This is a genomic window from Lysinibacillus parviboronicapiens (assembly GCF_003049575.1).
In the GTDB taxonomy this organism is placed as follows: Bacteria; Bacillota; Bacilli; order Bacillales_A; family Planococcaceae; genus Lysinibacillus; species Lysinibacillus parviboronicapiens.
The window spans coordinates 1-115,343 of the sequence record NZ_PYWI01000006.1; the positions used below are offsets into that span (position 1 = coordinate 1).

Below are 115,343 nucleotides of genomic sequence, written 5' to 3' on the forward strand. Positions count from 1 at the left end.
TGATGGCAATTCATTAGAACTAATAACACCATTAGATATGGAACTTCCTGATAACGAAAAAATGATGACGTTGGTAGATTGGAAAAAGAAACACATGAAATAAACAACGCTTACTTATCAGTGCCTTATTAATGTTTAATTTTCTTCTTCAACAATCGGGCGCTTTTCCGTAATAGGGAAAGCGTCTTTATTCATGGAAAGGGCCATATTGTTGAATAACAATCTTTTAAGGGATGTTACCAAATGGAAGTTAAATTTCCCCTAGAACTCACTTTTATTTACTTGTTTTACAGTATAATAAAAGGCTAGTTACAATAAATATTCATAAGGAGTTTAACAATGGAAAAGTGGGATTTATATGATAAACATCGTAATAAAATAGCGAAACAAATAACTCGTGGAGATGAAATGGCATCAGACGAGTTTCATTTAGTAGTACACATTTGTATATTTAATTCAAAAGGAGAAATGCTTATTCAGCAACGTCAGCCCTTTAAGAAAGGATGGTCGAATCTTTGGGATATTACTTGTGGTGGTAGTGCTATTGCAGGCGATACAAGTCAACAAGCTGCTTCCAGAGAGTTATTAGAGGAGTTAGGAATTCATTATAACTTTGAAAAAGTACGTCCACAATTTACTATAAATTTTGAACGTGGCTTTGATGATTATTATCTCATTGAATATGACTTAAATTTGAATGAATTGACGTTACAAACTGAAGAGGTACAAGCAGTGAAGTGGGCTTCTAAAGAGGAAATTTTAAAGCTAATAGAACTTAAAAAATTTATACCTTATTATGAAAGTATTATTGCGTTTCTTTTTGAAGGACGACATTATTATGGCTCTATTCGTCTTTAAATAGAACGTGCAAAGAATTAAACATATTCATTCAATAAAAAATCCCCAAATAGAGGTTTGTGAAGACAAAAAACCTCAAGAAATGCTGTGAAAACACCATTTCCTGGGGGTTATTTTGAATACTGTTAAAAGGGTTTTAGTTGAAAAACGATCTTCCACAATCGGGCGCAATTGTGAAACAACATAGCTGGAAAATGATCAAACTTTTTTGTGAAAATCTCATACTTATCTAAAAAGAGTAACTCCATTTTGATCAATCTTTTTTCAAAATGGAGTTGTTGAAGTTGCTATTAGATAAGGATTGAGGGATATTTTTTAATCAATCTTTATTCCAAAGCTACAACAGCTTGGCCAGATCAAAGAAGGAATAGACCAAACCCAGCACCTTTTGTGTGTCCGGAATCTTGACTTAGATCCACATAGCACTTTTTACCCCTCATAAGTTCATATTTGATTTGCCACGCCCCATTTGCACATTTCCTCTAATATTGGCATTAAACTCTTTCCTTTTGGTGATAAGGAGTATTCCACTTTTGGAGGGATTTGTGGGTATTCTTTTCTGTGAACAATTCCAGAGTTCTCTAGTTCTCTTAACTGAGAACTTAACATTTTGTGAGTGATAGCTGGAATTTTCCGCTTTAACTCTCCATAACGTAAAATCGTATCGGAAGATAATTCATACATTATTTTCATTTTCCACTTGCCACCGATTAACGATAATGTGAAGTCAAAGGGTCTTTGTTTGTTGTGTCTCATCAAATTATTACTTAATTCTGACAATAACTTCACTCTCCTTTAAGTAGGTACCTAACAAAAAAGTGCATACTAGTTTTATTTGTATTCGAGTTTATAATTTGGGATGGAATTATGAGTATTTCAGAAGTCTATAATAATTCTATTATAGAATCGACATATTACTTAATCAAATATAGTTGAAGGAGAATGAATAGATGTCTAAAGAACAGAAACTCATATTTAATACAATTGATTTGAGCGAGCATGAGATGTATAAATTGTTAATTGGCTCTGTAATACCAAGACCGATTGCATGGGTTTCATCAAAAAGTAAGGATGGCAATTTAAATTTAGCGCCATTCAGCTTTTTTACTGTAGCTTCTCGAAATCCACCAACACTTTTGATCTCAATAGGACCGGGCGTTCATGAACGAATGGGAAGCATTAAGGATACGTTAACGAACATTCGTGAAGTAAAGGAATATATAATTAATATGGTACCTGAGCAGCTTGGGGAAGCGATGTATCGTTCATCGGCTAGCGTAGAGCCAGAAAAAAATGAGTTTGAGCTTGCAGGAGTGACTGTCCAGAATGGTAAAGTTTTGAATGTGCCGGCAGTGCTAGAAGCGCCAATCTCAATAGAACTTAAGTTAGACCAGATTATTCCTGTCGGTGGAGATTATCTAGTGCTTGGAAAAGTTGAATGTGTCCAAATAGATGAAGCAATCTATGCAGGAAACTATAAAATAGCTATCGATAAGTTTAAGCCGCTTGCTAGTTTGGCAGGCGACTTTGCCGGACTGATGCCTTCATTTTCATATGGACAAAAAGGTACATAAATTATTTTGTTAGCTGAGATGGTTGCGAGAATACCATGAGTTGAAGGCCCCGCAGGAGTGTAGCGACGAGGAGACTGAAGCCATGCCCGCGAAAAGCGTCCGCCGTAGCGGAAAGTAACGGCTTCATATAGATACTTCTATCTTTAAAAGAAAAAGGACTGTAAACAAACCCTATTTTTGGGGTTGTTCACAGTCGGAATCACCTTCGATATCACGAAGGTGATTCTTGCTTTTATTATTTCTCTAAAACAAAATCAGCAATTTCGTCTAAAATCATTTCTTTACCAAGAGGGAAGTATCCTTTATTTACTGCATCATTGTTAATGATAAATACGTGGTTGTTCTTAACAGCATTCATGTTTTTCCAAATTGTTTCTTCTTGGAATTCTTTTAAGCGTTCAGAACCGTCACCTGTTGTAAATACGAATAGGTAATCTGGATTGTAGTCAATTAAAGCTTCTTTTTGTACTTGTACTAATGGTTCATCCATTGGTGTACCTGGGACAGCTGGTAATTTTAAATCTTTGAAGATTACGCTACCGTAACCATAGTCACCGTATACACGGAATGCATTTGGATATGCAGCCATTTTCATGAACGTCGCATCACCAGTTTTAGCAACAATTTTATCGTGTAACTTGCTTGCTTTGTCATCATACTTTTTGAACCATTCTTCTGTTTCCTTTTCTTTATCGAAGATTTTACCTAATTCTTCAAACTTCGGACGCCATTGATCTAATGGTGTCTCTAACATAACGGTAGGTGCAATTTTAGATAGTTGATCATAAATTTTTTCTTGACGATTATTTATAAGAATTAAATCTGGCTTTGCAGCAGCCACTGCTTCGATGTTAATGTTGTCACCCCAAGCAGAGCCAACAGGTTTAACATCCTTTAATTTATCTGCAATATGTGGATCAATTTCTTCTTGAGATGTATTTGCAGTAATGATTGGTTTCATTCCAAAGATTAATAATTCTTCTGTCGAACCACTAAGGTCAGCAATTTTCTTTGGGTTTGCAGGGATTTTAATTTCCCCTTTAGCATGCACAACAGTACGCTCTTCAGCTTGTGCGTCTGCTTTTTCTGTTTGTTCTTTCTTATCTGAAGAACAAGCTGCAAATAGTATAGATGTAACAACTAATACCATTGCTAGTAACGATAGTTTAAATTTCTTCATATTTTTGTTCCTCCCGGATAAATTGTATGTGACCCATTTCATTCTAATGGGTGTTCAACATCTCAGGCTAAAATGAGAAGCTCAACGCCCATTAGAAGGCTCCCTCTCTATCTATTTAACTTCTTTCAGTAAATATTTTTGTACCGAAAGCGTAGTGACGGGTACAGAAGTCACCTACCTCTATAGGTGGTGAGATTGCAATTATGCAGAGGCATAGTTGCTGAGAGGAAGCTCCTCCCCATATGGTTTTTTCTGTGATTAATTATGAATCATCGTTAAATCGTAAGTTAAACAGATCGGTTTACTGTTTACAGGACATGAAACAATTAGTGCCTCAATTTCAAATACATTCCGAAGTGTCTCACTTGTCATTACTTCGTCTGGCGTTCCTTGGTGAATCAGTTTGCCAGCTTTTAAAGCAACCATATGATCAGAAAAACGAGAGGCATGATTTAAATCATGAATGACCATAACGATTGTACGGCCTTCTTCCTGATTTAACTTCTTCAATAATTTTAATATTTCTAACTGGTGAGCCATATCTAAGTAAGTTGTCGGCTCGTCTAATACAAGTAAGTCCGTTCCTTGAGCAAGTGCCATCGCAATCCATACTCGTTGACGTTGACCACCTGATAAAGCTTCTGCTGGACGCTTTGCAAACTCTGTCATCCCTGTCACTTCAAGTGCCCAATGAATATAGCGATAATCTTCTTCTTTCAGCGTGCCAAATCCATTTTGGTGTGGAAAACGACCATATGAAACAAGCTCAAACACAGTAAGACCAGTCGGCAATTCTGCAGTCTGGGGTAAAATTGCCATTTTCTTTGCAATTTCTTTTGTGGACTGTTTCTCAATTGCTTTTCCATCAAGATAAACAGTCCCTCGTTTTGCCTTTAAAATACGAGACGCTGTTTTTAACAAGGTAGATTTCCCACAACCATTTGGTCCAATAATCGTTGTAATCTTTCCTTCGGGGATCTCCACTGATAATGCATCTATAATTAATCCTTCATTATAGCCAACGGATACCGAATCAACTGCTAATGTTACCATCTAAAAAGACTCCTTTTATTTTGTCCTCATAAGTAAATAAATAAAATATGGTGCACCAATAATAGAAATAACGAAACCGACTGGTATTTCTGAAGTTGTTAGTACACTTCTTGAAATTAAATCTGCAAATAGTAATAGCAAAGTACCAATTAATGCTGCTGTTGGTAACATAATTTGATGTTTTCCTCCAACAAGGCGTCTTGCCAGATGGGGTGCCATTAAACCGATAAATCCAATACCACCAGCAACAGCTACCGATGCACCAGCCAAGCAAACGGCAATAAATAATAATTTACGTCTTTCCTTCTCCACATTTACACCAAGGCCTACCGCTGCTGCATCTCCTAAATTCATTACATTCAATACATGTGCTTTGCGAAATGCAATTGGTAAAAATATGAGCATCCATGGAAGTGCACTTAATACGAATTTCCAATCTGTTCCCCATAAACTCCCTGCTAACCAAATGGTTGCAAAACGAAAATCATTAGACGTCATTTTCATTGAAAAAATTAAACTGACAGCACCAAATCCTGCTGCAACTGCAATACCAACAAGAATTAAACGAGTTGATGAAACACCGTTTTTCCAAGCTAGTGTATAAATAATAACCGCTGCCAATAAAGCACCCACTAAAGCAAAAAACGGAAGAATGAATACTGATATTAACGTACCGGTCCCAACTTTTCCGAAGAAGAAGTAGACGAAAATAACAACCGTCAATCCAGCACCAGCATTAATACCGATAATTCCAGGGTCAGCAAGTGGATTTCGAGATAAACCTTGCATGATTGCCCCTGATATCGCTAGCGCTGAACCAACTAAAATAGCGATAACCATTCGAGGCATACGAAACTCGAATAAGATGACAGATTGCTCTTCGGCGCCTAGCCCAATTAACGATTTCAATACATCAATTGGCGGTATTTTATACGTTCCTGTATTTAAGCTAATTAGGAATATAAACACAATTAAGCAAACTAAAATGGCTAATACTGACATATTCTTTTTTGTTAAGATACCTTGCCTCATATTTTCCCTCTCCCCTCTTTACGAGCTAAGTAAAGGAAGAATGGAACCCCGATTAAAGCTGTAATTGCACCAATTGGCGTTTCAAATGGAGGATTGATAACGCGAGATAACATATCTGCACATTCAATTAACAATCCACCTAATACCGCTGAACATGGAATAACCCATCTATAATCAGATCCAACGAGAAAACGTGTCATATGTGGGATAACAAGTCCAACAAATCCGACAGAACCTGCCATAGAGACAGCTGAGCCTGTTAAAACAAGCACAAGTACGGTTCCAATAAATTTAATTAAAGTTGTATTTTGTCCAAGCCCAATCGCAATTTCTTCTCCGAAACTTAAGATGGTAATGTATCTCGACATGATAATTGCTATAACAAGACAAAGTAGTCCAATTGGTAGCAGCATCTCAATACTTACCCATTTCACACTTGAAACGCCTCCTGCATTCCACATGCTCACTTCTTGAGCAAGATTAAAATAAAGTGCGATACTAGATGAGATGGCCCCAAGTAAAGCACTGATTGCTGCACCAGCTAACGCTAACTTCACGGGGGTCAGCCCTCCTGGTGAGGACGCACCCACACCATATACAATACTTGCACCAAATGCTGCACCCATAAATGAAGCGATAACAAACATTGTGTATGGGGAATTAGGGAAAAATGCATAAGTAATGGCAATTCCGAATACCGCACCATCCGTAATCCCCATTAAAGATGGAGAGGCGAGAGGATTTCGTGTCATCCCTTGCATAATTGTTCCGGATACCGCTAGAAATGCACCAGCGACTACTCCTCCAATTGCTCTTGGAATACGAAGTTCCCAAATGACACTATGATATGTAAGTGAATCATCGAATTGAAAAACAGCTTGCCAGACAGTCTTTAAGCTAACATCCGCTGCCCCAAATGAAATGGACATTCCCATACTTAAAGCTAATAAAGTCGTACCTGCTATTAAAATAATCGAAGCAATAAGCGGTCTGCTCTTAATCTTTTTCATATTCGTTTCTTGTTGTTCCATACTCTTCGCGCTTGCTTCCATTCGTTAATCATCCTAACTAACAACATATGTTTAATGAAATGAGAGTCATTCTCAATTGATAATAAAAAAAATAAGGCTCTGCACCTTAGTTGATAATGATTCTCATAATCACTCGTCCTATTCTACATACCACCCTAAATAGTTGTCAATATTATTTTTTAAAATATATTAATTTTGTTCTTTATTATTTTCTTAAACTTGCAAAAAATGCTTATATCAAGCGATGTTCTAGGAGATAGGGTATGGTGTTTAAATTATTCGAAAATACTAAATTTGAATAGAAGTGGTATAGTTTTATAAAAAACAGATTTTATAAGAACAGGAAAAATGGATAAATTTTAAATTCGAAAAAAGTGGGTTGATATGCTGTGAGAAAGCAATTGTGCTTGTAAAATTGCTTCGATAAAAGAAGTTAAGAATATGAAACACGTTGAAGAGGAACAAGTAGTTGAATTTGTTGGTGAAATGATGAAGGAATTATTTCAGTTATTTATCGATTATACGATAAGACTTTAAAAGATTTAGTAAACCGCTAAAGTTATTTCTTCCTCAAATTTTGCTGATTACACTTCTCGTAATCAAACTATAACCAATTTTAAAAGACGATACAGTTTATGACAGTGTATATTAAGACGTGTAATTGTAAGAGGTGTTATTATAAAAAGTGACACCAAGATCTTATAAATCGCTTTAAAATACTTATAATTTTATGACAACACTAAATGTAATTCACATTGTAGTTTTAGAAAAAAGATTGATTATTTGAAATAAAGTTTGATAAAAAAATAGCGATTGAAGGGGCAAAGCCCCCCTTTTTTATGGGTTACCAACTGCGACATACATAATCCAACTTTTTTCTTTTGTACTTTCTGCTCCGATAATTTCCGTATCAAAAATATCGAGAAAATTATAAATTTTAACGATAAGATGTATTTGTAAAGGAGGGAAATGAATGTTACAAGAATTCAATAATTTAATGGATTACATCGAAACACATTTAACGGAAGAAATCTCTGGCAAAGATATATCTAAAATTGTAGGTGTATCTGATTATCATTTTAAAAGAATGTTTTCCTATATGGCTGGTATGTCATTGAATGAGTATATCAAGAATAGGAGATTATCAGTTGCGAATGTTGAATTAATAAATGGAGCAAAGGTAACCGATATTGCCTATAAATATGGTTATCAATCTATAGAAGGATTTTCAAGAGCCTTTCGTGAATGGAGTGGTTTTTTACCATCAGAAGTAAGTAAAAACAAAATTCAAAAATCATTTCCTAAATTTTCATTCTTTATTGATATAAGAGGAGGAATATCCATGGAATTCAAAATTGAAAAAAAAGAGAAGTTTAATATAGTAGGTGTATCAAAAAGGGTGCCAATTCAATTCGAAGGGGTAAATAATACTATCTTAGAACTAGCCCAGTCAATTACCGAACAACAAAGAAATGAAATGCATCAACTAGCTGATTTATATCCTCATCAAGTCTTGAATGTATCTTATGATTTTGACGATGGGTTCTTGGAAGGAAAAGGATGCTTAACGCATATGATTGGTTTTGCAACTACAAAAGAAAATCCATTTGATGATTTAGAGCAAATTTCTATAGAAGAGAGTTTGTGGGCAATTTTCCCTAATCAAGGACCATTTCCTGCTACAATTCAAGAAACTACGGCAAAAATTTATTCTGTATGGTTGCCTTCTTCAGATTATGAAGTAGTAGATATACCCGGAATTTCTTTTACAAAGCACAATGGTACATCGGAAAATGTATATAGCGAAATTTGGATGCCAGTAAAGAAAAAAAGTTAGCGATAAACTGGATGATTATGATATTTACAGAAGTGTTATTTCGTTAAATCTTCACTTTCCATTTTTGACTAGTCAGTAGATATTGACTGGTCTTTTTGAATTTAACGACTCAACACTTATCGCTAACAAAACCTTAATTTAAAAGGTATTTTAGGGCATACTCTTTTTATTAAAGTTAATGCAGCGTATGATCCTACTGCGAAATTCAACTTCATTCTTTGTAAGGCTTTACTTTTGCCTGCACACAACTGAATCGTAATGTAAAAAACATATGAAAAAAGAGGTTTTTATTAACTGTAACTCTACAGCAGTAAACCTATTTATTTACATGGGAGAGAAGAAAGTAAGGTGCAAAGCCATGTATAGACTCCTAGACTCTTTCAATTGCTTAAAACTTTGATTCAGAGACGTAGGAATGTGGAAAATATATTTACACAAATTTAAATAGCATAAAAAATACTAAACATTGTTTTAGTATAATAACTCCTCATTAATTTTATAGTCCACAAATACTACTACTTACCTAGGTGAATTCTCCCGAATACAAATTTCTCATGATATTATCAAACAAAATATAGTACCTTATTCGGTTTATATATAGGAGAAACGCCATCTAAAGATAATTATTAGAATCTATACAGCGTTTGGATGTTGACTGTTATTTCAGTTCGGCATGTGGCTGGTTTCGAGGTTTCATAAGGTATTAGAAAATTATAGCATTATATTTTTGATCTTATGAAAAGTGACGACAAAATTCCTTAATTTATATTTTATGCAATTAACAAGTAACTTTAGTACTATTTTACATTAAACATTATTAAAGAGTTGTCGATATAAATTTGATGAATCAGTAATTTACATAAAATAGGAAGTGATAGGATGTTGTAAATAGTATGAAAAGTAGCATGTTATTGTGAGTGAATGGGGCTGTTGTTAAGAAGTAAATAAATATGTATACTCGCACCTTTGATAAAGTAGAAATTATTGTCTTTCATCAAAAGTGCACAAATAATTGAATTTGAAAGGGAGAGTATTAACCTTGCTTCGTAATCTATCCATATTTAAGAAGTTAGTCCTATTAATGTCTATAGCAATTTTAACGATTACTCTTATCCAAGTAAGTGGATATATCACTATGAAAAAATTGGAGAATAATACAGAGAATATTTTTAAAAATCGTCTAGAACCAAGTATTATTTTGTCAGATTATAGACTTAATAATCGGATTATTGTTTCAGATATGTATCGTTCTTTTCTTTTTACAGATGAAACAACTATTACTCAAATTAAAAATGAAGTAACTGATGCGTTTAAAGATAATGAAAAGTATCTTAAAATACTTGAAGCAGCCAAAATGCAATCGGATGAGGATAAAATAATAAGTGAATTGATTCAGCTATATCCAAATTTTAAAGAAAGAATGGAGCAAGTCTTTCAGTTAAGTCTTGCTAATAAGAATGAGGAAGCAATAAACCTCTTTAATTCAAGTGCCGAGCCTGTGCTTAACGAAATTATTTCAAAAGGTTTAGAGCTGACAGAATTGAATCAAAAAAATGCAAGTACTTTGAATATGGAAAGTAAGGCCGAGGCAAGTAAAGGGATCACAAATTCTCTAATTATATCAATTGTATTAGGAATTTTGTTTGTGGCAATCGGTTTTATCGGTGTACGAAAATATCTAATTTCTCCAATTGAAAAGTTAAAAATTGCTGTCCAACGAGCCGAAGCTGGAGAATTTAATTTTAGTGTAGCGTATGGTTCAAAGGATGAACTAGGGGTCTTAACGTCCACTTTCAGCCACATGATTGCTCAATTACGAGATCTAATTGGTCAGGTGAAACAATCATCCGAACAGATGGCAGCATTTTCGGTTGAGCTTTCGGCAAGTGCGGAACAAACGAGTGAGGCAAGTGAACATATTGCCTCTGTTACAGTAGAGGTGGCAAACGGCTCCGACGATCAAGTTCGAACGATTGAAGAAACATTAGACGTTGTTAATCATATGGTACAAGATGTCCAAACAATAGCTAGAAATTCTACGAACGTTTCAGGGGCTGCTACACAAGCAAAACAACTTTCTGTAGATGGAAATGATATTATACAAAATGCAGTTCTACAAATGAACTCGATTCAAACATCTATTGGTAGTCTAAGTGATGTTATTAGTGGTTTAGGTGAGCGTTCAGCTGAGATTGGAGATATCGTTGAAGTTATAACAAGTATTGCTACCCAAACAAACCTACTTGCGTTAAATGCAGCGATAGAAGCAGCAAGAGCAGGCGAACATGGGAAAGGTTTTGCGGTCGTTTCGGAAGAAGTGCGAAAATTGGCAGAAGAATCATCTGCATCGGCGCTGAGAATTTCTGAGCTAATTATAAGAATTCAAGGCGAAACGAATAAAGCGGTAGACTCCATGCAGTTCACTACGAATGAAGTGAAAACGGGTATTAATAATGTGAACAGCGCAGGTGAATCATTTGAGAAAATTCAACATGCCATTAACGAGGTATCAGTTCAAATTCATGAAGTGTCTACTTCTGTAGAGCAGATGGTAGCAGGTGCAGATCAAATGTCCAAATCCATGGAACAAATTAATGGAATCGCCCAAAGCTCCGCAGAAGGGACACAAAATATTTCAGCGGCTACGGAAGAACAATTAGCCTCTATGCAGGAAATTTCTGCATCTACTTCGGCACTTTCTAAAATGGCAGAAGACTTACAAGAAAAAACGAATATGTTTAAAGTATAAAGATGACGAATTATATGATTTTAAGAGTAATACTTGGTCAATAAAAAGCAGGCGTACCAGTTATTACAACGCCCATTGCATGAAACTTTCGAGAGAAGCAGGGATAAATAAGCGAGAGAATACGTATAGAAGCTTTGTTATCTTAAAATGGTGGGTTTCAAACTTGGGTAGTGGGTCATCGAACGATATTATGAAAGAAGTACTACTTGATTGGTTCGTCTAGGATATAAAAAAGTTAGTAATTTATCGAGAGACTATTCTTTTAAACGGTAGCCATATCATATTAAAACTACTGTAAATATGCTTAAAGACAAACCCACATATTTTGATTAACCTTTGTTCAAAATGTGTGGGTCTTATAGCCGTAAGAGGTTATGTTTTATTTTTCGGTAAACGGAGAGATAGAAATTGAATGACTTTGAATGGTTATATTCAAAGTATAAAAGTGAAGCAAGTGATTTTTTTGTCTACAGTCAGAAGCACTCAAAAGAGTGTTTTTTAATTTTTAAAATGTGAACTAACTCTATTACTTTGTTAACAAATGTAACTTGAACGTTTTATGAACAATTCATAAAAATCTATACTCTTTTAAATAGTAAATCACCTAATGATAAGATAATTGTTATGTTTAGACTTATTTATTGACATCTTTCGCGAATAAACATAGTCATTTAATACAGCTATTACCATATTAATACATAGTTTGCTTAATTTTATATTCATAGCTATCATACTAGTGTAATTATAATTTCATACTACAAAAAGGTGAGGAGACTACTTATATGAACACTACATTCACAAAATTAAGTAAAAAGGGAATAACTGCTGCCCTATTAGCAGCTGGAATCGTGGGGGTTTCAATGGCACCCAATGCATCTGCCCATGGATTTGTTGAGAAACCAGCTAGCCGTGCTGCTTTATGTAGCCAAAGTTATGGCGCGCTTAACTTGAGTTGTGGAAGGGTTATGTATGAGCCACAGAGCTTAGAGGCCAAAAAAGGATTTCCACAAGGTGGACCAGTTGATGGTAAAATTGCCTCTGCAGGAGGTCAGTTTGATGGCATCCTCGATCAACAAACCGCAAATCGCTGGTTTAAGAATACGATTACAGGGGGATCAAATACCTTTACCTGGAAGTACACTCAGTCGCATTTAACAAGTAAATGGCACTATTATATTACGAAAAAGGGATGGGATTCTAATAAGCCATTAACCCGTGCTGATCTTGAGCTAATTGGAACTGTAGAACATAATGGTACTGAAGCATCAGCTAATCTAACGCATACAATTAACGTACCAACTGATCGTAGTGGCTACCACGTTATTTTAGCTGTTTGGGATGTAGCAAATACTGCAAATGCTTTCTACAATGTCATTGATGTTAATTTGGTGAATAATGTGGATGTAGATAAGGAAGCTCCATCTCAACCCAATGGATTACAAGCAACGAAAGTTACTTCTAATAGTGCTGAGCTAACATGGAATTCTTCTACAGACAATGTAGGTGTAAAAGAATATCAAGTATTCCGTGATGGTAAAGCAATTGGAACGGTACTGGGAACAACATTCACAGATAAAAATTTACAAGCGAATACAAAATATACATATACAGTAAAGGCAGTGGATGCAGCTGGAAATGTTTCTAAAGAAAGCGAGTCTACTGTTATAGAGACAATGGAAGCAGTGCCAGATACAGAAGCACCAACGCAACCAACTGCACTACACACGATGGGCGTAACATCCTCAAGTGTAGACTTAATGTGGAGTGCATCAGAGGATAATGTAGCAGTTGACCATTATGTTATCTATCGAGGGACATCAGTAGGACAAATGACTGTAGTTGGAACATCGAAAACTACGTCCTTTATGGACAAGAATCTTCAATCAAATACAACTTATAAGTATGCGGTCACTGCCGTTGATGCAGCTGGAAATGAATCTATTAAAAGTTCGATTTTCACTGTAACTACAAAAGAGCAAGGGTCGTCTTATGAGCAATGGAGCCCAAATAAGGCGTACACAAAAGGTGATAAAGTAGAGCACCAAGGTAAAGTATATGAAGCGGTTCAAAGCTATCAAGGATATGGAGATCCAAATTGGATTTTCGCATTGTCTTTATGGAAAGAAATTAAATAAAAATAGAGTCTTAATAAAACCTTTGTGTAAGGTTTCAGACTGTCGACAAAAGGCATCAAGAAGCAAATTCTCGATGCCTTTTGTCCTTTTTTATGTTCAGTAAGGGGCATTCTCCTACCAAGAGCTTACCATGTCCAAGCTTTAAGAAATGAATACTGTGCATATACCACTCTCGATTTTTCTAAGATTTAATTTACTTGTTGATATGGAATATGACGGTGGTCCCATATCGATTTTCCCAAATGAAAACGTTACAATCATGCAAACTCGTGATGATATAATAGAAATAATTCGCGATTTAAAGTATGCTGTATACCCTGTTACTAAAAAATAATCCATGCTATATAAATTGGAAAATAATAAGTAAGCCAAATTTGTACAGTCATATTTATATGATTTAAAATCGTAATTAGAGCAGTAATTGAGAAACCTATCATAAGTAGGTTAATTATTTAGTGAAAATAGGATTTTTATGGAATTAATAGAGGGTTAAGTCATCAAAACATTGTGAGTAAAAACAATAAGGAGGGAACGAATATGACAGAGAGCAATAAGGAGTTGTCACTAGAACAACGTGAGGAGCTACTCAGAACTTTAAAAGCCCGTTTTGAGAAAAACATGAACCGCCATAAAGGTCTTGAATGGGCTGAAGTGCAAGCTAAGCTTGAAGCTAATACTGAAAAACTGTGGTCGCTCAATGAAATGGAAGGAACTGGGGGTGAACCGGATGTTGTCGGCCATGATGAACAAACGGGCGAATATATTTTTTATGATTGTTCAGCGGAAAGCCCTAAAGGTCGTAGAAGTGTTTGTTACGACCGTGAAGCACTGGAGTCAAGGAAAAAACACAAACCAGAAAATAACGCTATAGATATGGCAATTGCCATGGGCATTGAACTTTTAACGGAAGAACAATACCGGGAGCTGCAGAAATTTGAAAATTTCGATATGAAAACGTCGAGCTGGGTGCAAACCCCTGCAAATATTAGAAATCTCGGCGGGGCCATCTTTTGTGATTGTCGCTACGACACTGTCTTTATGTACCACAATGGAGCAGATTCTTACTATGCTGCAAGAGGCTTCCGTGGCTCGCTAAGGGTTTAAACTTTGCATATAGACAGCTTGGTCAATGTCTAATTGATGTCGTCCATTTTTTATATTTCTCGTCACCATAAATACATCTATTTGAAAAGAAGGGCTTAAGAATGATTCCTAAGCCCTTTTATTATCAATAAGAATTTTATTCTCTCTAGTTTTTCCTTAAAAGGAAATTTCCACAATAAGGAATTTCTTCTTTTGTATTTACTTGATAGTATCGGCAGCATGTTTTTTGAACCGGTACTTCACTCCATTTTTCTTTGCGCTGAAGAAAAGTTTGAAAAGGATTTGGTTCATTACCTAACCAATTCGTTTCAATACTAGTAAATTCATTAAAATTTTCATTTAATTCATTTAAAGCACATGATTTGTAGACCACCAATCAACTCTCTCCTTTTGCAGCCCATAATAATCCAGATTCGAAGCCGCCACTAAAATTGCATAACGTTTAATAAATAAAGAACCCGCTATAGCTAAAGAAGAAGTATCTAAATGACTTGCATACTGTTTAATGATTGGAAATAAAGTATCTTTATTCAATAAGTCATGTAAAGGAATACCTTGAGGTGAGGGTTGCTTTTCAACGCCATAAGGCTCTAAATTCACTTTACATACCTCCCTTTGCCTTTCGGGATACATAATGGGGTTCCAAAAAAAGGATCTTCCGATACAGCTACTGCCATACCAAATACTTCTTGAACCATTTCTACGGTTACAATATCCTCTGGAGGACCTTGTACAGCCACTGTTTGGTCATGGATTGCAACTAAATGGTCTGCATAGCGACAAGCGAGATTTAAGTCATGTAGAACCATAACGATTGTTCGTTGGTCAGAGCGATTTAATTCAAATAAAAAATCTAATACTTCAATTTGATGAGTCATGTCCAAATAAGTAGTTGGTTCATCTAATAACATAATGGGCGTTTATTATATCTGTTGTACAATAACAACAAAAAAATTCATTTTTATGGCAATTCTTTTCATAGACTTTAAATTTAAAAGGTAAAATATATATGCGGGTGCCCCGAACCGCTTCGGGGCTATGAAATAAATTCATCTAACTCAGTTATTGTAATAAAACCGATATTATTATTTTTTCCGTACTAAATCATGAACAATATGTAGTTAATGATAAAGGAGAATAGTATGTACACAATTGGACAAGTAGCTAAATTTTTAGGTGTATCTAGAGATACTTTGAAATTTTATGAAGAAAAGGAATTAGTAAAACCTAAGCAAAACATTGAGAATGGGTATAGAAAATATAATCGTTTTGATATATATGACATAACCACAGTAAATTTTTATAGAGAAATGGATATTGAAATAAAAAAAATCCAGGAATTAAGAAAAAGCAAGAGTATAGAGGGGATAAAATCATTAGTAGATGAGAAAGAGCAAGAGGTATTAAAGGAAATAGAATATAAAAAGCTTATTTTAAAAAAGCTTCAGATTGTAAAAGAAGATTGCGAAAAAATTAAACAATTCTTAGGGAAATACACAGTAAAAGAAATGAAACCCTTAGAAATAAGAGGAGAAATAGAGCATTACACTGCATATGAAGAATATGAAACGCTTAAAGAGAACACGGACAGTCTGAAAAAAGCAGTTACTCTAACTTCTTTAAGAAGGGTCATAAGATTCAATGACGAAGGTATGCTAGAAGATAAGTTTATCATCGTAAGAAAAGTAGAAGACTTTGATAAAGATATTGAAGGAGAAATTGTATCTCATCCAAAATGTATGTATATCGTTATTGAAGATGGAAGATGGTCAACTGGTGGAAAAAATACTGATCATAACGTGGAAGCTAGTTTAAGAAAAGCAGCAATAGAAAATGGGTATAAACTGTTAGGGCTAGTTTATATAAATCTATTACTTACCACTTATGAAGATGGACTTGAACGTGTATTCTTAGAAATGTATGTACCTATAAAATAATACAGACATATATTGACCTGTGGGTAACCCCTAGGTTTAAGCTGAATGTATTCGTAAATATGAGCGTATGATGTTTACGAAATACTTAGTTTGAAGAGGGGATTATACATGGATAATGAAAAGAAACTAAAAAAACCAGTAGCAAGTTTTATTCTGCTAACCAATATCATTTTTTTTCCACTTTTTTGTCTTGTAGGAGTCATAAAAATGTTAGGGTTTCCTGAATGGGTCTTTCATGTAATGCTCTGTATATCAGCTTGGTCCTCAACCTTTGCTTTTGCAGTGTTATTTAAGAAAATCTATCCTGGGCAGAGTTTTATACAATTTGTAAAAGATAAATTCAAGAATAAACTTAAAGTTTCTGTGATTCTTACTGTAATTATGATTCAAGTCTTCATATTTTTGATGGTAATGTTTTTTGTAGCTACTAACAGTGAAGCAGACACAATTTTTAAGATATCTTCGTGGGGAATGCTGATTTATTTCTTTTTGAAAAATCTTCTGTCGGGGCCACTAGGAGAAGAAATAGGGTGGAGAGGTTTCGCTCTAATGGAGCTCCAAAAGAAACATTCGCCATTAAAAGCTTCGATTATCATCGGATTTTGGTGGGGGATGTGGCATCTACCCATATGGTTTACTACAGGATATGTGGGCATTGATTTAATCAAATATATGCTATTCTTTATGTTTGCAATCCTAGCCACTACAATTATCATGACCACATTTTATAACTTAAATCAAAATTTAATTATTCCAATTACCATCCACCAATTTTTTAATTTTTTTATTGGCATTATAAACGGAAACTTATTGGATTTAATCATGTATAACGCAATTGTTTATTTAGCAGTAGCAGTCTTAATCATCATTATAAATCCAAAGAAAATATTTTATGGCAAGGAAGCTCCTATTAATGCCAAGTAATACATGATTTAGTGATCGCTAGTATAACTTTCTGTTTAAACTACTAGGAGCGATAAAGAGGCTGTCAAAAATAATTCAAACAATACAGTCCACCTTCCGATCTAGTAAAAATCCGCTTCGCTTTTCACGCGGGAAAGGCATGAGCCACACGAGCAGACGCTCTCTGCTGAAGCTCATGCTCTACTTCCTTCCGCTACGTTGCACACATGCTCTTTGAGCTATGTTCATGATAGAAGTTCATACACGGTATAACAACTTATTATTTTATATCCTTTGTCCAATCAGCAACTTTAGCTTCATTTTCTTTGATCCATTTTTTTGCTGCATCCCTAGGATCAGTGCCTTCCATAATATCATACATAACACTTTCTATATCTTCTGCAGCCCAGTGGAAGTTATCGAGAACACTGTATGCCCCCGGATTATCCTCTTTAAATCCTTTACGTGCAAATGTCCCAATATATTCTTCTGCTCCATATATTCCTTTAGGATCATCTAAGTATTTCAAATCAAATGCGTTAAATTTCCAATGAGGAGACCAACCTGTAACGATGATTTCTTCATTATTCTCAATCGCTTGCTTAAGGGCTGCTGTCATTGCTCCTGCAGATGAGGTAAGTACAGTCCAGCCTTCAAGGTTAGGATAAATCTTATACGCATTTTCTGTAGTAGCTGTCATATTGGCACCTGGCTCAATGCCTGTTATGGTTTTACCAGCTTCATTTGTTAAATCTTCGATAGAGTCTACATCCATATAACTTGGGACGACTAGGCCAATTTTGGCCCCTGTTAGATTTTCACCTAAATCTACTATTCTATCTTTGTACTTCTCAACTTGTGGAGCATGCGTTTGTGGTAGCCAAGCTGACACCATGCCATCAACTTCACCATTGGCAAGAGCCTCCCACATAATGCCATTATCAAGTGGTGTTAGAGTTACATCATATCCTAAATCCTCTAGAACTTGTCCTACTACATTAGTGGACGCTATTTCTGTATCCCATTCTACATAAGCTAAATTGACTTTTTTATTTTGGGTGCTTGTATCATCTGAACCACAGGCCGCTAATAGTAAAAGTAATGCAAATGCTAAAACTAGCTTTGATAATCTATCGAATCTCATAAAATCCCCCTCCTTATTGCTTTCTCTATTTTATAAAACGAGCCAAATATACCTAAAAATTAGTAAGTAACAACTTAATGTTATCAAAGGGTTGTTACTTTTGTCAAAAGGCATTGAATAAAGAAGCCGTGCATTTGTTGAGGAAATACAGTTTAAAAAGTAGCTTGAGAGTAAGAGAGAAGAAGTTTGCAGATGTTCTAATTTGAGACCTTTTCGTGTTCATATAACAAAACCCGATTTCATCACAAGGAAAAAAGTATAAGATAATATATGAAATGAAAGGCTAGAATTTTTGTAAAGACGTAGCAATATGCCTGTCCAATCATTTGTTAAACTTTCAATCAATAAAGATGAGGAATGGTGTAGCATGCGTATTTCTAGAAAAATTGACATTGAGCAGTTACAAAATGAGAAGAGTGAGCTATTTGACAAACACGTACTTAACATATTGAATGGTCAGGTTATGTATGAAGAGTTTAAAGATAAAAAATTAATGGGTAGTTGTGATTATGCACCATTTAATGAAGCGATGTGTATAAACGCGAACTACTAAATTTCGTGTACTGTCGATATATGTATAGTAAGCTACTTTAAAAAGCCAAGGTTTGATGTCTTGAATTTCTTGACCAAGAAGGGTGATATGCGCTTTTGTAAATGCGTCCTGAAGCAAATCCTCAGCTAAAGTATGATTTTTGGTAAGTGAATATAAATAGCGATATATATCATTCATGTAGGTGATATATATTGTTTCAAGTTCCATCTCTTCCCACCTTTCACTCTATTCTCGGATAAGGGCCAAAAAAGGTTGCAAAATAATTTAAAAATTATTATAAATTGTTAAATCCAGGAACTGATGTTGGATTAAAAAACGGCTTAAGCCCAATGGAATAAAGGGCTCAAGCCGTTTTATTTATCTTACAAGAAGAAGTGTATAGAATTTTACTTTGACCGTTTAAAGACGATTTTCCAAAGTGCAAAATTAATGATGAATAGAGCGATTAAGTAAATCATAGATCCATAAGGAAGAGTGGCCATGAAATAGTGTAATCCTGCCAACATACCTAATGGAATGAATAATAGTAAAGATTTCCAACTTTGCGCATCGCCGATTTCATCATAGGGCTTTGTGAAAGGAATTTTACTGCCCAAACCGATATAACATATTACAGTGTACATACAGCTTGCTGCGAAAACTGACAATAAATCCGGGATGATTCTTGTGCCATAAATAAAGCAGAAGATTATGCTGAGAACAATATTTAAAGGAAAATACAATTTAATCAAAAATGCTTTTAAGCTGCCTTTTTGTAAGTCTGTATAGTCCTTGATAGGAAAGATTTTATATATCCAAGCTGCTTTAAACTTTCCTGAATGTCCTAGCATGAGCACAGCAGACGGAATAATAAGCATGCTAAAATATATATTCAAATAGCCCATGCTAACAGAATAATCAACCTCATCTGACCTCATCGTAAACATAAAAATAAATGGGATAATAAAAGAAAAGCCTAAGGAAGGATATACTTTCAATTTAAACTCTCGCTCTTGCTTCATCATCAGGGATGCGAAGCGGTAGAAAGCTCTTTCCTCATTTGTTCGGCAAATGAACTTTAATAAAAACTCCTTCAGCTGATTTTTCTTGGCCTTTTTGGACTTACTTGTGTTTAATAATTTTTGTAGATTGCGCTCAAAGGTCGGCACCAGCTTTACATAAAGTCCTATCGACACAATTGGTATGACAATAGCAAAAATACAGTATAGCACTGTAAATAAAGAGTTATCACCATTAAGCAGTAGCTCATAAGGAGCGGCAAACCACATGGGAATTAGGAAAATACTCCACCAATGAAACGCAACGACAACATCAAAATTGACAAATTCAAAGGACCTAATAAGAACTTGATAGCCAATCATCAACACCAATGACAAACCGATTTGTACATAATTGATGAGATCCTTCAGCTTTTCTCCATCAAAAAATCTCAAGATAACAATATATAAAATGGCAGTTAGAACAACAATGAAAATATTGATTAGAACGAGTTCGAATGCCGTTAAAATAAAAAATATAATGCCTTGTGTAAACAAGCCGACTAAAAGTGGAATGGTCGTTAAGGCTATAGTTAAATACGCCAAATAGATAAATATATGCATAAATTTGGCTGCATTCACCGTTTTAGTAGCGATGGGCTTAGTTGAGAGGATACTTCTATCACGTACATCCAAAAGTACTGAAGAAAAATCAGAAATCATCGACGTCATAATCAAAAAAATAATCATTGCATAAGCGATACTCATCTGGAAAAGATAGTTTTGGCCAAAGCCTATCAAAGGAATTAGCACAAGTCCGAATAACGTATAAATCCACAAAGATTTGATATAGCCATATTTTTTGTCTTGCTTTTTTTTATTTGCTGCTTGGTTAAATAATGTTGGTACCTTGCGTTCGTCCATTGTTAGTTTAATATGGAGAATTTTTCTCATGATGTCATAATCGATGCCCATTTTCACAAATATAAATTGAAATTTATCCAGTAGTTGTAGGGTTTTGAAATCGTTCATTACATGCCACCTTGTACAACTGAAACAAATTGCTCACCAATTTCTTTATGATCATGGAAGCCTGTCAATTGATTGAAAATCCCTTCCAAAGTTCCCATCGTATTGTCCGCTTGTAGCTGGGCAAATGTTCCATCTGCTGCGATTTTTCCATCGTTCAGCAAGATGATGCGGCTACTGATTTTTTCGACAACATCCATAATATGAGATGAATAGAAAATAGTTTTTCCTTGGGCAGCCAATTGAGTCAAAATCTCTTTAAAAATCATTACACTATTTGCGTCTAACCCATTGATTGGTTCATCTAAAAACAGTAAATCTGGATTATGTATAAGGCTAGCAATTATTAACAGCTTTTGTCGCATTCCTTTTGAATAAGAAGAAATTCTTGCATGATATGCTTCACCAACACCAAACAATTCCATTAAGGTTTTTGATTTATCAGCAGCAACCTCTAATGTTTGGCCATAAAGCTGGCCGATGAAGGTTAAATACTCATACCCTGTTAAATTATCATAAACATCAGCTATTTCAGGTACATAGCCAATTCTTCGTTTATATTCAATACGATCTTGTTCGATAGGCTCACCGAAGAGCTTAATTTCTCCACCATAATCGCCTTCAATCCCCAAAATGATTTTAACAGTTGTGCTTTTACCTGCCCCGTTTGGACCGATATAGCCAATAATTTCGCCTCTTGAGACGTGCAAGTCAATTCCTTTTAATATTTCCTTATTGCCATAGTTCTTCGTCAAATTCGTAATCGTCAAAATTTCTTGCTGCTCCATTTTACCGCTCCTTTCGTTTTTTCTGTCTGTCTTATATACGGCTGAATACATAAATGGTTTCGGAAAAATTAACCATATATAGAAAAGCTAATAATATCTGCAATTGCAATAAGAAAGCAAGAAATTCTACTGTCTGTTTTGTGTATGAGTATACAATTGGAATAAACTAAATGTACTTAAAATTTTGGGCAACCGCTGCTAAAGAAAAATACATATGGCGTGGACCTTTTGGGATAGCTATAGTTATGTAAAAATGATAGTAAGGAGGTCAGAGAGTGTTTAATGATTTTAAGCTTATGGATGATCGTCCAGTTTATATGCAAGTAAGAGATTATTTAAAAGAGATGATTAAAAAAGGCCATCTGTTGGAGCATCAGAAGCTACCTTCAACCCGTGAACTTAGTAAATTATTATCAGTCAGTAGAAATACTGTTCTTACGGCCTACGCAGATTTAGAACAATATGGTCTAATCTACGCAATTAAAGGAAGGGGAAATTTTATCGGGAAAGTCGAAACGTCCAAAATGCCATCCATTGAATTTCATTGGAAAGAGAGGCTCAATGAAGTGACATTACTAGCGGACGAATTGGACTTGATGAAGCAAGATGTCTTGTCGGAAAAAGGCATAATTTCATTCAACAGTATTGCACCAGAAGAAAAGCTTTTTGATGTCGAAAATTTTAAAAGGGCTTTTCTGACTCGAATGTCTATTGAGGGAGATATTGTGTTGAATTACGGCTATGCAAAAGGTTACAAACCCCTTATCGAATATCTTCTTCACTATATGCAATTGAAGGGTGTAGATATTTCCAATAAGGATATTCTTATCACGAACGGCTTTACAGAGGGTTTGGATATTTTATTATCTTCGATAGCTAAAAAATCCGGACGTGTTCTTTGCGAGAATCCTACGCATCATGCCGCTTTAAAGCTTTTTCGCTTACATGGATTTGATATTCACGGAATCGACATGATGGATGATGGCATTGACATCGAGAAGGTTGAGGAAAGCTTGTCACAAGGGACTTTTGATTTTGCCTATCTCATCCCGTCTTATCATAATCCAACGGGAATTGTTACCTCCTCTGAAAAGAGAGCAGAAATTATTAAACTATTTTCAACCTATCAAATTCCTATTGTAGAGGATGGTTTTAATGAAGAATTACGTTATTCAGGCTCTCATCTAGCCCCGTTAATGACTTTTATTGGCCCTGGTAACCAGGTTATTTATATTAGCAGCTTTTCCAAAATTCTCTTTCCGGGCTTACGTGTTGGTTGGATTTTAGCAGATAAAGAACTAATCCACTGTTTAGAAAGTGTAAAAAGGGCACGTACTATTCATACATCTACACTGGATCAGGCTGTGCTTTATCAATATTTGCATGATGGCTATTTCGAAAGATACTTGAAAAAAGCTAGGTCAGTATATAAGAAAAAATATGAACTTGCTCGACAAGCATGTAATCAATATATACCTTTTAAAAGAATGACAGGGGATGGCGGTCTCCATCTCTTTATAGAATTAGAAGAAGGAATGAATGCTCGTGTACTTTTAAAAAAGTGCTATCAAAAGGGTGTTGTATTTTATCCTGGAGATGTTTTTTACAGCGATGGAGGAGGAAGTAACACATTTCGGTTAGGATTTTCCCGGTTAAAAGAAGAGGATATTGTCCAAGGCATTAAAATCATTGGTGAAACTTTGAAAAATGAAGTGGGGAGTTGAAAAAATGAAAGTTGGCGTTATTATGGGAGGTGTTTCTTCAGAAAGGCAAGTGTCTCTCATGACAGGTGAAGAAATGATTACCCATTTAGATAAGGATAAATACGAAGTTGTCGCTATTAAACTAAATGACAAAATAGAGCTGATTGACAAGGTGAGAGATATTGATATTGCTTTGATAGCGCTTCACGGCAAGTTTGGTGAAGATGGCTCAATTCAAGGTGTACTTGAAACCTTAGATGTACCATATACCGGAAGTGGCATGCTATCAAGCGGTATTTGTATGGATAAAAATATGTCAAAAAAAATTATTCGCTATGAGGGAATTCAAACACCAGATTGGCTTCATATTTCGGATATGAATGAGCTTCAGATGGATAAATTAGATAATATGGGCTATCCATTGGTGGTAAAACCGAATTCAGGCGGTTCCAGTGTAGGAGTAAAAATAGTATACGATAAAGATTCATTACTATCCTCAGTGGCAGACGTATTCAAATGGGATAGTGAAATCATTATTGAAAAGTATATAACAGGCGAAGAGATTACATGTTCTATTGTTGATGGAAAGCTGTTACCGATCATTTCGATTCGTCATACAGCCGCGTTTTTTGACTATCATGCAAAATATGATGATGCCGCTACAATTGAAGAGGTTGTAGAACTTCCAACAGCAATACATGAACGGGTCGCCGGGGCTGCAATGGCCTGCTATAGCGTCTTGAAATGCACGATTTATGCCAGAATTGATATGCTCATAAAGGATGGATTTCCTTACGTCATGGAGGTCAATACATTGCCGGGTATGACAAAAAATAGCTTACTGCCAAAAAGTGCTCTTGCAGCGGGAATCACCTATACTGAGCTGTTGGATAACATTATTGAAAGTTCCTTACAGGTTAGGACAAGTGAAGGATATACTATTGTATAGAACAATAAAAGGAGTTCCTTTTGCCAACAATGAAACTTAGTAGAACATGGATAATCAAGAAAAACGCCATTTTGATGAAGATGTTTCAAAATGACGTTTTTTATTTTCTGTTAAATGAGGCTGGGACAAAAGAGAAAAAGTGTTAGATTGACGATGTCGATCTAACACTTTTTTGCTGTGAACGTTGATGTCCACTACGGCGGACGCATTCCGGGGGCGTGGCCTAAGCCTGTAGTCTCAGGCGTCACGCTAATCCCCCAGGAGTCGCCACCTTCGCTACCATCAACTATTGCTCTCTTGTAAATTTTATTTATGCCAAAAGGAAGAATGTCTAAATTTTTCTTCATTTTGGATAGCAAAAATTTAATAATACCTTTGCTCCTCTTTCTTAAAATTTAAAGTTTTGTCCCAGCCTCATCATTTCTTTTCTATTGGATGTTCACACAGAAAGGATAACTCTAATTAGTATTTCAGACAGCTTTGTGTCCTATTAGTTTAAGATTTAGATAATTCTATAAATCCATGTCCAAAGACATCTCTGACATCGTGAATGGCAATGAAGGCATCCTTATCTATTTCTTTTACAATTTTCTTTAGCTTTACAACTTCCTGTTTACTAATGACAATATAAAGAATTTCTTTTTGTTCCTTCGTATAATAGCCATGGCCTGATAGGACCGTCACGCCTCGATTCATAAACGCACTCACTTGGCCGGCAATGGCCTCTGGTTTTTTGGAAATAATGGTAACTGCCTTTTTAGGATTCACACCTTCAATAACAAACTCCATTACCTTTGTTCCGACATATAGCATAATAATAGTTAGCAACAACGCCTCTGTCCCGATAATAAAATAAGATGAGAAAGCAACAATTAAATCAAAAAATAATAAACCATAACTAATACTCCAGCCAAGATATTTGTTCGTGATTCTAGCTAAGATGGTAGAACCTGCTGTTGTTCCACCAACCCTGATAATTAAGCCAATGCCTACTCCAGCAAATACCCCACCGAAAATGGAATTCACAATGATTTCATTTGAAGAAATGGACCATGTTTCTGTCAAATGTAAAAAAAGTGAATGGAACGTTACGGCAATAATCGTATAAATGGTTGTTTGCCTATTTAAAAATTTATATCCAACCACTAATAAAGCTGCGTTTAGCACGAAGCTCACAATACTTGGTGACCAACCAAACAGATAATAGGCGATGATTGTTAAACCTGTTACGCCACCTTCACCTAAATCATTCGGAATGACAAATAAGTTAACTGCCAGCGCAAAAAGCAGCGACCCGATCATAATCATTAAAATATCCAAAACGTATTTCTTCACTACATGACACCACCATAACATAATTGGTTTTTTCTTAAGTACATACTATATCAAGTTCTATTCATTTTATATACTGTTGGAATGTTCATTTGTGATAAATCAACAAGTGTGAGTAAGTATGTTGTTAGTTTTAACTAAATGAATCCATGATATAAGCATTAGATACTAGAAGTTTTAATAAAATAATACAAAAACTAACAATATAATAACATACCTTTAATAATTTTCGAGCCAAGAAGGAGGCTATATAGCAAAAAAAATAGTTGATTGCTGGGTGGGATGCTATGCACAATGCTAGTAGCAATTTAGCTATATTCAAATAATAGCAATCTAATGGATTAAATATGATAGGTATGCCAAATTAAAATATCCATTTATAATATATACTATATCCGATAAAAGTTGGTAATTAGAGTTGTTGAAATAAGTAGTATTTGATGATGTAACTAGCAATGCAGGCGGGGGGTGTAACATTTTACGAAACAATTGGAAGAACATATAGGGCAACGCTTTTAACGAAGAAAAACAATAAAGGAGTGTAAGAAGTTATGGATCAATCATTAGCAATTCGTAATATTAAAATGATGTTAAAAATATTAAATATATTATTAATATCTGCTTTAGTTATCATAACATCATTTATCTTAGGGCTCTTAGGTTTATTAGTTGCAGCTTTAACTATTTCTGGAGACACGATTGGCAAATTAGTCTTAGATTCTAATATAGATATTTCTTTAAATCTTTATGGAATAACGGTCTTTTTAAATAAAGATATAATGAGTAATTTTATGTACGATAAAGGTGAAGTGATCGTACTAATTTTACTGTTAATTATCTATACTTCGATTATATTTTTAATTGTTATGTTATTGTGGAAGTTTGTTAAATCCGTGTCTAACGGAAAAGTGTTTACTATTAGAAATAGTAAAAGAATAGAGATAGTAGCATATAGTTTGTTAATTTTAAGTTTTTTAAGTAATGCAGTTCAAACATACTTAATTTTAACTGTATTACATATGCTTTTAAATAAAAATCATTTAGAAAGTATTGAATGGATACAATCTATTTCTTATAGATTTTTCGATATAAATTGGAGCATATTACTGTGTAGTTTTATAGTTTGGACTATTGGTAGAATATTCAGACATGGATATTTTTTACAAGAAGAGTATGATGCAACAGCATAGGAAGTGAAGATATGGCTATTATTGTAAGATTGGATCGTGTATTGGCTGACAGAAAAATGCAATTAAGTGAGCTTGCAGAAGCCGTGGATATATCGATTGTTAATTTATCTAATTTAAAAACAGGAAAGGTAAAGGCAATACGTTTTTCTACGTTAAATGCCATTTGTAAAGTACTAAAATGCCAACCAGGGGATATTTTAGAGTATGTTGAAGATTCCGTTGAGTAAATAAATGATATGGCAGATTCTAAAAGACTTTAGTATTTTACTAAAGTCTTTTTCTTTTAAAACGAGGAGATTGAAGCCATGCCTGCGAAAAGCGTCCGCCGTAGCGCAAATCAACGGGTTCATATATATACTTCTTTTTGACTTTAGTATTTTACTAAAGTCATTTTATTTTAACCGTTAATCATTAACTGTAAATTTTGAACAATTTATGAAAATAAATAAAAATATAACGATTTTCGTTAAAAAAATATTGATTATAATTAAAAAGTGATTTATATTGTTCTTAACGAAAAACGAATATTCTGAAATTGGTGGTGTTTTTATGTTAAAGAATAAATTTTGTGTGGATAAGAGTGTGAGACTATTTGAAATTGAAGGAATTAGAATGATTGGCAACATCGCCAATGGCTCAATTATAGGGCTTGATGATGATGGCTATGCATTAGTGCAAAAACTAATAAATGATCTAACATTAACAGAAGATGATTTAAATGAAAACACGGTACAGATTTTAGATTATATGGAGGACTTAGGCTTTTTTGAGGGAGCTCGTCAGGATACGAAACTAAAAGCTGCTTATTTACATTTAACAGATCGTTGTAATTTAAATTGTGTTGGTTGTTATTCCTATGTAGAGCATCGCAATAAAAGAGATGTACTACCATATGAAAGTGTATGCAAAGTATTAGACGAGTTAAAGAAAAATGGAGTAGAACAACTTGTATTTTCTGGTGGAGAACCTTTTATAAGAAAAGATATCGCTGATATTTGCCGTTATACAAAAGAAGTGGCAAACGTTGAGTTTTTAAGTGTTATTACAAATGGAACTATGTTTTATGAGCGCCATTTAGATGCCCTTCAATATATAGATATCTTAAATATATCCATAGATGGCTACAATGAAGAAACTCAATTTATTAGAGATAAAGGAATTATGAAACGAATTATTTCAAATATTGAGTACTTAAAACCTTTAGTTTCAATTAATCTAATTGCAACTATTCATAAAAGGAATTTGAAATATGCGCAAGAGTATATAAACTTTGCAAATGATTTAGGTGTTCGACTTTCATTTAGTATTTTTACTGTTGATCCACATGATGAAGAATTCAAGGATTACATTTTTGATAATAAATCTCTTGTTGATTTTTCTAAAAGGGTTTTGACTTTTGATGAAAATGTTCCAATTATGGATATGCCAACTGGCGAAGTTTGTTTAACTTGTCGAGGAAATTGTGAAGTAGGAAAGGAAATGGTCAGCATTGCTGCTGATGGATCGATATATCCTTGCCATATGCTACATGATAATGAACTTCGAATGGGGAATATTTTACAAGATGAATTAGGCAGCATATTAAAATCTGAAAATAACGTATTTAATTTCTTGAATGTAGAAGAAGTGAATGGTTGCAAGGATTGTTCCTATCGTTATTTATGTGGTGGAGGTTGTAGAGGAAGAAGTTGGTTATACAATAAAACACTAACTGATAGAGACTCATATTGTCCTTTTATTAAGACTTTTTATCGAGAAACGGTGAAGCGACTGAAAGAAACGATAGCTCACTAAAAGTTAGGGATCTTCCTTGAAAGGAGGTGAATGTAAATATGTTATTCGCGACTAAAAAAACTGAAGCAAAGCCAAACTGCGTTAGCGTTGGTTTCTATGTTTGTGTAAGTTACGGTAAAGACTGGTAATTTTTGCGGATGGGGGCTGTCCCAAAAGTAAAGGCAATATGCTGAAGTATCCTATTCTAATATTTCACCAGAATAGGAAGACAGACGTTATTGTAGAATGACTTTTTAGACAGTCCTATTCCCATATTGTGAGGGGATAGCTATGTTACTAAAATTTAATAATGTTACAAAAATATATAAGTCGTCTACAACCAAGGCATTAGATAATTTCTCTACTAATATTAGGAGTGGGGAAGTGATAGGGTTAATTGGTAAAAATGGTTCAGGTAAAACTACATTAATGAATTGTTTAACAAATAATATACATTTAACATCAGGTGAAATCTTCTATAAAGGTAAAAACCTTATGGAGAATAAAGATGAAATTTCAGAATTTGGTGTTCTAATTGAAAGTGCTTTTGTAGATTACTTAAATGCTTCTCAAAATTTAGAGCTATTATTACTTGCAGAGGGCTTAAGCGATACAAAGGAAATAAAAGAGGAAATTGAAAGAGTATTAAGTCTTGTTGGTTTAGTAAATAGAAAACATGATTACGTGAAAAATTTTTCATTTGGAATGAAACAACGACTAGGGTTAGCCCAAGCATTGTTACGTGATAAACGAGTATTAATTTTAGATGAGCCTTTGGTGGGGTTAGATGTTATAGGTAGAAAATTGGTAAAAGATTTAATAGTTAACTTAGCTAAGAAAGAAGGCAAAGCAATTATATTCTCAGATCACAACTTGAACGAAGTTAAGGATGTATGTGATCGAATTATATACATCGAAGACGGTATAAAGGTGTTTGATGATGTATTTGATGATAATAAGAGATATATTGTGCAAATTGACGAGAGTTCAATGACCTTCGAAAGTGAAAATACTCAACGAATCGATGATTGTATAGTTGTAAAAGAAAAAGAGCAGTTAAATGAGGTAATGACTAAAATTGTCCAACAAGGAATACCGATAATTGACATTAAAGTAAATGAATCTTCCTTAATGGAACTGTTCAAAGGGGAGTAAATTATGGTGAACTTTCATACAGTTTACAAAATAGAGTGGAAGAAAATAATAAAAAGAAGAGAACTCATAGCATTTTTCACTATGATAGCAATTCCTTTACTTTATAGTTTAGGGGCATATTTCGAATCCTCAATTATAGTTTTCAATAGTGATGAAAAAGAATATGCAGGAAGCTTTGTAGTGAATATGCTTATATTTGGAAAAATGCTGTTTATTTACTTTTTAATTGCTGCTTTATTTGCAACAAAATCATTAGGAGGGGAAATTGAGAACCGTAGCATACTTTTATATACACAACGTATACCAAATCGAGCAAAAATCTATCGAGCAAAACTGATAAGCATGTATAGTGCCATTATTTCTATCATTATATTTTATTCTATTATCTCTTTAATACTTTATTATGTTTTTGTATTACATCGAGAAGATATTGCAACAAAACAATTTTTAAGAGCTGATGAATTTTTAAATTTACTATACATTGGCGTAGGTATAACGTTTCTATATCTGTTTGTGATTTCCTTTAGCATGATGTTAAGTACATTTTTAAAGTCTAATACAGCTACAATACTCTTCTGCTTACTATTCATTATATTTACATTTATTGCGGAGTTTCCAGGATTGAAATATATATCATTTGAGTACTATCTAGGTGAATTAATTGAGATGAATTTTACAAGTAGCTTTGAACTTACCAAAGTATTTTTAATATATGTAACACTTATTTTAGTAATGACTATTGCCAGCAATAGAATTGGGATACACCTTTTTAAAAGGAGGGACTTGTAATTGCATCCGTATGAGAGTCTTACAACCACTTCTAAAAACCGTTCTAATGTCGTTATTGATATACTATTTGTTCTATTTTTACCCCTAATCTTAGTACCGCTAAGTGGATTAGTGCTATATTTTTCATTTCCTAATGCTGATTCTATCGTATGGCATATTTCCATTGTTTTTCTTAGTATGGCATCTGGCTTTTGTTTTCTTCCGTATCTTTACTTAAGGAAGATGTATGGTATATCAATTGGGGATTTTGGCATTAAGACGCTAAATTTAAGAATGGTAATGATTGGCGTTGTATCTTTGATTTTAGTAGAAGGCTATTTGTATGTTAGCGGCCAAACCTTTTCTTTCCTTGTAGTTAACAGTATTCAAATGGCCATTGTGGCATTTACAGAAGAGTTTTGGGCAAGAGGAGCACTTTGTTTTTTATTGGCTAAAATTTCGACTAAACCTTGGTTTATTATCTTGTTGAGTAGTTTGTGTTTTGCATTTTTAACACACATTAATGAGCCAGTTATGGATAATTTATTATATAGATTCCCTGGTGCGTTAGTAATGGGAATGATATATGTTCGAACTGGAAATCTATTTTATACCATAGTATTTCACTTCTCTTATAATATGATTTCTATTTAGGAGGGATATAACATGAAAAATAAAATTCTTTACTTGTTGACGGTGCTCGTACAAATTGCCTTTTTTGCAATCTTTTTATTAAAAGAAGAACTAGATGTAATTCAGTTATTAATGCTTATTTTTCTCCCTATGATATTGAGCGTTATTCTTTTAGTGTGTGCTAATCTACCAAAAAAGAAACCGTATTTCACTTTTATTTTATTCGCATTACCAAACCTTCTGTTCAGTATCGCTGTCACGATACTTATTCAACCGCGTATTGATGGTATTTTAGAAAGAAGTATGAAGTATCAATCTACTCATTTAGAGATTACAGCAAGTAATTCAACTTTTGGCTCTCTATTTCTTATACTAATTGGCAGTTTTATACTGCATTATGTCTCAGGACAGTTGAAATTTAGACTAAGTAGGAATTAAGTATGAAAATGCTTCGGTGGAATCTTCAATTGATTTTTGTATTAATACTGCAGTTTTTTGCAGCAGTTGTATCTGTCTTATTTCCCATTGCACTAATGTATATTACAGACAGTTTAATTGAACTAGAAATTGAAAAATTAATACCCTTATTCGTAATATGTTTATTATTTGGCGTTGGGCAAATGGTATTGCATTATTTTGCAGGAGTAATGGGCAATAGATATATAGCAAATCACATGATGTATTTGAGAAACTCCCTACATCGAGCGATGATTAGTACATCGTATGATGAATTTAAAAAATACAACACAGAAGAATATAACACCCTCTATTTTTCAAATCTCAATCAATTGGAGGCAAACTATTACTCTTCTATTTTTAGCATGATTAATAAAGGTCTTTTATTAAGCTGTTCAATTATAACTTTAATCATATTACAACCCATTCTGACATTAGCCCTTGTTGTTATTATAGGGCTAGTGAGTACATTACCAGTGTTGTTTTCTAAACGTATTATCCGATTAAAAGAAGAACATATTTCTGCTAATGAACAATACGTAAACATCATTCAGGAGATGATAGCAGGTTTTTCTATATTAAAGGTATATAGGAAAGCAGATAATTTTAGTTCTAGGGGAGATAAAGTAGTAAAAAACTTAGAATTAAAAAATATGAAATTGCAAAATATGATTATTTTAGCAAATGTATTGTTTGGTAGTATAACAATAGTTGTGATGTTAGTTATCTTCTTATTTGGAGGGTATTTAGTAAGTCAGCAATTACTTACAATCGGAGCACTCATTGCATTTATTCAACTAATAATGTATGTGATCGAACCAGCTATTAGCATAGCACAAGAATTCAATAAAGTTAATTCTACCAAACCTATTAGAAAGCAAATACAAATCATTTCAGATCTTCCTGTAGCACAATATATGCCTCTCGAAAATGACGTGATTTCAACTATAAAATTGCGTAATGTGTCCTATTATTATAAGAATGATGATAAACCAATACTCAATGAATTGAACCTTTGCTTTGAAAAAGGAAAATCATATGCTTTAGTTGGAGAAAATGGATCAGGCAAATCTACAATATTAAAAATAATTGCGGGGTTAATCGAGCAATATTCAGGGGAATTATTGATTAATGATGTACAGCAGAAAGGACCTTATTTATCAGTAGGTTACGTTGATCAAAATAACTTTTTATTTAAAGATACATTGTGGAATAATATTCAGTTTTTTAAAGATAACGATACTGAAATACAAACCTTACTTAAGAATTTGAAATTTGACAATCTTGAAGAAAGACTTCAATTGGATGTTGGTTGTAATGGCGATCATTTATCAGGGGGACAACGTCAAAAGGTATCTATTGCAAGAGCGCTTATTGGTAATCCCCAAGTATTACTATTAGATGAACCAAGTTCAGCTCTAGATAAGGAAAACGTAAAGGTACTATACAATGTAATTAGTACTCTTAGGGATTGTATTTGTATTATGGTTACCCATGATGAAGAGTTAATCACCTCTGCATTTGATGTCATTATTAAGTTGAAAGATGGAGAAGCAGAAATAGAAGAGTCAACTTATGTAAGTGTTAGTTAAGGAGAGGAATCATTAACTGTTGATTTTATGATGTTAATTGCTTTACCAAATCGCTAGTTTCCTAAAACGGGAGGGAACAACCAGAAATGAAAGAGTATAAATTTAAGCGGATTAAATTAAGTGGCCTACCGGGATTTTATGCGAAACCTCAAGAAAATTATACAGAAGTTATTAATGAATATGGTAAAGATGAATGGGAATTACTTCAAATTTTTGCACCCCCATTTTCATTTTATGGAGGGTCTAAATACATTGAACTTATTTTTCAACGTGAAAAACGCAAAGTTTGACGATTCTCACAAAACTAAACCTAATCTTAAAGCATGTTTTGATTAATTTTTTATCAATCCATGCTTTTTACTCGTAAGGCAGCAATGGGAGTTATTTACGTTTTAGTACATAATTTTTAGATTCATAAATGGATATGAAAAATTTGCACCATTTCCATAACTAATTGATAGGCAGGGACGGTGATATTTAGCCTGTCTAGTTATTTACTTGGGAAGATAAGATGTTTTTCTTGCAGATATGTTGACGGATTTCAAAATAACGTGTTATTATTATCTCGAATTCAAGATAAATTAATTCGAGATAATAACTTAAGCAGGTCAAGAGCTTCAAGTACCTAGTCAATGGAAGTTTGGCATTGTAATAAATTGGAAAAAATATACGAGAGAAAAAAATTAGTTAGTCAAGAAAGGGCGTTGTCAATATGAACAAACATACAGCAGGTATTCACCATATCACAGCCATTGTGGGGCATCCACAGGAGAATATTGATTTTTATGCAGGCGTACTAGGCTTACGTTTAGTAAAACAAACGGTAAATTTTGATGATCCAGGTACTTATCATCTTTACTTTGGTAACAAAGGTGGGAAACCAGGTACCATCATTACGTTCTTTCCTTGGACAAATGCTTATCAAGGACGAATTGGTGATGGTCAAGTTGGAGTAACTACTTATGTTGTACCAGAGGGAGCGCTTCCATTTTGGATTAATCGTCTTGCGAAATTTGCTATTCCATTCAAAAAAACTGAACGTTTTAGTGAACAAGTGATACAACTGGATGACCCACACGGACTTCATATTGAAATCGTTGCACGTGCAGAAGGTGAATTAAATGAATGGACTTTTGGTGAAGTAACTCCTGAGGTTGCCATTAAAGGATTTGGTGGTGCAACACTTTATTCAAGTTATCCTGATGAAACAGCAAAAATACTAACAGATGTTATGGGGCTTGAAAAAGTGGCGACAGAAGGCGAGTATACGCGCTATCAATCCAGTGCTGATATAGGGAATATCGTGGATTTAAAAGTAGTTCCTGGCCAACGCGGTCAAATGGGCGTAGGGACAGTACATCATATTGCATGGAGAGCACAAGATAATGAGGATCATTTAGATTGGCAACAGCAAGTAATGAGTCATGGACAACATGTAACAGAAGTAAAAGACCGTAATTACTTTAATGCTATTTATTTCCGTGAACCCGGGGAAATTCTATTTGAAATTGCGACAGATCCACCAGGATTCGCGCACGACGAAACACCTGAGACAATGGGGAGTCAATTAATGTTACCAACACAGTATGAGGAACATCGTGAACGGTTAGAAAGAACATTGATCCCAATCAGCGTTCGCTCAGTTGATTAAAAAGGGGGCAAATGTTTTGATATCGATTGATCCTAAGAACAATACAGAGCGTGAAAACTATAAATTATTAATTGGTAGCATTATTCCGAGACCTATTGCTTTTGTTACAACGAAGTCAGAGCAAGGGATTATCAATGGCGCACCTTTCAGTTATTTTAATATTGTGTCGTCAAACCCACCGATGATTTCTTTAGCCATTCAAAGACCAAATGGGCGCTTAAAAGATACAGCTCGTCATATTCATTATCAACAACAGTTTGTTGTGCATATTGTAGATGAGGATAATGTAAAACAGGTGAATGAAACTGCGGCTTCCTTGCCTGTAACTGAGAGTGAAATCGACAGAGCACAATTTACTCTTATTGACAGTCAGCGTATCAAGATACCAGGTATTCAAGAGGCAAAGGTCCGCATGGAGTGTCGTCTAGTACAAACGATTCCTTTGATGAATGGTGAGGAACAGACGGGTGATTTGTTTATTGGAGAAGTTGTTCAATTTCATATAGATGAGGCGATTTATCATGAAGGTCGCATTGATCCAAGGAAGCTACAAGCGGTTAGTAGGCTAGCGGGTTCAAATTACGCAAAAATTGGTGATATTTTTGCGTTAGAGCGACCATGATTAAGCCATGTTGATGTGCAGTGTTCCAAGATAAAAGGCGGAAATGTTGATTTAACAGCATTTCCGCTTTTTTTGTTATAAAATTCTTGCTATATTCACGAAATCTTCATTCGTTAGAAGGACATCAGTTGCTTCTACATTGGCAGCCACTTGACTTTTATGTTTTCCTCCAGGAATAACAGCATCAATACCTTCTTGCGCTAATAACCAAGCAAGCGCTAAATTTGATAATGTTGTTTGATGTTTCTGTGCAATTCCCTTTAATGCCTCTATTTTTGCTAATGTTTGTTCAAATAGCTCACCATGGAATAAAGGATTTGAAATTCGCCAGTCGCCTGCATCCAATCTGAAGTCTTTTGTATATTTACCACCAAGTAGCCCATATGCGAGTGGACCGTATGGAATAAATGAAATATCATGTTGAATACAGTAAGGCAATAAATCTTGCTCTGCTGAACGGTTTAACATATTGTAAGGAGATTGTAAAACTGAAATATCATTATGTCCATTGGCTTCTTTTAGTTGATCTACTGTTACATTGGAAATCCCTATTGCTCGGATTTTTCCTTCTTCTTTTAGACGTGATAATTCACCAATAGACTCAGCTAGTGGCGTATCGTTATCTGGAAAGTGTAAGTAATAAAGATCTACATAATCCATTTGAAGGCGCTGCAAGCTATTCTCAAGTGCTTGGCGTAAATATTGAGGATTATTATCTACTGTGACAGATCCATCTTCAAACCAATGTTTAGCACCCTTTGTCGCTAACACGAAATCGTCTCTTCGATAATTTTTCAGTACTTCCCCGACAATTTCCTCGGAACGCCCTTTGCCGTAAATGTCTGCTGTATCAATAAAAGTTATTCCTAAATCAAGTGCAGTGGAGACTAGTTCCTTACCATCTTGTTCATTTAAGTTTTCAAATAAGTTATGTCCACCTACAGCATTTGTACCAAGACCAATTTCTGAAATATTGATCGCTGTTTTCTTTAACGTATGAAATTTCATCATCCTACCTCCTCGTGTTTTCTATTATCAGCATAGGGCAAAAAGAATTTTTTACCAACACACCTACATATTGTTTCAAATATAGAAACAAAAGCATTTTAATTGTAACAGAAGGAAATTTGTAAATGGAAATATTAGTCTAATAGATAATTAATTTCTACCGTCATTTGTTGACTTGCCTCCACTAATTTTTTTACATACGAACGAATGGCGTTTTTTTTAATTTGTTCAGTCGTACCATGGAAAGCAATTGCTCCGATTGCTTCTTTATTCAGATAAATTGGAACGGCAATGCAGCATTTACCTAAATTGGTTTCCTCGTTATCAACCGCATATCCTTGTGCTTTAATGACCTGTAAATGAGGAATCAATAATCCATAATCATAAAAAGTTTCCGTTGTATATGTATGAAGCTCCATATTATTTAACATTGCTTGCTGTCTGTCAGGTGAGAGGTGAGCTAATACTACTTTGCCAAGGGCACTTGAATGCATAGGTGTTCGAGAATCGATGGCATGAAAAGCAGGCTGCTCAAAAGGCTCCCTAATGACATTTTTTATGACCATTTCGCAATCTTCTAAAATACCAATATAAGTTGTTATTTGTTCTTGCCTTGCTAGGTGATAGGGCGCTATGAGAGAAGCCCATTGGATATCATGATGCCAATATAAATGTTCATTCCTAAAAATATGGGAATTTAAGTGATAATACTTATTATGTTTCGTAACATAATTCATTTTTTCTAATGTATAAAGCATGCGAAAAACAGAAGTCTTATTCATTGATAATTCTTCCATAATTTCAGTTAAAGTAAGCGCATGCTTTTCACGTAGTAAATCCAAAATTAAAAGGCCTTTTTTTAAAGTTGATACCTCATAGGAATTCAATTCAACCTCTCCTTCACTAGTAAGTGAGTAATTCTATTGGTAGGTGTTTGTGTTAATTGTAATTGGGGGTATCTCTATTCTAATCATGCTTGGTCAAGGAATTATCGAAGGTATGCGTTGGCAAATGTTATTCGATGTCCTTGCATGCCCAAGCATCGATTTCAACTTTAAAGGATGGTGCAGCTAATGCCACTACATAAATCATTGTCGTACACGGTAGATGATCACCAAGAAAATCCTTTACGATCTGTCGTCTCCGATTAGCGTCATTTTCTCCGACAAAATAAAAAACCAGTTTGGTCAAATCTTGAATCCCCATGTTCGCAGATGTAAGATTTTTTAGGATATTGTCTAGTGCGATTTCAAGTTGTTCTAAGGTATCTTCAGGTACTGTTCCATCTACGCTCATCCCTAATTGTCCAGATAATGTCAGCCATCTAGTTGGTCCAGTTACTTCAATTTGGTGGACATAAGGAGCCACTGGAGGGTGAATGTCCTTTGGATTTCTTGAGGTTTTCATAGAATCATCCTTTGCTGATTAGATTTTTTATAAAATATCATTCACATTCGAAGAAGAATAACGTCATTTCGATTAATCCTTTGTCAAACAGCGTTTTTAGCTATATAGTTAAAATAGGTCTGTTTTTACTTATTCTTTTGGATTATGTGAATATTCTTCTAATTATGGATTTTTTAGCTGTTAAGCTCAATGATTTATCATTTTTTGAAAGTGTATAGCATAAAAAATATTTGTTTAGATATCAAAATATATTTTCTACTTTCCTATTATATATGTTAATGTATCTCACGATAAATGAACAAATCAAACCGTAAAGGCAGAGAAGCCGTTTTTTTGAAGGGTGTGAATGCATGGTTGATTTTTTTCGAAGTAATGGATTTAAACGTTTTATTATTCTAATAGGGGTCGCAGTTGCACTATATCTGATGTGGAGTATGATCAATCTTATTCTGCTTACATTCATTATCACCTATCTGATGAATGAACTCTCTACTAGTGTGACGAAAAGGCTCAGACGAATCGCACCGATAAATGAGAAAGCTGTGATTGTTACGCTTTACCTTCTACTTGTAGCGGGTATTGTTGCCGTTATCTATAAGTATTTACCAGTCGTAAGTCAGCAAATTACACAATTGTTTAATCTAATTGCAGCATTTAACCTCAATCCGAATGATAATGAGATAGCGAGGTATTTGGCTCCAACTTTTGAGAAGATTGAGCTAGGTAAATATTTAGAGCAAGGTGTGGACCTCACACTTACAAATCTCACGAATATTGGTAAAGTTATCATGCATGTGTTCATCGCATTGATTTTAAGCTTGTTTATTCTTCTCGAAAAAAAACGCATTACGGAGTTTACAGCGAAATTCAAGGATAGCAAGATTGGTCCACTTTACGATGAACTAACGTATTTCTGCAAAATATTCGTGCGGTCGTTCGGTAAGGTCATCGAAGCACAATTTGTTATTGCAGCTGTGAACTGTGTTGTATCTGTTATTGCGTTGTACTTCATGGGCTTCCCACATTTGATTGCATTAGGAATCATGCTCTTCATACTTGGATTAATCCCTGTCGCAGGCGTTATCATTTCATTGATTCCACTCAGTATTATTGCCTATAGTATCGGTGGATTAATGCACATAGTCTATATTCTAATCATCGTTGTGGTGCTACATGCACTTGAGGCGTATTTCTTAAACCCGAAGCTGATGTCGGCAAAGACGAATCTTCCAATTTTCTATACCTTTATCGTGATCCTCTTCTCGGAACATTTCCTAGGTGTCTGGGGGCTAATCATCGGGATTCCACTGTTCATGTTCCTACTTGATATTCTTGGTGTTACGTCTGTACCAGAGGTAGATTTACAGAAAAAAGTTACAGTTCAAGATAACAAGGAAAAGCCAATTGACTAAGATCGTCTAATCTAATTAAAATGGAAGCATCGCTCTTATGCGCATGCTTTCATTTTATTTATTTTATTGTGTAATCTTAATTTGCCTATTGAATTATAGGAAATGACGCAAATAATACAATATATTGTAAAATTTGAGAATCCAAGTGTATAATAAATATAGAAATGACAATCTTGTCCTATTAATAGAAAGGGGTATTCAATTCATGAAGAAAAAATCACTGAAGCTTTTATCGTTTGGATATGGGTACTCTACTGCTGTTTTTTTCTAGAATCATTTTTTACGGGAGAAGTGTGCCCAAAAATGAGAAAAAGGAAATACAGTAGAAACTATTAAGAGGCGAGGTAAATAATATGAAAAACACTAAAATCATTAGAAAAAATCCACAGGGAATGCCTGATCCAGTAGGAAACTACACACATATTACAAAAATCCCTAGAAATTCAGAGCTATACGTAACATCGGGTCAAATTGGATTAGATCAAAAGGGTCTAATGCCACACAGTATGAATGATCAAATCACAAATACTTTTCATAATATTAAGTTAGTATTGGACTCGGAAGGTTTAACAGCTGATAACATTATTAAAGTGAACATATGGGCAATTGAAAAAATTGATTGGGAATACCTGTATGCTGAATGGGAAAAACTATTCGGCAATGACTATCCAGCAATGACGATTGGCTATATTTCGGAGTTAGGTTTACCAGAAATTCAAATAGAAATAGAGATTTGGGCAGCAAAAGCATAGTAACACACCTCATCCAATCCATGGGAACGTATTGTTTCCGTGGATTGTTGTAGTTATCGGAGATTTACCAAACTCTAAAGAAAGATTTTAATGGAAGAACATTGTTTTCTTATGAAAAATAAGGAAAATATCTTTAGTATGTGATATATTACATATTACTAGAATGTGTATAAAATGTTTATGGGGGTCGGAAATGTTGGATCAATTACAGGTAAAGAAAACACTCAAGCGTACTTTTGTGCGTGAGGAAGCCTACACGGTTTTAAGAGATTGGATCGTAGATGGAACCCTAAAACCAGCGCAACAATTGCGCGACAAGGAATTAGCAGAATTATTAGGTGTGAGTCGTACGCCTATTAGAGAAGCATTATTACGGTTGGAGGATGAAGGATTTGTACAGACCAAGCCTAATCGTTCAACTACTGTTTCGCCTATTTATGCTCATGAAGTATTACACCTCTATTCGATTGGTTGGACGCTAGATCGATTGGCTATGGAACAGGCCTTTGAGAAAATTGGGGATGAGCATCTGCAAAGGATGGAGAAAATCAATCTTGAACTTAAAAAAGCAATAGAAGAGAGAAATCAATTAGTAGCGGTAGAGTGTGATAATGAATTCCACTCCACTTATATAGAAGTTTCTACAAATGAGGAATTGAAACGAATACTGGAAGGTATTAAGCAAAAGCTCAAACGAGTAGAATTATATTATTTTGATGAGGTAGAGGATGTTCATTTTTCTTACGAGGAACATAATCTGATTATAACTGCACTAAAACAAAGAAACTTACCTTTAGTTCTTGATGAAATAGAAAAGAATTGGAGACAAAGTTTTTCTAGAATTGAACAGCATATATTTTAATACAAGATAAAGAAGATAGATAAGCTCACAAAAGCTTTCAATCAATAATCATAGTTTATTTGGGCCATAAAAATGGAAATTCTGTAGAAAGAGAGCAAAAATTATTTAATGGACAAAATTAAGAGTTACTTAAAAGAATTTCATCCAATTGTTCATATATTAGTATTTGGAACTGTTTTAATTACTTTAACAAGCTCAATGAGTATGCCTTTTTTAGCAATTTTTCTAAGTCAGTCTGCAAATTTAGATTTTGCTACTATCGGGTTTATCATAGGTGTAGGTCCTTTAGCAGGTACTTCCTGTGGATTGATTGGAGGTGTCCTGTCAGATTTCATTGGAAGAAAGAAATTGATGATCCTCTCTTTGATAGGGTTAAGTATTGCTTTTATTGGTTTTATTTCTACCACGAATATTATTTTTTTATTGATTTTTAGTATAATCAGGGGAATTGCGCAAGCTTTCTTTGGAACGGTATCAAAGGCATTAATGGCCGATTTAACACCAGATAATAAAAGATATAAAATGTTCGCTAATCGATATTTAGCTTCTAATCTTGGTTACGCGATAGGGCCTATGTTAGGTGCCTTTTTAGGAATTGGGGGCAGTACGATAGCATTTATCTTAACATCTTCAATTTATGTCATCTATGCAGTTGTTTTATACTTTATGCTTAGAGCTATCAAGGACTCTAAGCATAACAATGGAGCTGTATCGAAAGATAACATGAATGTGGCTCTCTTATGGCATACCTTACGTAGTGATGTACCCTTAATGTTATTTATTATAGGTGGCATCTTATTAACGACTGTACATGGTCAAATGTCAGTAACACTCTCTCAATACCTACAGGCAAATATTATTGATGGAGTAAAGTTATTTGCGATATTAATGAGTGTCAACGGATTTACCGTACTTATAGTGCAAATTCCGTTAACCAGATGGTCAGAGCGTTTTACTTTAATTCAAAGAATTGCTTATGGCTGCATGCTATTTGCAGTTGGAGAAATCGGATTTGCCTTTTCTACTATTTGGATTGCCTTTATTATTTCGATGTTTGTATTTACTTTAGGTGAAATACTGGTCATTCCTGCTGAATATGCTCAAGTAGATGAGATTACACCACAGCATTTAAGAGGTACTTATTATGGAGCTCAAAGTTTAGGGGAGTTTGGCAATTTCTTGGGTCCCTGGTTCGGAGGTATCTTGTTATCTACGTATGGCGGGACAACCATGTTTTTATTTATGGCTTTCATATCTTTATTAGGGATTTACTTCTTCTATGTAGGGAAGCGAAGCTTTAACAAAAAGATGCAGGTTTAACACGTAGAAAATTACTTTATAGAAATATGAAATATGTATAAAGACTGAAAATTCGATTTACAATGTAGGAAAACTTTGAAAGGAGGAGGTCATTATGACAAACAATACTATTTTTATCCATTTTAAATACTGGGGGATAACGTTTAATTAACAAAAGTATTAGCGTTTCCTCACATTCGAAAGGGGAAAATTTGTGAATAACAATAATGTAAAAATTGTAGAAGTAAATGCAGAAAATTGGTATGAATGTTGTGTACTAGAATTATCAAAAGAACAAACAGCTTTTATAGAACCAAATGCTATTTCAATAGCGCAGTCAAAGTTTGAACCGACATTAAAACCGTATGCCATTTATTTTGAAGAAAAAATTGTAGGGTTTTTAATGTTTAATTCTGTAACAGAGGAACTTGGTGGCTATTGGGTATATAGAATTATGATTGATAAGCATTTCCAAGGGAAGGGAATTGGTAAAAAAGCTACTGAATTAATGATTTCGGAGGTAGCTAAATTACCGAATGCGAAGAAAATTGTAGTTGGTTATCACCCAGAAAATAAGGGTGCCCATCGTTTATATTCTAGTTTAGGGTTTATTGATAATGGGGATAAATTCGGTAAAGAAATGGCAGTCATCAAATATATAAATAAGTAAAAAAGTATTGCAAGAAATAGTGAGGGGAAGGGGCCTGTTTTAGGTCCTTTTTCTAGTTTGGAAAGATAGTGATCATTGAAATGCATAGCAGTGGAATATCTAATATGTTATCATTGCATAAGAACTAGTGTTCCTTAAAATGTTAGGTAAGGTGATAATATGTCAAAAATAAAAGTTGAAAAACCAAAACTTTCTCTTCATTTACCTGCTGCGAACTTTCAAGAAATACATGATATGGATGAGCCATATCTGACTAATGGCACAATTACTAATTGCACAATTGAAAGAGAAAATATAGATAAGATAGAATTTTCGCAAGTTACTTTTAAAAATGTGTTATTTAATGATGTGACATTTAGAAATATTGAGTTAACAGATGTTACTTTTGAAAATTGTGATTTATCCAATGCCGATTTTATGGGAGGGATTATACATAGAGTCGAATTTAAAGAATCAAAAATGTTAGGGATTAATCTGTCAGATGCTACTTTAGGCAATGTACTTTTTGAAAACTGTATTATGAATCTAAGTTCGTACGGTTATAGTAGTTTAAAACAAGTACAGTTTGCTAATTGTTCATTACAAAATGCTGATTACTATGAATGCAATTTTAAGAAAGTTGGATTCCAACAATGTGATATAAATGAAGTGAATTTTTCTGGAACATCTCTTAAAGGGATAGATATTAGTAGTTCAACATTTGAAAGGCTAAGTGTAACTTTAGAAGATTTAGATGGATGCGAGGTTTCTTCTGAACAAGCAATTGGTTTTGCTAGAATGTTGGGCTTAAAAGTAAAATAAGCTATTTATTTTGCGTAAAGTTTTACTCACTGTGTCTATCAACGAAAGGACTGCCTAAACAATTACGCCTTGTTCCTATTTGGTAAAAGTCCGCTTCACCTATCCGCGGGCAAGGTATGAGCTGCATCGCTTGCTAAAGCTCCTTGTTGGTTCTCATACGCTTGCTTTTTACGCGGTCTTTTACCTTTGTATCAGAAAAATAGCCTAATAGGATACTTCTAAGTGTATTGTTTTTACTTTTGGGCCAGCCCTTTAATGTCTACTAGTGTAATCTAAGTTCTTATTTTAGAATTCCTTCATTAAATTATTATTAGTCGTTGAGAAGTTTATTTTTTATTGATTGCCCCCTATTTCAGCTTCCCATTTGGCTATTTCCTTCCTTACTCGGGGTGCTACCTCAGTTCCTAACAACTCAATGGCTCTCATCACTTCTGCATGTGGCATAGAGCTTAACGGTACATACATCATAAAGCGTGTAATGCCAACATTTTTACGAAGGTGAATAATTTTCTGGGCAACAGTCTCCGGATCGCCAACATATAAAGCACCATCGAAGCTTCGAGCGGCATCGTAACTAGAGCGGTCATAATGTCTCCAGCCTCGCTCCTTGCCAAGCTTATTCATGCCTGCTTGAGTAGAAGGGAAAAAAGTTTCTGCTGCAAGTTCGGCATTATCGGCGACAAATCCGATCGAATGCGACCCAATCTTTAGCTTTGATACGTCGTGACCAGCGTGCGCTGCTGCTTGCTTATAAAGCTTAACTAGTGATTCAAACTGCATTGGATTCCCACCGATAATCGCCAGCATCAGTGGTAATCCTAACAAACCAGCTCGAATAGCAGATTGCTGGTTGCCTCCACTGCCAACCCATATTGGTAAAGGATTCTGAATGGGCCGAGGATATATGCCTAAATTATTAATGGCTGGTCGATGTCGGCCTTCCCAGGTTACTTTTTCGGACTCTCTTATTTTGAGCAGTAATTCCAAATGTTCTTCAAACAACTCATCATAGTCATTCAAATCATAGCCAAACAATGGAAAGGATTCGATAAAAGAACCCCGGCCGGCCATAATCTCTGCACGCCCATTTGAAATGCCATCCAGCATAGCAAAATCCTGAAAGACCCGTACGGGATCAGCTGAAGAAAGCACTGTCACGGCACTAGTCAGCCGAATATGTTTAGTCATGGGTGCAGCAGCAGCCAGCACAATTGCTGGGGAAGATGCTGCATAATCCTCCCTGTGATGCTCACCTACGCCAAACACATCAAGTCCCACCTGATCAGCAAGGACAATTTCTTCCACAACTTCACGCAATCGCTGTGCGTGACTAATCACTTCACCAGTCTTTACATCTGGCTTTGTTTCTACAAATGAAGTAATACCAATCTCCACGAAATATCTCTCCTTTTTTCATTAGCTTTCTCCGTAACTTGCTTTGAAAGCAAAAGTTTTCATATCTTGTTTTTTTATTTTATCTAAAACAAGTTCTTGTGATGTTCAGGCTCATTGTGTAGAAGAACCTGGCTATGATAGGACGTGGCTTATTTTATTGCAGGAGCGCGACTAGTCATTGCCCAAAATAGAAGGGCTACAGCACTAACTGAGGCACCGAGCAAGCATACGCCTTCCCAGCCAAAATGTGCGTATATTTGGGTCGAAGCAAGTGAACCGCTAGCACTGCCAATAGCATAAAACACCATGTACCCAGCGGTAAGACGACTACGCGCCTCCGTACGCAATGGAAGAATCATAGTTTGATTAGTGACGTGTACGGCCTGTACTGCTAAGTCAAGCAGAACGATACCTATAACTAATGCGAATAACGAATGCTCTGTATAACTAATGAACAACCATGAAATCAACAATAGCATTAAAGCAGTGCCAGTTGTTCTCTGACCGTGACCTTGATCAGCTAGCCTTCCTGCACGTGCAGCAGCTAATGCACCAGCTACGCCTACAAGACCAAAAGCTCCAATCGCACTGTGCGAAAGAGATAACGGCTGTGTACTAAGGGGCAATACAAGTGAAGTCCACAAAATACTGAAATCAGCAAAAATCAGTAGGGCTAAAACAGAGCGGATACGTAATATGCGCTCTTGCCTAAACAACATAAACACAGACTTCAGCAACTGGGAATACGACAGGGATTGTACCTTGCGTTCAACATTAGGCAACACCCTCAGAAACATACATACTATAACAAGCAGTAGCATAGCAGATACTAGATATACGGAACGCCAACCCGCAAGATCTGTTAGTACGCCTGCAATAGAACGCGCCAGAAGTATACCGATGACAATCCCGCTTGTTACAATGCCAACGATACGCCCGCGTTCAGCAGGAACAGCCATAGTTGCCGCGAATGCCACAAGTGTTTGAGTTACTACCGCAAGCAGTCCGACCAAAGCCATCCCTGCAAAAAGGACTGTGGTGGTAGATGAAGTTCCGACTATAACCAAAGCAATGATGGATAATGACATTTGACCAATGATCAAACGGCGCTGATTCAGTAAATCACCGAGGGGTACCAGCAGCAGTAATCCCAGACCATAAAAGATTTGTGTAATGGTAATAATAATGCCGATTGTGGCATGGTTAATCCCAAACTCACTAGAAAGTTGATCAAGCAGAGGCTGTGCGAAGTAGATATTCGCAACTGACATACCACACGCAACTGCAAACAATATGGTCACATAATGTGGCATAGGTGAACGATGGTCTGAAGCTGAGTTAAGCGACCGTAATAGCGATATTCCGGTATTAAATGTTACTTTTTCTTTAACCTCCTTCATTTTGTACACACCTTTTCTATAGATTTAATTACTAAGTGTAATACTTTACCGTTCGGTATGGTATTACGCCAAGTAAATATAACTTATAGAGACTGTCTCTGTCAATTAATTTTTGATGGAGCATGTAACGCCCGAAATAGTCATGTTTTATTAGGTTTGTGTAGCACGTGATTGACAAAAGAATTAATAAAATATAAAATTATATTATACTGTTTGGTACGCAAATGTATTCACTTACATTGGTGCCATTGAACGAATGAGAAATAAATAAGCGTAACGTGAGGTATTGAGGATGGGACGAAACCGAGAATTTGACGAAGAACAAGCACTAGATGCAGCGATGCAACTATTTTGGGAGAAGGGATATGAGGCCACCTCATTAAGCGATTTAACGTCCAGAATGGGTATTCAACGCCCCAGTATATACTCAGCTTTTGGAGGCAAAAAAGAATTGTTTGAAGCGGCGCTACGTAAATATACGATGGCCCGTGCATCTGAAATACGAACAAAACTCCAAAACAATCCATCTGTAAAACAGGCATTTCGTACTTTTTTTGAAGACTTGGTTGATGAGGAATACACAGAAGGTTTCAGTCGAGGATGTTTTTCCATCAATACAATGGTCGAACTTGCACCTCATGATGAGAAGTTTGAAATTCTTACTCGGGAGCATCAAATGTACTTATCAGTTATATTTCAAGAGGCAATTGAGCGTGGTATGCAATCGGGGGAACTTGAGCAAGGGACAAATGCAAAGGCTTTATCTCAGGCTTTACTCGTATCATTAATAGGTCTAACTGTAATAATGAAATCTCGTCCTGAGCGTTCATTTGTTGATAATTCTGTGGAAGTGATGCTTGCATTGCTCAAGTAAATAACAGGAATCTGCTCGATTTCCACGGGTAAGCCGTAGGCGTCTTGCAGATTCTTTAATTTAGAACATTAATTTATGTAATGAGCAGACTCATTAGAATTTGTTCACCTATTTGACCCGTTTTTCGTATTCCTGTATCAACAAATCCAACTTTTTTATATAAATTTTGAGCAGGAATGTTTTTTTTATTTACAACTAGAACGACTTCGTTATATTTAGGAAAAAAATCCTTAATGAAATGTGATAAAGCGAGCATGCCTTCCTTCGCAAACCCCATACCTTGATGTTTGTGATCTACAGTTAATGCTGTTAAAAGGAGTGCTTTTGGGTTGCTAGAGTAGTCTTTCACTCTCTCTGTAGCATGTAAAAGAAAAAAACCTACTGCTTGTTCATCATGAGTTATGACAATACGATATTGCCCATCCGTTGTATTAAGAATTTCTTTTGGGAGTGCAGAAAATTGAATTTGCTGTTGAGGAAGATCAAAGTTCTCTAAATCATGTAGAAATTTTTCAGCAAAGTGCTGTAATTTAACCGAACTGCTACGATTCATGTACATCCCGCCTTTTAGATTTTTCTACGCTTATCATATCATAAAACAGAACGTTTGTACTCTTTTTGCTTTAGGGTAATTTCTGATGAGATAAGGGTCGATGGGTCGTACCTATTACATAACGATATAAAATTATCCCCCTTCGACACAATACACTGTGAAAGGGGGATAACGTTTTTTCGCTTTTCATGAATTTAATATAGAAGGAATTTCTTTCGCTTTTTCTTTATATACAAGAAAATAAGGAATGCTGTGATGCCTTCAGAGACTGGGAATGTCCACCAAATAGCTTGCGCGCCGAATAATTTTGGCAATAATACAAGAGATGGGATAAATAAAATAATACTGCGCAGTAACATAATAGCAGTGGCGAGACGAATTTTTTCAATGGATTGGAAGAATTCCGCAAACACCATATTTATGCCGAGAAATACATATCCAATTGCAAAATGGGCAAAGCCTTGTACGGCCATATTGCGAATTTCGAATGTACTGTCACCAAATAAAGCTATGAGTTGTGAAGGGAATAACGTGGCAACAACTGTCGTACTTAAACCGAAAATAAGAGCTGTCGCAATGCCAATTTTCAAAAGTACTATTAACCGCTTCATCAATCTGGCACCGTGATGGTAGCTGACTAGAGGCTGTAGTGCCATGCCGATGCCTAGGAAAACGGTTAACAGTACTGTATGAATATAGTTAACCATTGCGTAGGCAGTAACGCCATTAGCGCCTAAATAGTGTAAAAATGTTATATTGTATAAAATAATCATGATAGCCATTGAGGCTTCCACTATAAAGCTCGGTAGTCCAATCGCAAATACCTTTTTTAAATCTGACCAGTTAAAAAATTTAGATACGAATTTTAGTTCACATTGATCACGGAAGAAATGTAAACATAGCACCGACATTCCTAAAATAGTGGAAATCGCAGTAGCTAATGCACAGCCAGTTACACCGTAGCCTAAAACAAAAATAAAGAGATAGTTTAAGATTATATTTAAAATCGATGTTGTCATTAAGCCCAACATCGCAAGCTTTGGATTGCCATCATTCCGGATAAAAATACTCAATAAGTTTTCAATCGTATAAAAAACACCAAATAACAAAATAACATGTAAGTACTCTTTTACATAAGGATAGGTAGCATCGCTTGCGCCAAATATATAGGCAATGTCCTTTAAGTTAAATAAAAGAACCATAATCAATGTTACCACTACAGCAAGCATCGTCAAAAATGATAATGTGAAAAGCTGATGTGCACGTACTTTATTGCCCTCACCAAGAGAAATCGAGAACAAAGTGGCGCCACCCATACCGACCCACAGAGAAATCGATAACAAAATAGAAAAAATCGGCACTGCGATATTTACTCCTGCTAAAGCTGTCGGACCAACACCATGACTAACAAAAATACCGTCAACTAAAATATTGACCGACATCAGCAACATCCCAATCATAGCTGGAAATAAATATGATAAAAACAACGGCTTCAGAGGTCTTGTTTCAATAGGGTTAATTGTTGTCATGATTGTGTACCTCCTTTACCATCACTTTTTCACCTTGTTCATCTAGTTCACCATTGAAAACGAATCCGAATTTTTTATATAGCTGAATGGCAACTTTATTATCGTCATAGACACTTAAATATAATTTTTGGCAATGATATTTCCTTGTTAAAAAGTGAATAAGTTGCTGTAGAAAATACTTACCCAATCCTTTATGTTGATAACGTTCATCGATAAGGTAGCGGTCTAACCAAACACGCTCCGTCTCATCCTCGTGTTGAAAAACGCCATACATTGCAAATCCAACCGCAACGTTTTCCTTATACAGACCAACAGGTATAAAACGTTGATCGTTTTCAGCCTCGTTCAAGCATTGTATTGTCGTTTCAATAAAATTCTGCTGATAGTCAGCGATGCGTAAGGCTAAAATTTCTTCTTTGTTTAAAGTAGAGATGTCACGAATTTCCGTGAACATAATGTCAAAACCTTTCTATTTATATTGTGATTAGCTACAATTTAAGGTATATAGTAACTATATAGTCAAGGGAGGAAACTTAAAATGCTCAATAAAAATATAAAGTTTTTTACAACAGGGGAATTTGCTAAGCTATGTAAAGTTAATAAACAAACGTTGATTTACTACGATCAAATAGGGTTATTATCACCAATCATGAAAGACAATAAAGACTATCGCTATTATTCCATTGCACAATATGATTTCTTTAGTGTCATCGAATTATTAAAGGCACTCGGTATGTCGTTAAAGGAAATTCAGCAATATATGGCAGATAAATCACCCGAGAATTTCTTAGAATTGATGCGTCAGCAAAAGGAGATAGTTACAAAAAAACGCCGAGAGCTTGAAATGATTGAAACAATTATTGATGTAAAAATTGAGTCCACAGCGGAAGCCTTATATCTTGATTTTGATAGCATTTCAATTGAACATTTCCCTGAGGAAACATTGTATTTGAGTAAAAATATTGAAGACTCCACAGAGGAACAGTTTGTCAAGGCAGTCTCTGATTTTATCGATGAGTTAGATCGTTCACAATTAGATACAGGCTATCCGATTGGCGGTATTACTAAAAGAGAGCAAGTATTAGCCGGTAACTATGATAATTATTGTTTTCTATATATGGAGCAACCACAACCGCGGGAGGGTCACCCATACTTTAAAGCCATTGAAGGAGAATTTATTATTGGCTACCATGTGGGACCATCCACTACACTTGGGGAAACATACGAACGTTTATTTAATGTCATGCAAGACAAGGGTTACATGCTAGGGCAGTACGTTTATGAGGAATATATTTACGACGCAGTTATTAAAAATCGTGAAGAGGAGTATGTGACGAAAATAATGATGGAACTTGTAAAAGATATAAAACCATAGGGAAGACTATAGGATAAATGTGTTAGAAAAAGATCGTTACTAATTTAAAGTTTTTGCATTATTAGCTATAATAGTTGTTACATTACATGGGGAGGAGAATATAAATGAATAAGGTAGATGAAACACGCGATCTTATTATTCAAACTTCCTTAGCCTTATTTAATAAAAAGGGTTATAGTCAAACTTCTATACAAGATATTATGACTGCCACTGGACTTCCTAAAGGTGCTATATATAGAAGATTTGAAAACAAGAACGATATTGCAATTGCTTCATTTGAATATGCGGGTAGCCTTATTTGGCAGTATTATTTTGAAGCCACGAAATTTTTAGTTACTGCGACCGATAAATTAATAGCGATGTTTCATATCTACCAAGATGCTGTTAATAACCCACCAATCGAAGGGGGTTGCCCTCTCCTTAATACGGCTATCGAATCAGATTTTGGTTTTCCAGAGCTTCGTGAGAAAGCCTCAGAAGCTTACAATCGAACTGTGTCTTTTATACAAGGCATAATTGATGAGGGAATTCACACTAAGGAATTTCGGCAAGAGATGGATTCGTATTCTTTAGCATCCTTTTTGTTTTCGACTATTGAGGGAGCGGTGATGGCAAGCCGATTATCTTTAAATAATGAACATATGCACCATAGTGTTGAACAAGTGAAAATACTATTACAGCATTATACAAAAAAGAACCAGAGTTAAATTTTTGGTTCTTTTTTGTATAGAAATATGTGGAGTTATCCTTTATAATGCTAGTTAAGGACCGAACCGTCCGGTCCGATTTTGTGTAAGGGGTGAAATTTTCATTCTTTATAATTAATGAAGCAAAAGGAGAGGTTAATATGAAGGTCGTCATTATGCTTTACGATGGAATCACAGCGTTAGATGCAATTGGTCCGTATGAAGTATTCGCAACTGTAGAGGGCATGCAAGTAGAGTTTGTTGCTAAAAATAAAGGTTTAATAACATTAGATTCTAAAATGGGATACTTACATGCAGATTTAAGTTTTTCTGAAGTATCATCAGCCGATATTCTGGTTGTTCCTGGTTGTCGTCCACCTAATTTTAAAGTGCCAATGAATGACGAAGAAACATTGCAATGGATTCAGCAAATTCATGAAACGACTAAGTGGACGACTTCCGTGTGTAATGGTTCTCTAATTCTGAGTGCTGCAGGTTTGCTAAAAGGAGCGAAGGCAACCAGTCATTGGGGCTCCTTCGATATTCTAAGCTCTCTTGGTACCATGCCAACTGAAGAAAGGGTAGTTCGCCAAGGTAAAATCGTTACGGCAGCTGGTGTTTCTTCTGGTATCGACATGGCTCTTCAGCTAGTAGCGTGGGAATGTGGAGAAGATATTAGTAAATCAGTCCAACTGTTATTAGAATACGATCCTATGCCTCCGTTTGATGTGGGTTCGCCAAAGAAAGCACCGGCTCCTATGGTAGAGCAATTAAAAGTGATGCTGAAAGAACTTGCGAAACAAGAGCCGCATTTATAGCGCATTCAAGGGCAAGAAACTCCTGCTGGCATGAATGAAAGCATTGTCATGGAAAGACGTAGAGGATTATTCTGGATGATAGGTCATTGTCATGAAGGTTGGGATAATGTTTCGATGGATACTTAGAATCATAAAAGGCTAAGGATTCTTTCCTTAGCCTGCTTTTTTCAATAAATAGATGGAGAGACGGATAGAATTTTCAAATCCTTCTACTTTAGATAATTCGGCATACTAACCTTGTCAATCAGAAGGAGTCCATCGTATTGATCGCGTGGCACAAGGCTTTCCTGCATAATTCCCCAACTATAAGATAGACGCGGTTCAAACATCCACGAATTTCCACGTTCATTTTGACGGTTTCGTAAATCTATGAATGTGTAAGGCTTATGTGTCGTTGAAAGAATATCTTCAACTGATCCTTTTACTGGTGGCAAGACCTCCATAGGTTCACGCATATTGTTTGCCGTTTCTCCACCAGCCATATAAAGACCAAGCACATAGCTATATTTTTTATAGATATCGGGTAGGCGTTCACCCATTAATTTTACCGGATAAGGAGAACCCATGACCTCAGATTGGGCTTTGCGAATATGATCATTATGAGCCCAAACAATAAATTTTTCTGCCGGGTAAATTTCTGTTGATAACCAAAGCAAGTTTTCGAGCATTGCTTGATCACGCCATTCCATTGTTTTCAAAAACGGCTCAGGGTTATTTTTTTCGATTTCAATATTTGATTGAATTGTAAGTTCCACATATTCATTTGCTAAACGGATACGATCTGTTAACGTTCTCTCCATAAGTTTTACAATGTGAGGTTCATTCGGATAAGCTGATTTTAATTCTGCCTCCTTAAGCTTCACTTGTGATTTTACCTGTGTGTAGATATCAATGATACTAGGCTTTGCTTTTTGGTAGCCTTGTAAATCCTTACTTGAACTCCACTGCGCTAATTGCTCCTCTACGTTACTGAACTGTTTAGCTAAGTCACTGTTTTTTAACCAGTCGCCGTTTGTAAATGCTCCTTGTTGCTGAATATCAAATCCTGCTAACACTAGTGGTTTATCTGTTTGTTGAGTCTTTTTCGCATAGTCAAACAACGGTAGTGTTTCCTTTGTCCACCACACGCCAAAAATAGCATCCTTCATCGTTTGTTGTGCGGCTTGCTTGTCAATTTGTCCTTGGGCATTCATGACATTGCCCATACCGCTTTCAAATGCAAGAACGTTGTAGTCCATTTCTTGATGTAAAAATTGAATGATGCGGGTTTTGGCAAGGTTAAATTCAGCCACTCCATGCGAGCTCTCACCTAAAAAGACAATGCGTTTATCATGTAATAATGGCTTTAACATCGCTAAATCATCAAAATTACTAGATGGAATGTGCTGCTTTTCTAGTTTTTCTGGTTGAATGGACGTTAAACTATAGGCATGGTCATTGGTCCAACTTTTCCATTCTTGTAGTGTTTCATTTGATGTGCGAGCTTGCTTAACATCTACATTATTATTTTCCACTGCCGTGTGCTCTGTAAGGGCAGGGACAGCAGCTGAGGCATTGGCAACATTGCTGAAGCTTAGTAAACTAGTAATGGCTACGCTTAGTGAAAGCAAAACTATTTTTTTCTTGTTGTTTTGCTGATACGGCTTAATCAAAATTCATCGGCCCCTTTCTTAGATGAGTCCCATTATAATGAATTAAGGTTAAAAATTTGGTGGAACTTGTTTAAATTTAGTTTAAATTCCTGATATTTCTTAGGGGCGGTGTATATTTAAAATATGGAGCGGACAAAAAACACCTCGAGATGGGTACATGAAAAATCAGTACGCATTTTGGAAGGTGTGTTTTTGTCTTACTTGTAATGATATGTGCCTACTCGTGGATTGTTACGTTGAATTTGATTAAACCATGCTTGATCTTTTTTCTCTTGATTTAACGTACTAACGATGGATGATGAACAATTAACACAGATTTTTGCTTGAGTTATATTCCCACATCGCTCACATGGCGCGCCGAGATTCGGGAATATTGACTTTTTTAATTTACCTGCTTTTACCCACTTATAAATCAACTCGGATGAAACACCTGTTAATGCAACAACTTCATCATTTGATAAAATGCGATTATTTTTTCTTAGTAAGAAATGATGTAATTCGGAAAAAACATCTTCTTCTCTCGCATCTATTTTTTTGCCAAATAGCTGCATGCTACTTCACTCCTCCATTACTTCATTTGAGGATTTCTCCTATACTTTCATTCATGCTGATGGAATGCTCATCATATTTATAATTTTCCCAACGATTACGCGCTAGCTTGCGATACTTGTTGGATATACTACGGTCAGAAATTAAGCGAGAGAATCCTTTTTTGGCTTCGGCAATATCACCGAGACGTAAGCTCAGTTCTGCATGTAAGAATTGGATACGTTCCTCGCCCTCTTGGTTGGAAGCAAAGGACTTACTGTAAAAGTCTCTAGCTGCAAAGAGATAGCGCATTTCTGATTCCTGTTCGCTTTTTAAGCGGTAAAGCCATGCTATTTTTAGCGCGAAATTGGCCATTAAAAGGGGCTCTTCCATAGATGCCCTCGATACGAGGTATGCTAATTTGTAGCTTACAATCGCGTCATCAATTGTCCGTTCCTGACAAATATTCATTGGTTTTTGCAGTTCTTTAATATACAATTCATCAATTAGCAGCATGAACGGACCATAAGTTCTCGTCATAGATTTGTGGTACGCATATCCACAATGTGGACAAACAGCTACTTCGTAAAACAGCGGATTTAAATCTTCATAAATGGGCATGAAGTCTGTTCGTTCCTCCATTACTTTATAGCGGTTTGGACGTACCTTATATGTAGTAAAATGTTTTTTGCAAAATTTGCAATCCACATTACTTTCATAGTAGTAAATGTTAAAAGCCATATGATTCAACTCCTTTACTGCGAATGCATAGTTATTTCTTTTGTTCTATTTATAGAATGTATATGTTCGTTCAATAGATTTAATTAATTTACTCTTATATTAACAATTCTATGTTTATTGGTATACTCCTTTAGAATTATTTACACAATATTTGTTCATATTTATGTTATTTTTATGTAAGTTTGAAGTTTCGTAAAATCTACTGGTAATAGCATTTATCGGTGTGTTTGACATAAAGTTAAATGGATTGTCAAATTACAATTCATAGTTGACTTGAAAAACTTTTTTTTGGTGGATAGTGCTGGCTGTTTTATGACTTTTTTTATTGCTGGTTGTAGGTTAAATTAACTATTGTAGGTTTTACAAAAAAATTCCTGTCATTGATACTAATTAGATAATATCAATGCAATTAGTATAAAAACGGGCAAGTTGTTTTTCTTTATAATTTAAAAGTACAATATAGTAATAATTGCTAAATAGGATCAAGCAATCAATGAAGGAGCTAATATGAACTGTAAAATTATATTCTTTGATGTTGATGGAACGCTCATTAATTATGAGGATGGAAGTATCGTGAAAAGTACTAAGACAGCTCTACAGTTATTAAAAAACAAAGGGGTTCGACTAGTAGCTGCTACGGGCAGACCGCTATCCATGTGTCAGGAATTAATAGCCTTAGGCATCGATACGTTTATTACAGCTAACGGTGCATATGTTAAGCACCAAGATCAAGTAATTCATAAAATTCCTCTTGCGAAAAAGATTGTGCAAACAGTAAAAGATTTTGCACATGAAAATAAGCAAAGTCTTACATTTTTTACAGAACAATTATCGATGAACGGTGTACATAACCCAACAACTTTAAATGCAATGAAAGAAACACTATCTTTAATTGATTATCCAACGATTAATGAAGATATTGTGAATCAAGAGGTCTACTTAATGTGTTTATATGTGGATGAACTGATGGAGAAACAGTACACGCTACAATTTCCTAATTTAAAATTTGACAGGTGGCATCCAAATATCGTCAATGTTTTGCAAGAGGATGTGTCAAAATCAATTGCTGTTAAAGCTGTGTTAAATTACTTCCAGTTAAATTCTCATGAAGCCATTGCTTTTGGTGATGGGGACAATGATATGGATATGTTAGAACTAGTTGGATATGGTATTGCGATGGCAAATGGCAGTGAAGCATTAAAAAATAGTGCCGACTTTGTAACGAAGAAATCCACTGAGGGTGGCATTGATTATGCACTGCGTAAACTGCAATTAATCTAAATTCATCAAGATTATAGAGAGCCCCCTTGAAGAAGAGGGCTCTCATGCATAACAACTGAAGTCAATTTGCTCATCTTAAAGGCGATATTCGCCATTTGCACTTAGCACCATGCTAAGGCAGATTGCTGGGACTACATAGGGAGTTTCCGAATTCGATAAAAATACATGAGTAATAAAGCAGGATTTTACACGCCTACCAATGTAAATTCAACGTTAGTCCGCAACAATCGCTTTCAGTAAAAAGTACTCGAAGATTATCAGGTGTATATTTAGTGTCGAATTTAATGGTGATACCTGTTGATGCAATTAATTTATCGACTTCTGTTTTATTTGAAAGTTGCGCGGCGTTCATAAGATTATGAGCAAATTGCTGTGACTCATTAATTTTATCCGTAAGTAATTGGGCTTGACGTATAATAGTCTGAACCCGTTTTGCAGATGCCACCAACTTATGTGTATCCACAGGGGGAAAGGGGCTGTTGTTGGCCGGATTTGTCGGCATTGCTAGATGTCTAGGAAATGGACTAGGCGTAGGATAATTGGGCATTACCCATGAGGGATAATGATTGGCATAGACAAAATACGGATAAGGATTGTAATACAACGGAATTCCTCCTATCCAATAGCTGATACCCTATCTTATGAAAGATAATGACGTTAGGTGTTAAAGGGAGTAGTTCTTCTACAACCAATCATGAAATGACTAATTAATTGATATATCCAGTCCATTAGCCTGAAGAGTAGATGAGGTTTCTCGTAATTGAACAGTACTTTATGAATAGGGAGCCCTAAATGGACTTTAGAAGTATCCTTTCAGATGTCTTACCCAAGAACATGTAAGACATCTTCTATTTTTTTGCTGTGGGAAAGTACGCCGTAATTCATCCACGTTAAAAAATCCACTTCATAGACGCAATGATTTTTAACCGCTGAAAGGGCAAGCCATATAGGTGAGGTTAAAATATTTCGTTCCTCTCCTTCAAAAGTAGAATGCTGTTTATCAAATGTTATGAATAGATGATAGGCATCAAGTTTACTAAGTTGATCGTTCGTCAATGCGCATCTTCTTGTGTGGTGGGGCATATTCCAGACAAGCGGATGGGGCATCAAACCTAAATCTCGATATAAAATGGGCCCTGTGTAGCCGCATTCTGGGCCAGCATAAAGACTAATATCATTTGCTGAAATACGAAGAAAGGCAACGGTTTGTCCATAAACAGATTTACTTAAGATTGTTCTGGCATCGTGGACAGTGTGCTCATATTGCCTAATGACATCTTTCATGATGGCGGTTCGGCCTGTTAGGTCTGCAATTTTATAGAGTGTTGAACGCCAGTCCTCACCAGGATGCGAGAAATGACAAATGGGCGCTAACTGATTTAAATGGTGGCAAGTGTCCCAGCGCTCTATACCAGCATTTAACATAATTAAATTTGGCTTATATTGTAAAATTTGCTCCATGTGACCATCGGCTACATCAATATCCGGCACTTCTTGTAAGCCCAAGTATTCTTGTTTCCCCCATTTTGCATGGCTAAATTGGGCAATGGGTGTAATGCCTAATGCAACTAAAAAATCTTCTAAAAAAGGAGCAAAAATGCGAATGCTGTTGCTGTGACTTTTACGGTATTGTCCCGGAGAGACACCGACATGTTCTTTAAAGCGACGGTTAAAATAATATTCATTATTAAATCCAACAGTTTGACTGATCTCAAATATCCGATCATTAGTTGTGCTAAGTAATTGTTTTGCACGGTCAATACGAATATTGTTTAAATAGTGAAGAGGGATGTGGCCAGTGATTTCTTTAAAGAGACGAGAATAATTCCACCGAGGAACACCTGCAATATGTGATAATTGTTCGACAGTCCAATCCTTTTCATAGTGTTCGTGGATATAGTCAATGGAATGTTCAACAGATTGGCGGTCATTTTTTTGGTGCAATTTAGGGAGATTCTGTTGAAGAATAAATAGCATAAATTCTTGAAATCGAACATGCTGCTCAAATATCGAAAGTTCATCATTCATTAAGCGGTTGCGATAAATAATCTCTAGTTGATTGTTACATTGTGAAACGGGAAGGCAACGTAGTTCACCTATAATTGAAAAGATTTCATGCACTTTAGGTTGCTTTGAATCACCCAAACTTATAGTTGTAAACGACAATTGATAGAAACTAAAACACTCACTTTCAATGCTAATTTCAGTCATGTTATCTGGAGAAATAATAACGCATTTACCTTCAGCAAGTTTAATAGTTTCCCCAGCTACTACTAGTTTTCCATGGCCATTATTAATGATGAATAATGTATAGTCATTGTTATTATTTGTCTGCCATTGCCTTTCTGAGAATTGAGCAAAATACAATATTTCTTGTAATACGTACATAAACGGTTGCTTTCCCATTGCATCCTTCATCCTTTCCATATTTTTTTTGAAAACAACAGAAAGAAAGCCCTTAGAGAGCTTTCCATTTTTCAAGACGATTCAGTTATTTAACAAACCATTTTTCAAGATCATCATATTTTAATAAGTTTGCTGTAATAGCTCCTGTTTGCCAATATGTTCTACTTGCGATATACACATGACCATTTTTTACTGCGGGTACCGATTTCCATAGCGTGCTATCAAGCCATTGAACAGCCTCTTGATTTTCCTTCGATTCCCATGTTCCATCAGAAGGGAAGATGATAATATGGTCCGCATCCAAATTGGGAATAGCCTCTTCAGATAAAACTTCTTGGAATTCCTTCATATCACGCACTAAAGGATGTGGTGTTAAACCTGCTTCTTTGTAAACATTCCCTATGAATCGATTTTCGATGCCAAGTAAAGCTAAAGTTTTATCTGCAACGTTTAAACGTAAAACGGCTACTGTATCGTCACCGACAGAGGCATCTAATTCAGTTTTTAATAAAGTCACTCGCTCTTCATACTGTTTAACAACCTCATCCGCTTTTTCTGATACGTTTAAAACATCTGCAATTGTTTTTACAATTTCTCGAGGATTTTGGAGAATTTCTTCTTTTAATCGATAAGTTGGTGCAATTTTTGAGTACTTTTCATATTTCTCTGAATCGACTGCTCCGTCCACAATGATTAAATCTGGCTTTGCTTCCAATAGAGCCTCTATACTTCCTGTCACATCGAACTTAGGTACATCTAAATTTAAATACTCTTGTATACCCCATATTGGATGATACCACTGGATGACTGGCTTTATATCAAGAGCGCTTAAATAATCTTCTAAGTAGACGGCTGCGACTCTCTGTGGATGGGCAGGGATTTCGACTTTACCAAACTCATCCTCTACAATTCTAGTCTCTGCTGCTGATGTGTTTTCTTGCGATTCAACTTTTTGTTCGTTAGAACTACATGCTCCTAAAATGAACGTCAGCAACAATAAAAGTGCTAACGAAAAAAATGGCCCTCTACGCATAGCTATTCACTCCTATAGTTTTCGTACAGATACACTGTGAAAACATTTTTAATTTAGAATGATAATCATTCTCGTTTGATTCAAATAAATTATAGGATACATTAATTAAACAAACAATACACATTCTCTAGATGTTTCTTATACAAACTTGAGAGAGTTTTATGGTAAAGAAGTGGGAGACACAAAAAATAGTAAGTGTCGCTTTGAGTATTTTAAATTTGGAACAGTTGATAAAGATAAAGGGGATTTACGTGTAGAAATAGAATTAAGTAAAGAGACTGTAGAAAAGGGGATTACGACATGAACCGTTTAAATTTAATAACGTTAGGTGTTAAAGATATGGTAGAGTCACTAACATTTTATCGTGATGGACTTGGGTTTGAAGTATTTGTATATGGAGATGAATCAAGCCCAGATGTAATTTTCTTTAATAATGCAGGCACAAAAATTTCACTGTTTCAAATTGACCGCTTGGTAAAAGATATTAACGAAGAAAACACACCGCAGTTAGGTCATGGCTTTGCAGGAATTACCCTTGCTTATAACGGGAAATCTAAAGAAGAAGTTGATGAAGTATTTTTATTAGCTGAAAGGGCTGGTGCAAAAATCATCAAGAAGCCGGAAACAGTATTTTGGGGTGGATATAGTGGTTATTTCCAAGACCCTAACGGCTATTATTGGGAAGTTGCATATGGCGATAGCTGGGAATTTGATGAAAATGATATGTTAATTATTAGCGAGAATTAGAATATTTCGGCGTGTATTGAAAAATATTTTTCAATACACGCCATTTTTAAAATTCTTGGATATATAGAATTATGATTTGAGTTAGCGTTTTTGTAAATGTATAATACAAAATATGGATTTTCGAGGATACACTTATTTCTATTAAGCCGAAGTCATATATTTGGAGGATATAAATTGTTTCGTATATTGTACATAGAAGATGAAAAAGAAATAGGTCAGTGGGTGACAAGAGATTTAACAGAAAGAGGCTACGAGGTAACTTGGCTAGAATCGGGAGAAGAGCTCGAGAAATACATTGTAGCCGCAGATATAGTTGTATTGGATGTTATGCTGCCCGGATTAGACGGATTTTCTATTGGCAAGAGAATAAAAAAGGAAAATAAGGAATTGCCGATTTTAATGCTGTCAGCACGTACAGCAGTAGAGGATAAAATAGAGGGCCTGAATTTTGCAGATGATTATTTAACAAAGCCATTTCATCCAGACGAGCTTGTCGCACGTCTTGAGGTATTGCTGAGGAGATATCAAAAGAATGATGATGTACTAGAACTTCAGCATCTAAAAATTCATACGAAAGAGATGCGTGTTATCAACCGACAAACTAATGACGAGATTCAATTAACAGGTAAACAGTTTTACTTACTGCAATTTTTTATACGTCATTTAAATCAAATATTAACGAAAGAACAGCTCTATGAAGGCGTTTGGGGTGAAAGCTACATAGAAGGTGATAAAACATTAATGGTCCATATTCGATACTTAAGAGAAAAAATAGAAATAAATCCCGCTAAGCCAATGATTATTGAAACGATACGTGGAATTGGCTACAGGGTGAAATTATGAAATTTTTGCGACCATTTTTTTTTCTGCGATCATTATTAGCTAAATACATGTTGATTATCCTGATTGCCATGTCAATTACTCAGGTGGCTTACTTTGTTATTGCCCTTTTTGCGTTAGAAATCACTAAAACCGGGCAGGATGAAAGTTTAAATGAAGTTAACCAAGAAAGCAATGTTGAGGAAAGATGGCACGATGAAGCGAAGCACATACAAAATTTTACGGATGAAACAATTACGCAACATTTTGAAAGTTGGAAGCAGCGATATCCGAAAGCAGCAATGTTTTGGATAAGCGAGGATGGCACACTACGCTCAAAAGTAAATGTACAGGAGCAGCTACCATCAACATGGACACCTTCCTTTACAACAAAATTTATTAAAGAGCGTTATGGAGGAAATCCCTTTACGGTTATTGCCTTTGTAGGGGAGGATGAAACAAATGGTTTTATTGTTTTAGAAATTCCTAGAGATGTATTTAATCCACCACTGAGGAATATTTATGAACAATATGGTTCCTTGGTATTTTTGGGTGTTATTGTCATTGTCTTATTTTTTATTTGCATATCCTTTTTGTTCTTTAGAGGGATTCGAAAACGCTTATTAAAACTACAGGATGCAATGGAAATTCGGGATGTAGATGGACTACCTATTGAGATACATGTGAAAAAGAAAGATGAAATCGGACAGCTCGAACAAACTTTTAATCACATGGTGGTCGAACTGAGGGAGAGTAAACATCGCGAGAGGAAGGAAGAACAGCTACGGCGGCAACTAATCGCTAACCTGTCCCATGATTTACGCACGCCTTTAACAAAAATACGTGCGCAAGCTTACTCCATCAGTAAAGAGAATTTATCAGAAGAAGGCAAACAAGCGATTCAGGCAATGGAAACTTCCATTGTGAATATTGACGGACTAATTGAAAATTTAATGTCTTATACACTGCTTATGGCTAGTACATATATTTTTGAACCAAAGGAAATTAATGTGGTGCGATTTGCACGAGAACAAATGACTACATGGTATCCCGTTTTCGAAAAGGAAGGCTTTGACATTGATATTGAACTACAAGCATTTGACGACAATATGTGGCTGATCGACCCGCTTTGGTTAGGTCGCGTATTTGATAATATTTTTCAAAATGTACTACGACATGCGAATAGTGGGAAATATCTTGGCGTGAAAACAGAATCAACAGCACACTATGATGCATTTATCATTAAGGATTACGGGAAAGGCATGAAAAATGAATCAAATGCAAAAGGTGCCGGCATTGGTTTATCCATTGTGGACCTCATGGTGAAAGGCATGGAACTAGAGTGGGATATTACGTCAAGTGAATCTGGCACCATCATTAAAATAAAAAAACAAAAAGATTTGTCCAAATAACTGGGCAAATCTTTTTTTAAACAAATTTTAACCTTTGTCCTTACCTGCTTTTAAACTTCGTTTTTTATGCTTAATAAAGAGGTGAGGGAAATGGAATATATCGTACAAACAGAAAATCTATCGAAACGTTTTGGTAAAGAGCAAGCTGTAGCAGGTATGGATTTAAAAATACGCAAAGGTGAAATATATGGATTTTTAGGGCCGAATGGAGCAGGGAAAACAACGACGATTCGTATGCTTTTAGGATTGATGAGGCCATCATCCGGGACAATTAAAATCTTTCAGAAGGATATAACGAAAGAAAGAATTAATATTTTAGCGAAAGTCGGTTCATTGGTAGAGAATCCATCCTATTATCCACATTTAACGGCCTATGAAAATTTAGAAGCTATAAGAAAAATATTAGGTGTTCCGAAATCGCGTATCGATGAAGTATTAGAAATTGTTCGATTAAAGGATGCCGCAAATAAAAAAGTAAAAGGGTTTTCTCTCGGCATGAAACAACGTTTAGGTATTGCCGCGGCCCTTTTACATAATCCAGAACTACTAATATTAGATGAACCAACAAATGGACTTGATCCATCTGGCATTATTGAAATGCGGAATTTAATTAAACGACTGCCTTCGGAATACGGGATGACAATTATTATTTCAAGTCATTTGCTGTCAGAAATTGATCAAATGGCTACAACAGTGGGCATCGTCACAAAGGGAAAAATAATTTTCCAAGATTCGATCGAAGCCATGCGCACCTATGCACAGCCAAAGGTTTCATTCAAGGTAAGTAATAGCGAGCGAGCATGGCGTTCCCTCGTAGCGAATGGCATTAAGGCAGAATATAAAGAAGGGCAAATCTTAATGGATGAATGCTCGGATGAGAAAGTGGCAAAAATCGTGCAAATCCTTGTGCAAGATGGGGTTTCGATTTATCGAGTTGAAGAGGAAAAAAGATCTTTAGAGGATATTTTCCTTCAAATGACAACAGGAGAACAAGCGATATGATAGGAAAACTGTTGACGGCTGATTTTTTGAAGATTAAACGAAAAGGATTATGGTTTTTAACAGCTTTAGGTCCTATTGGTGTTGTTGCACTTCAGATGGTCAATTACGGGGTCAGGAAAGACTATTTGTTACAGCAAAGCGAAGATGATTGGAGCTACTATTTATTAAATGTCCATTCTTTTACACCGCTTGCCCTTGTACTAGGAATCGCAATTTTAACATCTTTTATAGCAAGCATCGAAAATGAGACAAATGCCTGGAAGCAATTAATAGCCTTACCTGTCTCTAAATTAACTGTGTATTTATCAAAATTTACGGTATTGGCAACATTGTTACTGCTGTCTTCCACGCTATTAATGGTATTTACATGTGCTTATGGCATGTTTTTAGATTTGGGTGAAAGTGTACCCTATATGGAGCTAGCTAAGTATAGTTATTATCCATACTTGGCAGCATTACCGATATTGGCATTACAGCTCTGGATTGCGAGTGTTAGTCATAACCAGGGAATTCCCATAACAGTAGGAATTTTTGGCGTGATTTTTGCATATTCTGCGTACGTTTTGCCAGATTGGATGATTTGGAAGTGGCCGTCATTAATGAATGAATGGGATGAGCCCATCATCAATGTACTGTTCGGTCTTGCTGTAGGAATTATTTTGTACATTATTGGGATGATTGATTTTGCAAGAAGGGACGTGAAATAATGCGCGCTTTACTGCAAGCTGAATGGTATAAATTACGAAAATCAAAAATGGTGCCAATTATTTTGGCGGGGCCGATAATCGGTCTTTTTATAGGATTAACTTCAAACCTTGAAGTTGATAGTCATATAAATGAGTGGTATCTCACTTTATTTTCAATGAATTTAACGTATGCCTTATTATTTTTACCGTTGATTACAGGTGTTTTCGCTAGTGTTATATGTAGATATGAACATCAATCGGGCGGTTGGAAACAACTTTTAGCATTACCCGTAACAAGAGGGAAAGTATTCGTAGCAAAATATTTATTAATTATGATGCTGGTCATGGCAATGCAACTGCTATATTTATGTTCTATCTATGCAGTGGGCATGATGAAAGGTTTTACAGATCCTTTTCCAATGGAGATTGTTTGGAAGAGTATCCTTGGCGGATGGGTGGCTACATTACCTTTAGTTGCATTGCAGTTGTGGATGTCTATACTGTTTAAGAGTTTTGCCGCACCATTTGCTGTAAACGTTATTTTTACGTTGCCTTCCATATTTGCAATAAATTCTGAACGATTTGGACCTTACTATCCATGGGCGCAACCCTTTTCAATGATGTATATAGGTGGAAATACAGAGGATGTATTCTTTGTACCTTGGGATCAATTATTAACAGTAGTAGGGGGAGGATTCATTGTATTTTTCCTTGGAGGTTATTTGTATTTCCAACGAAAAGCAGTATAACTTTTTCATATTGTAGAGGAGATTAAAATGCTATTTTCTAAAAAGAGTTTTATAGTTACAGCTATTTTTCTATCAGTTTTTTTAGCGGGATGTGATAACGGTGAAGCAATTAAGGATGCTTCACAATATGCTACGGCAATTGAAGATATTGATATTCCGGATGATGTAAAAGTAATTGGATTTGGTGAAGCAACCCATGGAAACATTGAATTTCAGACATTAAAGAAGGATGTATTACAAGCATTAATGGACAATGAAAATGTCCGTGTCTTTGTTTTAGAAGGCGATTTTGGTGGTGCACAGCAAATCAATCAGTTTATTTTGAATGGTATTGGAACAGCGGAAGAGGCTGTGAGAGCTCTTGATTATCGTATATATGAAACGCAACAAATGATTGAATTTGTTCAGTGGATGCACGACTATAACAAGACGGCAGACGAACAGGATAAAGTATATTTTTACGGTAATGATATGCAACGTTATGACTACAGTAAGCAAGGCATTTTACAGTATTATGAAGTGGTTAACAACGATATGGCAAAGCAATATGCAACACAGCTAGCTCACGTTACGAATGAGACAATGCGAGAGTTATCTAACAGTGAATTGAAGGAGCTAAATGCCATCATTGAGGCTATTATGATAGATTTACAGTCGAATAAGGCATCCTATATCAATCAATCATCTAATGATGCCTTTGTCTTTGCCTTACAATACGCACAAATCATGAAACAACGAACGCAATTGTTTTTAAATGATAGTGATTATATGGACCTGCGGGATGAATATTTAGCAAACAATTTGCAGTGGATTGTTGAATATGAAGCGAGTCGGGGTCATGATAAGGTTCTTATGTCGGCACATAACGGTCACATCGAGAAAACATCCGCATCAATGGCAGGTTACAAATCAATGGGACAGTACTTAAATGAGCTATACGAAAAGGCGTATTTTGCCATTGGTACTGACTTTGTTAACAATACGTTTCAGGCACAAAACGCAGGATCAGGTAAGCGTAAAAACTATACAGTAGAGCATCATAATGAATTAGTGGACGCATTTAGTGAGGTAAAGGACAATATTTTCTATGTAGACTTTGAAAAAGCTAGTGAATCGGCTGCATTATCGGATATTTTTAGGAAAGAACAAAGAATGGGCAATATAGGTGATGATTTCCGCCCTTGGTATAAGTTGTCGAAGATGCTGTATACAATTAAAATGACACCATCAGAAGCCTACGATGGCATTATTCTTGTCAAAGAAGCAACAGCAACAACAGTGATGGAATAACAACAATAAGCACGAATTTAGCAAGCACTATCAAAAATTCTTTCACATCATCGATTATGATAATTTGTGAGGTGAGCAATATGGAGTATAGTCGTGCAACACAAAGGACCATTGCCTATATTGAGGAGCATTTATCGGAGGAAATTCAGTTAGTGAGCCTTCCGAAAATTGTTGGCTATTCGAGGTTTCACTTAAGCCGTATTTTTAAACTCGAAACGGGCTTAACAATTGGCGAGTATATTCGAGTACGCCGATTAGCTACGGCTGCCTCCTATTTGTTGTACTCAGATGAATCCATTTTAACGATCGCATTTGAGCTCCAGTTTCAATCGCAGGAAGCATTCACAAGAGCTTTCAAAGATGTGTATAAGTTGCCACCGGGGAAATACCGCAAATTAATGCAATCATTAAGTATGATGGAGGAGGAACAAGCGATGAACGCACAACAACCAATTAAAGGTTGGCTATTAAGTGGAGCGAACCCTGAGCTATATGGATTTCAAGTGGATGAAGCGGTATTTCACGCAGGAACTAAATCAGGTGTTTTGTATGCTAAGGAAGTTACGAATAATAGAGAGCACTTTGCGACGATGATGCAAGGCTTTCAAGCACATGCGTACGAAGGAAAGCGACTAAAAATGTCGTGTTATTTAAAGACTGCACAAGTAACAAAATGCGGAGCATGGCTTCGTATTGATAACGGCACTGGAGATACCATTCAATTTGATAATATGGATAATCGGTCCATTCAAGGGACAACGGAGTGGAATCATTATTCCATCGTTTTAGATGTACCAGAAGAAAGTGCATCCATTTACTTCGGTGTACTGTTAATTGGTGCGGGAAAGGTATGGGCGGATGGCTTTCGATTTGAGGAAGTGGATAATAAAGTCCCAACGACAAATATGCTTACGCAAGAACAACTACCAAAACAACCTTTTAATCTAGACTTTAGCGAATAAGGTGTGGAAAAGGTTATCTTTGGAATTTCTTTTGTGGTGAAGTATTGATTACCTCTAATTTGTAAAAGATAACAACAGAGGAGGTGTGATACGATGGCACAACAGATTTTATGTGAAGTCAATAACTGCACGTATTGGGACTCTGGAAACAAATGTACCGCAGAAGCTATTTATGTAGTTAGTCAAAAAGGTCAACAGGCTTCCAATAGTGAGGATACAGATTGTAAAACATTTAAACCTGAAACGCATTAAATGGATGAGGGTAATCATTAATATGTTTACCCTCGAACTGTAGATAAACTCAAAAAATTGAGTTTGTTTACAGTTTTTTCTTTTATATAGGAACCCCGTGATTTCTGCTACAGCGGACGCTTTTCGTGGCATGGCTTCAGTTTCTACGTCGCTATGCTTGTGCGGGGCTTTTTAGCTCAGGCTATTCTTTGCAGGAAGCATTGCTCTGTAACGAAGGCGAATGCCGTCAGCTACACTCGCCGCCTGCGTTCCAATTGACTAGTGCACGTCTATAAATTATTGAGATGATACTGTAAAAGCCCGCTTAGCCCAACGAACCATCTGTGGGGAAGAAGAAAACCCATGGATTGAAGTTTCACTTTATCCCGCAGGAACGGTCAGTAAGATGCCCATCTCAAGAGGAGGGCTAACAATGAGTAAACGTACGAAGTACTCAACTGACCGTAAAAGCCCGATTGGTTCAACTAACAATCAGTGGCTGATTGAAGTTTCACTTTATCCCGCAGGAACGGTCAGTAAGATGCCCATCTCAAGAGGAGGGATAACAATGAGTAAACGTACGAAGTACTCAACTGACCGTAAAAGCCCGATTGGTTCAACTAACAATCAGTGACTGATTGAAGTTTCACTTTATCCCGCAGGAACGGTCAGTAAGATACCCATCTCAAGAGGAGGGCTAACAATGAGTAAACGTACGAAGTACTCAACTGACCGTAAAAGCCCGATTGGTTCAACTAACAATCAGTGACTGATTGAAGTTTCACTTTATCCCGCATGAACGGTCAGTAAGATGCCCATCTCAAGAGGAGGGCTAACAATGAGTAAACGTACGAAGTACTCAATTGAACGTAAAAGCCCGATTGGTTCAACTAACAATCAGTGACTGATTGAAGTTTCACTTTATCCCGCATGAACGGTCAGTAAGATGCCCATCTCAAGAGGAGGGATAACAATGAGTAAACGTACGAAGTACTCAACTGACCGTAAAAGCCCGATTGGTTCAACTAACAATCAGTGACTGATTGAAGTTTCACTTTCTTGATGGACATCCACTTTATCTTTCTGGAATAACAAGTAATGAGCATTTTTTACTTTTTCCTCTACATAATCTAACGAATAATTGCCAACAGAATCTGTTAAATCCCCAATTGCGCGGGATAAATTATCGACCACTGGAATTAATGTATCAAAACGCGTCAATTCTTTCCCTGCATTCATCTCATCCATGATTTCATAAGCAAGATGTTGAATTCTTCGAAGGCGCATTTTTTCTTTTTGCATCATATCCTCCTTGTACACCGTTTTATCCTGCCCTAACAGTAGTAAGACGCCCACCTCAAGTTGAATGATGAGAACGAGATAACTAGATGGGTGAACAACTGACAGTAAAGGACCGATTGGTTCAACTAACAATCAGCGAAGGATGATGAAAACTCCCACTGATTGAAGTTTCACTTTTTCCTGTCTAAACATATGCCTAACAATAGGCGTTCATGAGTCGAACATGGTTCGTAAATTCTTACTATTTACAGTGGCAAGTAAGTGGCTATTAACTAAAATAATTATTGGAGTTTGTAAGGGCGAGAGCAATTTCTTTTATGCCCATGTCAATTTTTTGTTCTTCCATATTCGAAACATTTAGTTTTAAAATCCGTTCACGGTAAAATCCATCTAAATAATTGCGTTCAATGCTATCCAAAAAAATATGCTGCTGTGTCAATTGTTGAATTAATAACTTCAAATTGACTTGCTTTGGTAAAATGATATGGCTGTGCATGCAATTATCCGTAGCTGTTTTATACATCGGTAAATGCTTATTTAGGGAATGCTGAAGAGTATTGGCACGCTGCTTATAATCCTCAGCTACGGTTAATTGATAGCGATTGAACATGCCACTTTTCAAATAAAGCTCCAAGGCCGCTTGTGAAATCATGGAGCTATCAATATCGGTAGTATTTTTATATTGCTGAAAAGTGCTAATTAATGCAGGAGGCAGCACTGCCAGTCCAATACGTAAACCTGGAAACATAATTTTAGAAAAACTTTTTAAGTAAATTACACGCTCTTCCAGATCCTCAGTAAATAATGAATCCCTTTTCGAATTTTGCTCAAAGTCAGCCAAATAATCATCTTCCACAATATAAACATCATATTTAACAGCAAGTTTAAGAATACTATCTTTTTCTTTTTTGTTATAAGAACAACCGAGTGGATTATGGAAACGAGGCATTGTATAAAAAAATTTAATAGTATTAGTACTAAAAATTTGTTCTAATTCATCTAAGTCAATGCCTTGAGCCGTTCTTTTAATACCTATTACTGGCAGTCTATAGGTTTTCAAATAATCCATGTATAAATGATAACTTGGCTGTTCTACTAGCACGGTTGTGAGCTGATTTGGAAAAGGCATGATACTGAGCAAGGATAGGGATTGCTGAACACCTGAAGTAATGAAAATATTGTCTTCATGTGTGAATATTTGATATGTTTCTAATAACTTTTTTGCCTCGACAATTAATGATGGTAAGCCTTTGGGTGTGCCATAACGAAATAGGTCCGCTTGATATGTATCAATCGCTTTGTTAATGCAGTGCTGAAAATCTTTGTAAGGAAAAGCATGCCAAGTTGGAGATGATGTCGCAAAATCTATAAAATCATTTGCTGATGGTACATGTGGTAGCTGATGATCCACAACAAAATAGCCGCTTTTAGGGATTGCATAGATCAAATGTTGATTTTCTAGTTTCTTTAAAGCTGTTAGTACTGTACTTTTACTACAAGAAAATTGTTGGGATAAATTTCTAATAGAGGGCAGCTTTGCACCAGCCAAAAGGGTACCTGTTTGAATTTGTTGTATTAATTGATTGTAGATAAAGTCATATTTAAGCATGTTCAACCTCCCTACACATCTGTATCGGTACAGATGTGTTTTTTTGATATCGTGCAATTGTATATTTTTTAATACGATAGCTTTACCGGCCGGAAAGAATATAGAAGGAGTTTATCATATGGCAGAAAAAAGAAAGGCCTATACAGCAGCAATTATTTATGCATTCGTTATTGGGCTTTCGTTTATGTTCGTTAAAATGACACTAGCTGTCGCAAGTTCAATGGATTCACTTGCACATCGTTTTACGATTGCAATGATTGGGGTCAGCATCTTAGTTGTGCTTAAGCGAGAAAAAATGAAAATCGACAAATATGATTTATTGAAAATTTTACCTTTGGCATTATTATACCCAATCGCTTTTTTCACTTTCCAGGTGTTTGGATTGGCCCGTATATCTTCCTCAGAAGCGGGTGTTATTCATGCAACTGTTCCTATTTTTACAGTAGTATTTGCCAGTACGTTATTAAAGGAAAAAGCTACACGCAGACAGCTTATTTTTATTAGTTTATCGGTCATTGGTGTTATATATATGCTCTTTATGAATGGAGAGAGCACTAATACCGCGAATATAATTGGCAGTGGCTTCATTTTACTATCTGCGCTCGCTACATCGTTATATAACGTCTTTGCTAGAAAGTTAATACAACAATACACATTAGTGACATTAACATATGTTATGACATTATGTGGATTTCTTGTGTTTAACGCAATAGCAGTCGGTAATCATGTAGTAAACGGTACTATCAATCAATTCTTCCTACCCTTTATGCATATTGATTTTGTTCTAGCTATTTTATATTTAGGTATTTTATCGTCACTCGGTACATCCTATCTTTCAAACTATGCATTATCTAAAATAGAAGCATCAAAAATGAGTGTTTTTAGTAATTTTGCCACACTCATTACGATAGTTGCTGGCGTTATCTTTTTGCAAGAGACATTCCATCTATATCATCTAATCGGAGCTATTGTCATTATTATTGGGGTTGTAGGCACTAACTATTTTGGAAATGAGAGAAAAAGCAATGAAAAAATATAGCCTTTTACTTGTTATAAGCTCATTGGGGGCTCCCAATTCGCTATAGACAGGGGAAGAAATCGGCTATTGGTTAATATAGAAGATGCATATGATAACAATGCTTTTAAGCAGAAATTGTTAATACCTTTAGGTCCAAATGGCAATCTTTAGCAAAGTTAAACGAGCATAGACCTCAACAAAATGCACATATAGTAATTAATAATAATGAGGTTGAATACCCTTATTTCCAGTAGCGAAAAGGAGGTTTGCATGTGATTTATATTATTAGACATTGTGCAGCTCAGGGGCAATCTTCAGATTGTGAACTAACAGAAAATGGCTTAAAACAGGCTAAGTCTTTAGCTTATTTCTTCAACAATGTCAAAATAGACCGAATAATTTCAAGTCCTTTTTTACGTGCTATTCAATCTATAGAGCCTTTAAGTACAAGAAAGAATGTAAAGATTGAAATAGAGGAGCGACTCACAGAGCGTATTTTAAGTACAAGAGACTTACCTGACTGGTATGAAAAACTAAAAGCTACATTTTATGATATGGAATTAAAATATGACGGTGGAGAGTCTAGTCAAGAAGCAATGAATCGCATCGTACATGTTGTAAATGAAACCTTTACAAGTGGGACAGAAAATACAATTATCGTCAGCCACGGGAATATAATATCTTTACTGTTAAAACATTATCAACGTGATATTAATTTTCAGGTATGGGAAAACCTTCGTAATCCGGATGTTTTTCAATTAAGCAATATTCACAATGAAGTGACAATAAAACGTATTTGGGATGAAGAAAAAGCGTAGCTCCAAACAAGGAGCCTTGCTACATGAAATGTAGTAAGCCCTTGTTTCAGTCAATATTTTGGCAAAATATTTAATATGGAAATTTGACTCTAACAGTTGCACTAACGGTCATTTGACCCTGTTCAATAGGAGTTGAAATCGAAGATTCTGCCATTGCCATCGTTTTATATAGGACAGGGCCACTTTCATGTTCTTCGACAATTTCGATTGGCTGAGGATGTAAAGGCAATTGCATCGTTTCGGCAATTGTTTTGGCTTTCATTTGGGCATTCTGAAGAGCTAAACTGAGCGCCTGTTGATAATATACATCAACATTGTCAATTTTAAATTGAATGGACGAGATACGATTTGCACCATTTTGCACAGCCGTATCAATGACCGCCCCAACCTGGTTTGTGTCCGGTATTTTAACCGTAATGGCATTTGACACCTCATAGCCTTTAAATACCTGTTTGGCGTCTACAAAATCATAGATAGGTGCAATATTATATGTCGCAGTTTGTACTTTTTCTCTTGGGATATTAAGTGCCAAGATGGATTGAAGTACACGATTCATAATATTAGCATTTTCTTGTTGTGCTTCCTGTACATTTTCCCCTTGTGTGCTGACCTCAATTTGAAGCTGGACATAACTAGCTGCAGCAAGGACCTTGCCATTCCCCGATACGGTGATGATACGTAGTGCAGGTGTTGATTGCGGACTAAAATTTGCATAATACATCGAATACCACCTTCCAAATTGTTCATACTCATTATGCTATGCTCGTTATAGGAATGGTACTATGTTTAGCCGGTAATCTTCAGGTTCACCTTGACTGCTTTTTTAATAATTTATCATGTAATTTGGTGAATAGGAGTAGTGTCAAAATTGTCCCGATTAGGGCTAAAAACATGTCCCATTGAGCATCCCATTTATCACCTTGCATCCCTAAAAAGTCCTTAGAAACATGTCCTCCCTTAGAAATTTTTGTACTAAGCCATTCTATAATTTCATATAAAGCTGCAATGGCAAGCATGATACTAATGGTAATGCCTGATAACCAGGCACCTTTGGCTAATTGCGTTTTATGTAATAAAATTTCTCTTACCACAATTGCCATTAGTCCCTTAAGGAAATGTCCAAAACGATCGTAGTGATTACGTTGTAAATGGAATTCCTCCTTTAACCAGTTAAAAAGAGGGACTTCTGAATAAGTATAATGCCCACCAATGAATGTCAAAATAGATAAAAGAGCGATAATAAAATAGGAAAGTGTTGTGAAGCGGAACTTGTTGTAGATGGCAGTAACCGTAATAATTGCGATTACACCCGGGCTGACCTCTGCCAACCAATCCAAATAAGAAACGGGTTTGATAATAGACCATATAAAAACGCCAATAACAATAAATAATAAAGTTAAATGTATCTTCAAGTGTTTAGCTGTATTCATTATAATCACTCCCTTACTCTATAGTATTAGGTAAGAGTGATTAGCTTATTCAGCCGATGTAAAACACCAGCTGAATAAAATCCAATTTTTATGATTGACGTAATAAATGGTTCTAGTCATATCCGCTGTTGACTAGGTTAAATCATTTTTAATAATGCTTCGACCCCAGTCATTCCTGCAAATATGCCAAGCTGTTCCGCTTCATAGGTAACGGATTCAAGCGGAGCCGTCAATAACTCATCGATAGTTTTAACACCAACTGCTCGACCAGCAACAATTTTACGGTCCACTAAACGACTATTTAAAAGACCAACATCTAATGCACCACACATGATGTAGCCTGTATCATTTGAAATTGTCAGTAATGTTGTTTTTGGTAAATGAACAATTACAGCTGTGAAAAAATACCCTTTAATCATAATAGGTTCAATTGTCACCATTTAATTCACCCCTTTTCTCTATATACATATGGCAATAGACAAAAAGGTGTTCAAGATATTTCAATTTAAAAAGTATGTAACAGCCGTTCGGTATCCCTATTAAATATCCATAACAACTGTAGGTGCGGAACTGTCCTTTCTTAATCTGAGAGCTTACAAATAAAAGCTGTAGCAGGATTTAGAAGGTTTACGAAAAGGAATTAAAATAAAAAAAGCTACTCCTTTGAGTAGCTTTGTCATTAAATTATTTTGTATAGGAAAGCATTGCAGTTTGCTTAAATTTTTCTAATGCAATTGTAGCCTCGTTTTTAGTGCTGTACTCGAACATACGGAAAGTATCTTTTTCAAAAACTGTAATAACCCACATTATAAAGTCCCCTTTGTCTACGGAATTTGTACTATAACAATCGGGTATTTTATGATATTCATCCTCGGTTGTTATATATCAGTTGTAATACCTATTTTACACCTATATTTTAAAAAAGAAAGTGTTATGTGATTGTTTTCACAAATCGTTCAAAAATAAGCAACCATTTGTGAATATTATATGAAGATCAGTATATGAACTGCCATAATGTGTTGAAATGAAAACATTTCTAACCATTTTATAGGTGTAGTTTTTGAGGGGATGTAGGTGAAATCAGCCAGTCAATCTGAAGTATAATTCATGGTATTACGCAAATAGTAAGTTAACGTAGTTAGGTGAAATTGTGCATGGGAGGTGATGCTATGATGCGTAAGCACATATTGATTTTAACGGCTGGCTTTTTAATCCTCTCGATATTTTATGCAGGCTTGAAAACCTTTGCTGATAAAGGTCGAAGCTATTATGAGGAGACAGGGGAAGTTGTGTGGGATATTAACACTAAAGATAAAATTGTTGCCCTGACCTTTGATGACGGCCCGCATCCCAAGTATACAGCAGGAGTGTTAGATTTATTAGCCAAGTATGAGGCAAAGGCGACCTTTTTTGTTGTTGGAGGAAATGCGGAAAAATATCCTGAGCTTGTTTTACGCACTTATACGGAAGGACATGAATTAGCCAACCATACGTATACGCATCCTTTTAAAATTTCAGTAACTGATTTACAGGAGGAACTGCGGCAGACGAACGAAATGATTTATAGTATTACGGGCTTCTATCCTGTTCTGTTTCGCCCTGTAGGTGGAAATTATAATGACAAAATGATTAATGCTGCGGTGAAGGATGGATACAAAGTAGTGATGTGGTCTTGGCATCAGGATACACAGGATTGGAAACAACCAGGTGTGAGTAAAATTGTTAAAAAAGTACTGAACGGTACAAAGCCAGGGGATGTTATTCTTTTTCATGACGGTGGTGGCAATCGTACACAAACGCTGAAAGCACTTGAAGAAATTTTGCCAACATTAAAGAAGGAAGGATATACATTTGTTACCGTATCTGAGTTAATTGAAAGCAAGCAACAACAAGAGGCAGTGAAATAAAAAAATGAGCCATCTCGATATATAGTCTGAGATGGCTTATTTTAAATGCGATGGAAGCAGTAAAAACCATTTGCCATTTTCACTTTTTAGAAAAATAAAATTGGTGCTAGTGCTATGCCAAAAATAGTACCTAGTGCGATACCAAAACCAAATCCTGAACCTCTAAAGCCCCAAAAACCTAGTCCATAGCCACCATATCGTCTATCAGGTAGAATCCATACCTGTTTTCTGTCTACCCTTGTTATTTCCCCCACGTGGACTCTGCCAGATGTATCAGTAATTTTTACGCGTTTACCATGATATTTACAGCAAAGATTATAAGCATCAGCTGGATTCACAAATTTCCCTCCTTTCTATCTTCATTACAAGTTAATATATGCGGCTGTGCACATTCAGCATTAGCCGATTGTCTATCCAAGGCATAAGCTATGAAAAAAGGATGGGAAGATGTCAGTAAGACCTACAAATCAGTGGCTTAACAATTTCAATAATGTACGCAAAGGGCATAATGAAAAAAATTTGGAGGAGATACAGTGCACCTTACTTTGTCATCCCTTAAAGGATGTTTTTATAGATTTGTCACCTGAAGAAATTCAATATAATTTACAGCAAAACGGACTATTTCAAGCACATGAGGAAGTAGCTGTGGATGAATTAGAAAAAGAGCATGTTTGGGAGATTGCGCAGAAGGAATTTGAGCGACTAAAAAAGCAATGGAATGGCCCAGATGTCCCTATCTATATTTTCCCGATAACTCTGGAACAATCACAGACAAGAAAAAATGGTGTTGCTTATCCTAATGCCGTGTTTCTATTTATAGCTAGGGGTCTTGAAAAAGAGGAACTGAAAGCATTACTTGCTCATGAATATAATCATGTTTGTCGCCTGCAGTATGTCAATAAGACTTTAGATGAAATGACGTTGAGGGACTCTCTCATTTTAGAGGGGCTGGCAGAATGTGCGGTAGAAGAACTGTATGGTGACAAATGGTTGGCTCCGTGGTTGAAGCACTACTCAAAAAAAGAGGTATTGAAGATATGGCAGGTCAATTTTTTACCTGTTTTAGATATACAAGGTGTGCAAAATCATATTGAGTTCTTATATGGTGGCAAGCTACCTAAATGGATTGGTTATTGCATCGGCTATGAAATTGTACGAACTTATAAAAAGAATTTCCCTAAAGGTAAGCTCTATTTGAAATCAGCACAGGAAATAGTTGCAGGTTCTGATTTTCCGCTACAATAGAAGAAAGGAGTGATTCTGATGACACATGAACTAAAAAATGTTTTACCACCAGTAATTGATCCGTCAACAAAGGTGCTTATTGTCGGATCAATGCCGGGCAAGCAATCATTAGAGAAACAACAATACTATGGCAACCCACGCAATCATTTTTGGCCAATTATCGGAGAAATCTTAGGAGTAGAGATACCAGAGAATTACACCGAGAGACTTCAATTGTTACAGGAAAATCATATTGGTCTTTGGGATACAATAGAGTCTTGTGAGCGTGAAGGAAGCTTAGATGCCGCAATACGAAATGAAAAACCAAATAATTTTAACACACTTTTTGAGCGTTACCCTGATATTCAACTTGTACTTTTTAATGGTTCAAAGGCGTTCCAAGTATTTAAAAAGCATATTGGGTTCGAGATATTGACAGATAAAAAATATTTAAAAATGCCATCGACAAGTCCTATACCTGGCAAAAATATTAAATCTTTTGAGGAAAAGCTAACGGATTGGCGTGTAATGCAATCTTATTTGTCTTCATAAATGAATGCAGTACCTGAAGGGATTTCTTTATCTAGGTGCAACAACCTTCGGGTGAATAGATTTGCGACTACTTTTAAACCATTGGTAAAAAAGCAAAAAAACAAACCCAATCTCGATAGCATCTCCACCATAATACATAATCATTGCACCTAGTTCTGCTTGCTCGATAGAAACATTGCTAGGAGGATAAGCATATATACGTTTAGATAAAATGGAATGAGCTGCTAGCGCTAATAATAAAATAATAGAGCGATAAATATAGGATGATTGATGTGGAGTTGGATCTATATAAATAAATGCAATGGTAAACAAATAGCCTGCTAAAAAAATATGAATGTGAATAAAAATAAATAAAAATGTGCTTTCGTGCATCATCGTAAAAAGTGGTGTAGTATACAGCAACCATAGTCCACCTACATTAAGAATAGATGCAAAAATAGGGTCACGAAGAACGTTAAAAGGTTTTCTTCGCAGTAACAGCGAGAGGGAACGAGCCATTTTCACGGGAATGGATCTTAATAGTAGGGTCATAGGTGCCGCCAGAGCCATTAGGAGAGGCGCCAGCATCCCTAGTAATAGATGCCCAATCATATGGGCGGAAAAACTAATATGAGTACGCTCAGCAAATGGGCCGATTAAGGTTGCTATGGCACATAGATGTCCAACAATCCATAAAAAGGAGCGATATAAGGGCCATTGTTTCTTATGCCGGTTTGAAAGAAATACAGCAAATATATATATAAATAGTGAGATAATAAATGGTACGGCTAAAATAAGCTGAGCAATGATAGAGATACTTTGCGTGTGATTATCATGTACATGCAATGGTCAAAGAACCTCCTTATTGTTTAACTGAATTTTTTGTTTGTAGAAGTAAGACAATGCCAATTAAAATCAGAATAGCAGCTAGTACATTCCAAACTACATCATAAGGAAGAATGTTGACATTATAGCGAATTTGATGAAGTTTCATCAGTTTATGCTGAATAATACCATCATATAGTTGAAAAGCACCTGCCCCTATGAATATTCCACTTAACCATCGTTTCACCCAAAATCCATGTTTTCGATGCAAATCCGCAAGTAAAAAAGCAGACCCGATTGTCGCAAAAAAACTAAAGGCATGAAATAAACCATCTGACACTAATCCAATATTAGCGGTGGATTTATCGTAAAAATGATGCCAATGTAATAATTGATGGAAGATTACCTCGTCTATAAAGGCTATTACACCTAGACCAAATAATAGGCCTGTCCAAAGATTACGTTGCCCATACTTATAACGATTTTCATGTTTAAGTGTTTTCTCTGCTGTGATATTTGAAATGGTCAATGTATTCACCTCATGTAGGAACAATTTTTTTCCGCATTAACGGTCAGTAAGATGCCCTTCTCCTGTTGAAAGATGACAACGCGTACATTAGAAGGGCGATTAACTGACCGTAAGCCTGATTGGTTTAACTTACAATGAGTGGGGATCAGGGACCCCATTGATTGAAGTTGTACTTTATTAGTTTACCCATGGGATTTTTCATTAAACAATTAAGCGGAACAATATTATTCGAAGGTAACTGTGGATAGCTCCTATAAAAAGACCTCTGGAAACGATACGTAAAAGGTAGATTGTCAGCGGTCATTTTATCAATTTAATCGATTTCCCAACTATTGTAATAAGAACCTGCAGGGTTATACAAGAATTTAAAGTGATGCTTTTCTGCTAACACACGACTCTGCGTTTCCTCGTTAAAGCCGATAGTCATGACTTGTGTACCGAACTTTTCTCGTAGTTGTTTCAATTTATTCATTTTATCTAGTGACCAGTCGTCCTCTCCAACTACATCATATGAGAAATTTTCCCACATGATAAAGTCGATATAGGGTGCTGTGTATTCTGCTAGTGTCTGAAAGCCCCAGTTTTGGGCAACTGACAAACCATTAAATTGCTGTTTAATTTTTTTGATGAAGGCAAGCATCGCTTGATTTTGTTGCCCTTGTTCTTTGGGAGGCAAAAAGGAATCTATATTGCCGACTGTATCTAAAAATACGCCATCTAAGCCTTTATGTACGATTTGTTTTTGAATCTCTTGTAGTAAGAGATTTTGGTAATGTGCGGAAGTCATATCCATTAAATAAGAATCCCACTCAGCAAAATACATCTTCTCGCCATATTCATCTTTGTAAAAATCGATTTCTTGTAATTGTTGATAGAAGGCCTCATTCCATTTGTCTGCCTCCATCGCATTAATATAACCAAAAATTAATGTACCTTTTTCTTGAGCCGCTTCGATATAGGGCTGTTGCATTTCAATTGGTTCGACAATAACCAAATCCATTTTCTGCATCTCTTGGCCAATTGTATTATTTCCTTTATCCAAATAATATTTATAGTCTTCAACCGCTGCTAGTTTTTCCTTAATAGTTGTGGATGGATTTGGTAGTTCGTTGACGTTGTTATTTAACAGTAAGCAGGTACTTATAAATAAGACAGTTAATATAATGATGTATATTTTGCGCATTAGATCTCCTTTATTAAGTAATTTGACTTTGATTGATTATACAGCAATTCTAGACTAGTGAGGGGTAGGCTATTGCTCAAACGGACTTTCGCCCTGTACATATATTGAAATATGTAAAAGGAGGGATTTGTATTGTATTTCAATCCAAATAATCAATTTGGAGACGATTTTAGACGTCCTGGTTGGGGTAGCCCTGATTATTTCGAATCATCACAGTTTGGACCACCGAATTTTGGAACGCCAGTGGGACAAATGCCAATGGGGTCACCCCCTGGATTTTCACCACCAATTCCTGCTTGGCGGGTAGGTTCTAGTGGTATACGTTCTTGCTTATTTACATTTACGTTTATATGGTTGAATAATGGAAGAAGTTTTTGGTTCTTCCCAACGGCCGTTGGGAGAGAATTTGTTGCAGGGTTCCGCTGGAGTAGAAGATATGGGTGGCAATTCCGTACTATTATAAGAAATAACATTCGATCATTTGAATGTTTTAGATAGTATAAAAAACGTCAAGAGCTGTGTATAGGTATAGATAAAAATACACAGCCCTTTTTATATGGATAAAAGAATATGGAGAAATATGCTTCAAGTGACCACTATTACGCTGAAATTTGGCTGCCGATTAAATAATGTTTCTTTTTTAGGAAGCGAATGTTACAATTATTGTAATTATAAATGAAGGGACGATGGGTGGCTGATGATTAACTAATCTTATTTTTAGGCATGGAATTTAAAATGAATTTCATTGAATTAAAACATAGGATTAGTCTGCCCGTTTTCCATAAAATAACCTATAACCAGGTACTTTGCATGTCTATTCTTTCCTTTAATGTTGCGCGTATTTTTTGTGTGTTAAAGTAAGAATCTGAACGTGCTAAAGTACAGGATAAACAATGATAAGCTATGAAGTATAGTTTATTTGTGTACGGTTTTTTGCGACTAATCCTTCCAAAAAAATTGGAGGGTTTTTTTGTGCCTCCAAATAGAGAGGAATGGTTTGATTGAAAGAACTTTTAAAATTACAAGATGTACGTTATGAAGTGATGGATACTCAGATTTTTGACAATGTAACAGCCTCAGTGAAGCAAGGTGAGGTGATTGGTATTATTGGCAGAAATGGAGCGGGTAAATCTACGTTATTACAACTGATACAAGGCTCGTTATTACCAACAACAGGGCAGCTACGATGGTTGCAGTCTGTGGAAATGGCCTATGTTGAACAGGAGCGAGCTGAATTTGATACGCAGGAAGTAATACCCCATGAGGCAGATTTGTTAGCTAAATGGCATGTGCCTAACATAGCATTTTCAGCGTTAAGTGGTGGAGAGAAGCTTAAAATGCGATTGGCAAGGGGCTTTTCACAGGATGCGCAGCTTTTATTATTAGATGAACCGACGAACCATTTAGATGAAAAAAGTACAGCTATGCTAATTACTAAAGTGAAAAATTATGGCGGTACAATCGTTGTGGTGTCACATGATCGTTATTTTTTAGACGAGGTAGTAACAAAAATTTGGTCAATTGAAGAGGGCAAACTGATTGAACACAACGGGCATTACTCCAGCTATATGGCAGCGCGAGAACAGCAAAGATTAGCACAACAACGTGCCTATGATAAGCAACAAAAAAATATTGAGCGCATAGAAGCGCAGATGAAGGAGCTAACGTCTTGGTCGCAGAAGGCGCATACACAGTCTACAAAGCAAGAGGGCTTTAAGGAACATTACCGTGTCAAAGCAAAGCGCATGGATGCACAGGTAAAATCCAAGAAGAAGCGTCTTGAAAAAGAGTTGGCAAAGGCAAAGGTGAATCGCGTTGAACCGGATGACGAAATACAATTCGTATTAAAAACTAGTCAACGTGTTGGCAAACGTTTTTTAGAGTTGAAACATGTAACTAAGTGTTTTGAAAATCGTCTATTGTTTAAAGATGTTAACCTGACGATTCAATATGGTGAAAAGATTGCGATTATTGGACCGAATGGTAGTGGGAAAACAACCTTGTTAAAGGTGCTATTAGCGCGAGAAAAGGCAGAAGGTGAAATTTGGATGTCGCCAGCTGCCAATATAGGCTACTTAACACAAGAGGTATTTGATTTACCACTCAACCAAACACCTGAGAAATTCTTTTATCGAGAAACCTTTGAAGAGCGAGGAAAAGTCCAAAATTTAATGAAGCATTTAGGGTTTACACCTACCCATTGGACGGCACCGATTGGTAATATGAGTATGGGGGAACGAGTGAAGTGTAAACTAATGGCCTATATTTTAGAGGAAAAGAATGTTCTGATTTTAGATGAACCGACCAATCATCTAGATTTACCTTCACGAGAGCAGCTTGAGCAAACATTAGCGCACTATAAGGGTACATTACTTGTGGTGTCACATGACCGTTATTTTCTTGAAAAAACTACAGATAGTGAGTGGATAATTGACAATAAATACATCTACAAAAAGTGGAAAGATAGCGTTCCCGCAGCAGTAGATGATTTAAAAAGTCTTCGATTAAAGCTTGAAAATGAAAGACAAGAAATACTTGGCAAGTTGAGTTTCCTAACAGCGCAGGATAAGGATTATGCAACGCTCGATCGAAAATTTAATGCGCTTACAAAACGCATAAATGAACTGTTAAATTAACGTTTAAGAGATCATCAGTTAGGGGAAAAATAATTATACTAACTCTTATAAGAGGGGTGTCTTACATGACAAAGAGATTATTGTTACCGCTACTATTAATTAGTGCAAGCTTAGTGGGCGCATGTACTACGGACAACGATGACAATACAAAAATACAAAATAACCAGCAAGAAGAAAATCAACCAAATGATAAGCCAAACGACACATCTGAAACAAAACCTCAAGAAACGGTATCCACTGTAACCCAGGCAGAGGCTCTTAAAAATGTAAAGGAACAGCTAGAGACTGATTTAGCAGTTGTCTTACCAAAAGAGCTTCCTTTAACAGAGGGTACATTTTTAACTGCAACAACAAAGGTTGTAGATAAAGAGATGGAAATTGTATTTTTTGAAAGCGAAAAGTATATGCCAATTAATGATATAAAACTCAAAAATTCAACCGATGCGACTGTGATTGCAAAATTGCTTGTAACGCAATATGACAGCGTAGCCGAAGCAAGTGAGCAAATTGCCTTTGAGGATTACAGTCAAAATGGTGGGCAGCAAGTTGATCTTGGATTTGATATTACAGGCTATCAGGATGCTGGCGCTGGCTCGTTATGGACCGGTTGGAATGAGGGGAGATGGTCATTAGCAGCGCATACTCGGACGGATAATCCACAAGCAGGTGTAGCGTTAGCTAAACAAGCAGTTCAATATTTAGAAACGCATACGTTACCAATTCCAAACCAAAACGGCTTTGTCCATTTAGATGTTTATAAATCCGGTAATTTAATAGTCTGGCAAGATGAAAAGCTTGTTTATACGCTTGATTCAATCAAAGAACCAATGAATGCACTTGCCATTGCCACAGCATTTAGCCGTTAATAGTAAATCCCCGAGTATATTTTTTACTCGGGGATATTTTAATTGTTCTCTACATGTGCGATAAGTAATTCATACTCCGCAAACCATTTTCGCCATTGCTCCATCGGAAACTCATCGTGAACAATGCCATTTAGTAAATCACACAGAAGTTCTAAGCAGATATGCCAACCTGCCAAATCTTTAGGCGTATGATCCGTTAGATCACTGATCGTTTCCTGCAACACCAATATTGAACCTTCGCGAGTCATAGAAAGTTTAAAGCGTACGGAATCTTTTCCCCAATCAAATTCGAGCGTTTGTTGTTTTGCATAATCTGTAATGGTGATTTCCTCAAAAGCATCTGTACCATCATTCCTATTAAAGTGCATTTTGCCGTTTTTTTGAAGATCAATCACTTCTAAATTGCTCATCCACTTCTGAAGCTTGTCATTTTCCGTCAGTACTGCCCAAACAGCATCAATTGAATGGGGAAGGGAGCGTGTGAATGTAACGACATAATTGTTCGGTTGCTTTTGAATAGTAGCAAGCATTAGTATCTACCTCTTTTTTTATAATCATTATAACTTATTTGTCACGCCTTCTTTCATATCTTCTTCTTTCGCTGTGAATCTAAAATAATTTGATTGAGTAAGTGTCTTTTTCTCTCTTGTTCTCTCCAGGTACCCCCAATTAAAATAGTTCTCGGTTCAGCTATGGAGAAAAGGTGTTCCTATGAAATTTAAAATCAGCTAAAATAAGAATAAAAAAGGAGAGATGATTTTGTCATTTAAAAAAGCGTTAGACTGTTATATAGAAGCAACGAACACACATGATTTCAATAACGTTAAAGAATTATTACATCCCGAAGCGGTTTATTGGTTTACTGATAGAACATGCACATCCCTTGAAGAGATTGGAGCTTATTTCAACCATGCATGGGATCTTATAAAGGAAGAGGTTTATAGTGCTACGAATGTTCAATGGCTTACAGTTGATGAAACATCCGCTACCTGTATATATACATACCACTACGAAGGTTATTATAATGAAAATTTTATATCTGGTAGCGGAAGAGCAACAAATGTATTTACTAAAGTGAATAATGAATGGAAATTAGTTCACGAACATTTAAGCAGTTAGCAGGTGATAGTGCGTATGGAAAATTAGAGAGTATCGAAAAGCATCTAGTTACTTTTCTAGCTGAAAGGTTTGATTTTATGGAGTGTTTAAAACTGAGGGTGGCTTAGCAGCATTAATAAGGGCAGATACCTGGATGATGGACATTTTAAAAACTGTGGAGAAATTACAGTTACCTGATTGTTGGATATGTGCAGGATTTATGCGCTCTAAGGTATGGGATACTCTTCATGAATATAGCAATAGAACCCCAATTGCCGATATTGATGTCATTTATTTCGATACATTGACGACCTCAGAGACAATTGAAAAACAGTATGAACAACAATTGCGAAAATATTTACCAAATGAGCCTTGGTCTGTGAAAAATCAAGCAAGGATGCATTTGATAAATAATAGTAACCCTTATCAATGTTCTACAGATGGAATCGCACATTTTCCAGAAACGCCAACAGCAATTGGGGTGAGGTTAAATAATAATTTACTCGAAATTACTGCGCCCTATGGAATCAATCATTTAGTCTCTGGAATTGTTTCTCCTACACCATACTTTCAAAAAGATGAGCGACTGTATAAGATTTATCAACAAAGGATACAGAAGAAACAATGGAAATCAATCTGGCCGAAGTTACAGATTTTTGACTGAAGTAGAGGAGCGGAAGAGCTTGAACCCAGATAAAAAGAAAGTACTGGTACATTACGAAAAATCTATAGTGTGGGTAAAGAACTTGGTGAATGTTACAGAAGAACAGTGGCGAACACCAATAGCTCTTGGGAAATGGTCAGTTGCTGAGGTTATTGGACATCTTATTCCTTGGGATGAATTTTTGGTAAGTAAACGTATTCCGTTTTTATTTACGGAGGACAATCTGCCAAAGTCACCGAATGTCAAGGAAATGAACGCACATGCAGCGCATAGCAGCCGTTTACAAAGTAAAGAAGAAACGATTGAGAAGTTTGTGAATGGTAGACAGCACCTAACGAATGCGCTACATCATTTAACAGATGAACAATGGCAGCAAAGTTTACATATTGGTGGATCAAAACTGACACTTTATCGTTATTTTTCAGGCTTGATGGACCATGATCTGCAACATTTTTTACAGATTCAAAAGGTCCTAAAGTGAAGGTGTAGAATGGAAATTACCGTAAACCAAATAATTGATTATTATGCGCACGCATCTGTGACCTTTTTAGATGTTTTTACCAATAAAATAGAAGCAGGAAGAATGGATGCGGGCCGAACAACAGCTCCTGGAAAGTGTGGGTTAGTCATACCTCTTGCTGGACGTGCTAACTTTAGTTTCAATGGCACTACTTATACGATGGAGCCAGGAATGGTAGTACATGCAGGCCCTCAAATGCCAATAGAAATCAACGTGATTGGTGATAAGGTGTGGGAATATGCAGTTGTGCATTATCACGTTTCGCCAGAAGTGGGCGCACTCTTCCCACTAACCCAGCAGCATTTCTTGATAAATACAGGTGACAACACAAAAATTATTAACTTTGTACAGCAACTTTTAGAAAGCTATTCAATGCCAGGTAGTATGGCAACATTCAAATCCAAGACGTTATTTATGAATCTAGTGGAAGCCATTCTAGTGTCGGCAAAAATGAAGGTTTTAGATACAACCAGTGAAATGATGGAGCAGGTTTTACAATATATACACGAAAACCATGCAAAGCCACTTTCAATCACAAAAATCGCACAGGAATTTGCTGTGGAGCGTCGTCGATTTGCCGATCTCTTTGAACAGCATACAGGGATGAATCCAAGTAGCTATTTAACCGAATACCGTATAAGAAGAGCAAAGGACTTGTTGCAATCTTGCGATAGTACAATTGCGGAAATAGCAGAATGTGTAGGTTATTTAGATTGCTTTTACTTTAGTCGGGTGTTTAAAAAATGTACTGGATTGTCACCAACCATGTATCGAAAAATGATGAATGAGGAAGCGAGATATGTATAAGTGAGTTGTTTCTTGTATAAAAGAAACAGCTCTTTTTTTAGTGAAAATCGGCAAAAATCCATGTGATAAAAAAATATGTCCATTCACAGCCATTTTTCTCTTTGTTAAAATAGCATCCATAAATGATAATCAATATCAATTAAATCTATCCATACTATTGACTTATAATTGAAAATGATTATCATTATCGTTATAGATGTTGAAAATGATTAGGAGCGATTAAACATGAATAAATATTTCAAAATGTGTGCACCTGCACTTTTAGCTTTATCTTTAGCTGCATGTGGTGGCGAGAAAGCGGAAGAGTCTACAGTTGCAACGAGCACGGCTGCGGAATCGAGTTCTACAGAAACTACGGAACAGTCGACAACTCAGAAAATTACCTATTTAGGGGAGACATATGAATTACCAGCGAAGGTAAATAATATCGTCGCGGCAAGCCTAGAGTCTATGGAAGACGCAGCAATGCTTGGTATTAAGCCTGTCGGTGTACTTGAAATTGCTGGGGAAGTCCCATCATACCTTGCTAAGGATTTTGCAGACGCTAAACTGGTAGGTAACAAAATGGAGCCGAATGCAGAGGCTATTCTATCTCTGGATCCAGACGTAATTATAGGAACATCAAAATTCCCTGAAGAAACGGCTGAGAAGCTGAAAAAAATCCAAACAATGATTCCTTATTCACATATTTCAACAAACTGGAAGGATAACTTAACAGTACTTGCACAGCTTACTGGAAAAGAGAGTGAGGCAGAAAAAATCATTGCTGATTATGAAGCAAAAGTGGCTGATTCACAAGTAAAATCAAAAGAGCAGTTAGCAGACAAGTCTGTGTTAATTATTCGTGTACGTGGCGGTGTGATGTATGTCTACCCTGCGGGAGTTTACTTAAACCCAGTGTTATATGAAGATTTAGGAGCGCCAGTACCAGAGATTGTGAATACTGCAAAAGCTCAGGCTGAACTGTCGCTAGAAACATTAGCAGAGGTAAATCCGGATGCTATCTTCCTACAATTTGAGCAATCTGAAAATACGGATGCACCGAAAGCATTAGAGGAACTTCAAAAGAATCCGATCTTTGCCAGCTTAAAGGCATCACAAAATAATCAGATTTTTGTTAATGCGATTGAGCCTTTAGCTCAAGGTGGTACTGCCTGGTCTAAAGTGAAATTCTTAGATGTTGCAGCGGAAAAATTACTTAAATAGTTTAAACAGGCTGGTAGTAGATTTGGTGGTGTCACCGGGCTATTACCAGCCTTTTGTAAGAGAGAGTTCAAATAGAAAAAGGTGTGGAAGTTGAAAAAAACAAATATTGTGTCATTTGCTATATTAGCAGCTACCCCATTCTTGATTACAATTGTGGCGTTAATTTCAGTTATGTACGGTACAAAAGATATTAGTGCATTAGCGGTGTGGCAGGCAATAATAGCATTTGACCCTTCGAATGTCGACCACCAGATTATTCGTACAGGCCGTATTCCTAGAATAGCGGCGGTATTACTAGTGGGTGCATTTTTGGCAGTAGCTGGCGCAGTTATGCAAGGTATTACACGAAATTATTTAGCATCACCCTCACTGATGGGTGTTAATGATGGTTCAGCATTTGTCATCACGTTAGCAATCGTATTCTTCCCAGGACTTCCTAATTATCAAATGATTTTACTTTCAATGCTTGGTTCTGCATTGGGAGCTGGGATAGTATTTGGCTTTGGCTCCCTCATTCGAAATGGACTATCACCAGTAAGGCTTGCCATTATAGGAACGGTAATAGGTACATTTTTGAGCAGTATAGCTACAGCAATTGCGATGTATTTCCAAGTGTCGCAAACAGTAAGTGTTTGGTATAACACAAAGGTACATACCGTAGATATTGATATGCTTTTGCTAGCCATTCCATTTGGACTCGTTGGTTTAGTCCTAGCTTTATTATCAGCAAGAGCTATCACCATAACTTCATTAGGTGAAGATATTGCCTTAGGTCTCGGTCAAAAAACGAAAGCAGTAAAAATTATTAGCATGTTAGCTGTTGTGTGCTTAACAGGGACGGCAGTGGCGCTTGTCGGAAAAATAGCCTTTGTAGGGCTAGTAATACCCCATATTACACGTTTCCTTGTCGGTGTAGATTATCGCTTTATAATTCCTTGCGCAGCAGCAATCGGTGCATTTTTCTTGGCGCTCTGTGATGTTCTCAGCCGTTATGTTAATTACCCAATGGAAACGCCAATCGGGGTTTTAACAGCAATAGTTGGTGTTCCGTTCTTCTTATACTTAATTCGTAAGCACGGAGGTGAAAAACGTGCGTAAAAATACCTCACGTGTATTTGTCTTAACAATCTCTATACTCATGTTATTTATAGTAGGTGCTAGTTATCTACATATTACAAATGGTGTCTTTGATATGTCTGTCATCGATGTAGTAAAAACATTGTTACGTATTGAACCGAACCCTAAATTTGATTTAGTTATTTTTGAATTTCGCTTACCTCGTATCGTTATCGCAGCACTAGTTGGTATCGGACTAGGGATGGCAGGGGTAGTATTACAAGGCATTACCCGTAATGGTTTAGCAGATCCTGGGATTTTAGGTATTAATGCTGGGGCTGGTGCAGCCGTTGTCATTTTCATGTTTTTCTTCCAACTAAATCTCGTAACAGCGGATATGAGTAGATGGGTATCCATTTTAATGATGCCTATGTTCGGCTTTATCGGAGGTGCGATGGCAGCTGCACTCATTTTTTCGTTTGCACTTAAAAATGGTCATTTAGATATGCAACGACTGATATTAACAGGTATAGCCATTAACAGTGGCTTTGGGGCATTATCATTGTTTTTATCATTAAAAATGAATGCGCAGGATTATGAATCTGCTGCTGTTTGGCTGGCTGGCTCTATTTATAATGCGAACTGGATTTTTGTTGCGGCAATGCTGCCATGGCTGATAATACTAGGTTTTTATGTCTATAGAAAATCGTATTTACTGGATTATTTTCAGCTAGAAGAAGATAGTATTACGAGCTTAGGCATTGGGGTGGAGAAAGAGAAAATCAAGCTGTTATTAGCGAGTGTCGGCTTAGTGAGTGCGTGTGTGTCCGTATCAGGTAGTATTGGCTTTATCGGTTTAATGGCTCCTCATATAGCGAAACAGCTTGTCGGTATTCAGCATCGCTATGTAATGCCAGCGAGTGCACTAATTGGCGCATGCTTGCTTGTTATCGCAGACTTTATCGGAAAAACGGTATTTGCACCATCTGAGTTAGCGGTTGGTATTGTCGTATCCATTATCGGCATACCGTATTTCTTATATTTATTAGTGAAATCAAAGGCATAGGAGGAAGTAACATGCAAACTGCATTCCGTATGGAAAATTTATCGTCTGGCTATGAGCAGGTTCGTGTGTTTGAAGGCTTAAATTTATCGATTGAAGAAGGAAAAGTAACAACAATCATTGGGCCGAATGGTTGTGGTAAATCAACACTATTAAAAACAATTGGTCGGATTTTAAAGAAACAGCAAGGGACTGTTTATTTACAGGAGCAAAATATGCAAAATTTATCGTCCAAGGATATTGCTAAAAAGCTTGCTATTTTATCGCAAACGCCTGTTGCACCTGGACAGTTAAAAGTTGAGGAACTTGTTGCCTATGGCCGTTATCCACATCGAAACAATGTCAATCGCTTAACGAAGAAGGATGAAGAAATGATTGAGTGGTCACTATCTGTCACGAATACACTTGATTTTCGTAATCGTGAGCTAGCTCAGCTTTCAGGTGGTCAACGCCAGCGTGTGTGGTTAGCTATGGCATTAGCACAAGAGACAAGTATTTTGTTACTAGACGAGCCAACGACCTATTTAGATATGGCCCATCAATTAGAGGTGTTGGATATTGTCAATAGCTTGAATGAACAGCATGGTTGTACAATTGTAATGGTTTTACATGACATCAATCATGCCGCACGTTATTCAGATCATTTAATAGCCATGCGTCAGGGTGTTGTTATCGAAATGGGTACGCCTAACGAAATTTTATGTGCGGATGTGATGCGCAAGGTATTTCATATTAATGCACGTATCATGGAAGACCCAGCAACAAAAACTCCTGTGTGCTATGGTTATGACATATTGAAGGAGCCAACAGATGAGCATTGAGAAATTAGAAGGAACACTGGATTATTCGAGCTATCAAATTAGCTCGAAGTTCACTGATTATAAATATACAGTTTACATTCATGTGCCACAGGGACAGGCACCGGAAGAGGGCTTCCCTATCTATTATGTGTTAGATGGCTCATCTTATTTTCATTTAGTAAAAGAAGCGGTGCGCCTACAGAGTCGCAATGCACTTAAGACGGGTGTAAATCCGGCAATTGTTGTCGGAATTGGCCATGGAGAAGATATGCAAGAACGACGCTTTTATGACTTTACTGCACCCGCAAAAGAATATAGCTACCCAGCAAGATTTAAAGGGAAGGGCTATGACAAGCATGGTGGAGCAGCGGACTTTCACAGATTTTTAACAGAGGAGTTAAAGCCAAGTATTCAGGCTCAATTCCAGGTTGATGTACACCAACAAACACTTTTTGGTCATTCATTAGCAGGTTATTATGTGCTGTGGCAATTATTTCATGAAAGAACAAGCTTCCAGCGTTATATAGCAATCAGCCCATCGATTTGGTGGAATGATCATGAATTATTACCTTGCACTGCAAAGTTTGTGAAAGAGCAAGCAGCTGTCACGGAAAGATTATTTATTGGCGTCGGTGAACTGGAAACATTTATGGTAGATGATGCCCGACAAATTGTCGGTGATCTAGAGAATATAACGGATATCGCTTTTTATGAGGCATTGGATGAAAATCATGCATCAGTCGTGCCTACTGTCATGAGTAGAGCAATACGTTTTGTGAATAAAAATTAACAAGAATGACCGCATTATCTATTGATAATGCGGTTTAATTATGTTTAAATATACGGTAAAATGAATATTTAATCTCAAAAGGGTGTGCGTATCATGGACATAGTACTAGCAGATATAAAGGATGCTCCGATTATTCATAAGTAATGTTACAGGCGTTTAAAGAGTATGAACATGCAACACCGCCATCGAGTGCATTAAGTGAAACGGTGGCTTCTATTGAACGGGCGTTAAATTTGGGAGAACAAGCATTTATTAGCTATATAAAGGAACAGCTAGTTGCAATGGTGCGATTTAAAGAAAATGATGAGGGGGATGTATTTCTTTCGCTTATTTTGTTATTCCGGAACAACAGGGTCAAGGATTAGCCAAAGCATTAATAGTAGAAATTGAAAGATATGCACGTACACAAGGGAAAAAATATGTGAATGTAAAGTTCGAGTGAGCGTACCTAGAAATATTGAATTATACTGTTCACTAGGCTATGTTATTACAAAAGAAGAAATTGTGGAAAATTGCAACAACATCGCTATGCCAATTGTGACGATGGCAAAGGAACTTTCCACTTAGGGGGATTTAACTTGAAGAAAAGATTAGCCTGTTTGCATGCCCATTATTCGAATATTGACTACATTGAGCAAGCATTTTGTAATTTTGAAGAGGTAGAGCTTGTACATTTTGTTGATCCTGGGCTTATGCAACGAGTGAGCCAGGGGGCTGAAGGGTTGTCTCCTAAGGTCAAAGAGCAATTGCAGTGGATAGCGGGTTGTGATGTTGATGGTATTTTAATAACGTGTACAAATTACATTGCGCTTATGAAGGATGAACAGTTATCACTATCAGTTCCCATTATTAAAATTGATGAGCCTTATTTTGAAACCATTTGTAATAACGACCAACATCAAACGATCCTCTTTACGAATCCTGCAACTGTAGAGGGCACGATGGCAAGACTTCAGCAGTTTGCCAAGCAACAAGAAAAGTCTATAAAAGTTGAGGCAAAAGTGATAGATCATACATTCGAGCTGATTATGCAGGGGCAAAAAGAAGCATATAATAAGGCAATCTTACGTTTTCTCCATGAAACTTTAAGGCAACCACAGTTAATCTCCGTTGCACAGCTATCTATGGTTGCGGCTGCACAGCAATTTGAAAAAGAAATGGCGATAGCCATTACGCATCCGCTACAAGCCCTTGTGAGCACTGTTTTAGATCAATTAAAAATCGGGTAAACACTCTGTAACAATTTGTACCAATCAATCGTTTCATAAAGAAAGAGGGATTGGGAGTGATGACATGAAGCAATTTCTTATTTTATGTGGCATCTTGTTAGTCGCTGTTGGGTGTGTCAAAAATGAAAAGACAATCGTTTTACCAGAAGATATTCCTGATTTTGTGCAACTAAGAGATGTTGAAAACATTGAGTGGGATAAGAAGGCAGTTGAATTTGGGGATAGGGGTATTATCGGTAATGAAAACAAATCGGGTGTCATTGGTGTTGGCTTAACAACCTATAAATGGATGTGGCATCTTTGGGGCATTGAAAATATTTATGATACAAAGTTAACGATCGTCGGCTTTCATAAAGAGTCTGCAACAGTACAGCCAATTTTAGTGGATGGTTGGACAATAGGAGTAGGAGGCCCCAATAATGGAGCAGATGCACATATGCCATCCGGAGTTATAATTCCCAAGCCAGGTGAATGGGCAATATTGCTTTATGTGAATGAAAAATTATTCGATACGTTGATTTATGAAATTAATGAGTAAATTGACAACAACATCAGATTAAATAAAATTAGTAAAGATAATAAAAGTTTATGGCAAAAAACTTATGAAACGGTAATATATTGATTAAATAGAAACGAGGGAGAGCTAAATGAACGATTTACGATATCCAATTGGCATATTTCAATTTCCAGAAGTCATAACAGCACAGCAAGTAAGGGTGTGGATTGAGGATATTCGTCTATTGCCAAGACAACTAGCAGAGGCACTAAGTGGTGCAAGTGAACAATCATTAGCAAAATCCTACCGTGAGAAAGGTTGGACAGTATCGCAGCTAGTCCATCATATTGCGGATAGTCATATGAATAGCTATATCCGTTTTAAGCTAGCACTAACTGAAGATACACCGACCATTAAGCCCTACAATGAAGAACATTGGGCACAACTACCAGATTGTGAAATGCCCGTAGCGACATCCTATAAAATGGTTGAAAGTTTGCATGAGCGTTGGGTTTATTTACTGACAAGCTTAACAGAGGAACAATTACAACGCGCCTTTAATCATCCAGATTCAGGATTGATGACTCTTGAAAAAGCGACTGCATTATATGCATGGCATGGAAAGCATCATCTTGCACATATTCACATTGCTTTAGCAAACTAGTATAGTATGAAATACTAAATAGGCGACTTCTTGTGAAAGAAGTCGCCTATTTTTTTGTTTTTAAATACAAAACTACATTTATAGGATTAGTTTTGTGTATAAGATTTTTCAATTATTAATGTAGTAGGATTTATCTAGTTGTTATTCAATAGTAATACCTGCGCTTGCTGTTCCAGTTAATGTTTGGATAACAGTAACACCAGCAGTTGTAATTGAGAAAACCATTAATAAGCGGTCTCCTGTCACGACTGGAACTGGTGGTACAGTTGCAGAAGCGAATGCAGTTTGACCTACAGCGATTATACCAGTAAAGGCTGGTGCTAAGTTTACAGTTGCACTTGTAGCTGTGAACAGAGTGCTTCCAGCAGGAGCGCGGTAAACTGTTGCAGTTACAGTAGTTGTACCGACAAGCGTAACACCAAGTGTTGCTGTAAATGAAGCAGAAATAGCCGTAATATTACCAGGTCGTGGAACTGAAAAAGCTTCTGTTACAACACCCGATAAGTCAATAGTATTACCAAGAATTGTTGGACCAGGAATCGCAGTACCGAATCCAATTAAACTAGGTGCAGTAATTAAACCAGTAGCTAATGATGCCAAAATAACAGTTGTGATACCAGAAGAGAAAGGAATGATAGAGCCAGTTGCTTGAGGCGGAAGAATACATGCAGCATCAATCGCTACAAAAGGTCCAAGTGCACTACATTCATTATTACAACTAGATGAGCAACCACAACCACCATGATTCATAAAATTATTTGCACACATTTTTTTACACCCCCTTTCTTCATTATTCTATTCATTTAAGAATGGGGAGGGAGGGCAAATATCTTCATAGTGGCTACTATATTTGAAAACAGGCTTTATTTAAGAAGGCTCCTATCACTAGATTAGTTCCTTAAACAGCCATAAAAAGGTCCAATACGTATCTTTTGTACATATTGGACGGTTTAAAAAATTAGTGTTGATCTCATGTATTTATGCCCTATACCCCACAACTTATAGTTAACTCCATTTTCTAAAGAAATTGAAAAACGAATTCTTTTCTTTCTTATTTTCCTTATTTTCTTCTACAGTTGGCCCTGCTATAAGGTCAGGTTGCTTGTTTACCTCTTCAAGTGGTAGATGAATTTCATCGACTTCCCCTGATGAAGCTTCAAAAACTTTGAAATCATGTGCTGCGGTTGCAGAAGAATTATCGGAATAGACAGGTTCATTTAGTTTTTCAAAATTTTTATGGTGACCCGGTTCGTGAACTTGCTGAGCAATGGCATCATTGCTAGAAGCATTCACCTGTTGAGCATTGACATAGTCGTCAGGTTCAATAGCTTGCTGAGCACTTACATGGTCGTCAGGTTCAATAGCTTGCTGAGCACTCACATGGTCGTCAGGTTCAATAGCTTGCTGAGCACTTACATGGTCGTCAGGTTCAATAGCTTGCTGAGCACTTACATGGTCGTCAGGTTCAATAGCTTGCTGAGCACTTACATGGTCGTCAGGTTCAATAGCTTGCTGAGCACTCACATGGTCGTCAGGTTCAATAACTTGTTGAGCACTCACATGGTCGTCAGGTTCAATAGCTTGCTGAGCACTTACATGGTCGTCAGGTTCATGTGTTTTTTCAGATGCTACATCATTGACAGATTCATTAACAATAGAAGAATTTAAGACGTTATTATCGATGGATTCGTTGTTAATAGCAGGCAAAACAGTTTTAGGATCGTAAATACTAACGGGTATTTCCTGTGCGTCAGTAGCCTTTTTAAAATGGAAGGTTGATTCTACAGTGGTATTTCTGTATAGGCCATTATAGATTTGGCTTGGGTGCGTATTTATCGATTGAAAGTATTGTTGATTAAAATGACGTTCTTCGGGCTTATTTCCCTGTATGTCATTTCCTGTAGAAGGTATTCCATTGTTTAAAGTTAATTGCATCGTTGTTGCTTTTCCTGCCAAACTCTGGAGCAATTTATAAGATGGCTGTTTTGATGTAATAGTGGATTGGTCTGGTGTCTGTGTGATTCTAGGATGCCTTTGTGAAGTGTTTGTCGTCGTAGGAGAATTTTTTTCAATGGTAGGTGCAGCTAATGTGGCTGGAGCTTCATTAACTTCAATTGTTAGTAATCGGTTTAAAACTGTAAAAATTTCTTGATTCATTTCGTCAATGGTTTGATTCAAGGACTCAATTTGTGTCGATAGCAGCTTTATTTGATCCTCATATCCCCTGATGTGTGAATTTTGCTTATCATCTAATGTTTCTGTGAGCCCTTCCAAATGTGCCATTTGCGTTTTTAGTCCATCAAACTCGTTTTTCATAAATAGAAAATCTTCAATTGACGTCCCCATTTTTAATGAAGTTAATGTTTCCCTGTAGGAGTTGATTTTCTGTTTTAATTTTTCAATTTCTTGAGTGGAGTACAATTTAGAGTCTTCCATTGCATTTCACCCCTTTCAGTCCTTTAATATTTTATTAAAAATATTGTCTTTCTGTTACAAATACACCGGTCCTTTTCAACATTTAAGTTCCTCTTTAAAAGGAGTCCTTTGTAAGTAAACATGATGCATAACGATATGTGTGACTTTTAATAAATATCATGCAGAACTATTTATTAGCCCATGCACTTATAGCTAGAATACATATGCTACAAACGAAAGATAAAAAACTTATGGAGGTGTCAAAAGGATGCAAGATATTATGCCATCCCAGGCGCAGGAACTAATTTGTATAAATGTCGATAAGGTATATGACTGGATTGTAAAGGAAATGTCATTTGATATTTCTCCTACAGGACCAATTACTTTCCCAGGCGTAACACCAGGGACTATTTTGACGGGTGCAACAGTTACATGTAGAGTAATTCCAGCAGCTACAAATCCAATTGTTATCTTGAACCGTGAGAATCGCCAATTCTCTATTGATGGATCAACAGTTTGTCTACAGCATTTAAACATCCAAAAGAATTTCATTCTTACGATTGTTGTTACTTTACCTACTGGTACTGTTTTCACAAGCACAGAAATCCCGGTTTCACGCTGTGAGCAAGTTACATTATGTGCACCTAAAGGGACAGATGTAGAAATTTTATATACGGATTTAGATTGCTTCGTATGTACAACTGGAACACTTACAGCTGGAACAGGTACAATCACGTTTTCTGCGTTAACAATTACTGTAGCTGTTTGTCAAAGTATCCAATCTACTTTCCCAGTTACTGTAGAATTCTTAGCAACTTTCTGCGAACCAAGAGCAGATTTACCATTCTCATGCCCAACTGCAGTACGTCCAAAGCAATGCTCTATTATTTTCCCAACTGGCGGTTAATAGTGCTAACGCATAACAAAAAGTCATATCTTGAAGAGAGGGTAATCCTCTCTTTTTTTTCTGTTTAGGGCAGTGCTGGCGGATTAACTAGGGGCAGGCGCCTCGATAGTTGTACTTTAATGTATTTGGTTAAATATCCTATACAAAAAAAGGAGGCCGTAATTGTGAAAACTGGCAGAACGAATGTAGAAGAGAAAATTAATGAAATAAAAGAACAAACAGAATTATACGTCAATGAAATTAAAAAGATGGTTGAGGGACTCATTATTCCTGATACGGTAAACATTATTAGTTATTTCACTTCTTCGTTCAATATTTCTTATGATTCTGAACAGGAGAGCTTATGTTTGGGTTCGTTCCACATTCGAAACATTGGCAATCAGCCACTCACAAATCCATATTTGTGTATAAAATTACCCGAAGATTCTCCTTTTTCCTTCTCAGGACGCTATGTGTATGAACACTTCAAACAAAATTTAAAAGGGCCGACCAGTTGGGAACGAATAAATGATAAATCAAGTAATGAAGAATTTTGGCTTAAGCCATTAGAAAAAACATCTCTTGAGCCCAATGAAACCCTTTCATTTTCAAATTTTCAGATTAAATGGTCACATAATTTATCTTATTCAGGAACAATTATGGGGTTTACATATTGCGATCAGCTAAAAGAGGGGGTTGCTGTTTTAAATCCTATCAATCTCAATGGAATCAGTCGTGGACAGGAGGATGAAAATGAGTGAGTTAGATGACAAGGAGCAAGATGTTGTAATGGAACACATCATCCACCAATTTTTGAAAGAACAGCGTAATAAATTACTGGATAATGGAAAGGTAAATGATAATAGTTTTGCATTTCTAGAAAAAACTACACTGAATTTACTGTTAGCCTATCTGTTATCGGGAGAAAGCCGTGGTAAGAGTGAAATAGCAAATGAAGAATTTGAATTATTGATCTTAAAACAGCTTGACGACATCATGGACACTAACCAAAAGCAATTTGAAGAGATCATTGATTTACTTAGAGAAATTACGTGATAGGAGGTACCAATGTGGATAATGAGAGCGTTAGAAATAATGACCCTATTCAGCTACAACAAATGATTATTTTTTTAAGAGCAGAATTAGCCAAGTATAAGAATGAAGTGGAAAGACTTAGAGATAGCGATTATTATTCACTAGTACTTCGGCTAGAACGAGAGAATGTCCAATTAACAAACCGAGAAAAAGAGCTTACACTGGAGCTCATCAAGTTAAAGAGAGAATTAGAAAAAGAGGTAACGCAATATCAAGAAGATATTCAGATGAGAGAAATTCAACGAAAGAAGCATGTTTCTTCAATTGAGGCTCTCTTGAAGGATAAAAATGATTTGCGCATGGAAAATGAACAATTAATGGGAGCGCTAAAAGCCGCAGAGGACGAATTGAGGTCATTTAAAAAGGAGAGGCAGGAAGTCATGGTGGCAGATTATAAAACTGCTATCGAAAATCTAGAAAATAAGCTAATTGATTTTACGGAAATAACAAACAAACAAATGGAAAATATTGTTGAAGAATTGGGAACGACTCGTAGAGAACTGAGTGGGTCCGATAATATCAATTACTATTTAGTAAAAGAGATAGAAGAAAAAAGAGTAGAAAATGATAAACTTTTGAACGAAATAGCTGAATTAAATCATCATATTGAACTTCTTTCAAAGAGTAACCCTTCCCTTTTAAGTGGAAAAAACATTCTAAATTCTCAAGTTTTTTCTGACTTAGATGCCCAAGTAAAAAAGATACTAGATCAATCTGTAGGTTTCGAAGGACAGTTAGATGCTAAATTGCGTATTCTTGATGACTTAGAACAGAAGTTGAATCAGCTTGCTATTGAAATAGAAGTCAATAGAACAATGTAATTGGGAAATGTATTATGCTTAGAGAAAATTCTATTACTATAATTTTCATACAACGATTGGACTGTTGCAAAAGTAATGATGGACACTTTTGCAATAGTCCTTTTATACGCATATAATTATAAAATTTTTCCTTCAAAGAGCGGGTAGTTGAGTGATGAGGTGAGTTAACTACCCGTAAGTAACGGTGCAACTGATTTCGATGGGCACATAATCTGTTTTACTTTATTTTGTTTCTCTGTGTAAGGTAACTTTTTTCAAACGAGGTGAATATTTTTTGAGTTCTAATCGTTCAGGGTTATTTCTTTTGTTTTTTGTAGTGATATAATTTCTATCTCCTGTTTCAGTACAGGCTAGTGTAACTTGCACACGCATAACAATGCCTTCTTTCAAGTAGTAATAATTACGCTTTACAAGATATTATTTTTGCTTTTCTTTGTCAATAAAAAATAAAGAATGTTGCATATTAACATTCTTTGTGCTTTAATTACAAAATATAAATAGTAATGATTACGATTTGGGAGTGGTTAAAGAACATGACAAAGAAAATTCCAGTTACAGTTTTAAGTGGTTATTTAGGTTCGGGGAAGACTACCATGATGAACCATGTCCTACAAAATGAGCAAAATCTGCGTGTCGCAGTGATTGTCAATGATATGAGCGAAATCAATATTGACGCTGAGTTAATTGCGAATGGGAGTGGTATTTCACGAACTGAAGAAAAATTTGTAGAGCTATCAAATGGCTGTATTTGCTGTACATTACGTGAAGATTTACTGCAAGAGGTAGAGCGTCTCGCAAGGCTTGGGAATATAGATTATATTTTGATCGAATCGACAGGCATTAGTGAGCCAATTCCAGTTGCACAAACATTTAGCTATTTGGATGAGGAACTTGATATTGACCTCACAAAGTTTTGTCGGCTCGATACAATGGTGACTGTAGTTGATGCCAATCGTTTCTGGCATGATTTTCAATCAGGAGAGAGTCTGTTAGCACGTAAGGAAGCAGTAGGTGAATTAGATGAGCGGGATGTTGCGGATTTACTGATTGACCAAATTGAGTTTTGCGACGTCCTTGTCCTGAACAAATGTGACTTAGTGTCAGAGGTTGAGCTTGCAAGATTAGAAAGAATTCTACGTGCATTACAACCAGAAGCCAAATTAATTCGGACAAAAAATGGTGTTATAGAGCCAGCAGAAATTTTAAATACAGGACGTTTTAACTTCGAACGTGTATCTGAATCTGCTGGTTGGTTAAAAGAATTAGAGCTTGGGCATGAAAATCATACACCAGAGACGGAGGAGTATGGCATCACTTCGTTCACCTATCAGCGTAGAAAGCCATTTCACCCACTGCGCTTTGTGGAATGGTGTGACAATATGCCAGCATCTATTGTCCGTGCTAAAGGAATTATCTGGAGCGCAAAACATCAGGAAGTGGCATTATTACTGTCACAGGCTGGCTCCTCCGCAAAAATCGAGCCTGTTTCCTATTGGGTGGCAGCTTTACCTGAAGCACAACAGCAGGATGTCTTTTTACAAAGCCCGGAAGTATTAAAGGATTGGGATGCGCTATATGGTGATCGTTTGACACAACTCGTCATTATCGGTATTGATTTAGATAAAAAGGCAATTATACAAGAGCTCGACGCTTGTCTCTTGTCTGATAAAGAATTAAATGAACCATGGGAGAATTTAAAAGATCCATTCAATTGGGAATGGAGTTAGAGAAATTAATTAGGTTGTACCATTCCATATCAGAGACACATTACTCTTTCTTTTGATCGAAATGGTTATAGATAGGCTCCTACAATATAAAACTACCTCAAATTACTTTTGAGGTAGCTCCTTTTTAAATATCTTGTTATAGTTTGTTGCTTCACGCAAGGCCTTTTCCTCAATAGGTATTCGTACGGAAAGCATTGTAATATTTAATAGTGTGAAGCAAAACGCTGTAAAGTAAGCTTGAAACATAATTGGTAGTAATAGAATTTCCAAACATACAACAGCATAATTAGGATGGCGCATAAATGTATATGGCCCCTTTTGTACAACTTCCGCACCGGGTAAAATAATAATTTTTGTATTCCAAAAAGGCCCTAGTGAATGGATGCACCAGATTCGTAATGCTTGCACGGCAATAAATAATAAAAAAAATAATGGGAATAAGGGCGAGAGTCCACTATTATTCGTGCTTACTTCGACAATTAAAAATAGAAAAAAACTGACATGCATGGCCACCATATAGGGATAATGCGATATCCCCACTTCATACGCACCTTGCGAAATCATCCACTTTTCATTGCGTTTTGCTATAGAGACTTCTGTCAATCTTTGTAGAATGATAAGAATCAAGATAATATAAAAAAACATGCTACTCCCTCCATTTAAGTAATACAGCTTCCGCACAGAAGCCGGGACCGAGAGCGACGAGCAAACCAACATCATCTACTTGACCTTCGTTTAACATAAACTGCTCTAATACATACAACACGGTAGGAGATGACATATTCCCATGACAACGTAATATTTCCCGAGAAATGTCGGTTTTTTGTTCCGCAAGATACAGTGTGTCCTCGTAGGCTTTCAATACTTTTTTGCCACCTGGATGAGCGATGAAATGATTGAGTTGTTCACTGTATAGCTGTTGTTCTACTAAAAATTGTTCGATGAATGGGCCAAGCCATTTCGTAATAATAGAAGGAATACTCTTCTGAAAAATGACATGTAGACCGTTGTTTTTGATATTCCAGCCCATTACATTTTCAGAATCTGGCATCCATTTAGAACCAGTATTAAGTATAGAAGGTGTTGGCTTTTTTGTAGGTATTGTAACGTCATCCCCACAAACGAGAATACATGCGGCACCATCGGCAAATAGAGAGGCACCTATTAAATTACTTTTTGAAAAATCATTTGGCTGAAAGGTTAAGCTGCAAAGTTCGACACAAACAACAAGTACTTTTGCTTGGGGATGTGCCTGACAAAAATCATAGGCTCGACTGACACCCGCTGCTCCACCAGCGCAACCAAGACCCCAAAGTGGAATGCGCTTTAGTCTGTCTGAAAAGGACAGTTGATTCATAACGCGGGCATCAATACTTGGTGTTGAAATGCCCGTACTACTAACAAAAATAATCGCATCAATTTCCTCAGGAGAAATCGGTGTTTCTAAGAAAGCTTCATTTTGTAAACAGGCTTGTATAACTTCAACACTGTATGTTGTTGCCAGTTCAATATATAAGTTGTTCCGTTCTTCAAAAGTATGCTCAGTACGATGCCATTCAGCTGGTACACAGAAATGGCGAGACTCAATACCACCGCTGTCAAATACTTTTAAATAACGTTCTAATTTTGGGATTTTTTTATAAAAAAGTTCCTTTGTTAGCTCTTCAGCATTTGCCTGATATAAAGTATAAGGTGGTTGATATGTACTGATGGAAACGATTTTCGACAATCCAACATCTCCTTTGCAAAGTGGTCTTAGTCATTGTATGCATGTGGGGAGTGGTTACATGCTTGATAATTTGGATTTGACAATTTCAAAAGATTTCGATATATTGGAAACAATTAATTGGAAAGTAGGTGATGTGACATGATGAATAGATCTGTTTTTAACGTACTGCAATTCGGTTTGTTCAATTTCACACGCCTAAAATTTACATGTTGACCTTGTTTTGTAGCTAGTTAGACTTCTACAAAAATAAGCATACTTGTACTTTCCCTTGAACGTGCCTGTGAAACCTTGTAACTGCTGAATTGCAGTTACAAGGTTTTTTATTGTTTCAGCGCTAGTAAGGTTTTTTAGACACTGGAAAAATAAAGCTTCGGTTGATGCATAGATGTTTTGTGCACAAATAGGCCGAAGTGTAAATAATAAATAACATGCATATATCAGGAGGAAAACAAATTGAATTTAACAACTTTAGGATTTTCAACATATTTTGAAGAGCAAATGATTGCATTTAACGAGGAGTCAAAATTAGCTAATTGTGTTCCAGCAAGAGTGACTTTGGAGCATAAGCACGCTTATCGTGTGCTGGCTGAAGAAGGTGAATGGTTAGCAACGATTGCTGGTCATTTAGCTTATAATTCGCTAGCACGAGAAGATTTTCCAGCCGTTGGGGATTGGGTGTTGGTCGAGAAAATGGCAGGCGAGGAAAAAGCGATAATTCATAAACTATTTGAACGAAAGTCTGTCTTTTCGCGCAAGGTTGCAGGTCGAGAAATAACGGAGCAAATTGTAGCATCCAATGTCGATATTGTACTTCTTGTGATGAGCTTAAATGCAGATTTTAATATACGTCGTTTAGAACGTTATTTAATCGCTGCCTGGGATTCAGGTGCGAAGCCAATTATTGTACTGACAAAGGCAGATTTATGTGACGATGTTGAGAATATGTTGCGTGAGGTCGAGTCTGTCGCGTTTGGTGTAGACGTTGTTGTGACTAGTGCTTTATCAGGTGAAGGCTTATCAGATATTCATGCCTTTTTTACTGAGGGAGTGACAGGTGCAATACTTGGCTCTTCCGGTGCTGGTAAATCTACATTAACGAATGCACTTTGTGGTGAGCAACTTATGAAGGTTTCGGGTATTCGAGAGGACGATGCAAAAGGTCGCCATACAACGACACATCGTGAGTTAATCGTATTACCTAGTGGCGGGTGTTTAATTGATACGCCTGGAATGCGCGAGCTGCAATTATGGGATCAAGGAGATAGTTTATCTTCAAGTTTTAAAGATATTGAAGAACTATCAGCAACATGTCGCTATCGAGATTGTACGCACCAAGAGGAGCCGCATTGCGCAGTTCAGCAAGCGATTATAGATGGAGTACTCGAAAATTCGCGTCTACGGAGCTACTTTAAATTGCAAAAGGAACTCGCATTTATGGAGCGTAAAACAAATACTCAGGCAAAATTAAATGAGCAGCGTAAATGGAAGCAAATTTCGAAGGGCTTGAAGAAAGGTAAAAAGAAATAATCATGAAGGAACATAGATATCAATGAAAATATCTGTGTTCTTATTTTTTTAAAACGCCTATAAGAAATAGGCGTATAGCGTATGTTCATAGCCGCTAGAATGAATATATAGGAGTGACAGCAGGTGCAGATACAAAATATCAATCATTTATTATTTTCAATTTCTAATTTAGATAATTCCATAGCATTTTATAAACATATCTTTGATGCAAAATTATTAGTGAAAGGTAAAAACACAGCTTATTTTGATCTTCACGGGCTATGGCTTGCCCTAAATGTAGAGAAGGATATCCCGCGCAATGAAATTCATCAGTCGTATACACATATAGCATTTTCAATCCATGAACGTGATTTCGATAAAACGTATGACAAGCTTGTCAATTATGATGTCAATATTTTGCAAGGAAGACAGCGAGATGTACGAGATAAAAAATCCATTTACTTTACTGATCCAGATGGTCATAAGTTTGAATTTCATACAGGTACTTTGCAAGATAGATTAGAGTATTATAAAAATGAAAAACAGCATATGGAGTTTTTTGATGAATAATAAAAAATAAGTGTCTCTGACCATTAAGAGACGCTTTTGATTTATAACGAATTTGCGAAGTACAAAAGATTGATGACAACTATATTAAAATGTGGAAATATAAGAAACGAACCTTCCCTAAAATAACAACGTTATATGGTTAGATTTATGTAAATACGAAGGAGTGACTTTATGAAAAAAGCAATTATTTTTGATATGGATGGTACTTTATTTCAAACGAATCTCATCTTGGAACCAGCACTTACAGCGACTTTTGATGTGCTTCGAGCAAAGAGCTTGTGGCAAGGTGATACACCAATCGAAACGTATCGTGAGATTATGGGTGTTCCTTTACCAGTTGTATGGGAAACATTATGTCCTGAGCATTCTTTGGAGGTTCGTAAAGAAAGTAATGCACTGTTCCATACAAAACTTATTGAACAGATACGGCATGGTAAAGGTGCACTGTATCCTAATGCAGAGCAAATTCTTGCGACTTTGGTCGAAGACTATAATTTATACATAGTAAGTAATGGTCAAATCGAGTATTTACAAGCCATTGTTGAAACTTATCAGCTAGATCGTTTTATTAAAGGCACATATAGTATTCAATCCATTTCAAGTGGTCATAAATCACATTTGGTTCGTAAAGTAATTGAAGAAAATAACATTCAACACGGAGCAGTTGTTGGAGATCGTGCTTCGGATATTCAAGCGGCACAAGATAATTACCTTCTCGCAGTTGGTATACGCTTTGATTTTGCACAGGAATGTGAATTGCAAAAAGCAAATGTGGTCATAGATGATTTAAAGGAACTGCCAACTGTACTAAACTGATTTTAAAAACCTTTAGCATTTATCGCGAACATTTTAAAATTTATCGAGAAATTTCGTCGGTTTATCGACATCTAGCATTTTATCTTCAAATGTTTGCATTGCAAATTATGAGGGAAAAGAGTAAAATGGTGCCAATCTATAGAAAAGCGTTGAGAAGGAAAAGTAAATTGGATAAGCATTTAATAGAGAGCCTCTGCTGGTGGAAATGAGGTAAATGAACCCATTTGAAAATGACCTTTGAGCTTCGTACCGAAAGCTTTCACAAGTAGGCTACGACGAGATGGGCACTCGTTACAACAGCAGCAGTATCTCTTATATGTGGATGTACTGATTGAGGCAAATAGTTTGAGCTATTTGTAAATATAGGTGGTAACACGGGTATACTCGTCCTAATCAGTAATGATTAGGGCGTTTTTTTTATCTTTATTTTGCGGCCGTGTCAGATGTTATTTGCGTCAGAGCAATGCACTAGATATGCCAAAGGGAAGTTTATACACAATTTTTGAGGGGAGCAACTTAGGATGACAATTATTATTGGCGGCGCTTGGCCATATGCAAATGGCTCTTTGCATTTAGGTCATATTGCTGCATTATTACCTGGTGATATTTTGGCTAGATATTACCGACAAAAAGGCGAGAAAGTTTTATATGTTTCTGGTAGTGACTGTAATGGTACGCCTATATCAATTCGGGCAACGCAGGAAAACACCACGACACAGGCTATTGCCAATAGATATCATGATGAATTTACACAATGTTTTCAGGAGCTAGGGTTTACCTATGATCTGTATACAAGAACCGATGCTAAGCACCATCATGAATCCGTGCAGACAATTTTTCTACAATTATTAACCAATAATTATTTATATAAGAAGAAGATTGAGCAGGCATATTGTGACACGGATAAGCAGTTTTTGCCTGATCGTTTTGTAGAAGGAACTTGTCCAAATTGCGGTGCGAAGGCGCGGGGAGATCAGTGCGATAATTGTTCGGAAATTTTAGATCCGCTTGATTTAATCGATAAGCGCTGTAAAATTTGTGGGAATGAGCCAGTAATTCGAGAGACAGAGCATTTTTATTTTACCTTCAGTCAATTTCAGGGAAGGCTTGAGAGTTATTTAGCTGAGGCAAAGCTGGAGAAACGTTGGCGCGATAATGCGTTAGCTTTAACAGAGCGTTATTTGTCCGAAGGTGTACCTGATCGTGCAGTAACAAGGGATTTACCGAATGGAGTAAACGTACCAGTACCTGGTTTTGAAGGAAAGAAAATCTATGTGTGGATAGAAGCTGTGGCTGGTTATTTAACTGCAAGTATTGAATGGGCTCAACAGCACGATGTGGCCATCGAGGACTTATGGAATGAAGATACAATCTCGTACTATATACATGGCAAAGATAATATACCATTCCATACTGTTATTTGGCCCGCTGTTTTAATGGGTATAGGGGCGAAGGCATTACCAACACATATTGTTTCGAATGAATATTTAACATTAGAGAAACGAAAACTATCGACCAGTCAAAATTGGGCTGTATGGGTTCCTTATATATTAAGCCGCTATGATGCAGATTCAATCCGCTATTTTTTAACAATGAATGCACCAGAAAATCGTGATACTGATTTTTCTTGGCGCGAATTTATCTATAGTCATAATGGTGAGCTACTTGGCGCATATGGTAATTTTGTCAATCGTACATTGAAATTTTTAGAAAAGTCCTTTAACAGTCAAGTCCCTCAGGCTGAGGTGGATGGAGCTGTAAGAAAGAAGACCATTCACTTGTTTAGTGAGGCCGCAATTGATATTGAAGCGGGGCATTTTAAGCAGGCTTTAGAGGCGATTTTTGAATACGTTCGCGCAGCAAATCGCTATTTTGATGAGCAACAACCGTGGTTGCAAGTCAACGAAGACGTGGAGGCAGGAAATAAAACACTTGCAACATGCGTCTACATTATTGCCAATCTTAGTCAGCTACTGCAACCATTTCTACCGTTTTCGGCTGGGAAAATTCGAGATGTGTTAGGCATACAGGAAGTAATGTGGCATGAGCAAGTGGAACTGCCAACTGACATTAGAGAGGTAACACCACTGTTTGACCGTCTTGATATTGGTTTAATTGAAGAGGAATATCAAAAATTAGTAAATGACAGTCAATAAATAAGAAAAGCAGTATGACCCTTCTCGTCGTACTGCTTTTCTATGTTTAATGATGTTTTCAGCTTTGTGAATAGTGGTTCACTCTTCAAGAGCTAATTCATAACAGGGGTTAATTTTGCCACAACGATACTGTTAATAGCATTGATATAGGCAAGGGCACTTGCTTTTAAAATATCTGTATCCGCTGCCTTGGCGATATACTTTTCACCTTCGTGTTCAATGGTGATTTTTACTTTACCAAGTGCTTCTTTACCACGAGACACACTATTAATATTGTACTCAACTAGCTTCACATCAATTTTTGTAATTTCCGCGATGGCAGAATACAATGCGTCAATTGGACCAGAACCGACTGCACTCGCCTGCAATACATCGCTACCCTTACGAATTTTCACGCTTGCAGATGGGAAGCTGGCATTGCTGACGACTTGCAGATCTGCGAAATCAAAGAATTGATCGCTATAATGAGTAGCATTGGCATGATTGGCATCGTGCTTTTCATAATAGCTTTCAACAATTACATATAAATCATGGTCATATACTTCTTTCTTGGCATCGGCTAATTTTAAGAAGCCTTCAAAGACTCCTTCAAACTCCTCTGCAGAAAGATTTGAGAATCCAAGTTTTTCAAGGGCATTTTTCACAGCATGACGACCTGAACGTGCAGTAAGAACTAGCTCCATGTCGTCTAACCCAACGTCTTCAGGATGCACAATTTCGTAGGCATCACGAGATTTTAACAGGCCATCTTGGTGAATACCTGATGAATGGGCAAATGCATTGTCTCCAGTAATTGCTTTGTTTACCTGTACATCTAAGCCCATAAAGCTTGATACAAGGCGTGATGTATTCATAATCTCTTTTGTGTTGATGCGTGTTTGAGCATTGTAGACCGTACTGCGTGTTTTTAATGCCATTATTACCTCTTCTAGTGCGGCATTCCCAGCGCGTTCACCAATGCCGTTAATTGTACATTCCACTTTGTCAGCCCCATTTTTAATGGCAGCAAGTGTATTAGCAGTTGCCATACCAAGGTCATTGTGACAGTGGACACTTAGCAGAACACTGTCGTTTAGATTTTTCATGCGGTCATTTAGTTTATAAATCATCGCTCCAAATTCCTCGGGCTCTGCAAAACCAACTGTGTCAGGCACATTAATCATCGTTGCGCCAGCCTTCATGACCGCTTCTATCGTTTTCCACAGGTATTCAAAATCAGAGCGAGATGCATCCTCTGTTGAATATTGGACTTGCGGTAATAGTGTTTTTGCATATTTTACAGCGTCTATACCAATTTGAAGAATTTGCTCTTTGGATTTACTAAATTTCTTTTCAACATGAATGTCAGAAGTGCCAAGCACCATATGAATCATTGGATTTTCAGCGTATTTTACAGCATTATAAACAGCATCTATATCTGCCTGTACGGCACGCGCTAAAGCTGTAATCATAATATCATTTGTGTTACCGACTTTTTGCGCCACGGCTTTCACGGCATCAAAGTCACCTTGTGATGAAGCAGGGAAACCAGCTTCGATAATATCGACGCCTAATTTTTTGAGTTGCTGTGCAATCTCTACTTTCTCGTATAAGTTCAGTTTTGCTCCTGGTACTTGCTCGCCATCACGTAAAGTTGTATCAAACACCCAAATTTTTCTTCCCATTTTCAAACACTCCTTTTGTTTAATTAAAATATTTTAAGCTGAGCATGCCACATCTGAGAGGTTATTTTGATTGCCTCCACCGGTTTTCCTACCTGTCAGTGGCGATGAGATGAAGAAATCCCCACTGATAGAAGTTTTACTCTATCCCGCATTAACGGTCCGTAAGATGCCATACAAAGGCAATCAACTGACCGTAAAAGCCCGATTGGTTCAGCTAACAATCAGTGGGAATAAAGAAACCCCCACTGATAGAAGTTTCACTCTATCCCGCATCAACGGTCCGTAAGATGTCATACAAAGGCAATCAACTGGCCGTAAAAGCCCGATTGGTTCAGCTAACAATCAGTGGGAATAAAGAAATTCCCACTGATAGAAGTTTCACTCTATGCCCGGAGGTAGTCGGATATTAATGTGCCTCTCTGCTTTAAAAATAAAAAAACCCGTCTCTATATAAAATATAGAGACGAGTTTTTGCTCGCGGTACCACTCTAATTGACCTTTTCTTTACAGAAAAAGTCCCCTTATCAACAGCTATCACTGTTTATCCCTATAACGGGGGAATCCGACATCCCTTACTTTAGCGACGTCCATTGACGAAGTTATAGTTCAGGGAGTAGCTCATGGACGAGTTCAAAATGTGTGCCTACCGGTTTACACCAACCACCGGCTCTCTACAAGTACACAGGCATTTCTACTATTTCCAATCTAGGCCTACAATGTGTTGTTGAAAGCAATAATACTTGGATATTGTTATTCTGTCAACAATATTCTAAAAATTTTTTGTTTTCTGTTTTAATGGGGTTTAACCAAAACAGTAGTAAGAAATTTAAATTATAATAATGTTTTTGCATGAATTTATATCCCTTGATTACTACCAATAAAGTAATTTTCTATGAGATAATAAAGCCAGATTTTATACATAGAAAGTAGGTGTAACAATGAAATTCGTATTTGATTTGGATGGCACAATTTGTTTTAAAGGACAGCCGTTGACACCAGGTATAACTACTGCGTTGGCGAATTGTATGGCGGATGGCCATGAGGTAATCTTTGCTTCAGCACGTCCAATTCGTGATTTATTGCCCGTATTACCGGAGTCGATGAGAAAACTTCCGATGGTTGGGGGAAATGGGGCATTTGTCGCTAGCAATGGGGATACCATTGAAGTAAGTGCTTTTTCAGTAGAAACCGTGGAGGCTATCTCAAAAATTATTACAGCATTTAAACTCCCATATTTAATCGATGGTGATTGGGATTACGCGTACACAGGTAGTGAAGATCATCCGATTTATCGAAATTTAGATCCACTGAAGCTGGCAAAAAAAGTATTATTTACTGAACTGAAGGACATTGTGAAAATTGTATTATTTCCTGGTGAACAGCAACAAGAAATATTGACAGAGCTCGAAAAACTACCGATTTCGTTATATGAGCATATGTCAGAGAATATTGTCGATATAAGTCCTAGTGGTATTGATAAATGGAATGGCTTAATAAAGTTAGGTGTTCTAGAAGGGGATTTTGTCGCGTTTGGTAATGATGCAAATGATAAAGCAATGTTTGTAAAGGCAAAGGAAAGTGTATGTGTAGGCATGCATGAAGTACGGCAATATGCTAATTTACAGGTTGCTAGCGAAGAAGTAGCAATTATTGCAATGCTACAAAGATTAAGCAAAAAGTATAAATGCTAATGTAGATATGTATAGATTGGAAAGTACTATTTTGAATAAAAGTACTCTGAGATTCCATCAAGAAAAAATCTGCAAATTTCTTAGAGAAAGGTAAACCAGTTTAGCCTCAGTCGTTGCATAAGTGTCGACTGAGGCTTACTTGGTTTTTTTTGAAGTAGGTAAGATTCCAAAAAACTATTTAGAGTTTAAAAATCCTTATATGCTGGCCTCTTCTTTTGCACTTTAAAGCGTGAAACTTGCGTTTGTAATTCTTCAGCCATTGTCGAGAGAGTAGCTGCAGAAGCGGCCACTTCTTCAATTGTCGCTAATTGCTCCTCCGAGGAAGAAGCCACATTTTGCAGGTTAGCGGAAGACATTTGTGCGATTGTAGCAATTTCATCGAATGATGCGTATATTTGTTCAGCACTCGATGACATCTCCTCGGAAACAGTAGTTGCTTCTTGGATTTGCATAGATACATGCTCAATGAGTTCCACGATTTTAGAAAAGCCTTCTTCTGCCTCTTTGACAACCTGTATACCAATTTGTACCTCTTGTGTTCCTGTATCCATCACTGTGACTGCACGGTTGGTGTCTTGTTGGATCTCTGAGATGAGCCCTGCAATTTGTTCAGCTGATTTTTTTGATTGTTCAGCTAATTTTTTAACTTCGTCTGCCACGACTGCAAACCCACGACCATGATCGCCAGCTCGTGCTGCTTCGATTGCTGCGTTCAATGCTAATAAGTTGGTCTGTTCTGCGATGTCGGTGATAATGCTAATAATATTTCCAATTTCCAACGAATGGCTCCCTAAATTTTTTACAACTGTCGCAGATTCAAGTACGGCGGTATTGATGGTATCCATCTGTGTAATAACGCGCTGTAAGGAATCATTGCCTTTGTTTGCCTCTGTATTTGTCTCCATTGCGAGTTCAGAAACAGCAGCAGTCGTTGCTGCTAATTGCTGGATACCCTTCGTCATTGTTTTCATTGCTTCAGAGCTCTCAGTAGCATTTTTCCCTTGTGCTTCAGAGCCACTCGCTACTTCTTGAATGGAAGATGTAATTTGCTCTGTTGCTTGAATCGTTTGGTCAGCGCTCGCTGTTAACTCTGCAGCAGAAGCACTAACTTGTACTGTATTTTGACGCACATTTGTAATTAAGTTCTTTAAATTTTGAGCCATTTGATTAAAGGCAAGGGCTAAATCGCCAACCTCATCACGATTCTTGATGCGGATTTGCTCAGCTGTTAAATCACCTTCTGCGATTTTCTTCGCAGCTTTTGCCATACCATTGATTGGTCGGGAAATAATGCTTCCCATTACCATGGCAATTATCAGACTAATGACAACGGCAAATGCCCCAAGTAAAATCATCTGAAACTTAATCGATTGAATTTCATTTGATGTAGCAGTAATTTTTGATTCTACAAATTCTTGTTGATAGTTTGAAAGATTTTCCACCCGTTCATCGAATTGTTTGATAATAAGGCGACCCTGTGTGCTATCCAATTTTTCGTATTGTTCGGTTTGTCCATCGTTTTTTAAAGAAAACATGCGATCTGAGAACTGCTGAACATTTTCTTCACTTTTAATAATGGCCTCTAATAATTCAATAGATTTTTGGGACTCGAGTGATGCCATTAAGTCATCAGATTTTTGTTTGAATTCAGCGCGGGATTCTTTATTACTTTGTAGATTTTGCTTATCTCCTAGTAGTAAATAGCCTCGCATACTTACAATCTCTTGCTTTGCGATAGCTCTGAGCTCTTGAATACTAATAGATTTAGTCGTTTGTTCTTCGAGTAATTCACGGTACGTATTATTTACTGAATTCAGCTGTTTAAAGTTTAAACCTATTGTGCCAACTAAAACGAAAATGACAATTAAAAAACCGAGTAATAATTTCTTATAGATAGTAAATCGCATGTTTGAAAAATCCTTTCTTAGTAGATTAGTAGAAATGTTACAAAAAAATGAAATATGTATATATACCATTTATATCAGATTATATGCAATTTACAAAGTATTATGAGTATTTTCATGTTGAATATTATATAAATAAGAGAAGTAAGTTGTAGAAAAATAGAATTTTAGGGAAAATGAATAAAGTGGATATGAAACTTATTAAGAGTGTGAAACGTAGAGTCAAATAAGGATAAAACAAGGATGTGGGATGATGCATAGACCGATTTTAAAATTACCTAAGACGAAATATGAAAAGATGTGGGACTATATTGGTGGTGGGGTATTTGTTGCGTCTATTTTATACATTGTTATAATGTGGGGACAAATACCTGATGAAATCCCAGCACATTTTAATGGTGCGGGAGAGGTCAATCGCTGGGGGTCTAAAATTGAATTACTTATCCTACCGTTTATGGGGATATTTTTGTGGGTGTTAATGGGGCTACTTGAAAAAGCGCCACATATGCATAACTATCCTGCTCGTTTAAACGATAGTAACGTGGAGGCGTTTTATTTAAATAGTCGTAAAATATTAAATGAAGTAAAGAACTTTTGCTTAATTTTATTCGCCTTCATCTCCTGCGTAATGGTGCTCATAGCTTTAGAGAAAGTGGAGACATTAGGCTGGTGGTTCCTGCCATTTGTGCTGATTGGAACAGCACTGCCGATTGTAAAAGGTTTAATAAATTCTTCAAAAATTAAATAGTAATGTTTTCATAGTGATTTATAATTTTGTGTATGATGTACAGCTTTAGTCACTGAGGTGAGGTGTTTCTATCTTTTGAGACACCTCCCTTTTTTGTGATAAATTTAGGATACATGAAATCGAAAGAGGTGCGAAAGACATGCAAAAGAAATTTAAACTAAAGGATGGGCTCTCGCTTACTATTTTAAATCAACCGCAGGATATGATATTAGAGGGAATTTCACACTCAGGCGATGCCCCATATGACCGTATCATTTCCTTTGTGTTTTCTGTGGATGACATGGTAACTTATTTAGACAGTACGCTCAAGGCTAATGTGCTAGCCGAGCAGGGATATTTATTTTTCGTTTATCCGAAAAAGGGTAATAAAAAATATCAACAGTTTATTCATCGTGATGAAATTTTCCCAGCGATTCAAGTAGATGAAGAAAAATATATTGTCGGTAGTGATATCAAATTTGTAAGTCTGATGTCACTCGATGAGACGTTTTCCATTTTAAGCATGAAGCGAGATAGTAAGGCGCGTGGTAAGAAAAAGACAGCAAATAGTCAATGTGTGAGTGACTATGAAAGCATGCTTCCACAATTGCGGAAACAGCTTGCTGATAATACGAATGATTTAGCCTTTTATGATGGGCTAACACCGGGGTATCAAAAGGATTGGGCTCGCTATATTTATAGTGCAAAAAAGGAAGAAACACAGGTAGCCCGTGTGAATGAAATGCGGGAACTTACAAGACAAGGCTTTAAGACGAAGGAATTATACCGAAAAGCCAAAAGTGAAGAGAAAGCATAACTTGCTACAAACGAGCGAAAAAAACAATAATGTATGGGGTAATAGCGATTACTCCGATATTTACTTTTTATGTTGTATGGCAAAGTGTTCATAGCTCCTGAAGAAGTTTTAAAAGGTAAAATTGTATTGTCTAAGGGCTAACGATGCTGTCTGTTGTAGTGCCATGATGAAGTTGGGTTTGCACTATAAATTGGTGTAGCCATGATGAAACTTCTGTTGCGAATATTTTGATCGACTCGTACTTCCACATTGTAAAAATAGCTAACAGTGAGTCCATGTTGATTTTAGTCATTCAGGATGTATCAAAACTGCTCAACAACGTTAAATGTTTTGCGCTAATGAATTTGATGTCTATGTTAAAAAGTGAGGGTAAAGTATGAGTACTTATATTGAACAAGTAGATGAAAAATGGCGTGATAGTTTGGCCAAGCTAGTGGAGGTAGTGGAATGTAATTTACCA

Annotated in this window: 122 protein-coding genes, 3 pseudogenes and 2 other annotated features (1 of these 127 running past the window's edge); of the genes and pseudogenes, 80 read left to right on the forward strand and 45 right to left on the reverse strand. The window is 36.3% G+C overall.

The window, feature by feature from the left end; all coding sequences use genetic code 11:
* Positions 1-339: 339 nt before the first annotated feature.
* Positions 340-858 carry an NUDIX hydrolase gene (locus C9J35_RS07220; RefSeq protein WP_107923988.1) on the forward strand — a complete coding sequence of 173 codons (519 nt, stop codon included), beginning with the start codon at positions 340-342 and terminating at the stop codon, positions 856-858.
* A gap of 444 nt (positions 859-1,302) precedes the next feature.
* On the opposite strand, the gene C9J35_RS07225 is transcribed toward C9J35_RS07220, so the two are convergent.
* On the reverse strand, positions 1,303-1,614 hold the full coding sequence (locus C9J35_RS07225; RefSeq protein ID WP_054768285.1) for a winged helix-turn-helix transcriptional regulator: 312 nt from the start codon (positions 1,612-1,614) through the stop codon (positions 1,303-1,305).
* A 194-nt stretch (positions 1,615-1,808) separates the two neighbouring features.
* Here C9J35_RS07225 and C9J35_RS07230 point away from each other — a divergent pair, with 194 nt between their 5' ends.
* A complete protein-coding gene (locus tag C9J35_RS07230) occupies positions 1,809-2,432 on the forward strand; it encodes a flavin reductase family protein (protein WP_107923989.1) in 624 nt (207 codons plus the stop codon).
* A 235-nt stretch (positions 2,433-2,667) separates the two neighbouring features.
* Here C9J35_RS07230 and C9J35_RS07235 read toward each other — a convergent pair whose 3' ends face one another.
* The 4 genes from C9J35_RS07235 to C9J35_RS07250 form a co-directional block, all read right to left on the reverse strand.
* Positions 2,668-3,612: an ABC transporter substrate-binding protein gene (locus C9J35_RS07235; protein WP_107923990.1), complete on the reverse strand. Its 945-nt coding sequence runs from the start codon at positions 3,610-3,612 to the stop codon at positions 2,668-2,670.
* A gap of 258 nt (positions 3,613-3,870) precedes the next feature.
* Positions 3,871-4,665 (reverse strand): ABC transporter ATP-binding protein, encoded by a 795-nt coding sequence (locus C9J35_RS07240; RefSeq protein WP_054768253.1) that lies wholly within the window; start codon positions 4,663-4,665, stop codon positions 3,871-3,873.
* Positions 4,666-4,680: 15 nt separating this feature from the next.
* Positions 4,681-5,697 (reverse strand): FecCD family ABC transporter permease, encoded by a 1,017-nt coding sequence (locus C9J35_RS07245; protein WP_107923991.1) that lies wholly within the window; start codon positions 5,695-5,697, stop codon positions 4,681-4,683.
* Positions 5,694-6,749 (reverse strand): FecCD family ABC transporter permease, encoded by a 1,056-nt coding sequence (locus C9J35_RS07250; protein ID WP_054768254.1) that lies wholly within the window; start codon positions 6,747-6,749, stop codon positions 5,694-5,696. Before C9J35_RS07250 ends, C9J35_RS07245 begins: the two co-directional genes overlap by 4 nt.
* Before the next feature lie 952 nt (positions 6,750-7,701).
* Between C9J35_RS07250 and C9J35_RS07255 the strand changes: the two genes are divergently transcribed.
* The 4 genes from C9J35_RS07255 to C9J35_RS07270 all read left to right on the forward strand — a co-directional run bounded on the left by C9J35_RS07255 (position 7,702) and on the right by C9J35_RS07270 (position 14,553).
* Positions 7,702-8,565, forward strand: coding sequence for an AraC family transcriptional regulator (locus C9J35_RS07255; RefSeq protein WP_107923992.1), 864 nt, complete (start codon positions 7,702-7,704; stop codon positions 8,563-8,565).
* 1,039 nt (positions 8,566-9,604) lie between these two features.
* Positions 9,605-11,314: a methyl-accepting chemotaxis protein gene (locus C9J35_RS07260; RefSeq protein ID WP_268807917.1), complete on the forward strand. Its 1,710-nt coding sequence runs from the start codon at positions 9,605-9,607 to the stop codon at positions 11,312-11,314.
* Positions 11,315-12,096: 782 nt separating this feature from the next.
* Entirely contained in the window at positions 12,097-13,449 is a 1,353-nt protein-coding gene (locus C9J35_RS07265) for a lytic polysaccharide monooxygenase (RefSeq protein WP_107923994.1), read from the forward strand.
* Positions 13,450-13,986: 537 nt separating this feature from the next.
* The gene (locus C9J35_RS07270) at positions 13,987-14,553 is read left to right on the forward strand and encodes a DUF4256 domain-containing protein (protein ID WP_107923995.1); all 567 of its coding nucleotides are present in this window, start codon (positions 13,987-13,989) and stop codon (positions 14,551-14,553) included.
* A 145-nt stretch (positions 14,554-14,698) separates the two neighbouring features.
* Here the strand turns inward: C9J35_RS07270 and C9J35_RS07275 are convergent, their stop codons facing one another.
* From C9J35_RS07275 to C9J35_RS07285, 3 genes and pseudogenes are all read right to left on the reverse strand, one after another.
* Positions 14,699-14,929: a hypothetical protein gene (locus C9J35_RS07275; RefSeq protein ID WP_107923996.1), complete on the reverse strand. Its 231-nt coding sequence runs from the start codon at positions 14,927-14,929 to the stop codon at positions 14,699-14,701.
* Positions 14,902-15,153 carry a hypothetical protein gene (locus C9J35_RS07280; protein WP_107923997.1) on the reverse strand — a complete coding sequence of 84 codons (252 nt, stop codon included), beginning with the start codon at positions 15,151-15,153 and terminating at the stop codon, positions 14,902-14,904. Before C9J35_RS07280 ends, C9J35_RS07275 begins: the two co-directional genes overlap by 28 nt.
* Positions 15,150-15,473: pseudogene (locus C9J35_RS07285) on the reverse strand (ATP-binding cassette domain-containing protein); the annotation flags it as partial. The pseudogene C9J35_RS07285 and the gene C9J35_RS07280, both read right to left, overlap by 4 nt.
* Positions 15,474-15,695: 222 nt before the next feature.
* Here C9J35_RS07285 and C9J35_RS07290 point away from each other — a divergent pair.
* Positions 15,696-16,490, forward strand: coding sequence for a MerR family transcriptional regulator (locus tag C9J35_RS07290; protein ID WP_107923998.1), 795 nt, complete (start codon positions 15,696-15,698; stop codon positions 16,488-16,490).
* A 108-nt stretch (positions 16,491-16,598) separates the two neighbouring features.
* Entirely contained in the window at positions 16,599-17,414 is an 816-nt protein-coding gene (locus tag C9J35_RS07295) for a CPBP family intramembrane glutamic endopeptidase (protein ID WP_107923999.1), read from the forward strand.
* A 259-nt stretch (positions 17,415-17,673) separates the two neighbouring features.
* Here C9J35_RS07295 and C9J35_RS07300 read toward each other — a convergent pair whose 3' ends face one another.
* Complete coding sequence (locus C9J35_RS07300) at positions 17,674-18,537, reverse strand: glycine betaine ABC transporter substrate-binding protein (RefSeq protein WP_107924000.1); 864 nt, start codon at positions 18,535-18,537, stop codon at positions 17,674-17,676.
* A 310-nt stretch (positions 18,538-18,847) separates the two neighbouring features.
* On the opposite strand from C9J35_RS07300, the pseudogene C9J35_RS07305 reads away from it, so the two are divergent.
* A pseudogene (locus C9J35_RS07305) lies at positions 18,848-19,081 on the forward strand (AraC family transcriptional regulator); the annotation flags it as partial.
* On the opposite strand, the gene C9J35_RS24700 reads toward C9J35_RS07305, so the two are convergent.
* From C9J35_RS24700 to C9J35_RS07320, 3 genes are all read right to left on the reverse strand, one after another.
* A complete protein-coding gene (locus C9J35_RS24700; protein WP_327323035.1) occupies positions 19,028-19,297 on the reverse strand; it encodes a sigma factor in 270 nt (89 codons plus the stop codon). The pseudogene C9J35_RS07305 and the gene C9J35_RS24700 overlap by 54 nt on opposite strands.
* 179 nt (positions 19,298-19,476) lie before the next feature.
* On the reverse strand, positions 19,477-21,099 hold the full coding sequence (locus tag C9J35_RS07315) for a hypothetical protein (RefSeq protein ID WP_107924001.1): 1,623 nt from the start codon (positions 21,097-21,099) through the stop codon (positions 19,477-19,479).
* Positions 21,099-21,884 carry an ABC transporter ATP-binding protein gene (locus tag C9J35_RS07320; protein WP_107924002.1) on the reverse strand — a complete coding sequence of 262 codons (786 nt, stop codon included), beginning with the start codon at positions 21,882-21,884 and terminating at the stop codon, positions 21,099-21,101. The genes C9J35_RS07315 and C9J35_RS07320 overlap by 1 nt, the downstream gene beginning before the upstream one ends.
* 275 nt (positions 21,885-22,159) lie before the next feature.
* On the opposite strand from C9J35_RS07320, the gene pdxR reads away from it, so the two are divergent.
* Together pdxR and C9J35_RS07330 are read left to right on the forward strand one after the other, a co-directional pair.
* Positions 22,160-23,608, forward strand: a complete 1,449-nt coding sequence (gene pdxR, locus C9J35_RS07325; protein WP_107924003.1) for a MocR-like pyridoxine biosynthesis transcription factor PdxR — start codon at positions 22,160-22,162, stop codon at positions 23,606-23,608.
* Positions 23,609-23,612: 4 nt separating this feature from the next.
* A complete protein-coding gene (locus C9J35_RS07330) occupies positions 23,613-24,536 on the forward strand; it encodes a D-alanine--D-alanine ligase (protein WP_107924004.1) in 924 nt (307 codons plus the stop codon).
* 495 nt (positions 24,537-25,031) lie between these two features.
* On the opposite strand, the gene C9J35_RS07335 is transcribed toward C9J35_RS07330, so the two are convergent.
* Positions 25,032-25,871, reverse strand: coding sequence for a YitT family protein (locus C9J35_RS07335; protein WP_107924005.1), 840 nt, complete (start codon positions 25,869-25,871; stop codon positions 25,032-25,034).
* 548 nt (positions 25,872-26,419) lie between these two features.
* Here C9J35_RS07335 and C9J35_RS07340 point away from each other — a divergent pair.
* The 11 genes from C9J35_RS07340 to C9J35_RS07390 all read left to right on the forward strand — a co-directional run bounded on the left by C9J35_RS07340 (position 26,420) and on the right by C9J35_RS07390 (position 35,708).
* A complete protein-coding gene (locus C9J35_RS07340) occupies positions 26,420-27,058 on the forward strand; it encodes a DUF2975 domain-containing protein (protein ID WP_107924006.1) in 639 nt (212 codons plus the stop codon).
* An 11-nt stretch (positions 27,059-27,069) separates the two neighbouring features.
* Positions 27,070-27,285, forward strand: a complete 216-nt coding sequence (locus C9J35_RS07345; RefSeq protein ID WP_054768262.1) for a helix-turn-helix domain-containing protein — start codon at positions 27,070-27,072, stop codon at positions 27,283-27,285.
* A 322-nt stretch (positions 27,286-27,607) separates the two neighbouring features.
* Entirely contained in the window at positions 27,608-28,852 is a 1,245-nt protein-coding gene (locus tag C9J35_RS07350; protein ID WP_153062946.1) for a radical SAM/SPASM domain-containing protein, read from the forward strand.
* A gap of 270 nt (positions 28,853-29,122) precedes the next feature.
* A complete protein-coding gene (locus C9J35_RS07355) occupies positions 29,123-29,986 on the forward strand; it encodes an ABC transporter ATP-binding protein (RefSeq protein WP_107924008.1) in 864 nt (287 codons plus the stop codon).
* A 3-nt stretch (positions 29,987-29,989) separates the two neighbouring features.
* On the forward strand, positions 29,990-30,775 hold the full coding sequence (locus C9J35_RS07360; RefSeq protein ID WP_054768267.1) for an ABC transporter permease subunit: 786 nt from the start codon (positions 29,990-29,992) through the stop codon (positions 30,773-30,775).
* Positions 30,776-31,408 carry a CPBP family intramembrane glutamic endopeptidase gene (locus C9J35_RS07365; protein ID WP_054768268.1) on the forward strand — a complete coding sequence of 211 codons (633 nt, stop codon included), beginning with the start codon at positions 30,776-30,778 and terminating at the stop codon, positions 31,406-31,408.
* Between the two features lie 12 nt (positions 31,409-31,420).
* Positions 31,421-31,825, forward strand: coding sequence for a hypothetical protein (locus C9J35_RS07370; RefSeq protein WP_107924009.1), 405 nt, complete (start codon positions 31,421-31,423; stop codon positions 31,823-31,825).
* 2 nt (positions 31,826-31,827) lie between these two features.
* Positions 31,828-33,435 carry an ABC transporter ATP-binding protein gene (locus tag C9J35_RS07375; protein ID WP_107924010.1) on the forward strand — a complete coding sequence of 536 codons (1,608 nt, stop codon included), beginning with the start codon at positions 31,828-31,830 and terminating at the stop codon, positions 33,433-33,435.
* Positions 33,436-33,521: 86 nt separating this feature from the next.
* Positions 33,522-33,725, forward strand: coding sequence for a DUF4177 domain-containing protein (locus C9J35_RS07380; RefSeq protein ID WP_054768272.1), 204 nt, complete (start codon positions 33,522-33,524; stop codon positions 33,723-33,725).
* 422 nt (positions 33,726-34,147) lie between these two features.
* A complete protein-coding gene (locus tag C9J35_RS07385) occupies positions 34,148-35,086 on the forward strand; it encodes a ring-cleaving dioxygenase (protein WP_107924011.1) in 939 nt (312 codons plus the stop codon).
* Between the two features lie 16 nt (positions 35,087-35,102).
* Positions 35,103-35,708 carry a flavin reductase family protein gene (locus C9J35_RS07390; protein ID WP_054768273.1) on the forward strand — a complete coding sequence of 202 codons (606 nt, stop codon included), beginning with the start codon at positions 35,103-35,105 and terminating at the stop codon, positions 35,706-35,708.
* Positions 35,709-35,783: 75 nt separating this feature from the next.
* Here C9J35_RS07390 and C9J35_RS07395 read toward each other — a convergent pair whose 3' ends face one another.
* The 3 genes from C9J35_RS07395 to C9J35_RS07405 all read right to left on the reverse strand — a co-directional run bounded on the left by C9J35_RS07395 (position 35,784) and on the right by C9J35_RS07405 (position 38,123).
* The gene (locus C9J35_RS07395) at positions 35,784-36,716 is read right to left on the reverse strand and encodes an aldo/keto reductase (protein WP_054768274.1); all 933 of its coding nucleotides are present in this window, start codon (positions 36,714-36,716) and stop codon (positions 35,784-35,786) included.
* Between the two features lie 134 nt (positions 36,717-36,850).
* Entirely contained in the window at positions 36,851-37,603 is a 753-nt protein-coding gene (locus C9J35_RS07400; RefSeq protein WP_107924012.1) for an IclR family transcriptional regulator, read from the reverse strand.
* 127 nt (positions 37,604-37,730) lie between these two features.
* Entirely contained in the window at positions 37,731-38,123 is a 393-nt protein-coding gene (locus C9J35_RS07405) for a RidA family protein (protein WP_107924013.1), read from the reverse strand.
* Between the two features lie 350 nt (positions 38,124-38,473).
* Between C9J35_RS07405 and C9J35_RS07410 the strand changes: the two genes are divergently transcribed.
* The 6 genes from C9J35_RS07410 (at position 38,474) to C9J35_RS07435 (ending at position 43,919) form a co-directional block, all read left to right on the forward strand.
* The gene (locus C9J35_RS07410; protein ID WP_107924014.1) at positions 38,474-39,535 is read left to right on the forward strand and encodes an AI-2E family transporter; all 1,062 of its coding nucleotides are present in this window, start codon (positions 38,474-38,476) and stop codon (positions 39,533-39,535) included.
* Between the two features lie 353 nt (positions 39,536-39,888).
* Entirely contained in the window at positions 39,889-40,287 is a 399-nt protein-coding gene (locus tag C9J35_RS07415; protein ID WP_107924015.1) for a RidA family protein, read from the forward strand.
* 193 nt (positions 40,288-40,480) lie between these two features.
* Positions 40,481-41,149 carry a GntR family transcriptional regulator gene (locus tag C9J35_RS07420; RefSeq protein ID WP_167395934.1) on the forward strand — a complete coding sequence of 223 codons (669 nt, stop codon included), beginning with the start codon at positions 40,481-40,483 and terminating at the stop codon, positions 41,147-41,149.
* Positions 41,150-41,257: 108 nt separating this feature from the next.
* On the forward strand, positions 41,258-42,469 hold the full coding sequence (locus tag C9J35_RS07425) for an MDR family MFS transporter (RefSeq protein ID WP_107924017.1): 1,212 nt from the start codon (positions 41,258-41,260) through the stop codon (positions 42,467-42,469).
* 193 nt (positions 42,470-42,662) lie between these two features.
* A complete protein-coding gene (locus C9J35_RS07430) occupies positions 42,663-43,118 on the forward strand; it encodes a GNAT family N-acetyltransferase (protein WP_107924018.1) in 456 nt (151 codons plus the stop codon).
* Between the two features lie 159 nt (positions 43,119-43,277).
* Positions 43,278-43,919: a pentapeptide repeat-containing protein gene (locus tag C9J35_RS07435; protein ID WP_054768277.1), complete on the forward strand. Its 642-nt coding sequence runs from the start codon at positions 43,278-43,280 to the stop codon at positions 43,917-43,919.
* A 333-nt stretch (positions 43,920-44,252) separates the two neighbouring features.
* Here the strand turns inward: C9J35_RS07435 and C9J35_RS07440 are convergent, their stop codons facing one another.
* Both C9J35_RS07440 and C9J35_RS07445 read right to left on the reverse strand, forming a co-directional pair.
* Entirely contained in the window at positions 44,253-45,314 is a 1,062-nt protein-coding gene (locus C9J35_RS07440) for an LLM class flavin-dependent oxidoreductase (RefSeq protein ID WP_107924019.1), read from the reverse strand.
* Positions 45,315-45,463: 149 nt separating this feature from the next.
* Positions 45,464-46,714, reverse strand: coding sequence for an MFS transporter (locus C9J35_RS07445; RefSeq protein ID WP_054768278.1), 1,251 nt, complete (start codon positions 46,712-46,714; stop codon positions 45,464-45,466).
* A 292-nt stretch (positions 46,715-47,006) separates the two neighbouring features.
* On the opposite strand from C9J35_RS07445, the gene C9J35_RS07450 reads away from it, so the two are divergent.
* On the forward strand, positions 47,007-47,588 hold the full coding sequence (locus C9J35_RS07450; protein ID WP_107924020.1) for a TetR/AcrR family transcriptional regulator: 582 nt from the start codon (positions 47,007-47,009) through the stop codon (positions 47,586-47,588).
* Between the two features lie 73 nt (positions 47,589-47,661).
* Here the strand turns inward: C9J35_RS07450 and C9J35_RS07455 are convergent, their stop codons facing one another.
* The 3 genes from C9J35_RS07455 to C9J35_RS07465 all read right to left on the reverse strand — a co-directional run bounded on the left by C9J35_RS07455 (position 47,662) and on the right by C9J35_RS07465 (position 50,124).
* On the reverse strand, positions 47,662-48,141 hold the full coding sequence (locus tag C9J35_RS07455; protein ID WP_107924021.1) for a GNAT family N-acetyltransferase: 480 nt from the start codon (positions 48,139-48,141) through the stop codon (positions 47,662-47,664).
* Positions 48,142-48,335: 194 nt separating this feature from the next.
* Positions 48,336-49,670: an MATE family efflux transporter gene (locus tag C9J35_RS07460; protein WP_107924022.1), complete on the reverse strand. Its 1,335-nt coding sequence runs from the start codon at positions 49,668-49,670 to the stop codon at positions 48,336-48,338.
* Positions 49,657-50,124 carry a GNAT family N-acetyltransferase gene (locus tag C9J35_RS07465; protein WP_107924023.1) on the reverse strand — a complete coding sequence of 156 codons (468 nt, stop codon included), beginning with the start codon at positions 50,122-50,124 and terminating at the stop codon, positions 49,657-49,659. Before C9J35_RS07465 ends, C9J35_RS07460 begins: the two co-directional genes overlap by 14 nt.
* An 84-nt stretch (positions 50,125-50,208) precedes the next feature.
* Between C9J35_RS07465 and C9J35_RS07470 the strand changes: the two genes are divergently transcribed.
* The 4 genes and pseudogenes from C9J35_RS07470 to C9J35_RS07485 form a co-directional block, all read left to right on the forward strand.
* A complete protein-coding gene (locus C9J35_RS07470) occupies positions 50,209-51,045 on the forward strand; it encodes a MerR family transcriptional regulator (protein WP_107924024.1) in 837 nt (278 codons plus the stop codon).
* Between the two features lie 104 nt (positions 51,046-51,149).
* Entirely contained in the window at positions 51,150-51,752 is a 603-nt protein-coding gene (locus C9J35_RS07475; RefSeq protein WP_107924025.1) for a TetR/AcrR family transcriptional regulator, read from the forward strand.
* A gap of 140 nt (positions 51,753-51,892) precedes the next feature.
* On the forward strand, positions 51,893-52,549 hold the full coding sequence (locus C9J35_RS07480; RefSeq protein ID WP_054768280.1) for a DJ-1/PfpI family protein: 657 nt from the start codon (positions 51,893-51,895) through the stop codon (positions 52,547-52,549).
* A pseudogene (locus C9J35_RS07485) lies at positions 52,550-52,675 on the forward strand (DUF4272 domain-containing protein); the annotation flags it as partial. It lies immediately after the preceding gene.
* 83 nt (positions 52,676-52,758) lie between these two features.
* On the opposite strand, the gene C9J35_RS07490 reads toward C9J35_RS07485, so the two are convergent.
* From C9J35_RS07490 to C9J35_RS07500, 3 genes are all read right to left on the reverse strand, one after another.
* Positions 52,759-54,201: an erythromycin esterase family protein gene (locus C9J35_RS07490; protein ID WP_235616225.1), complete on the reverse strand. Its 1,443-nt coding sequence runs from the start codon at positions 54,199-54,201 to the stop codon at positions 52,759-52,761.
* A 197-nt stretch (positions 54,202-54,398) separates the two neighbouring features.
* A complete protein-coding gene (locus C9J35_RS07495; RefSeq protein ID WP_107924027.1) occupies positions 54,399-54,752 on the reverse strand; it encodes a hypothetical protein in 354 nt (117 codons plus the stop codon).
* A gap of 22 nt (positions 54,753-54,774) precedes the next feature.
* On the reverse strand, positions 54,775-55,470 hold the full coding sequence (locus C9J35_RS07500; RefSeq protein WP_107924028.1) for a DUF2225 domain-containing protein: 696 nt from the start codon (positions 55,468-55,470) through the stop codon (positions 54,775-54,777).
* Between the two features lie 507 nt (positions 55,471-55,977).
* Between C9J35_RS07500 and C9J35_RS07505 the strand changes: the two genes are divergently transcribed.
* Positions 55,978-56,751: a Cof-type HAD-IIB family hydrolase gene (locus C9J35_RS07505; RefSeq protein ID WP_107924029.1), complete on the forward strand. Its 774-nt coding sequence runs from the start codon at positions 55,978-55,980 to the stop codon at positions 56,749-56,751.
* 193 nt (positions 56,752-56,944) lie between these two features.
* Here the strand turns inward: C9J35_RS07505 and C9J35_RS07510 are convergent, their stop codons facing one another.
* From C9J35_RS07510 to C9J35_RS07520, 3 genes are all read right to left on the reverse strand, one after another.
* Entirely contained in the window at positions 56,945-57,355 is a 411-nt protein-coding gene (locus C9J35_RS07510) for a YuzC family spore coat inner layer protein (RefSeq protein WP_054768281.1), read from the reverse strand.
* Between the two features lie 218 nt (positions 57,356-57,573).
* On the reverse strand, positions 57,574-59,157 hold the full coding sequence (locus C9J35_RS07515) for a helix-turn-helix domain-containing protein (RefSeq protein WP_107924030.1): 1,584 nt from the start codon (positions 59,155-59,157) through the stop codon (positions 57,574-57,576).
* Positions 59,158-59,242: 85 nt separating this feature from the next.
* Entirely contained in the window at positions 59,243-60,190 is a 948-nt protein-coding gene (locus tag C9J35_RS07520; RefSeq protein WP_107924031.1) for an ABC transporter substrate-binding protein, read from the reverse strand.
* 300 nt (positions 60,191-60,490) lie between these two features.
* Here C9J35_RS07520 and C9J35_RS07525 point away from each other — a divergent pair, with 300 nt between their 5' ends.
* The 10 genes from C9J35_RS07525 to C9J35_RS07570 all read left to right on the forward strand — a co-directional run bounded on the left by C9J35_RS07525 (position 60,491) and on the right by C9J35_RS07570 (position 68,722).
* Entirely contained in the window at positions 60,491-60,937 is a 447-nt protein-coding gene (locus tag C9J35_RS07525; protein WP_107924032.1) for a VOC family protein, read from the forward strand.
* Positions 60,938-61,111: 174 nt separating this feature from the next.
* Positions 61,112-61,780: a response regulator transcription factor gene (locus tag C9J35_RS07530; protein WP_107924033.1), complete on the forward strand. Its 669-nt coding sequence runs from the start codon at positions 61,112-61,114 to the stop codon at positions 61,778-61,780.
* Positions 61,777-63,168, forward strand: coding sequence for a HAMP domain-containing sensor histidine kinase (locus tag C9J35_RS07535; RefSeq protein WP_107924034.1), 1,392 nt, complete (start codon positions 61,777-61,779; stop codon positions 63,166-63,168). Before C9J35_RS07530 ends, C9J35_RS07535 begins: the two co-directional genes overlap by 4 nt.
* Before the next feature lie 90 nt (positions 63,169-63,258).
* Positions 63,259-64,170, forward strand: a complete 912-nt coding sequence (locus C9J35_RS07540) for an ABC transporter ATP-binding protein (protein ID WP_107924035.1) — start codon at positions 63,259-63,261, stop codon at positions 64,168-64,170.
* Entirely contained in the window at positions 64,167-64,877 is a 711-nt protein-coding gene (locus C9J35_RS07545; RefSeq protein ID WP_107924036.1) for an ABC transporter permease, read from the forward strand. The genes C9J35_RS07540 and C9J35_RS07545 overlap by 4 nt, the downstream gene beginning before the upstream one ends.
* Entirely contained in the window at positions 64,877-65,605 is a 729-nt protein-coding gene (locus C9J35_RS07550; RefSeq protein ID WP_054768282.1) for an ABC transporter permease, read from the forward strand. The genes C9J35_RS07545 and C9J35_RS07550 overlap by 1 nt, the downstream gene beginning before the upstream one ends.
* Before the next feature lie 27 nt (positions 65,606-65,632).
* Positions 65,633-66,895: an erythromycin esterase family protein gene (locus C9J35_RS07555; RefSeq protein WP_054768283.1), complete on the forward strand. Its 1,263-nt coding sequence runs from the start codon at positions 65,633-65,635 to the stop codon at positions 66,893-66,895.
* 80 nt (positions 66,896-66,975) lie between these two features.
* On the forward strand, positions 66,976-67,857 hold the full coding sequence (locus tag C9J35_RS07560) for a helix-turn-helix domain-containing protein (protein ID WP_054768284.1): 882 nt from the start codon (positions 66,976-66,978) through the stop codon (positions 67,855-67,857).
* Between the two features lie 93 nt (positions 67,858-67,950).
* On the forward strand, positions 67,951-68,109 hold the full coding sequence (locus C9J35_RS07565; RefSeq protein WP_107924037.1) for a DUF1540 domain-containing protein: 159 nt from the start codon (positions 67,951-67,953) through the stop codon (positions 68,107-68,109).
* Positions 68,110-68,521: 412 nt separating this feature from the next.
* Positions 68,522-68,722, forward strand: a complete 201-nt coding sequence (locus tag C9J35_RS07570) for a hypothetical protein (protein WP_167395933.1) — start codon at positions 68,522-68,524, stop codon at positions 68,720-68,722.
* Positions 68,723-69,120: 398 nt separating this feature from the next.
* Here C9J35_RS07570 and C9J35_RS07575 read toward each other — a convergent pair whose 3' ends face one another.
* Positions 69,121-69,390: a group-specific protein gene (locus C9J35_RS07575; RefSeq protein WP_107924039.1), complete on the reverse strand. Its 270-nt coding sequence runs from the start codon at positions 69,388-69,390 to the stop codon at positions 69,121-69,123.
* Between the two features lie 268 nt (positions 69,391-69,658).
* Positions 69,659-70,999 carry an aminotransferase-like domain-containing protein gene (locus C9J35_RS07580; protein WP_107924040.1) on the reverse strand — a complete coding sequence of 447 codons (1,341 nt, stop codon included), beginning with the start codon at positions 70,997-70,999 and terminating at the stop codon, positions 69,659-69,661.
* Positions 71,000-71,117: 118 nt separating this feature from the next.
* Between C9J35_RS07580 and C9J35_RS07585 the strand changes: the two genes are divergently transcribed.
* Positions 71,118-72,038 carry a DMT family transporter gene (locus C9J35_RS07585; RefSeq protein WP_107924041.1) on the forward strand — a complete coding sequence of 307 codons (921 nt, stop codon included), beginning with the start codon at positions 71,118-71,120 and terminating at the stop codon, positions 72,036-72,038.
* A gap of 245 nt (positions 72,039-72,283) precedes the next feature.
* Positions 72,284-72,835, forward strand: a complete 552-nt coding sequence (locus C9J35_RS07595; RefSeq protein ID WP_107924042.1) for a histidine phosphatase family protein — start codon at positions 72,284-72,286, stop codon at positions 72,833-72,835.
* Between the two features lie 70 nt (positions 72,836-72,905).
* Here the strand turns inward: C9J35_RS07595 and C9J35_RS07600 are convergent, their stop codons facing one another.
* The 4 genes from C9J35_RS07600 to C9J35_RS24515 all read right to left on the reverse strand — a co-directional run bounded on the left by C9J35_RS07600 (position 72,906) and on the right by C9J35_RS24515 (position 75,072).
* Positions 72,906-73,556: an SIMPL domain-containing protein gene (locus C9J35_RS07600; protein ID WP_054768663.1), complete on the reverse strand. Its 651-nt coding sequence runs from the start codon at positions 73,554-73,556 to the stop codon at positions 72,906-72,908.
* An 85-nt stretch (positions 73,557-73,641) separates the two neighbouring features.
* Positions 73,642-74,265, reverse strand: a complete 624-nt coding sequence (locus C9J35_RS07605; protein WP_054768662.1) for a DUF2238 domain-containing protein — start codon at positions 74,263-74,265, stop codon at positions 73,642-73,644.
* Positions 74,266-74,402: 137 nt separating this feature from the next.
* Entirely contained in the window at positions 74,403-74,705 is a 303-nt protein-coding gene (locus C9J35_RS07610; RefSeq protein ID WP_054768661.1) for a YunC family protein, read from the reverse strand.
* A 244-nt stretch (positions 74,706-74,949) separates the two neighbouring features.
* Positions 74,950-75,072, reverse strand: a complete 123-nt coding sequence (locus tag C9J35_RS24515; RefSeq protein ID WP_010860471.1) for a hypothetical protein — start codon at positions 75,070-75,072, stop codon at positions 74,950-74,952.
* 365 nt (positions 75,073-75,437) lie between these two features.
* Here C9J35_RS24515 and C9J35_RS07615 point away from each other — a divergent pair, with 365 nt between their 5' ends.
* Positions 75,438-76,172, forward strand: a complete 735-nt coding sequence (locus C9J35_RS07615; protein ID WP_107924097.1) for a polysaccharide deacetylase family protein — start codon at positions 75,438-75,440, stop codon at positions 76,170-76,172.
* A gap of 86 nt (positions 76,173-76,258) precedes the next feature.
* On the opposite strand, the gene C9J35_RS07620 is transcribed toward C9J35_RS07615, so the two are convergent.
* Complete coding sequence (locus C9J35_RS07620; RefSeq protein ID WP_054768660.1) at positions 76,259-76,510, reverse strand: hypothetical protein; 252 nt, start codon at positions 76,508-76,510, stop codon at positions 76,259-76,261.
* A gap of 109 nt (positions 76,511-76,619) precedes the next feature.
* Here C9J35_RS07620 and C9J35_RS07625 point away from each other — a divergent pair, with 109 nt between their 5' ends.
* Both C9J35_RS07625 and C9J35_RS07630 read left to right on the forward strand, forming a co-directional pair.
* On the forward strand, positions 76,620-77,417 hold the full coding sequence (locus C9J35_RS07625; protein ID WP_107924043.1) for a DUF2268 domain-containing putative Zn-dependent protease: 798 nt from the start codon (positions 76,620-76,622) through the stop codon (positions 77,415-77,417).
* Positions 77,418-77,435: 18 nt separating this feature from the next.
* Positions 77,436-77,948 (forward strand): DNA-deoxyinosine glycosylase, encoded by a 513-nt coding sequence (locus C9J35_RS07630; protein WP_107924044.1) that lies wholly within the window; start codon positions 77,436-77,438, stop codon positions 77,946-77,948.
* A 27-nt stretch (positions 77,949-77,975) separates the two neighbouring features.
* Here the strand turns inward: C9J35_RS07630 and C9J35_RS07635 are convergent, their stop codons facing one another.
* The 3 genes from C9J35_RS07635 to C9J35_RS07645 all read right to left on the reverse strand — a co-directional run bounded on the left by C9J35_RS07635 (position 77,976) and on the right by C9J35_RS07645 (position 80,464).
* On the reverse strand, positions 77,976-78,773 hold the full coding sequence (locus C9J35_RS07635; RefSeq protein ID WP_107924045.1) for a cytochrome c oxidase assembly protein: 798 nt from the start codon (positions 78,771-78,773) through the stop codon (positions 77,976-77,978).
* Between the two features lie 16 nt (positions 78,774-78,789).
* The gene (locus tag C9J35_RS07640) at positions 78,790-79,281 is read right to left on the reverse strand and encodes a DUF2243 domain-containing protein (protein ID WP_054768665.1); all 492 of its coding nucleotides are present in this window, start codon (positions 79,279-79,281) and stop codon (positions 78,790-78,792) included.
* A gap of 313 nt (positions 79,282-79,594) precedes the next feature.
* The gene (locus C9J35_RS07645) at positions 79,595-80,464 is read right to left on the reverse strand and encodes an endo alpha-1,4 polygalactosaminidase (RefSeq protein WP_107924046.1); all 870 of its coding nucleotides are present in this window, start codon (positions 80,462-80,464) and stop codon (positions 79,595-79,597) included.
* Between the two features lie 132 nt (positions 80,465-80,596).
* Between C9J35_RS07645 and C9J35_RS07650 the strand changes: the two genes are divergently transcribed.
* From C9J35_RS07650 to C9J35_RS07660, 3 genes are all read left to right on the forward strand, one after another.
* The gene (locus tag C9J35_RS07650; protein ID WP_054768659.1) at positions 80,597-80,962 is read left to right on the forward strand and encodes a hypothetical protein; all 366 of its coding nucleotides are present in this window, start codon (positions 80,597-80,599) and stop codon (positions 80,960-80,962) included.
* A 503-nt stretch (positions 80,963-81,465) separates the two neighbouring features.
* On the forward strand, positions 81,466-83,100 hold the full coding sequence (abc-f, locus tag C9J35_RS07655; protein WP_107924047.1) for a ribosomal protection-like ABC-F family protein: 1,635 nt from the start codon (positions 81,466-81,468) through the stop codon (positions 83,098-83,100).
* A gap of 65 nt (positions 83,101-83,165) precedes the next feature.
* Entirely contained in the window at positions 83,166-83,966 is an 801-nt protein-coding gene (locus C9J35_RS07660) for a hypothetical protein (protein ID WP_107924048.1), read from the forward strand.
* Positions 83,967-84,004: 38 nt separating this feature from the next.
* Here the strand turns inward: C9J35_RS07660 and C9J35_RS07665 are convergent, their stop codons facing one another.
* Positions 84,005-84,496, reverse strand: a complete 492-nt coding sequence (locus C9J35_RS07665) for an SRPBCC family protein (protein WP_107924049.1) — start codon at positions 84,494-84,496, stop codon at positions 84,005-84,007.
* 229 nt (positions 84,497-84,725) lie between these two features.
* Here C9J35_RS07665 and C9J35_RS07670 point away from each other — a divergent pair, with 229 nt between their 5' ends.
* The 14 genes from C9J35_RS07670 to C9J35_RS07730 all read left to right on the forward strand — a co-directional run bounded on the left by C9J35_RS07670 (position 84,726) and on the right by C9J35_RS07730 (position 94,359).
* Entirely contained in the window at positions 84,726-85,085 is a 360-nt protein-coding gene (locus tag C9J35_RS07670) for a YybH family protein (RefSeq protein ID WP_107924050.1), read from the forward strand.
* An 82-nt stretch (positions 85,086-85,167) separates the two neighbouring features.
* Positions 85,168-85,728, forward strand: a complete 561-nt coding sequence (locus tag C9J35_RS07675; RefSeq protein WP_235616226.1) for a nucleotidyltransferase family protein — start codon at positions 85,168-85,170, stop codon at positions 85,726-85,728.
* Positions 85,729-85,747: 19 nt separating this feature from the next.
* Complete coding sequence (locus C9J35_RS07680; RefSeq protein WP_107924051.1) at positions 85,748-86,209, forward strand: DinB family protein; 462 nt, start codon at positions 85,748-85,750, stop codon at positions 86,207-86,209.
* A gap of 9 nt (positions 86,210-86,218) precedes the next feature.
* Entirely contained in the window at positions 86,219-87,055 is an 837-nt protein-coding gene (locus C9J35_RS07685; protein ID WP_235616227.1) for a helix-turn-helix domain-containing protein, read from the forward strand.
* Positions 87,056-87,280: 225 nt separating this feature from the next.
* A complete protein-coding gene (locus C9J35_RS07690) occupies positions 87,281-88,261 on the forward strand; it encodes an ABC transporter substrate-binding protein (protein WP_107924052.1) in 981 nt (326 codons plus the stop codon).
* Between the two features lie 90 nt (positions 88,262-88,351).
* On the forward strand, positions 88,352-89,359 hold the full coding sequence (locus tag C9J35_RS07695) for a FecCD family ABC transporter permease (RefSeq protein WP_107924053.1): 1,008 nt from the start codon (positions 88,352-88,354) through the stop codon (positions 89,357-89,359).
* Complete coding sequence (locus tag C9J35_RS07700) at positions 89,352-90,383, forward strand: FecCD family ABC transporter permease (RefSeq protein ID WP_327323071.1); 1,032 nt, start codon at positions 89,352-89,354, stop codon at positions 90,381-90,383. Before C9J35_RS07695 ends, C9J35_RS07700 begins: the two co-directional genes overlap by 8 nt.
* An 11-nt stretch (positions 90,384-90,394) precedes the next feature.
* A complete protein-coding gene (locus C9J35_RS07705) occupies positions 90,395-91,201 on the forward strand; it encodes an ABC transporter ATP-binding protein (protein WP_054768657.1) in 807 nt (268 codons plus the stop codon).
* On the forward strand, positions 91,191-91,970 hold the full coding sequence (locus C9J35_RS07710; protein ID WP_054768656.1) for an alpha/beta hydrolase: 780 nt from the start codon (positions 91,191-91,193) through the stop codon (positions 91,968-91,970). Before C9J35_RS07705 ends, C9J35_RS07710 begins: the two co-directional genes overlap by 11 nt.
* Positions 91,971-92,113: 143 nt before the next feature.
* Complete coding sequence (locus tag C9J35_RS24080) at positions 92,114-92,335, forward strand: hypothetical protein (RefSeq protein WP_235616228.1); 222 nt, start codon at positions 92,114-92,116, stop codon at positions 92,333-92,335.
* A complete protein-coding gene (locus C9J35_RS24085) occupies positions 92,308-92,412 on the forward strand; it encodes a GNAT family N-acetyltransferase (RefSeq protein WP_235616230.1) in 105 nt (34 codons plus the stop codon). Before C9J35_RS24080 ends, C9J35_RS24085 begins: the two co-directional genes overlap by 28 nt.
* A gap of 136 nt (positions 92,413-92,548) precedes the next feature.
* Positions 92,549-93,199 carry a hypothetical protein gene (locus C9J35_RS07720; protein WP_107924054.1) on the forward strand — a complete coding sequence of 217 codons (651 nt, stop codon included), beginning with the start codon at positions 92,549-92,551 and terminating at the stop codon, positions 93,197-93,199.
* A gap of 64 nt (positions 93,200-93,263) precedes the next feature.
* Positions 93,264-93,737: a DUF4871 domain-containing protein gene (locus C9J35_RS07725; protein ID WP_054768655.1), complete on the forward strand. Its 474-nt coding sequence runs from the start codon at positions 93,264-93,266 to the stop codon at positions 93,735-93,737.
* A gap of 109 nt (positions 93,738-93,846) precedes the next feature.
* On the forward strand, positions 93,847-94,359 hold the full coding sequence (locus C9J35_RS07730; protein WP_107924055.1) for a YfiT family bacillithiol transferase: 513 nt from the start codon (positions 93,847-93,849) through the stop codon (positions 94,357-94,359).
* A 141-nt stretch (positions 94,360-94,500) separates the two neighbouring features.
* On the opposite strand, the gene C9J35_RS07735 is transcribed toward C9J35_RS07730, so the two are convergent.
* A complete protein-coding gene (locus C9J35_RS07735; RefSeq protein ID WP_054768654.1) occupies positions 94,501-95,127 on the reverse strand; it encodes an exosporium glycoprotein BclB-related protein in 627 nt (208 codons plus the stop codon).
* 237 nt (positions 95,128-95,364) lie between these two features.
* Complete coding sequence (locus C9J35_RS07740; RefSeq protein WP_107924056.1) at positions 95,365-96,795, reverse strand: hypothetical protein; 1,431 nt, start codon at positions 96,793-96,795, stop codon at positions 95,365-95,367.
* A 247-nt stretch (positions 96,796-97,042) separates the two neighbouring features.
* On the opposite strand from C9J35_RS07740, the gene C9J35_RS07745 reads away from it, so the two are divergent.
* The 4 genes from C9J35_RS07745 to C9J35_RS07760 all read left to right on the forward strand — a co-directional run bounded on the left by C9J35_RS07745 (position 97,043) and on the right by C9J35_RS07760 (position 99,576).
* Positions 97,043-97,681 (forward strand): BMQ_0737 family morphogenetic spore coat protein, encoded by a 639-nt coding sequence (locus C9J35_RS07745; RefSeq protein WP_054768311.1) that lies wholly within the window; start codon positions 97,043-97,045, stop codon positions 97,679-97,681.
* Positions 97,682-97,845: 164 nt separating this feature from the next.
* On the forward strand, positions 97,846-98,421 hold the full coding sequence (locus tag C9J35_RS07750; protein WP_107924057.1) for a hypothetical protein: 576 nt from the start codon (positions 97,846-97,848) through the stop codon (positions 98,419-98,421).
* The gene (locus tag C9J35_RS07755) at positions 98,414-98,716 is read left to right on the forward strand and encodes a hypothetical protein (RefSeq protein ID WP_107924058.1); all 303 of its coding nucleotides are present in this window, start codon (positions 98,414-98,416) and stop codon (positions 98,714-98,716) included. Before C9J35_RS07750 ends, C9J35_RS07755 begins: the two co-directional genes overlap by 8 nt.
* A 14-nt stretch (positions 98,717-98,730) precedes the next feature.
* Positions 98,731-99,576, forward strand: coding sequence for a coiled-coil domain-containing protein (locus tag C9J35_RS07760; protein ID WP_107924059.1), 846 nt, complete (start codon positions 98,731-98,733; stop codon positions 99,574-99,576).
* Between the two features lie 222 nt (positions 99,577-99,798).
* Here the strand turns inward: C9J35_RS07760 and rpmG are convergent, their stop codons facing one another.
* Positions 99,799-99,948 (reverse strand): 50S ribosomal protein L33, encoded by a 150-nt coding sequence (gene rpmG, locus C9J35_RS07765; RefSeq protein WP_107924060.1) that lies wholly within the window; start codon positions 99,946-99,948, stop codon positions 99,799-99,801.
* 161 nt (positions 99,949-100,109) lie between these two features.
* On the opposite strand from rpmG, the gene C9J35_RS07770 reads away from it, so the two are divergent.
* Positions 100,110-101,303 carry a GTP-binding protein gene (locus C9J35_RS07770; protein WP_107924061.1) on the forward strand — a complete coding sequence of 398 codons (1,194 nt, stop codon included), beginning with the start codon at positions 100,110-100,112 and terminating at the stop codon, positions 101,301-101,303.
* Positions 101,304-101,405: 102 nt separating this feature from the next.
* Here C9J35_RS07770 and C9J35_RS07775 read toward each other — a convergent pair whose 3' ends face one another.
* Entirely contained in the window at positions 101,406-101,948 is a 543-nt protein-coding gene (locus C9J35_RS07775) for an isoprenylcysteine carboxyl methyltransferase family protein (RefSeq protein ID WP_107924062.1), read from the reverse strand.
* Position 101,949: 1 nt separating this feature from the next.
* Positions 101,950-103,032 carry a type III polyketide synthase gene (locus C9J35_RS07780; RefSeq protein WP_107924063.1) on the reverse strand — a complete coding sequence of 361 codons (1,083 nt, stop codon included), beginning with the start codon at positions 103,030-103,032 and terminating at the stop codon, positions 101,950-101,952.
* Here C9J35_RS07780 and C9J35_RS23535 point away from each other — a divergent pair.
* The 5 genes from C9J35_RS23535 (at position 103,013) to metG (ending at position 108,080) form a co-directional block, all read left to right on the forward strand.
* A complete protein-coding gene (locus C9J35_RS23535) occupies positions 103,013-103,174 on the forward strand; it encodes a hypothetical protein (protein ID WP_167395935.1) in 162 nt (53 codons plus the stop codon). The genes C9J35_RS07780 and C9J35_RS23535 overlap by 20 nt on opposite strands.
* A 311-nt stretch (positions 103,175-103,485) precedes the next feature.
* Positions 103,486-104,559 carry a ribosome small subunit-dependent GTPase A gene (rsgA, locus tag C9J35_RS07785; RefSeq protein ID WP_107924064.1) on the forward strand — a complete coding sequence of 358 codons (1,074 nt, stop codon included), beginning with the start codon at positions 103,486-103,488 and terminating at the stop codon, positions 104,557-104,559.
* Between the two features lie 123 nt (positions 104,560-104,682).
* On the forward strand, positions 104,683-105,108 hold the full coding sequence (gene fosM / locus C9J35_RS07790) for a FosM family fosfomycin resistance protein (RefSeq protein WP_107924065.1): 426 nt from the start codon (positions 104,683-104,685) through the stop codon (positions 105,106-105,108).
* Positions 105,109-105,279: 171 nt separating this feature from the next.
* The gene (locus tag C9J35_RS07795) at positions 105,280-105,924 is read left to right on the forward strand and encodes an HAD hydrolase-like protein (RefSeq protein WP_054768315.1); all 645 of its coding nucleotides are present in this window, start codon (positions 105,280-105,282) and stop codon (positions 105,922-105,924) included.
* A 140-nt stretch (positions 105,925-106,064) separates the two neighbouring features.
* Positions 106,065-106,319: a binding site (T-box leader), on the forward strand.
* Between the two features lie 126 nt (positions 106,320-106,445).
* Positions 106,446-108,080 (forward strand): methionine--tRNA ligase, encoded by a 1,635-nt coding sequence (gene metG / locus C9J35_RS07800; protein WP_054768316.1) that lies wholly within the window; start codon positions 106,446-106,448, stop codon positions 108,078-108,080.
* Positions 108,081-108,172: 92 nt separating this feature from the next.
* Here the strand turns inward: metG and C9J35_RS07805 are convergent, their stop codons facing one another.
* A complete protein-coding gene (locus C9J35_RS07805) occupies positions 108,173-109,744 on the reverse strand; it encodes a 2-isopropylmalate synthase (protein WP_107924066.1) in 1,572 nt (523 codons plus the stop codon).
* A gap of 456 nt (positions 109,745-110,200) precedes the next feature.
* Positions 110,201-110,461: a binding site (T-box leader), on the reverse strand.
* A 221-nt stretch (positions 110,462-110,682) separates the two neighbouring features.
* Between C9J35_RS07805 and C9J35_RS07815 the strand changes: the two genes are divergently transcribed.
* Positions 110,683-111,435, forward strand: coding sequence for an HAD-IIB family hydrolase (locus C9J35_RS07815; RefSeq protein WP_107924067.1), 753 nt, complete (start codon positions 110,683-110,685; stop codon positions 111,433-111,435).
* A 185-nt stretch (positions 111,436-111,620) separates the two neighbouring features.
* Here C9J35_RS07815 and C9J35_RS07820 read toward each other — a convergent pair whose 3' ends face one another.
* Positions 111,621-113,342 carry a methyl-accepting chemotaxis protein gene (locus C9J35_RS07820; RefSeq protein ID WP_107924068.1) on the reverse strand — a complete coding sequence of 574 codons (1,722 nt, stop codon included), beginning with the start codon at positions 113,340-113,342 and terminating at the stop codon, positions 111,621-111,623.
* A gap of 250 nt (positions 113,343-113,592) precedes the next feature.
* Between C9J35_RS07820 and C9J35_RS07825 the strand changes: the two genes are divergently transcribed.
* The 3 genes from C9J35_RS07825 to C9J35_RS07835 all read left to right on the forward strand — a co-directional run.
* A complete protein-coding gene (locus tag C9J35_RS07825) occupies positions 113,593-114,087 on the forward strand; it encodes a DUF1648 domain-containing protein (protein ID WP_107924069.1) in 495 nt (164 codons plus the stop codon).
* 139 nt (positions 114,088-114,226) lie between these two features.
* On the forward strand, positions 114,227-114,883 hold the full coding sequence (locus tag C9J35_RS07830) for a YdeI/OmpD-associated family protein (RefSeq protein ID WP_107924070.1): 657 nt from the start codon (positions 114,227-114,229) through the stop codon (positions 114,881-114,883).
* Positions 114,884-115,259: 376 nt separating this feature from the next.
* Positions 115,260-115,343 carry the beginning of a DUF1801 domain-containing protein gene (locus C9J35_RS07835; RefSeq protein ID WP_054768322.1) on the forward strand. It continues 351 nt past the right edge of the window, so the window shows 84 of its 435 coding nt (coding positions 1-84); its start codon is at positions 115,260-115,262; its stop codon lies beyond the right edge, outside the window.

What these genes read in the sequence shown, in the direction of transcription:
- C9J35_RS07415 (WP_107924015.1), top strand. Translation starts at nt 39,889, where the DNA reads ATGAAAAACACTAAAATCATTAGAAAAAATCCACAGGGAATGCCTGAT.
- C9J35_RS07805 (WP_107924066.1), bottom strand. Translation starts at nt 109,744, where the DNA reads ATGGGAAGAAAAATTTGGGTGTTTGATACAACTTTACGTGATGGCGAG.
- C9J35_RS07830 (WP_107924070.1), top strand. Translation starts at nt 114,227, where the DNA reads ATGCAAAAGAAATTTAAACTAAAGGATGGGCTCTCGCTTACTATTTTA.
- C9J35_RS07475 (WP_107924025.1), top strand. Translation starts at nt 51,150, where the DNA reads ATGAATAAGGTAGATGAAACACGCGATCTTATTATTCAAACTTCCTTA.
- C9J35_RS07745 (WP_054768311.1), top strand. Translation starts at nt 97,043, where the DNA reads ATGCAAGATATTATGCCATCCCAGGCGCAGGAACTAATTTGTATAAAT.
- C9J35_RS07610 (WP_054768661.1), bottom strand. Translation starts at nt 74,705, where the DNA reads ATGGTGACAATTGAACCTATTATGATTAAAGGGTATTTTTTCACAGCT.
- C9J35_RS07500 (WP_107924028.1), bottom strand. Translation starts at nt 55,470, where the DNA reads ATGGCTTTTAACATTTACTACTATGAAAGTAATGTGGATTGCAAATTT.
- C9J35_RS07240 (WP_054768253.1), bottom strand. Translation starts at nt 4,665, where the DNA reads ATGGTAACATTAGCAGTTGATTCGGTATCCGTTGGCTATAATGAAGGA.
- C9J35_RS07605 (WP_054768662.1), bottom strand. Translation starts at nt 74,265, where the DNA reads ATGAATACAGCTAAACACTTGAAGATACATTTAACTTTATTATTTATT.
- C9J35_RS07560 (WP_054768284.1), top strand. Translation starts at nt 66,976, where the DNA reads ATGGAGTATAGTCGTGCAACACAAAGGACCATTGCCTATATTGAGGAG.
- C9J35_RS07480 (WP_054768280.1), top strand. Translation starts at nt 51,893, where the DNA reads ATGAAGGTCGTCATTATGCTTTACGATGGAATCACAGCGTTAGATGCA.
- C9J35_RS07645 (WP_107924046.1), bottom strand. Translation starts at nt 80,464, where the DNA reads ATGCGCAAAATATACATCATTATATTAACTGTCTTATTTATAAGTACC.
- C9J35_RS07660 (WP_107924048.1), top strand. Translation starts at nt 83,166, where the DNA reads ATGACAAAGAGATTATTGTTACCGCTACTATTAATTAGTGCAAGCTTA.
- C9J35_RS07540 (WP_107924035.1), top strand. Translation starts at nt 63,259, where the DNA reads ATGGAATATATCGTACAAACAGAAAATCTATCGAAACGTTTTGGTAAA.
- C9J35_RS07520 (WP_107924031.1), bottom strand. Translation starts at nt 60,190, where the DNA reads ATGCGTAGAGGGCCATTTTTTTCGTTAGCACTTTTATTGTTGCTGACG.
- C9J35_RS07255 (WP_107923992.1), top strand. Translation starts at nt 7,702, where the DNA reads ATGTTACAAGAATTCAATAATTTAATGGATTACATCGAAACACATTTA.
- rpmG (WP_107924060.1), bottom strand. Translation starts at nt 99,948, where the DNA reads ATGCGTGTGCAAGTTACACTAGCCTGTACTGAAACAGGAGATAGAAAT.
- C9J35_RS07690 (WP_107924052.1), top strand. Translation starts at nt 87,281, where the DNA reads ATGAATAAATATTTCAAAATGTGTGCACCTGCACTTTTAGCTTTATCT.
- C9J35_RS07565 (WP_107924037.1), top strand. Translation starts at nt 67,951, where the DNA reads ATGGCACAACAGATTTTATGTGAAGTCAATAACTGCACGTATTGGGAC.
- C9J35_RS07600 (WP_054768663.1), bottom strand. Translation starts at nt 73,556, where the DNA reads ATGTATTATGCAAATTTTAGTCCGCAATCAACACCTGCACTACGTATC.
- C9J35_RS07395 (WP_054768274.1), bottom strand. Translation starts at nt 36,716, where the DNA reads ATGAAATTTCATACGTTAAAGAAAACAGCGATCAATATTTCAGAAATT.
- C9J35_RS07770 (WP_107924061.1), top strand. Translation starts at nt 100,110, where the DNA reads ATGACAAAGAAAATTCCAGTTACAGTTTTAAGTGGTTATTTAGGTTCG.
- C9J35_RS07350 (WP_153062946.1), top strand. Translation starts at nt 27,608, where the DNA reads ATGTTAAAGAATAAATTTTGTGTGGATAAGAGTGTGAGACTATTTGAA.
- C9J35_RS07535 (WP_107924034.1), top strand. Translation starts at nt 61,777, where the DNA reads ATGAAATTTTTGCGACCATTTTTTTTTCTGCGATCATTATTAGCTAAA.
- C9J35_RS07705 (WP_054768657.1), top strand. Translation starts at nt 90,395, where the DNA reads ATGCAAACTGCATTCCGTATGGAAAATTTATCGTCTGGCTATGAGCAG.
- C9J35_RS07795 (WP_054768315.1), top strand. Translation starts at nt 105,280, where the DNA reads ATGAAAAAAGCAATTATTTTTGATATGGATGGTACTTTATTTCAAACG.
- C9J35_RS07345 (WP_054768262.1), top strand. Translation starts at nt 27,070, where the DNA reads ATGGCTATTATTGTAAGATTGGATCGTGTATTGGCTGACAGAAAAATG.
- C9J35_RS07615 (WP_107924097.1), top strand. Translation starts at nt 75,438, where the DNA reads ATGCGTAAGCACATATTGATTTTAACGGCTGGCTTTTTAATCCTCTCG.
- C9J35_RS07725 (WP_054768655.1), top strand. Translation starts at nt 93,264, where the DNA reads ATGAAGCAATTTCTTATTTTATGTGGCATCTTGTTAGTCGCTGTTGGG.
- C9J35_RS07825 (WP_107924069.1), top strand. Translation starts at nt 113,593, where the DNA reads ATGCATAGACCGATTTTAAAATTACCTAAGACGAAATATGAAAAGATG.
- C9J35_RS07445 (WP_054768278.1), bottom strand. Translation starts at nt 46,714, where the DNA reads ATGAAGGAGGTTAAAGAAAAAGTAACATTTAATACCGGAATATCGCTA.
- C9J35_RS07525 (WP_107924032.1), top strand. Translation starts at nt 60,491, where the DNA reads ATGAACCGTTTAAATTTAATAACGTTAGGTGTTAAAGATATGGTAGAG.
- C9J35_RS07730 (WP_107924055.1), top strand. Translation starts at nt 93,847, where the DNA reads ATGAACGATTTACGATATCCAATTGGCATATTTCAATTTCCAGAAGTC.
- C9J35_RS23535 (WP_167395935.1), top strand. Translation starts at nt 103,013, where the DNA reads ATGGAAACGATTTTCGACAATCCAACATCTCCTTTGCAAAGTGGTCTT.
- C9J35_RS07515 (WP_107924030.1), bottom strand. Translation starts at nt 59,157, where the DNA reads ATGGGAAAGCAACCGTTTATGTACGTATTACAAGAAATATTGTATTTT.
- C9J35_RS07550 (WP_054768282.1), top strand. Translation starts at nt 64,877, where the DNA reads ATGCGCGCTTTACTGCAAGCTGAATGGTATAAATTACGAAAATCAAAA.
- C9J35_RS07300 (WP_107924000.1), bottom strand. Translation starts at nt 18,537, where the DNA reads ATGAGATTCGATAGATTATCAAAGCTAGTTTTAGCATTTGCATTACTT.
- C9J35_RS07545 (WP_107924036.1), top strand. Translation starts at nt 64,167, where the DNA reads ATGATAGGAAAACTGTTGACGGCTGATTTTTTGAAGATTAAACGAAAA.
- C9J35_RS07570 (WP_167395933.1), top strand. Translation starts at nt 68,522, where the DNA reads ATGAGTAAACGTACGAAGTACTCAACTGACCGTAAAAGCCCGATTGGT.
- C9J35_RS07360 (WP_054768267.1), top strand. Translation starts at nt 29,990, where the DNA reads ATGGTGAACTTTCATACAGTTTACAAAATAGAGTGGAAGAAAATAATA.
- C9J35_RS07375 (WP_107924010.1), top strand. Translation starts at nt 31,828, where the DNA reads ATGAAAATGCTTCGGTGGAATCTTCAATTGATTTTTGTATTAATACTG.
- C9J35_RS07235 (WP_107923990.1), bottom strand. Translation starts at nt 3,612, where the DNA reads ATGAAGAAATTTAAACTATCGTTACTAGCAATGGTATTAGTTGTTACA.
- C9J35_RS07685 (WP_235616227.1), top strand. Translation starts at nt 86,219, where the DNA reads ATGGAAATTACCGTAAACCAAATAATTGATTATTATGCGCACGCATCT.
- C9J35_RS07470 (WP_107924024.1), top strand. Translation starts at nt 50,209, where the DNA reads ATGCTCAATAAAAATATAAAGTTTTTTACAACAGGGGAATTTGCTAAG.
- C9J35_RS24080 (WP_235616228.1), top strand. Translation starts at nt 92,114, where the DNA reads ATGTTACAGGCGTTTAAAGAGTATGAACATGCAACACCGCCATCGAGT.
- metG (WP_054768316.1), top strand. Translation starts at nt 106,446, where the DNA reads ATGACAATTATTATTGGCGGCGCTTGGCCATATGCAAATGGCTCTTTG.
- C9J35_RS07630 (WP_107924044.1), top strand. Translation starts at nt 77,436, where the DNA reads ATGACACATGAACTAAAAAATGTTTTACCACCAGTAATTGATCCGTCA.
- C9J35_RS07410 (WP_107924014.1), top strand. Translation starts at nt 38,474, where the DNA reads ATGGTTGATTTTTTTCGAAGTAATGGATTTAAACGTTTTATTATTCTA.
- C9J35_RS07425 (WP_107924017.1), top strand. Translation starts at nt 41,258, where the DNA reads ATGGACAAAATTAAGAGTTACTTAAAAGAATTTCATCCAATTGTTCAT.
- C9J35_RS07820 (WP_107924068.1), bottom strand. Translation starts at nt 113,342, where the DNA reads ATGCGATTTACTATCTATAAGAAATTATTACTCGGTTTTTTAATTGTC.
- C9J35_RS07575 (WP_107924039.1), bottom strand. Translation starts at nt 69,390, where the DNA reads ATGCAAAAAGAAAAAATGCGCCTTCGAAGAATTCAACATCTTGCTTAT.
- C9J35_RS07580 (WP_107924040.1), bottom strand. Translation starts at nt 70,999, where the DNA reads ATGCTTAAATATGACTTTATCTACAATCAATTAATACAACAAATTCAA.
- C9J35_RS07815 (WP_107924067.1), top strand. Translation starts at nt 110,683, where the DNA reads ATGAAATTCGTATTTGATTTGGATGGCACAATTTGTTTTAAAGGACAG.
- C9J35_RS07465 (WP_107924023.1), bottom strand. Translation starts at nt 50,124, where the DNA reads ATGTTCACGGAAATTCGTGACATCTCTACTTTAAACAAAGAAGAAATT.
- C9J35_RS07385 (WP_107924011.1), top strand. Translation starts at nt 34,148, where the DNA reads ATGAACAAACATACAGCAGGTATTCACCATATCACAGCCATTGTGGGG.
- C9J35_RS07740 (WP_107924056.1), bottom strand. Translation starts at nt 96,795, where the DNA reads ATGGAAGACTCTAAATTGTACTCCACTCAAGAAATTGAAAAATTAAAA.
- C9J35_RS07370 (WP_107924009.1), top strand. Translation starts at nt 31,421, where the DNA reads ATGAAAAATAAAATTCTTTACTTGTTGACGGTGCTCGTACAAATTGCC.
- C9J35_RS07495 (WP_107924027.1), bottom strand. Translation starts at nt 54,752, where the DNA reads ATGCAGCTATTTGGCAAAAAAATAGATGCGAGAGAAGAAGATGTTTTT.
- C9J35_RS07455 (WP_107924021.1), bottom strand. Translation starts at nt 48,141, where the DNA reads ATGAATCGTAGCAGTTCGGTTAAATTACAGCACTTTGCTGAAAAATTT.
- C9J35_RS07450 (WP_107924020.1), top strand. Translation starts at nt 47,007, where the DNA reads ATGGGACGAAACCGAGAATTTGACGAAGAACAAGCACTAGATGCAGCG.
- C9J35_RS07755 (WP_107924058.1), top strand. Translation starts at nt 98,414, where the DNA reads ATGAGTGAGTTAGATGACAAGGAGCAAGATGTTGTAATGGAACACATC.
- C9J35_RS07460 (WP_107924022.1), bottom strand. Translation starts at nt 49,670, where the DNA reads ATGACAACAATTAACCCTATTGAAACAAGACCTCTGAAGCCGTTGTTT.
- C9J35_RS24515 (WP_010860471.1), bottom strand. Translation starts at nt 75,072, where the DNA reads ATGTGGGTTATTACAGTTTTTGAAAAAGATACTTTCCGTATGTTCGAG.
- C9J35_RS07420 (WP_167395934.1), top strand. Translation starts at nt 40,481, where the DNA reads ATGTTGGATCAATTACAGGTAAAGAAAACACTCAAGCGTACTTTTGTG.
- C9J35_RS07555 (WP_054768283.1), top strand. Translation starts at nt 65,633, where the DNA reads ATGCTATTTTCTAAAAAGAGTTTTATAGTTACAGCTATTTTTCTATCA.
- C9J35_RS07665 (WP_107924049.1), bottom strand. Translation starts at nt 84,496, where the DNA reads ATGCTTGCTACTATTCAAAAGCAACCGAACAATTATGTCGTTACATTC.
- C9J35_RS07405 (WP_107924013.1), bottom strand. Translation starts at nt 38,123, where the DNA reads ATGAAAACCTCAAGAAATCCAAAGGACATTCACCCTCCAGTGGCTCCT.
- C9J35_RS07380 (WP_054768272.1), top strand. Translation starts at nt 33,522, where the DNA reads ATGAAAGAGTATAAATTTAAGCGGATTAAATTAAGTGGCCTACCGGGA.
- C9J35_RS24700 (WP_327323035.1), bottom strand. Translation starts at nt 19,297, where the DNA reads ATGGAACTTGAAACAATATATATCACCTACATGAATGATATATATCGC.
- C9J35_RS07220 (WP_107923988.1), top strand. Translation starts at nt 340, where the DNA reads ATGGAAAAGTGGGATTTATATGATAAACATCGTAATAAAATAGCGAAA.
- C9J35_RS07265 (WP_107923994.1), top strand. Translation starts at nt 12,097, where the DNA reads ATGAACACTACATTCACAAAATTAAGTAAAAAGGGAATAACTGCTGCC.
- C9J35_RS07355 (WP_107924008.1), top strand. Translation starts at nt 29,123, where the DNA reads ATGTTACTAAAATTTAATAATGTTACAAAAATATATAAGTCGTCTACA.
- C9J35_RS07735 (WP_054768654.1), bottom strand. Translation starts at nt 95,127, where the DNA reads ATGTGTGCAAATAATTTTATGAATCATGGTGGTTGTGGTTGCTCATCT.
- C9J35_RS07250 (WP_054768254.1), bottom strand. Translation starts at nt 6,749, where the DNA reads ATGGAAGCAAGCGCGAAGAGTATGGAACAACAAGAAACGAATATGAAA.
- C9J35_RS07295 (WP_107923999.1), top strand. Translation starts at nt 16,599, where the DNA reads ATGGATAATGAAAAGAAACTAAAAAAACCAGTAGCAAGTTTTATTCTG.
- C9J35_RS07315 (WP_107924001.1), bottom strand. Translation starts at nt 21,099, where the DNA reads ATGAACGATTTCAAAACCCTACAACTACTGGATAAATTTCAATTTATA.
- C9J35_RS07340 (WP_107924006.1), top strand. Translation starts at nt 26,420, where the DNA reads ATGGATCAATCATTAGCAATTCGTAATATTAAAATGATGTTAAAAATA.
- C9J35_RS07775 (WP_107924062.1), bottom strand. Translation starts at nt 101,948, where the DNA reads ATGTTTTTTTATATTATCTTGATTCTTATCATTCTACAAAGATTGACA.
- C9J35_RS07625 (WP_107924043.1), top strand. Translation starts at nt 76,620, where the DNA reads ATGTCAGTAAGACCTACAAATCAGTGGCTTAACAATTTCAATAATGTA.
- C9J35_RS07245 (WP_107923991.1), bottom strand. Translation starts at nt 5,697, where the DNA reads ATGAGGCAAGGTATCTTAACAAAAAAGAATATGTCAGTATTAGCCATT.
- C9J35_RS07230 (WP_107923989.1), top strand. Translation starts at nt 1,809, where the DNA reads ATGTCTAAAGAACAGAAACTCATATTTAATACAATTGATTTGAGCGAG.
- C9J35_RS07225 (WP_054768285.1), bottom strand. Translation starts at nt 1,614, where the DNA reads ATGAGACACAACAAACAAAGACCCTTTGACTTCACATTATCGTTAATC.
- C9J35_RS07270 (WP_107923995.1), top strand. Translation starts at nt 13,987, where the DNA reads ATGACAGAGAGCAATAAGGAGTTGTCACTAGAACAACGTGAGGAGCTA.
- C9J35_RS07435 (WP_054768277.1), top strand. Translation starts at nt 43,278, where the DNA reads ATGTCAAAAATAAAAGTTGAAAAACCAAAACTTTCTCTTCATTTACCT.
- C9J35_RS07585 (WP_107924041.1), top strand. Translation starts at nt 71,118, where the DNA reads ATGGCAGAAAAAAGAAAGGCCTATACAGCAGCAATTATTTATGCATTC.
- C9J35_RS07330 (WP_107924004.1), top strand. Translation starts at nt 23,613, where the DNA reads ATGAAAGTTGGCGTTATTATGGGAGGTGTTTCTTCAGAAAGGCAAGTG.
- C9J35_RS07505 (WP_107924029.1), top strand. Translation starts at nt 55,978, where the DNA reads ATGAACTGTAAAATTATATTCTTTGATGTTGATGGAACGCTCATTAAT.
- C9J35_RS07320 (WP_107924002.1), bottom strand. Translation starts at nt 21,884, where the DNA reads ATGGAGCAGCAAGAAATTTTGACGATTACGAATTTGACGAAGAACTAT.
- C9J35_RS07290 (WP_107923998.1), top strand. Translation starts at nt 15,696, where the DNA reads ATGTACACAATTGGACAAGTAGCTAAATTTTTAGGTGTATCTAGAGAT.
- C9J35_RS07710 (WP_054768656.1), top strand. Translation starts at nt 91,191, where the DNA reads ATGAGCATTGAGAAATTAGAAGGAACACTGGATTATTCGAGCTATCAA.